Source organism: Mycolicibacter sp. MU0102 (assembly GCF_963378105.1).
Taxonomy (GTDB): domain Bacteria; phylum Actinomycetota; class Actinomycetes; order Mycobacteriales; family Mycobacteriaceae; genus Mycobacterium; species Mycobacterium holstebronense.
In genome coordinates, this window is record NZ_OY726398.1 from 1,256,433 (window position 1) to 1,371,775 (window position 115,343).

A 115,343-nucleotide genomic window follows, 5' to 3' on the forward strand; every position below is an offset into this window, starting at 1 on the left:
CGGTGCACGTCTACGCCGACGAGCGTTACGAGCAGATTCTCGACCTCATCGACACCGGATCGCGTTACGCGCTGACCGGGGCGGTCATCGCCCAGGACCGGTATGCGGTGCGTACCGCGCTGCAGCGGCTGCGGTTCGCCGCCGGGAACTTCTACGTCAACGACAAACCGACCGGTGCGGTGGTGGGGCAGCAGCCGTTTGGCGGGTCGCGCAACTCGGGCACTAACGATAAAGCGGGCTCGCCGCTGAACCTGCTGCGCTGGACGTCGGCGCGAACGATCAAGGAGACCTTCCTTCCGGCCACCGAGCACCGCTACCCGCACATGGCGGCGCCGTGAGCCTGATACCCTGGGGGGTATGAGTCACTACCAGGAAGTCCTCAACGAGCTGAACCCGCAGCACCGCGACCTTCGCCAGCAGATTCCCGGCGTCTACCAAGCGTTCGGCGAAATGAGCAAGGCCACGTTCGAATCCGGCGCGTTGGAGCGCAAGGTCAAAGAGTTGATGGCCATGGCCATGGGGGTGGTGCAGGGCTGCGACGGGTGTATCGCCTCACACGCACGGGCGGCGGCACGCGCCGGGGCGACCAAGCAGGAGGCCGCCGAGGCCATCGGCGTCAGCATCCTCATGCACGGCGGGCCGGCCACCATTTACGGCGCCCGTGCGTACACGGCGTTCTGCGAATTCGCCGACGACACGGATTAACGATTCCGTGTCGAGCCGGCCGGCTTAGCTGCGGATCACCCTGGCGATGCACATTTCCGGTTCGACGAACGGTTCCAACTCCGCGCTGCCGCCGGGAGCGTTCTCGGCGTTGAGCAGCCCACGCAGCAGGCCCCGGTGCATGGCGCAGCTGACCTCGGGGTGTGCTCGTGCCAAGTCGCGGACCGGGCACGCGTGCAGCAGGATCATGCGTCGGCTGCCGCCGTTGCCGTCTTCGGTCGGCGCGGTGAGTTCCGCGCCGAAACCCATCCGCGCGAAGATCCCCGCGATCCGGTCGGCGCACTCGTCGATGCCGGCGTCGGGGGTCGATCCGTTCGGCGAGACGGGCCCCTCGGCGGCGGTGTCGTCGGAGGCCAAGATCCGGTCGGCCCAGCGTTGGCCCGCCCGTTCGGCACGCTCCTGGCGCTCCGCGGCGGTCTCGCCGAGTTCCATTGCCAATATCTCGGCCAGGCTGCGGTAATCCAGCCGGTCACGCACCGCCACGTAGCCGGTGCGGGGTCGCCCGACGCCGTCACGTTTGATCCGGGTCCGGGCGACTGCGCCGTCCTCACACAACGCATCGAGGTGGAAACGCACCGTGGTGACGTGCAGGTTCATCCGCTCGGCGAGCTCGGCGGCGTCGACCGCACCACTGGCAGCGCCCACCAGCCGCAGCACCCGGTCCCGTTGCTGGTTGCGTGGCAGCCGCTGACTGCGAGCGGTGCTCTGGCGCTGGGCGGACTGGTCGTGCATGGGAGTACCTCTCCTTGAGGAGTTGCCCACAAATTTAAGGGAACTGATTCGTTGATACCACTTGTGGCGGTCGGCCGCCGCTCGGTCGGTCGGCTGGGTCAGCGACCCGGACCGGGTAACGTCCCCCAGATGCTGCTGACCTCGCTGGCTGCCGACGGCGCGAACGCCTCGGACATCGCCGATGCGGTGCGTATCGACAACACCTTACTGAGCCGTGCCGAGCTGAGTGCCGCTTCCGCGGCAGTGCTCGAAGACGTTGCCGGGGCGCCGACGGTCGCGGTGTTGGCCACCCCGACGGCGCAGACCGTGCTGGCGGTCACCGGCTGTCTGCTCGCCGGGGTGCCGGTGGTACCGGTGCCCGCCGACGTCGGCGTCGCCGAACGCCAGCACATCCTGCGTGACTCGGGAGCCCAGGCCTGGCTGGGGGAGCGGCCCGACGACCTCGCCGGCCTGCCGCACTTCCCGGCGCGCGCCGGATCGTCGAGCCTCGCTGGACCGCCGGGTCCATGCGACGAAGACGACACCGCGTTGATCATCTACACCTCCGGCACCACCGGCCCGCCCAAAGGCGTACAGCTGAGCCGGCGGGCGCTGGCCGCGGACCTCGACGCCCTGGCCCAGGCCTGGCAGTGGAGCCCCGATGACGTGCTGGTGCACGGCCTGCCGATGTACCACGTGCATGGCTTGGTCTTGGGTCTGTTGGGTTCGTTGCGGGTGGGCAACCGCTTCATACACACCGGGAAGCCGACGCCGGAGGCATACGCGGCCGCACGCGGCACGCTGTATTTCGGGGTGCCCACCGTGTGGTCGCGGGTGGTGGCCGACGCGAGTGCTGCCGCAGCGCTGCGGCCCGCACGGCTGCTGGTCTCGGGCAGCGCGGCGCTGCCTGTCCCGGTGTTCGACGCCCTCGTCGCCCAGACCGGTCATGCCCCCATCGAGAGGTACGGCAGCACCGAATCGCTGATCACGGTGAGCACGCGGGTCGACGGCGAGCGGCGCCCGGGATGGGTGGGCCTGCCGTTGCACGGGGTGCAGACCAAGCTCGTCGCTGACGACGGCGGCCCGGTGCCGCACGACGGCGCGACGATCGGCCGGCTCGCGGTGCGGGGGCCGACGCTGTTCAACGGTTATCTCAACCGGCCCGACGCCACCGCCGAGGCGTTCGACGCCGATGGGTGGTACCGCACCGGGGATGTGGCGGTGATCGACGGCGACGGCATGCATCGGATCGTCGGCCGCGAATCGGTCGATCTGATCAAGACCGGCGGCTTCCGGGTTGGGGCCGGTGAGATCGAGACGGCGTTGCTGGGCCATCCCGCGGTTTCTGAAGTGGCCGTCGTCGGATTGCCGGACGAAGACCTGGGGCAGCGAATCGTCGCCTTCGTCGTCGCCGCGGCGGACGGCGCTGCGCAGCCCAGCGAATTGATCGACTATGTCGGTCAACAGCTTTCGGTGCACAAGCGGCCTCGCGAGGTACGGATCGTGGATGCCTTGCCGCGCAACGCGATGGGAAAGGTGCTCAAGAAAGCGCTGCTGACGTAGGCTCCGCTTGCGCGAATCGAAACCAGAAGGGTGGTCCCGTGAAGCCTAGGAACCGATTCAGTCTCGCCGCTGTCACCGTTCTCGCCTGCGCGACGGTCTTACTCGGCGGATGCTCGGCGGTGGACAAGGTCATCAACAAAGGTGGCGACACCACCTGCGGAGAGTTCAACGGCCACACCGACGAGAAGCAGCGGTCCGAAATCTCCAAGATGCTCAAGGACAGAAAGGGCGGCGAACCCTCGAACCTGGAGCTGTCGGGAACGCAGGTGGCGGTCAGCGCTTACTGCAAGACGATCGGGAAAGACAGCGACAAGATCAGCAGGGCGATGCTGTAACGCTCATCTCATTCGCGGCTGCGGTCACCGCAGGGTCCGGCCGGTTCCCAGCTTCGCATCGCGCACTGGACGCCGTCGTCATCGAGTGCGGCCACCGGCAACGGCGCTTGGTCACTGCGACAGCGCATCCCGTCGACAAAGATGGCCACAAAACGGCGCCACAGGTCAGCGTTGACATGGCCGGCGAACTCGCTCACTGTGCCGGCCAGAAGACCGAAGATCGGCATGTCGGTATCGGACAGTTCGGGGCGCAGGCGACCGTCGCTGCGCGCTCGCTCCACGAGCCTCTTCTGGACGGGTATGAGCCGCTCCTGCGCCGCCGTCACGCGATCGCCGCCGTAGGACTTGCTGAAGGCGATCTCCCGCAATCCTCGGTCGGTCGCGGTGATCTCACACAGCTGCTCGACGTACCACACGAACCCCTGCCAGGGATCTGGTTGTTGCAGAGCTGATTCCGCCAGATCCGCCAGCTGGTTCAGACCGTCTACGAAGATCGCCTCGAGCAGCTCCTCCTTGCTGGCGAACCTTCGGTAGACGGTGCCTACTCCCACACCCGCATGGTGGGCGACGTCGTTGAGATTGGGCTCCAGGCCCTTGCTGGCAAACAGGTCGCGGGCCGCCTCCAGGATGCGCTTCCTGTTGCGCTCGGCGTCCTTGCGCAACGGGCGGTCCGTCGTCTCACTCACGTTCACCTGCCAAGTGTAATGGGCGCAACATCAAACCGGATTGACTTAATCCGCTTACATAGTTAGCTTAGCTACCTGGAGCGGAGACGGCGACCGGCCTGGTCAACGTCGGGGAAGGCGGACGATGAAAAGGCTGATCAGCCGGGTTTGGCTGCCCGCTTTGATCGTGGCGGCAGTCGCGGCAGGAGCCGTCACCGTCGCACAGCTGCGGACCGTGTTCGGTGCGCATCCGGTCGTGGTGACCGACTTGTCCTCCGACAACGCCGAGGACTTCAACCCGAAGTTCGTGAAGTACGAGATCTTCGGTTCGGGCACCACCGCCGTCATCAACTACATGGACCTCGAGGGCAAGCCGCAGCGCGTCACCGATGTGGCGCTGCCGTGGACCCTGACCCTGCAGACCACCTTGCCCTCGGTGATGCCCAACATCCTGGCCCAGGGCGACGGCGACAGCATCAGCTGCCGGGTGACCGTCGACGACGAGGTCAAACAGGAAAGGACGGCTACCGGAGTGAATGCCGAGACCTTCTGCTTTGTGAAGGCCGCGTGAGCGCGCCGACGGCCGGAGCGCCGACCGAACCCATTCCGGCAGCGCGTCACGCCGCGCGCCCGGGGTTACCCCGATTCATCCGCAAGTTCGCGGTGCCGATCATCCTGGCCTGGATCGCGTTCGTTGCCGTGCTGAACATCGTCGTGCCGCAGCTTGAGGAAGTCGGCAAGATGCGTGCGGTGTCGATGAGCCCCAACGACGCACCGTCGATGATCGCCACCAAGCGCGTCGGAAAGGTGTTCCAGGAGTACGACACTTCCAGCTCGGTGATGATCGTGCTCGAAGGCGACGAGCCGCTGGGCGCGCAAGCACACGAGTTCTATGACCAGATGGTGCGCGATCTGCGCGCCGACACCACCCACGTGCAGCACGTTCAAGACTTCTGGGGCGACACACTGACTGCCAAGGGCGCCCAGAGCGCCGACGGCAAGGCCGCCTACGTTCAGGTCTACATCGCCGGTGACCAGGGCGAGACGCTGGCCAACGAGTCGGTGGACGCGGTGCGCCACATCGCCTCCGAAGGGCCCGCCCCCGCCGGAGTGAAGGCCTATGTGACGGGCCCCGCGGCAACAAGTTCCGACCAGAACCACGTCGGCGACAAGAGCATGGAAACCATCGAGATGCTCACCTTCGCCGTCATCACGGTGATGTTGCTGGGCGTGTACCGATCCATCATCACCACACTGATCGTGCTGCTCATGGTCGTCTTCGAGCTGTCGGCCGCCCGGGGGCTGGTGGCATTCCTGGGCTTCCACAACCTGTTCGGCCTGACGACCTTCGCCACCAACATGCTGGTGACGTTGGCCATCGCCGCCTCCACCGATTACGCGATCTTCCTGATCGGTCGATATCAGGAGGCGCGCAAAGCCGGCGAGGACCGAGAAACCGCTTACTACAGCATGTTCCACGGAACCGCGCACGTGGTGTTGGCCTCCGGGCTGACCATTGCCGGGGCCACGTTCTGTCTGCACTTCACGCGGCTGCCGTACTTCCAGACGATGGGATTCCCGCTGTCGATCGGCATGGTGATCGTGGTCGCTGCGGCCTTGACCCTGGGGCCCGCAGTCATCTCGGTGTGCAGCCGCTTCGGCAAGATTCTCGAGCCCAAGCGCGTCACCCGCTCGACCGGGTGGCACCGGGTCGGTACCACAACTGTCCGCTGGCCCGGGGCGGTCCTGGTGGCCGCCGTCGCGGCGGCGCTGGTCGGTCTTCTCGCGCTGCCCGGGTATCACACGAGCTACAACGATCGCATCTACCTGCCCGATGACGTCGCGGCGAACGTGGGCTACTCAGCGGCGTTCCGGCACTTCTCCCAGGCGAAGATGAACCCGGATCTGATGATGATCGAAGCCGATCGGGATCTGCGTAACCCCGCGGACTTCTTGGTGATCGACAAGATCGCCAAGGCCCTCAAGAACGTGCACGGCATCGCCCAGGTGCAGACCATCACCCGTCCCGACGGGGATCCGATCAAACATTCCACGATCCCGTACACCGTCGGCCAGAGCGGCACGGCCCAGCTGATGAACAACGACTACATGCAGACCAACCTGGATAACCTGCTCAAGCAGGCCGACGATCTGCAGGCCAGCATCGACTCGATGACCGAGATGATGAGCATCCAGCAGGATCTGGCCGAAGTGTCGCAGCGGATGGCCGACAAGATGTCCAACACGGCGGTCGACATCGGCGAAATGCGCAACCACATGGCCGATTTCGACGATTTCTTCCGGGTGTTCCGCAACTACTTCTACTGGGAACCGCACTGCTTCGACATCCCGATTTGCTGGTCGTTGCGGTCGATCTTCGATGCACTCGATGGTGTGGACACCATGTCCGCCGACTTCGACGAGATCGTGCCCGACATGCAACGCATGGCCGAGCTGATGCCGCGGATGGTCGCGGTGATGCCGGCGCAGATCCAGTCCATGAAGAATCAGAAGCAGACGTTGCTCAACCAGTACCAGGTGCAGAAGGCCCAGCAGGACCAGAACATGGCGATGCAGGAGAACTCCACCGCGATGGGCGAGGCGTTCGACACCGCCAAGAACGACGATTCGTTCTACCTCCCGCCGGAGGCCTTCGACACCGCCGACTTCAAGCGCGGCATCAAGCTGTTCATGTCGCCGGACGGACATGCGGTGCGGTTCACCATTATTCACCAGGGTGATCCGTTGACGCCGGAGGGAATATCGCGCATCGAATCGCTCAAGGTCGCGGCGGCCGATGCGATCAAGGGGACGCCGTTCGAGGGATCCTCGATCTACCTCGGCGGCAGCGCGGCGATGTTCTACGACATGCAGCAGGGCGCCAACTACGACTTGCTGATCGTTGCGACAGCCGCACTGATCCTGATCTTCATCATCATGATGGTGCTGACCCGCGCCGTGGTCGCCGCGACGGTGATCGTCGGCACGGTGGTGCTCAGTCTCGGTTCGGCGTTCGGTCTGTCAGTGGTGCTGTGGCAACACATCGTCGGCATCCCGTTGCACTGGATGGTGTTGCCGATGTCGGTCATCGTGCTGCTTGCCGTCGGCGCGGATTACAACCTGCTGCTGGTCTCGCGCATCAAGGAGGAGATCCACGCGGGCCTGCACACCGGGCTGATTCGCGCCATGGTCGGCACCGGTGCCGTGGTCACGGCGGCGGGTCTGGTGTTCGCCTTCACCATGGCCTCGATGGCGGTCAGCGCCTTGATCGTGATCGGCCAGGTCGGCACGACCATCGGGCTGGGCCTGCTCTTCGACACCTTGATCGTGCGGTCGCTGATGACACCGTCGGTCGCCACCCTGCTCGGGCGCTGGTTCTGGTGGCCGCAGGTCGTGCGTCCCCGGCCGGTTCCGCAGCCCTGGCCGCAACCGATTCAGCGCGACCCGCAGGAGGCGCTGGTTTAGTTGGCGTGCAGGTCTTCGTTGAGGGCGATGCCCTGGCCGTCCCGGGCCACCACCTCGACCGCGCCGGTCTGCGAGTTGCGGCGGAACAGCAAGTTGTTGCCGCCGGCCAGATCGCGGGCCTTGGCCGTGCTGCCGTCGGGCAGGGTGACCTTGGTGCCGGCGGTGACATACAGTCCGGCCTCGACCACGCAGTCGTCGCCCAGCGGGATGCCCAGCCCGGCGTTCGCACCCAGCAGGCAGCGCTTGCCGATCGAAATCACCTGGGTCCCACCGCCGGACAGCGTGCCCATGATCGAAGCGCCGCCGCCGACATCGGAGCCGTCACCGACCACCACGCCCGCCGAGATGCGGCCCTCGACCATGGAGGCGCCCAGCGTGCCGGCGTTGAAGTTGACGAATCCTTCGTGCATCACCGTGGTCCCAGACGCCAGGTGCGCACCGAGGCGCACCCGGTCGGCGTCGGCGATGCGCACGCCGGACGGCAGTACGTAGTCGACCATGCGGGGGAACTTGTCCACCCCATAGACCGTCACCGGGCCGCGGCGGCGCAACCGGGCGCGAGTCGACTCGAAGCCCTCGACGGCACAGGGCCCGTAGTTGGTCCAGACCACGTTGGTCAGCACTCCGAACAGTCCGCCGGCGTTGAGCCCGTGCGGCGCCACCAGTCGGTGCGACAGCAGGTGCAGGCGCAGGTAGGCGTCGTAGGCGTCGACGGCGGTGTCGTCGAGCGACCCGATAACGGTGCGCACCGCAACCGTCTCGGTGCCGCGGTCCTCGTCGGCGCCGAGCAACCCGGCCAGCTCGGCGGGCACTTCGTCCGCGCCAAGGCGGGTGGTCCCGGGCTGGCCCGAGCCGCCCAACTCCGGTGCGGGAAACCAGGTGTCGAGCACAGATCCGTCCGCGGCCAGCGTCGCTACCCCGACGCCCGAAGCTCCAGTCACGCTGGTCAGGCTACTCGGACCGCTAAACTGAGTCCGTGCTGGACCTGCACTCCGACCCGATTGCCCTGACCGCGGCGCTGGTGGACATCCCCAGCGAGTCGCGGCACGAAGCGCTGATCGCCGACCAGGTCGAAGCCGCGCTGCGGGCGCAGGCGCCCGGCTTCGAGATCATTCGCGACGGTGACGCGGTGCTGGCCCGCACCCACCTGGGGCGCCCGAATCGGGTGCTGCTGGCCGGGCATCTGGACACCGTGCCGGCGGCCGGCAATCTGCCCAGCCGGCGCACCACCACCGCCGACGAGGGTGACGTGCTGCATGGTTGCGGCACCGTCGACATGAAATCCGGCGTCGCCGTCTTTCTGCACCTGGCCGCCACCCTCACCGAGCCCGTGCACGATCTGACCTGCGTGTTCTACGACTGCGAGGAGATCGAGGCAGCCGCCAACGGGCTGGGCCGCATCGAACGCAACCTGCCGGACTGGCTGGCGGCTGACCTCGCCATCCTCGGCGAGCCCACCGGCGGCTACATCGAGGCCGGCTGCCAGGGCACACTGCGGGTCGTCGTCACCGCGGCCGGCACCCGGGCGCATTCGGCGCGGTCCTGGCTGGGCGACAACGCCATCCACAACCTGGGGGCAGTGCTGAATCGGCTGTCCGCTTACCAGCCGCGCAGTATCGACATCGATGGCTGCGTCTACCGCGAGGGCCTGTCGGCGGTGCGCATCGACGGCGGGGTGGCCGGCAACGTCATCCCCGATGCCGCGAGCGTGACCGTGAACTTCCGCTTCGCCCCGGACCGCACGCCCCATGAGGCGCTGATCCACGTGCAGGAGGTTTTCGACGGCCTGCACGTCAAGATCGAGCAGACCGACGTGGCCGCCGGCGCCCTGCCGGGGCTCACCGCACCAGCCGCCGCCGCGCTGGTGGCCGCCGCTGACGGACAGGTTCGGGCCAAGTACGGCTGGACCGACGTGTCCCGGTTCGCCGCTCGCGGCATCCCCGCGGTCAACTACGGCCCCGGTGATCCCAACCTTGCCCACACCGTCGACGAGCGGGTGCCGGTTCAGCAGATCAGCGCCGTGGCCGAGCTGCTGCGCGGTTTCCTCAGCCCCTAAGCCGCGCCAGCGCGGTCCGGCCGAACGCGCAGTCGACCTCGTCGCACAGCCGGCTCAGCGAGTCGACGGCCCGGGCATCCCCGAGCTGGGCGGCGGTGTCCCAGGCCTGCAACGCCACCGCCGACTGCCCGGTGCGCTCGGCCATCCGGGCGGCTTCGCGGGCCGCGGCGATCGCCCCATGCTGATCGCGCATACCGGCCCGTTGCCAAGCTCGCGCCACCCCCAGCTCCGGAGCGAACAGCGCCGACTTGGTGCCGTGCCGGGATTCGGCCCGGCTCAACGCCTTTGCCGCGCCGGCGATGTCGGCCTGGCGGGCCAACGCAGTGGCCAGCAGCGTCAGCGACAGCGGCCCCCACGAGTAGCCGGTGCGTTCCAGCGTGGCCGCGGCCGGTGCCAACATTTTGGTCGCGGCGTCGTACTCTTCGGCCGCGATCAGCACCTGCGCCACCAGCACCTCGCCGATCGCCCGGCCAGGCTGGGACAGCTCGGCGAAATCGGTGAACTGCCAGGCGAGCTCGCGCGCCTGCGCGAGTCGATCGGCCATCAACAGTGCGGTGATCTCGGCGAGCCCGACGGTGAATCGCAGCACCCCGGGATGTTCGGCGTCCAGCGCACGGCGCGCTAAGGGGCCGACGTCGTCGAACCGGCCGGATCGCGCCGCGCACAGGGCTGCGGCGCTGCCCGCCCAGGCCACCGCCATGTCGTCGGCGGCCGGGTCGGCAAGGACCTCGGTGGCGGCCTGCACGGCGCGGCCGATATTGCCGGCATTCATCGCGAAGGTGGCGCCGAGCGCATCCAGAGTGATGCGCGGGGCCGCACCGGTCACCCGGCCACGCGTGGCCGCCAGGAAGGCGGTGGCGCGTTCGGGCTCGCCCAGCATGAAGAACTGATTGGCGGCCCGCGGCAGCGCCCAGGCCATCAACTCCGGCTCGCTGAGACCGGCCGGGTCGACGGCCGCCAGTACCCCGTCGGCGTCTCGCCCGCGGCCCTGCCAGCCCAGCGCGTGCGCCAAGGCCAGTCGGGCCGCCAGTGCGTCCGACCGATCCAGGGCGTGACGGGCCAGCCGCTCACCCAGTTGTAGGTCGCCCAGCCGCAACGCCTGCTGGGCGGCGTCCACCACCTCGGCGACGGGCTGGGGCGCGGCGCTGTCGGCGGCCAGCGCCGCCAGCCGCAGCTGCTCGCCGACGTGTGCGCAGGGCCGGGCTGCCAGCGCGCCCACCACTTCGGTACGCCGGGCACGCGCCTCGTCGACTCCTAAAGCCCCGCGGGCCCGCTCGGCGAACAGCGGGTGCGCGGTGTAGACCACCGGGTCCGGTTCGCGGCCGCCGCGAGCGCGGGTCTCCACCGCGCCCAGCTCCTCGGCCCGGCGGACCGCGTCGGCGCTGGTGAGGCTGATCAGATCGACCAGCGCCAGTGGCTCGAAGACGGCCAGGTAGTCCAGCACCGTACGGGCGTCGGTCGGCAACCCCGCCACGAAGGCGTCCACGTCGCGACCGGCCTCACGCACCGCGCCCACCTCGTCTAAGGCGGTGACGTCGATGCGAGTCAGCAGATCGTCGCCCCACAGCGCGGTGATCGGCGGCGGAGGCGCAGGGGCACAGTCCGCACGCCCGGTGACGATCACCCGGGCCGTCCCGGCCAGCGCCACCTGGTAGACCAGCGTCGCCGACAAGATGTCGAGCAGATGGGCGTCGTCGACCACCAGCAGCAGCTCGCCCCCCGCCTCGACCAACGACGCGCGCGCCGCCCGCAGCAGTGCGGCAGGCTTGCCGATGTCGTCCACCGCAACCAGATGGCTGAAGGCGCCGAACGGCACGTTGCGCTCGGCGGGGGTGCCGATCACCCAGCACACCCGGGTCCCGGGATGGCGGTCGGCGTAATCCTCGGCCGCTAACCGAGCCAGGGTGGACTTGCCGCACCCGTCGGGACCGAGTACCACCGCGCCGGCCCGGGCCCCGCCGGGATCGAGTGCTGCGGTGAGCTGATGCAACGCCGCCGAATGCTCGGGGACGTTCCACCGGATCGGCATCGCCGAGAGTTTACGGTCTGAGCCAACGGCCCGATAGCCTTTCGGTGTGCGGTCGAGCGAATGGGCGGTCTGTGTCTACTGCGCGTCGGGCCCCAGCGATCCGGCCCTGCTGGCGCTGGCCGCCAAGGTCGGTGCGGCAATCGCCGAGCGGGGTTGGACGTTGGTGTGGGGAGGCGGCAACGTCTCGGCGATGGGCGCGCTCGCCGTGGCCGCCCGCGAGCGCGGCGGACATACCGTCGGCGTGATCCCCAAGGCGCTGCTGCACCGCGAGGTGGCCGATGTCGACGCCGACGAGCTGATCGTCACCGACACCATGCGCGAGCGGAAACAGGTCATGGATGACCGCGCCGACGCTTTCCTGACCCTGCCCGGCGGTATCGGCACGCTGGAAGAGCTGTTCGAGACGTGGACTGGCGGGTATCTGGGCATGCACGACAAAGAGGTGGTGCTACTGGATCCTGATGGCCATTACGAGGGGCTGTGGACATGGCTGTCGGGACTGATCGACACCGGTTTTGTATCCCGGCGTGCGATGGATCGTCTGCTGGTGTTCGGCGAGATGGAGGCGGCGCTGGACGCCTGTTCACCCGGTACCGCCGGTACCGGTTAAGCTCTCGATTTTCGGCGAAATGAGGCGATAACGTGTCCGACCACGACTCCGGCACCGTCACCCAGGTGGGACTGGTCGACATCCTGTCCCGTACCCCCCGTCTGTTGGCCGACGGACCGACCATCCTGCGCGGGCTGTGGACCGGGCTGCGAGCCCGCCCTACCTCCAAGGCCTCGATCGGCAAGGTCTTCCAGGACCGCGCGGCTCAAGTCGGTGATCGGGTCTTCATCCGGTTCGGCGAGCAGCAACTGACCTACCGCGAAGCCAACGAGACCGTCAACCGCTACGCCGCCGTACTGGCCGCGCGCGGCGTCGGCCACGGCGATGTCGTCGGGATCATGCTGCGCAACTCCCCGGACGCGGTGTTGATGATGCTGGCCGTCGCCAAATGTGGCGGGGTGGCCGGCATGCTCAACTACCACCAGCGCGGTGACGTGCTGGCCCACAGCCTGGGCGTCCTGGGCGCCACGCTGCTGGTTGTGGAGTCCGACCTGGTCGATCCGGTCAAAGAATGCGGCTGCACCGACGTGCCGGTGACCATCGAGGAGTTCCGGCGGCTGGCCGCCACGGCACCGGACGGCAATCCGGCCTCCGTCAACGCGGTACTGGCCAAGGACACCGCGTTCTACATCTTCACCTCCGGTACCACCGGCTACCCCAAGGCCAGCGTGATGACGCACTATCGGTGGTTGCGTGCGCTGGCGACGTTCGGGGGCGTTGGGCTGCGGCTGCGCGGCAGTGACACGCTGTACTGCTGCCTGCCGCTGTACCACAACAACGCGCTGACGGTCGCGGTGTCGTCGGTGCTCAACGCCGGTGCCACGCTGGCGCTGGGCCGCTCGTTCTCGGCCTCGCGGTTCTGGGACGAGGTGATCGCCGCGGACGCAACGGCGTTCGTCTACATCGGCGAGCTCTGCCGGTATCTGCTCAACCAGCCCGCCAAGCCCACCGATCGTGCGCACAAGGTGCGGGTGATCGCCGGCAACGGCCTGCGGCCCGAGATCTGGGACGAGTTCACCCACCGGTTCGGGATCAAGCGGGTCTGCGAGTTCTACGCCGCCAGCGAGAGCAACAGCGCCTTCCTCAACGTGTTCAACGTGCCGCGCAGCACCGGCGTCTATCCGCTGCCGCTGGCCTACGTGCAGTACGACCCCGACACCGGCCTGCCGCTGCGCGGCGCGGACGGCTGGGTGCAACGGGTGCCTGCCGGCCAGCCCGGGCTGCTGCTGAGCCCGGTGAACCGGTTCTCGCCGTTCGACGGCTACACCGACCCGGAGGCCAACGAGAAGAAGCTGGTGCGCAACGCCTTCCGCGACGGCGACTGCTGGTTCAACACCGGTGACCTGATGCGCCCACAGGGCATGGGGCACGCCGCGTTCGTCGACCGGCTCGGCGACACCTTTCGATGGAAGGGCGAGAACGTCGCCACCACGCAGGTCGAGGCTGCGCTGGGCATCGACGATGCGATCGAGGAGTGCGCCGTCTACGGCGTCGAGGTGCCCGGAACCGGTGGCCGTGCCGGGATGGCCGCGGTCAAACTGCGCGACGGCGCGACCCTGGACGGGCGGGGGCTGGCCACTGTGGTCTTTGACCAGCTGCCCTCCTATGCGGTGCCGCTGTTCGTGCGGGTGGTGCCGTCGATGGCCCACACCACCACATTCAAGAGTCGCAAGGTGGAGCTGCGCGAGGAGGGCTACGGCGGCGGTGGGGCGGTCATCGAGGACCCGCTGTACGTGCTGGCCGGCCGCGGCGAAGGCTACGTGCCCTTCTATGCCGACTACCCCGGCGAAGTAGCCGCCGGTAAACGTCCGCAGGGCTGACGTCGCGTGCGGCGGCCTAGCCGCCCGCGCTACGACCTTGCGCCGGCATCCGTTTCGTCCAGGCTGGCCCGTTCGACGCTGAGTAGGCTCGCGGTCTCATGGGCTTCTCGGTAGGCCCTGGCGCCGCCGTTGCACCCGAACAGTCGTTTGCTCCAGAGCAGCCAGACCACCGCGGCGACATTGATCGACAGCGCGACGACGCGAAGAACCGTGATCTTCTCTGACAACTCGTAGATCTCCAGAGGAAGAAAGACGCTGGTCGCGACGACCGCGAAGTATTCGCCCCACCGTTGCATCAGCCACAGCCCGACCGCTTCGACAAGCTCGATCGCCGCATAGGCCGCCAGTGCCGCGGCGATCCACAGCAGCGTCGACGACGACAAGGCGAACGCCTGGGCGATGTGCCGAATCAGCTTCGAGTTGTCCGGATCCCAACCGATCTGATCTGCCAGTGGTTGCAGCAACGGCAAGTCTCGTTCGAAGGCGTCCTGCAGGCGTTCGCGTGATCCGCTGACCTTGAACACTCCAGCCGCTACCAACATAAAAATCAGGCAGCGAACCGCGCGCTCTACCGCAAGTGCTCGCATCAAGATCCGGTCGCGCAGCATCGGACCCCGGGGAATCTCCGGCGCTGTGTCGGCTGGGCCGCTGCCGCGGGGAACCCCCACCACGAATGTTTCGCAGCGCAAACACCGCCATGCCTCGCCCACGGGCGTATCGGCCCGCAGTCGCCGCCGAAGTTCCGGCTCGTCGGGGGCGAACGTCGCGTGCCCTCGCAGTCCGCACGCGCAGAGCGCAAAATCCACCATGTGAGCACGGTAGTGTCCTGCGGCCCGTAGGCCACCAGGCACCATGGAGCAGTGCAGTCCCACTTCTGCGGTCGTCCGGTGGCGGCTGACCGAGCGCTGATCATGGCGATCGTCAACCGCACCCCCGACTCGTTCTACGACGCGGGCGCCACGTTCACCGACGAGGCGGCCAAGTCCGCCGTGCACCGCGCCGTGGCCGACGGCGCCGATGTCATCGACGTCGGCGGGGTCAAGGCCGGGCCGGGGGAGACCGTCGACGCCGACACCGAGACCGCCCGGGTGGTGCCGTTCATCGAATGGCTGCGCAGCGCCTACCCCGACCAGCTGATCAGTGTGGACACCTGGCGTGCAGAGGTGGCCAAACGCGCCTGCGCGGCCGGTGCCGACCTGATCAACGACACCTGGGCCGGGATCGACCCGGACCTGCCGGCGGTGGCCGCCGAGTTCGGGGCAGGGCTGGTCTGCTCGCACACCGGAGGCGCGAAACCGCGCACCCGCCCCTTCCGGGTGAGCTACGGCACCAGCGTCGACGGGGTGGTGAAAGCGGTGATCAGCGAGGTCACCGCGGCCGCGGAACGGGCGGTGGCGGCCGGGGTGGCCCGGGATCGGGTGCTGATCGATCCCACCCATGATTTCGGCAAGAACACCTTCCACGGGCTAGCGTTGTTGCGACATACGGAGGATTTGGTCGGTACCGGATGGCCGGTGCTGATGGCGCTCTCCAACAAAGACTTCATCGGGGAGACTCTTGGAGTGGGTCTCACCGAACGACTGGACGGAACATTGGCGGCTACCGCGTTGGCGGCGGCCGCCGGAGCCCGGATGTTTCGGGTTCACGAGGTCGGGCCGACCCGGCGCGTACTGGAGATGGTGGCATCGATCCAGGGCGTTCGGGCCCCGACCCGCACAGTAAGGGGACTCGCATGACCGACCTGGTCTCGGCGCCGGGCGACACTCGGCTATCCGGGCGCACCTGGACTCGGCCGCATTGGACGGTGGCCGAGCTGCTGGCGGCCAAGGCCAAGACCGGTCGCAGCGTCTCGGTGGTGCTGCCCGCGTTGAACGAGCAGGCGACCATCGAATCGGTCATCGACAGCATCACACCGCTGGTCGACAACCTGGTCGACGAACTGATCGTGCTGGACTCCGGCTCCACCGACGACACCGAGATCCGGTCGATCGCGGCCGGCGCGCGCGTCGTCAGCCGCGAACAGGCCGTCCCGGAGGTCGCACCGCAGCCCGGTAAGGGCGAAGCGCTGTGGCGGTCGCTGGCGGCCACCAGCGGCGACATCGTGGTGTTCGTGGATTCTGACCTGATCGACCCCGACCCGATGTTCGTGCCCAACCTGGTCGGGCCCCTGCTCACCGGGGACGGCGTTCACCTCGTCAAAGGGTTCTATCGGCGGCCGCTGAAGGTCAACGGCACCGAGGAACCCACCGGTGGTGGCCGGGTCACCGAGCTGGTGGCCCGACCGCTGTTGACCGCGCTGCGCCCCGACCTGGGTGCGGTGATCCAGCCGTTGGGCGGTGAGTATGCGGGCAGTCGTGAACTGTTGGCGTCGGTTCCGTTCGCGCCCGGCTACGGCGTGGAGATCGGGCTGTTGATCGACACCTACGACCGGTTGGGGCTGGAGGCGATCGCCCAGGTCAACTTGGGCGTGCGGGCGCACCGCAATCGCCCGTTGGCCGAGTTGGCCGTGATGAGCCGCCAAGTCGTCGCCACGTTGCTGTCGCGCTGCGGCGTCCCGGATTCCGGGGTGGGCCTGACCCAGTTCGTCGCCGACGGCCCGGACGGAATGGATTATCTGCCGCGCACCACGCCGTTGTCGCTGGTCGACCGGCCACCGATGAACACCCTGCGCCAGCGCTGATCCGCTCGGCACCGCCCCTCATGTCGGTGCAATGAGGCACTATCGATGCCGTGACACTGGTCTTGCTGTATCTCGTTGTGCTCGTGCTCACCGCGTTGCTGCTGTTCGGGGTGGCCAGCACGCTGTTCGGTCGGGGTGAGCAGCTGCCGCCGCTGCCGCGGGCGACGACGGCGACCATGCTGCCGGCCTCCGGGGTCACCGGTGCCGATGTCGAGGCGGTCAAGTTCTCCCAGGTGCTGCGCGGCTACAACACCGGTGAGGTCGACTGGGTGCTGGAGCGCCTCGGTGCCGAGCTCGACCAGCTTCGCGGCGAGCTCGCCGCGGCGCAGGCGGCCGCCGAGACGGCGGCGGAGTCGCGTTGAGCGGCGTTCTGGACGACGGCCAGATCCGGTGCGGCTGGGTCGACGGCGCCTCGGTGCTGTACCGCGACTACCACGACCAGGAGTGGGGACGCCCACTGCGGGACTCGGCCGCACTGTTCGAGCGGGTCAGTCTGGAAGCGTTCCAGAGCGGACTGTCGTGGCTGGTGATTCTGCGTAAGCGGGACAACTTCCGGCGGGCGTTCGCCGATTTCGATGTGGAGACCGTCGCGCGTTTCACCGACGCCGATGTGGCCCGGCTGATGGACGACGCGGGCATCGTGCGCAACCGGGCCAAGATCGAGGCGACGATCAGCAATGCCCGGGCGACCATCGACCTGGGCGCGACCGATTTGGCGGACCTGTTGTGGTCATTCGCCCCGCCGCCGCGTCCGCGCCCGGCGGATCTGTCGGCAATTCCGGCCGTCACGCCGGAATCGACGGCGATGGCGCGCGAATTGAAGCGTCGCGGGTTCCGATTCGTGGGGCCCACTACCGCGTATGCGTTGATGCAGGCCACGGGCATGGTCGACGACCACGTCCGGGCATGTTGGGTGCCACCGGTAACCGCCTAGATCCTTTAAAATGCACTACGGAATCGGGTCTTGTGCACGCGCCGTCTCCGATAGGGGAGAATGGCAGAGTGAATTTGCAGTTCGAAGCCGGACGCTGCGACTGCCGTGCACACCCGGCGCAGATCATGGGCACGGCTTGCGGGCTGGTACCTGGAGGGAGCACTCGATGGCGGCGATGAAGCCCCGGACCGGCGACGGTCCGTTGGAAGCGACCAAAGAGGGGCGAGGCATCGTAATGCGAGTACCGCTTGAGGGCGGTGGACGACTGGTCGTCGAGTTGACTCCCGATGAGGCCGCGGCGCTCGGCGACGAACTCAAAGCCGTCACCGGCGGCTAGGGGCTAGCGGCCCGCCTGCCGGTAGACCGCCAAGGTCTGCTCGGCCACCCGCGCCCAGGAGAACACCTCCTCGCAGCGACGCCTGCCGGCGTCGCCGTAGCGTTGCGCACGGGTCGGGTCGGTGATCAACGCGTTGACGGCGTCGGCGAGGTCGGCGTGATAGCCGTCCGGGTCGGCGTCGTCGTAGTGGACCAGGGTGCCGGTCTCGCCGTCGGTGACCACCTCAGGGATGCCGCCGACGTCGGAGGCGACCACCGCGGTGCCGCAGGCCATCGCCTCCAGATTGACGATACCCAACGGCTCGTAGACCGAGGGGCATACAAAAACCGTTGCTGCCGAGAGTAATTCGCGGATCTGCCGGGCGGGCAGGGTCTCGTGTATCCAGAACACCCCGCTGCGGGTGGCGGCCAGATCGGCCACGGCGGCGCTGACTTCGTCGGCGATCTCCGGTGTGTCCGGGGCGCCGGCGCACAACACCAATTGCGCGTCCGGGTGGAACCGGTGGGCGGCGGCCACCAGATGCGCCACCCCTTTCTGGCGGGTGATCCGCCCGACGAACGCCACCATCGGCCGGTCGGGGTCGACACCGAGTTCGGCTGGCATCGAATCGGCACCGGTGGGCTGTGGACGCCAGACGTCGGTGTCGATGCCGCTGTAGATCACGTGCACGCGGTCCGGGCGCAGGTCCGGGTAGACCCGCAGCAGATCCTCACGCATGGCCGAGCTGACCGCGATGACCGCGTCGGCGGCGATCGTCGCCTCCTTCTCGGCCCATGACGAGACCCGGTAGCCGCCGCCCAGCTGCTCGGCCTTCCAGGGGCGTAGCGGCTCCAGCGAATGCGCGGTCAGCACATGCGGGATGTCGTAGAGCAGCGCCGCCAGCCGGCCGGCCAGCGCGGTGTACCAGGTGTGGGAGTGGGCGACATCGGCCGTGCTGACGGCGTCGACCATCGTCAGGTCGGCCGACAGTGTCCCCAGCGCCGGATTGGCGTCGCGCAGCGCCGGATCGGGCTGATGCGCGTGCGCGCCCGGCCGGGGCGCCCCCATGCAGTGCACGTCGACGTGGCACAGCCGTCGCAGCGCCTCCACCAGGTTGGTGACGTGGACGCCCGCGCCGCCATAGATCTCCGGAGGGTATTCCCGAGTCAGCATCGCCACCCGCATAACCGGCACGGTAGCGGTCGCCGATTATCGGCCGTGCAGCGGATCGATCGGTGATTTTTTTGTAAAGAACGTTCGCCAATCGTGCGGTCAACCTGGCAGGGCTTCGAAGGGGCCGATAGGTTTGTGGCCATGAGGGAAGCGCCGCATGTGCTGGGCATCGTCCTGGCCGGTGGGGAGGGCAAGCGGCTGCACCCGCTGACCGCGGACCGCGCCAAACCGGCGGTCCCCTTCGGGGGTGCCTACCGGTTGATCGACTTCGTGCTGTCGAATCTGGTCAATGCGCGCTACCTGCGGATATGTGTTCTGACGCAGTACAAGTCGCATTCACTGGACCGGCACATCTCCCAGAATTGGCGGTTGAGCGGCTTGGCGGGGGAGTACATCACCCCGGTGCCAGCCCAGCAGCGCCTCGGCCCGCGCTGGTACACCGGGTCCGCCGACGCCATCTACCAGTCGCTGAACCTGATCTTCGACGAGGACCCGGACTACATCGTGGTCTTCGGGGCCGACCACGTGTATCGGATGGACCCCGAGCAGATGGTCCGCTTCCACATCGCCAGCGGGGCCGGGGCGACGGTCGCCGGGGTGCGGGTGCCGCGCGCGGAGGCGTCCTCGTTCGGTTGCATCGACGCCGACGAGTCCGGCCGGATCCGCGGCTTCCTGGAGAAGCCGGCGAACCCGCCTGGCACACCCGACGATCCGGCCAGCACGTATGTGTCGATGGGCAACTACGTCTTCACCACCAAGGTGCTGATCGATGCGATCCGCGCCGACGCCGACGATGACCACTCCGACCACGACATGGGCGGCGACATCATGCCGCGCCTGGTGGCCGACGGCATGGCCGCGGTCTACGACTTCTCCGACAACGAGGTGCCCGGGGCCACCGAGCGCGACCGCGGCTACTGGCGTGACGTCGGAACCTTGGACGCGTTCTACGACGCGCATATGGACTTGGTCTCAGCGCACCCGGTGTTCAACCTGTACAACAACCGCTGGCCGATTCACGGCGCGACCGAGAATCTGGCGCCGGCGAAGTTCGTCAACGGGGGCTCGGCGCAGGAATCGGTGGTGGGCGCCGGCAGCGTCATCTCAGCGGGCTCGGTGCGCAACTCGGTGCTGTCGTCGAATGTGGTGATCGACGACGGCGCGATCGTGGAGGACAGCGTGATCATGCCCGGGGCTCGGGTGGGGCGCGGCGCGGTGGTGCGGCACGCGATCCTGGACAAGAACGTCGTGGTCGGCCCCGGCGAGATGATCGGTGTCGACCTGGAGAAGGACCGGGAACGGTTCTCCATCAGCGCCGGCGGTGTGGTGGCCGTCGGAAAGGGCGTTTGGATCTAGCTAGCGGCGATCGCAAGCCCGGCGGAGCCGGGCGCTGCGGGTCGCCGCCATCGGGCCGGGCTAGAACGGTTCTTCGGCGCCGCCGGGGTTGCAGCCGTTGGCGAGCAGGTTCAGCGAGCTCACGTCCGGACGCCACGGCTCCAAATTCCAACTGGTTTTGCCGGGTTGGATGAACTCCGCGAACTGCCAGTGGCACAGGAACTGTGCGCGCATGCCGGCGTTGTTGGCCTCCGGGTTGCGCTTGACGACCTCCGCCCAGGCCTGCTCGCCCTGGCGCAGCGTGCCGGGTTCACCGGCCTCGGTTCGGCCGGTCTCGGTCGGATAGACACGCAGGCTGGTTCCGCCGTCGTAGGTCACCCACTGGGTGTTCGCGACGTACGGCGCCGCGCTGATTCCCGCGGCCCCTAGGAAGCCGCCGGACCCGCCCAGGCCACCCGCGCCGCCTTCACCGCCGAGGCCGCCGTCACCGCCGCGGCCGAACAACAGGCCACCCGCGCCGCCATCGCCGCCGGCGCCGCCGTTCTCGGCCTCGTCGCCCTCACCGCCGACGCCACCGTCGCCGCCACGGCCCAGCCACCAGGCCCCGGCGCCGCCGACTCCGCCATCGCCGCCGACGTCGCCCTCAACACCGCTGCCCCCGGCGCCGCCGGTGCCACCGGTGCCCAGCAGCATGCCGATTCCCACGCCACCGGTGCCACCCTCGGCGCCCGCGCCGCCGGCACCGCCCGCACCTCCCAGACCCATGAACCAGCCGCCGGCCCCGCCGTCGCCGCCGGCGGCACCGGCACCGCCCAGCCCGCCTGCGCCACCGTTGCCGAAGAATCCCGCGTCGCCGCCGGCACCGCCGATGCCGTCGATACCCACGAGGCCGGCGCCGCCGTCGCCGAACAGGAATCCGCCATCACCGGCGTCGCCGAACCAGCCCCACTGACCGAACAGGCTGGTGTTGACGCCGTCGAACCCGTCGATGCCGTCGCCGATCAGATCGCGACCGAACAGCGTGGCAAACGGTGCGTTGATCAGGCCGAGGCTGAGCTCGCCGAATGGGCTGGAAATCCACTGCTGCAAACCGGCGTGCAGGGGTGCGTAGATGTATTGGTTCACCAACTCGGCGGTGTCGAGTGACTGGTTCGGGCCCGGCAAGGCCAGTAACGCGTCGATGACGTCGGAGAACAGCTTGTTGGTGGCCGGATCGAGGTTGTCGGTGAAGGACTGGACCAGCGCCATCAGGCTGCCGAGGTCGAGTCCGCCTGCGGCACTGCCCGCGACCTCCACCGGCGCTGCGGCGTCGAGCAGCCAATCCCAGTCCGCCTGCGCGGGGGCGGCGGCCAGCATCGGGGTGAGGCCGACGACCAGGGCACCTGCTGCCGCAGCGGCCGTCCGGGCGGGGCAGAGAACACGACCACCGTTGCCGCCTCGCACGCGTGAGCGCATCGCCACCGACCTCCCTGAGTCCCGCTAACAGCTAGAGCTCAGGGAACTATAAGTCAATTGTGTGCCCCGCGGTATCTGAGCGAGCCGGGAGTCGCAACTACCAGAGGTAGGGCAGCAAACGATAGCGGACCTGGTGGGTGTATTCGCGGTATCCGCTGAGCTCCCGGGCCAGCAACTGCTCCTCGTCGAGGATTCGCACCAGCAGGATGGGCACGCTGATCACCGTGCCGGCCAGTCCCCAGTACGAGCCGAGCGCCAGCGCGAGACCCGCCATGGTGACCAGCAGGGAGAAGTACATCGGGTGCCGGACCAGGCCGTACATGCCGGTCGAAATCACCGGCTGGTTGTCCTCGATGGTGATGTTGGCCGCGGCGTAGCCGTTCTGTACGACGGCCAGGATCCCGAGACACAGTCCGATGACCACCACGACCTGGCCCAGCACCGACACCGCCGTGGGCACCGCGGACCAACCGAAGCGGTGATCCAGTGCGCTGACCAGGAAGACCGAACCGAATACTGTGATCAGGGCGGTGCTGGCCAGCTTCTGCGCGGGCCGGGTTTCGGCCTTCGGTCCGCCCCGCAGCCGCCGCCGCAGCACCTCCGGGTTGGTCAGGCCCCAGTAGATGCAGCACGCGGTGCTGATGACGGCGTAGACCGCCAGGAACACCCAGGCCTGCCAGTAGTGGAAGGTGCCGGCCGGCCAGAACAACAGCAGGCCGTAGACGACCGCCGCGATCAGCCCGTAGCCCACGCCTTGACCGATTGCCTTGACGTTCACGCGCGTCTCCTTCGGCGTCTCACCACACATACGGCAGCAGCCGATAGCGCACCCGCTCGGTGTACTCGCGATATCCGGGCAGCGCGTGAATCAGCAACTGCTCCTCGTCCAAGATCCGCAGCACCAGCACGATCAGGCCGGGCACCAGAAACAGCAGTCCCCAATAGGAGCCCAGCGCGAGCGGGACGCCGATCATCAATGCGACGTTTCCCGTGTACATCGGGTGGCGCACCAGCCCGTAGAGGCCGGTCGAGACCAGCGTCTGGTCGGCCTCGACCGTGACATTGGCGGCCGCATAACCGTTCTGGATCACCACCACCATGGCGAGCACCAGCCCGACCGCCACCAGGGCATCGCCTAGCAGGCAGACCGCCGTCGGGACCGTCGACCAACCGAGGCGGTGATCGATCACGCTGACGACGAACATGGCCGGAAAGCAGATGAAGATGACGGCGATGACGATCCGCTGCAGGGGTCGTGTCTCGGCCGTCGGTCCGAAGCGCATCCGGCGCTCGAGTGCGGCCGGATTGGTGCGCATCAGGTAGACGCTGGGAATCCAGGTGGACGCGGCGAACACCGCGAGGAACACCCAGGCCTGCCAGTAGTGCAGTGTTCCGGCAGGCACGAACAGCAGCAGTCCGAAGGCGATCAGGCCCAACGTTGCGGAAAACAAACCCTTGCCAATTGTTTTCACGTCATCCTCCTCACGTCGTGAGATCTCTGCGTCGGAAAGCCTGCAAGCCCAGGCCGATCAGTGCGGCGTCGATGGTCAACAGCACGATCAGCGGCACGACGTGGAACGTGCCGTCCGCGACCACCGGAATGTGGGCGAACGGTTCGAGGTCGAGCACCCACTGCGGCAGGCCGGAGATGGAGCCGAGCAGATACAGCGCGACGAACCCGGTCAGCACCGCCCACGCGGCGGGCGCGATTCTCGGGACGAGCCCGAACAAGGCGACCGCCACGGCCGCGGGCAACCAGACCGCCGGCAGTTGCACTGCGGCGCTGCCCACCACCGCGGGCAGTTGCCCGCCGATGTCGCCGGCGGATGCTCCGTAGACGATTCCGGCTACCAGTCCGGCGGCCAGCATCGCGAACGTCGAGCCGGCCAGTGCTGCCACCAGATGGCTGGCCAGCCAACGGTTTCGCGACAGCGCTCCGGCCAGCAGCGTCTCGGCGCGCGTCGCGGTCTCCTCCTGGTGCAGCCGGAGTACGAGCGACACCGCGAAAGCGGCCGCGACCATGCCCAGCATGCTGAACGCCACCGCGACGAATGCGTGCTCCAGCGCGGCGGTCCCGCCGAGCCGGATGACGATGTCGCGGGCGCGGTCGCTGCCCACCTCGTCGCCGATACCGTGCACCACGCTGCCGACCAGCAGGCCGTAGAGCACCAGGCCCGTCGTCCACAGCAGCAGCGCCCCGCGGTCGAGCCGCCACGCCAGGCCGAACGCACCGCCCAGTGTCGGCGCCGCCCGGCGCGGACCCGGGCGATCGGCCAGCAGCCCGGCGCCGACATCACGACGGGCCGCGAGTTGGTAGGCCAGCCAGATGAGCGCGGCGGTCGTCGCCAGGTGCAGCAGCAGCACCCACCAGCGGTCACCGGCGTACGGCCGAACCTGCAGGGACCAGCCCAGCGGCGACAGCCACGACAGCCCACCCGATCCCGCATCACCCACGGCGCGCAACGTGAAGGCGCCGGCCAGCACGCCGAATGCGGCGCCGCGGGCGAAGCGGGCGCTGGGCGAGAGCTGGGCGGCGACCGCGGCCACGGCGGTGAACACCAGCCCGGAGCAGGCCAGTGCCGCCCCGAACGCGCACGATCCGGCTGCCGGCACCTCGGTCGTCAGTAGTCCCGCCGCCCCGATCACACCGGTGGCCACCGACGCGCCGGACGCCAACAGCAGTGCGCCGGTCAGCCCGGCGTAGCGGCCTACCGCGGTCGAGTCGATCAACTCGGTGCGGCCGGTCTCCTCGTCGGCGCGGGTGTGCCGGATGACGGTCAGGATCACCGCTACCGCGATGAGCAGGTGGAAAATCCCGGCCTTCCAGATGCCCACCGCGCCGAGGGAGTCGTTGTAGACCTGGCCGTACATCGCGCGTTGTGCCGGGCTGGCCATGATGGTGGCCGCTAGGCCGGCGCGGTCGGCGGCAGTGGGATAGATCGCCTCGATGCTCGCGATGTAGACGCTGGCCAGCGGCAGCGACAACAGCAGCACCCACAGCGGCAGCACGATGCGATCGCGGCGCAGGCACAGCCGCAACAGTCCCAGCGTGCCAACAAGATTCGAGCCGACCCGGCGGTGTTGCGGGGACGCGGGCTGCGCGACGGCGGTGCTCGCGGTGGTCATGCCCGGACCGTGTCGTAGTGACGCAGGAACAACTCTTCGAGCGTGGGCGGCTGGCTGGTGAGGCTGCGCACGCCGGCAGCGCCGAGCACCGCGATGAGCTCTGCGAGGCTGGAGCTGTCGACGTGGGCGTGCAGTACGGTGCCGGTGTAGCGCACGTCCGCGACGCCAGGGATACGGGTCAGATCACCGGGGTTGCGCATGAGATCGGCCTGAATCGACGTGCGGCGTAGGTGCCGCAGGGATTCCAGTGCGCCGCTTTCGACCACGCGCCCGGCTCGGATGATCGTCACCCGCTGGCACAGCTTCTCGGTCTCGGCCAGGATGTGGCTGGAGAGCAGAACGGTGGCGCCGCGCCGGCTCGCCTCGGCGACGCACTGCTGGAAGACGTTCTCCATCAAGGGATCCAGTCCGCTGCTTGGCTCGTCGAGCACGAGCAGTCGGGCGTGCGAGGAGAAGGCGGAGATCAGGGAGACCTTCTGGCGGTTGCCCTTGGAATAGGTGCGGGCCTTCTTGCTGGGGTCCAGGTCGAAGCGTTCGATCAACTCGTCGCGGCGGCGCTCGTCGATACCGCCGCGCATTCGCGCCAACAGATCGATGATCTCGCCGCCGGTCAACGACGGCCACAGGGTGACATCGCCGGGCACATAGGCGATCTCGCGGTGTAGCTCGACCGCGTCGGTCCAGGGGTCGCCACCGAGTATTCGCACGGTCCCGCTGTCGGCCTTCACCAGGCCCAGCAGGACGCGGATCGTGGTGGATTTGCCGGCGCCGTTGGGGCCGAGGAAGCCGTGCACCTCACCGCCGTAGACGGTCAGATCCAGTCCGTCGAGCGCCTTGACCTGGCCAAAGCTCTTCTCCAGGCCCCGGATTTCGATTGCCGGCCAATGGTTGTCAGGTCGCATCGGTTCCCCCTTGTTCGGTCGCCAGGAAGGCGTCGTACATGGTGCGGTCGGTCATCAGGCCCTCGGTGTACAGCTCGAGTGCGGGTAGGACCATGTCGCGGGCGTAGTCACGCAACACAGCGCGCAGATCGGTTGGGTTCTCGTGCATCTGCAGATACAGCAGGAATCCGCCGCCGTTGTTGATGGCCAGGAAGCGCGCCCGGGCTTTCGGGTCGCGGCTGGGTTTGAGCGTGCCGGCGCGTACGCCCTCATCGAGATAGCCCTCGGCGTTGTCGATCATCCTGCGCCACAACGTGTCTGCCAGATCGCCGCCGGCCTGCATACTGCGGACAAGGTAGGCCATCATCGACGCATAGGACTCGATCTCGGCCATCGCGGCGAACCAGGTTCCCGGGTCGGCCGAGCGCATCGCCTCGGATTTGCCGCTGCGGATCTCTTCGGCGACGAACTCGTCGCAGGCCCTGCGCAGCCCTTCCTTGGAGCCGAAGTGGTGGATGACCAGAGCGGCACTGACTCCGGCGGCCTCGGCGATCGCCCGGATGCTCACGCTGAAACCGTGCCGCCCGAACTGGTCGATGGCCGCATCGCGGATTTTCGCCGTAGCCGTCAGGTCCGCTGAACGCATGTTCAGTACACTAAACACGCGTTCAGTCGGATGTCAAGACCTCTAGGCCCGCACGTTCGCGGGGAACTACTCGCCGGGGGAACTAGTCGCGGACGGCGGCCAGCAGGCCGTCACCCAGCGGAATCAGCGCCGGGGTCAGCCGCTCGTCCACGGCGATCAGTCGGGCGGCTTCGCGCACCGCGAGCACCTCGGCGTCGTTGGCCGTCGGATCTCCAGCCCGGCCGCCCAAGGCGGCCCGGTGCACCACGACCACGCCGCCGGGCCGCAGCAGCCGCACGGCCTCCAGCACGTATTCGGGCTGGTCGATCGGGTCGGCGTCGACGAACACCAGGTCATAGGACTCGTCGGCCAGTCGGGTCAGCACCTCTTGGGCGCGGCCGCTGATGAAGCGGGTCCGGCCCGGACCGATACCGGCATCACCGAACGCCTGCTTGGCGGTGCGCTGATGTTCGGGCTCGATGTCGATCGTGGTCAGCACCCCGTCTTCGCCCATACCGGACAGCAGCCAGAGTCCGCTGACGCCGGCCCCGGTGCCCACCTCGACCACCGCCTTACCGCCGCTGAGCTTGGTCAACAGGCTCAGTAGCGCCCCGACCGCGGCGCTGATCGACCCGACGCCGATCTCACCGGCCCGGTCGCGGGCGGCCGCCAACACCGCGTCCTCGGTCATGGAGTCCTCGGCGTGCGCCAAAAGTGCGTCGGCTCGACTGCGCGGCTCCCCGGGAGTGTCGTCGGTGCTGGCCATGTCCGCAGCGTAGGACAAAGCCGTTTGGGCCCGCGCACCGGCGCGCCCGCCCGACACGCCCGGGCCGGGGGCCGTGTCCGAACTGTTACCTGGACGTATAACCGCAGTGCTCGACGTATTCGAACACAGGTTCACAGTCGGCGTTCAGTGACAGCACAGAGCTGACATACAGCGATAGGCAACGGTATCGGCATGGAACGAGGTATGAACCGGCCTCGAGACGCTCGGAATACGAGGGGCCCGTTGCGCGTTGAGCGCGATAGTGCGCTGCCGTCGCCTGACGGCGGCCCTGAGCTGGAGGACGCAGCCATAACAGCCATGACCACTTTGCTGCCCCCGGTCGCCATGTCGCACCCGACCACCCACTCGGAGCGTTACTCCGACACCGACTGGGTCGAGTCGACCGAGGAGCCGCAGGGCACTGCGGTGTTCGATGCCACCGGAGATGTGGCAGCGATGCCGTCTTGGGACGAATTGGTGCGCCAGCACGCCGACCGGGTCTACCGGCTGGCTTACCGGCTTTCCGGAAACCAGCAGGACGCAGAGGATCTCACCCAGGAGACCTTCATCCGGGTGTTCCGGTCGGTGCACAATTACCAGCCCGGAACCTTCGAGGGTTGGTTGCACCGCATCACCACGAACCTTTTCCTGGACATGGTGCGCAGGCGGGGCCGGGTCCGCATGGAGGCGCTGCCGGAGGATTACGACCGGGTGCCCGCCGACGAGCCGGACCCCGAGCAGATCTACCACGACGCGCGGCTGGATCCCGACCTGCAGGCGGCGTTGGACTCGCTGGCGCCGGAGTTCCGGGCCGCGGTCGTGCTGTGCGACATCGAGGGTCTGTCCTACGAAGAGGTCGGCGCCACCCTTGGCGTGAAGCTGGGCACCGTGCGCAGCCGCATCCACCGGGGCCGGCAGGCCCTGCGGGACTATCTGGCCGCCCGAAGCGCCCAGCGTGACGGTTCCGCCTTCGGCGGTGTCGCGGCCGGCTGAGCCTCGGCCGACGGTTCAGCGAGGCTCGACGCAGGAGAGGCGAAGCTGGGACCGGCGCGTCAACGCGGCCTCGGGTTCCGCGTCTGTGCGCGGTATCGCGCTACATTCTTATTGGGCCTTTATTCGGCTCGATCGAGTGCTGATGTGGGTATGCGATGGGAGAGGAGTCCGGTGTGACGGACCGCGGAGGTGTCTTCCGTCGCGCGTTCTCCTGGCTGCCCGCTCAGTTCGCCTCGCAAAGTGACGCGCCGGTCGGTGCCCCGCGGCAGTTCGGATCCACCGAACACCTCTGCAGCGAGGCGATCACCGCCTACGTCGACGGCGAGCTGCGAATGAACGCTCACCTGCGTGCGGCCCACCACCTGTCGCTGTGTCCCGATTGCGCGGCCGAGGTGGAATACCAGGGCCGGGCACGCTCGGCCCTGCGCGATTCGCATCCGATCCGGATTCCCTCCGCGCTGCTCGGACTGCTGGCCCAGATCCCCGATTCCCCGGCCGATTGTGCGCCTGACGAGCCCACCAGGCCGATGCCTGCCCGGTTCGACGACGGCAAACCTCAAGAACGCCGCAAACGTCGGTAAGGTGGATCTCCAGCGGCGTCAGCGCCCGGTGATGCTGTGCTCGCGGAGCCTGGAAGCGCCCCAGGGCTGGACCCGGAAGAGGAATAGGTGAGCTCCAACAACGAGAACGCCGGCGGTAACCGCTTGGCTCCGCGACCCGTTTACCGGCCCCCTGTGGACACTGCGTCCAAAAAGGCTTTCGGCCGGCCCGACGGAGTGCCTGGTTCTTTCACTCCGGCCGACGTACGGCCCAAGAAGTACCGCGAGCAGGGCGAGTTCACGCCACGTGACCTGCCGCCGGACCCAGTGCTCAAGGAGGCCTTCAGCCGGCCCTACGGCACCGGTCCCTCGTTGCAGCGCCATCCCGCCGACGCCGGTGCGCTGGGACGCAATGGCAAACCGGAAGGCTTGGAAGACACCGGTGACCCGTGGCGTGACCCCGCCGCCGGTGCCGCGCTGGGCGCGCCAGCCGTGGTCCCGCCCGCACCGCGGGCAGCCGGCGAGTCCGGTGGCCGGCTCGGCGTGCGCGACGTGCTGTTCGGCGACCGCATCTCCTACCGTGCGCTGGCCACGTTGGCCGCGATCGCGCTGGCGATCGGCATGGTCGGCGGCTGGGTCGGACGTACCACCGCACAGGTCGTCGAGGCTTTCACGACCTCGAAGGTGACGCTGTCGACCAAGGGCAACGCCGAGGAGCCGGCCGGGCGGTTCGCCAAGGTCGCCGAGGCCATCGCCAACTCGGTGGTGACCATCGAGTCCGTCAGCGACGACCAGGGCATGCAGGGCTCGGGCGTTGTCATCGACGGCAAGGGCTACATCGTCACCAACAACCACGTCATCTCCGAAGCCGCCAACAACCCCAGCAAGTTCAAGACGACGGTGGTGTTCAACGACGGCAAAGAGGTGCTGGCCAACCTGGTCGGCCGCGACCCGAAGACCGACCTGGCCGTGCTCAAGGTCGACAACGTCGACAATTTGTCGGTGGCCCGTCTCGGGGACTCCGACAAGATCCGGGTCGGTGACGAGGTGATCGCGGCGGGCGCTCCGCTGGGTCTGCGCAGCACGGTGACCCACGGCATCATCAGCGCCGTGCACCGGCCGGTGCCGCTGTCCGGTGACGACTCGGACACCGACACCGTCATCGACGCGGTGCAGACCGACGCCTCGATCAACCACGGCAACTCCGGCGGTGCGCTGATCGACATGGATGCCCAACTGGTCGGGATCAACACCGCCGGAAAGTCGTTGTCCGACAGCGCCAGCGGCTTGGGATTCGCGATCCCGGTCAATGAGATGAAGACCGTGGCCGACGCGCTGATCAAGGACGGCAAGATCGTGCACCCCACGCTGGGCGTGAGCGCTCGCTCGGTCAGCAACGCCATCGCGTCCGGCGCGCAGATCGCCAACGTCAAGGTGGGCAGCCCCGCTGAGAAGGGCGGCATGCTGGAGAACGACGTGGTGGTCAAGATCGGTGACCGCTCCGTGGCCGACGCCAACGAATTCGTCGTGGCAGTCCGCAATCTGACCATCGGCAAGGAAGCCCCCGTCGAGGTGGTCCGGGACGGGCGTCATGTGACGCTGACGGTGACCCCCACCCCCGACGGTTAGAAGTCCGCCGAGATGTTCGCCAATGTCGGCTGGGGCGAGATGCTGGTCCTGGTGGTGCTCGGGTTGGTGATCCTGGGCCCGGAGCGGTTGCCGGGAGCGATCCGGTGGACCGCTGATGCACTGCGCAAGGCCCGGGACTACGTCACCAATGCCACCGACCAGCTACGCGACGAGATCGGTCCGGAGTTCGATGACTTGCGGGCGCCGCTGAGTGAATTGCAGAAGTTGCGTGGCATGACCCCGCGCGCCGCGCTGACCCGGCATTTGCTCGACGGCGACGATTCACTGTTCACCGCGGTCGGCTCGCTGGCCGCACAGCCTCGTCCGATGTCGCCGATACCGGCCGTGGTGCACGAGCCGGGTGGACCGGCTCCCTTCGACACCGACGCCACCTAGATCCGGAGATCGGGCGTCGCCGTGGGCCCAGCGGCTCAGCGCTGAGAGCCGCCGGTGTCCAGACCCAGCGACATCCCGACCAGTCCGCGCCGGCGGGTGGCCAGCTGATCGGCGATCTTGCGCAGCTCCTTGCCCGCCGCCGAGTCCGGCGAAAGCACCACCGGAGATCCGGAGTCGCCGCCGGTCACCATTTCGCTGTCGATCGGCACCTGGCCGAGCAGCGGCACATCCCGGCCCATCGCCCGGGTCAGCCGCTCGGCCACCCGCTCGCCGCCGCCCTCACCGAACAGGTGCATGGTGGACCCGTCGGGCATGGCCAGTCCGGCCATGTTCTCCACCACTCCGACAACCTGCTGGCGGGTCTGCAGGGCGATCGCCCCGGCCCGCTCGGCTACCTCAGCGGCGGCCTGCTGCGGCGTGGTCACCACCAGGATCTCGGCCGACGGCACCAGCTGGGCCACCGAGATCGCGATGTCGCCGGTGCCCGGGGGCAGATCCAGCAACAGCACGTCCAGGTCGCCCCAGTAGACGTCGGCGAGGAACTGCTGCAACGCCCGGTGCAGCATCGGGCCCCGCCACACCACCGGCGTATTGCCCTGGGTGAACATCGCAATCGAGATGACCTTCACGCCGTATCCGATCGGCGGCATGATCATCGAGTCGACCTGGGTGGGCAGGGCGGTGACGCCCATCATCCGCGGCACCGAGTGGCCGTAGATGTCGGCGTCGAGTACCCCGACGGACATGCCGCGTTCGGCCAGCGCGACCGCGAGGTTGACCGTCACACTCGATTTGCCGACCCCGCCCTTTCCGGAGGCGATCGCGTACACCTTGGTCAGCGAGCCCGGCTGGGCGAACGGGATGACCGGTTCCTTGGCGTCGCCGCGCAGCTGTTTGCGCAGCTCGGCGCGCTGCTCGTCGCTGAAGACATCGAGGCTGACCTTGACCGGTCCGGTGCCGGGCACGTCGTTGATCGCCGTGGTCACGTTGTTGGTGATCTCGGCTTTCATCGGACAGCCGGCAATCGTCAGGTAGATCGTGACGTGGACGCTGTGGTCGTCCGCGATCTCGATGCTTTTGACCATGCCCAGATCGGTGATCGGACGCCGGATGTCGGGGTCCAGCACGGTGCCCAACGCTGCATAGATGGCGTCGTGCAGGGCTGCAGTGTCATCGTGATTCTCGGACATCGCAACCGAGTCTAGGGCAGTGCGGCAGGGCCTTTGCCTGTGAGATACGTCAGGCCGGCGGGACGGCCTGCGGCCCATCCTGCGGTGCACCGGCCGGCGCCGGGGGCGGCGGGGCGCCCGGTACGTCCGGCGGGGCCGGAGCGACCGCGTAGGCCGGCATAGGCGCGGGCGCGACCTGCGGAGCCTCCGGAGGGCCGAAGGGAGCCGGCGGGACGCCGTTGGGCGGTGCGGGCGGGCCTGCCACGGCTTGCGGCTCCAGACAGATCATCCGGCAGGCCGCCGAGGGACGCGGCAGCTGTTGTTGTTGCTGTTGCTCGGGCGAGGTCATCCACGGTGGCAGCCACGGCAGGTTTGCCAGCTGGGTCTCCAAGCTCGGCTGACCCAGGTCGATCAGGGACGATTCGGCCGGGTGATCGAGCCGCGACATCCCGTGCAGGCTGAGTGATTCCGGCCCTAGCCCTTCCGGGTGTTCCAGGTGCTCCAGATGCAGGTCCGCGATCGGCGGTGCCGGGCCCACGATCGGCGGCAGGTCGACGGGAGCCACGCCGGTGGCATAGGCCGCAGCCCAACCCATCACGTTCTCCGCGTAGGCCATCGAGTTGTTGTAGCGCAGGATCGCGGTCAGAACCTGCGACTGTTCGCGCAGGTTCATCCCACCGCTGCACAGGTACCGCGCTGCCGCCAGCGTCGCGTCGTAGACGTTCTGCGGGTCCGCGCGACCGTCGCCGTCGCCGTCGGCGGCATACCGCGACCAGGTCCCGGGCAGGAATTGCATGGGGCCCAGTGCGCGGGCGTAGACCACCCGGCCTGGGGCGCTGCTGGCCACGATGACTTCGTTTCCGGGCAGGGTGCCGTCCAGCGCCGGCCCGTAGATCGGCTGCAGCACGTTGCCGCGCGCGTCGGTGGCCCCGCCGTTGGCGTGCCCGGACTCGATACGCCCGATCCCGGCCAGCAGGTTCCAGCTGATCCCACATTCGGGGTCGGCGACCGCCATCTGCCGCTCGGCGTTTTGGTAGGCCGCCAGCGCCGTCTTGGGGATCCCCAAGGTGCCCGGTGCATAGACGACGGCGGCCGGTGGTGCCGCCGGGGCACCCGCGGCCACGTGCAGATTCGGCTGCGAGCGGGGTACCGCGACGACGGAAGGGCCCGAGGAGCGGCCGGACGTGTGCACCGAAGCCGCCAGCGGGGTGATCGCAGCGTTGCGCAGCGGCAGAGAGGTCGACGGTGAGCGGGGCGTGGCGCCCACGGCGCCGGCGAAGACCAGCGGGGTGATGAACGCCAGGCCGAAGGCAGGTCGCAGGGCCGAACGGGCCGCCCGCCGCACCCTGGCAGCGCGGGACCCGCGCTCCGGTGCGCCGCCCCCTGTTGGCACTCGACCGCCCCTTGTCCGTCTCGGAAAGCCTCGGAAAGCCTGGTGAAACCGCTCGGGCTTCGTGAACTAGGTCACCATACCCAACACATGTCCTGCTGATGACCGTTATCTGGTCTGCGTCGCCTGTCAGGACGGCCGCTGTGGGGACTCCGAGGCAGTGGAGTCGGGCTCGGGCCGCAGGGACTCCAGCAGTTCCCGCACCCGCTCGAGTTCATGGTGCAGGTAGTCGCGAGTGGCGACTTCGCCGACCGCCAGCCGCAGCGACGCCAGTTCCCGGGCCAGGTACTCGGTGTCGGCTTTGGTCTGCGCGGCACGGCGGCGGTCCTCGTCCAAGCTGACCCGGTCACGGTTCTCCTGCCGGTTCTGGGCCAGCAGGATCAGCGGGGCGGCGTAGGCGGCCTGGGTGGAAAAGGCCAGGTTGAGCAGGATGAACGGGTAGGGGTCCCACTTCAGGCTGACCGCGTAGACGTTCAGCAGGATCCAGCCCACCACCAGCACGGTTTGAATGGCCAGGTAGCGCCCGGTGCCGAAGAACCGCGCCACCGATTCGGTGAACCGGCCCAGTGCGTCGGGATCCATGTTCAGGCTGGGCAGCCGTGAGGTGCGGGGCGTGGAGAGCCGCTGTGATGTCGAGCGGTCGGTCACGACGGCCTCCCGGCGAGTTTCGGCCCCAGGTCCGGCTCGGGGGTTTCGCGCCAATCATCGGGCAGCAGGTGGTCCAGCACGTCGTCGACCGTCACCGCCCCCAGCAGGTGATTCTGCTCGTCGAGCACCGGCCCGCAGACCAGGTTGTAGGCGGCGAAGTAGCGGGTCAGCTCCGCCAACGACACCTCCGGGTTCAACGCCGGCAGGTCGGAGTCGACGAACCCGCCGATGAGTTCGGCCGGTGGCACCCGCAGTAGCCGCTGCAGCGCGACGCAGCCCAGGTAGCGGCCGGTCGGGGTGGCGGTGGGGGCGCGGGTCACGAAAACCAGCGACGACAGCGCCGGGGTCAGGTCAGGGTCGCGCACCCGGGCCAGTGCCTCGGCGACCGAGGTGTCCGCGGTCAGTACCACCGGGTTGGTGGTCATCAACCCGCCGGCGGTGTCGGGGGAGTGCTCCAGCAGTCGGCGCACCGGATCGGAGTCGTCGGGGTCCATCCGCGCCAGCAGGGCTTCGGCTTCGGTCGGGTTCATCACGCCCAGCAAGTCGGCGGCGTCGTCGGGGTCCATCTCCTCGAGCACGTCGGCGGCCCGATCGGCGCCCAGCTGGCCCAGCACGACGGCCTGACGTTCCTCGGGCAGCTCCTGCAGGATGTCGGCCAGCCGCGCGTTGTCCAGCGCGTTGATCACCTCGTAGCGGCGTTTGGGCGGCAGCTCGCGGATGGCATCGGCGACCTCGATCGGTCGCCAGCCCTCGAATTGCTGCAGCAGTTGCGCCACGCCCTGCCCGGGCATCGCCAGCGCCGACGGGGTCAGGCCCTGCACGTTGTGCCAGTCCACGATGTGCACGGCGGCGCGCCGGCCCAATCGTCGGGAGTGCCGCACCGCGATCCGGGTCACCAGCCAATCGCGCGTACGGCTCTGTTCGATGGCCAAGTCGGTGATCGCCACATCGACGCCGGCCAGCTCGGGCAGCTCCGGGTCGGTGACCCGGACCTTGGTGTCCAGGACCTGACCGAGCACCAGTGCCTCACCGGGCCGCTGATTGAACTTGCGTAGGGAGACCGTTCCGGTGTTGAGGGTGACGGCGTTGGGCTCGATCGATGCGACCCGCAGAATTGGCACGAAGATGCGTCTGCGGGTGGGCAGTTCGACCACGAGTCCCAGGACACGCGGCTGCTGACGCACGATGCTGAGACTGACGACCACATCGCGGACCCGACCGACGGATTCGCCGAACGGGCCTAGCACCAGCATCCTCGCAAGTCGCGCTGCGTAAACCCTGTTGCTCGACGCCATGGTTGAAAGGGTAGGAGTATTTAGGTGACCAACGTGTATCGCCCCCGCCGTACTTGCCTGTCGGTACCTGGCAGCAGCCAGAAGATGATCGACAAGGCCAAGGGCCTGTCCGCAGACGAGGTCTTTCTCGATTTGGAAGACGCTGTCGCTCCAGCGGCAAAAGAGCAGGCCCGGACCCTGGTGGCCCAGGCGCTGACCGCGCGCGACTGGACGGCGCCGCTGCTCGGGGTGCGGGTCAACGACTGGACCACGCCGTGGACCCACGCCGACCTGATCGAGGTGGTCTCGGCGGTCGGTGCCGCCGGTACCCGACTCGATGTGATTGTGCTGCCGAAGGTGTCGGACGCCTCGCATGTGCAGGCACTGGATCTGCTGCTCACCCAGCTGGAGACCATCCACGGGCTGCCGGTAGGGCAGATCGGTATCGACGCCCAGATCGAGGACGCCCGCGGCTTGATGAACATCAACGCCATCGCCGCAGCGCCCCGGGTGCAGGCACTGGTGCTGGGACCGGCCGATCTGATGGCCAGCCTCAACACCCGCACCTTGGAGGTCGGCGAGCAGCCCGAGGGCTATACCGAGGGCGACGCCTACCACCACGTGTTGATGACGATCCTGGTGGCGGCGCGCGCCCACGGGGTCGCTGCGGTCGACGGGCCATACCTGAAAGTGCGTGACGTTGAGGCGTTCCGGCGCGTGGCGGGCCGCTCGGCTGCGCTCGGTTATGACGGCAAATGGGTGTTGCACCCCGACCAGATCGCGGCGGGCAACGAGATCTTCAGCCCGCGTCAATCCGAGTACGACCACGCCGAGCTGATCCTGGAGGCCTACGCGTGGCACACCTCGCACGCCGGGGGAGCCCGCGGTGCGGTGATGCTCGGTGACGAGATGCTCGACGAGGCCAGTCGCAAGATGGCTTTGGTGGTGGCGGGCAAGGGCCGTGCGGCCGGAATGCGCCGGGAGGCACCGCCGTTCACGCCGCCGACTTCGGCCTAGGCCGAGCGCCAGACACTGTGCTGGCCGCGAGTCGGAATCTGACGACGCGACACGCCCATGTTGCGTCGTCACATTCCGACTGGGCGCCGATTTTTCTAGTTTAGGGCGATCATCGCGAGAATGAGCGAGAGCGTCACGGCGACACCGCCTATCGCGGTTCCGGCCACTGCCATGCCGTGGCCGGCCTCGCCGGTCGACTTGATCTGGCTCAATGCCACGCCGCCGAGGATGACACCGGCGACCCCCAGCGGCCAGAACACCAGGCCGAGCAGCGAGACCACCAGGGAACTGACCGCCAAGACGTTGGTCTTCTGCGCCTGACCCGGATTGAAATAGCCGCCCGGATACGGCGTGCCGTAGCCCGGCGCCGGGTAACCGGGGGGATTGCCGTAGCCGGCGGGCGGGTATCCGGGCGGGCCGCCCAGTCCCGGGTACTCGCCCGGGGCGGGAGGGGTGGGCGGCAGATAACCGCCGGGCGGCAGATAGTTGCCGGGCGGAGGGGGCGGCGGGTAACCGCCCGCGCCCGGGTGCGGCGGGGAAATCCCGGCGGGGGGTAGCCGGGTGCCGGCGGGTAGCCCTCGAAGCTCGGCGGGTAAGGCCAGCCGCCCTGGTCGGGCGCGGGCGCACCCGGGTCCGCCCAGGGCTGGTCGGCATTGCCTCGTGGATTCTCGCCAGAATCCCCGCCGTGAGCTGTCATGCTGTTCAACCTAGCCGATGCGCCGCGACCGGCCTGTCGTCCGACAGCCGCTTCCCGGAGCGAGGAGAGAGAAATCCCATGACCAGCCCGTTCCAGCCCGGACAGACTCCCGATCCACTCGGCGCTGCAGGTGCGCCGGGGCGCCGTGATGTGGGCCGGCTGCCGACCCCGCCGAAAGGCTGGCCGATCGGTTCCTACCCCACCTACGCCGAGGCGCAGCGCGCGGTGGACTACCTATCGGACCAGCAGTTCCCGGTGCACCAGGTGACGATCGTCGGCGTCGACCTGATGCAGGTCGAGCGGGTCACCGGCCGGCTCACCTGGCCCAAGGTGCTGGGCGGTGGCGTGCTGACCGGAGCCTGGCTGGGCCTGTTCATCGGCCTGGTGCTGGGCATCTTCAGCGACAACCCGACACAGGCACTGGTGACCGGCCTGATCGCCGGGGTGTTCTTCGGTCTGATCACCTCATCGGTCCCTTACGCGATGGCCCGCGGTACAAGGGATTTCAGTTCAACCATGCAATTGGTCGCGGGCCGCTACGACGTGTTGTGCGACCCGCAGAGCGCCGAGCAGGGCCGGGATCTGTTGGCGAAGCTGACGCTCTGACTCTGCGTTGTTGCGTAGCGCGGTCAGGCGGCCTTACCGTCGTGGCACGAAACGGCAACGGGAGGCGGGTGGCGTGGCGAGTCGGCGCGGTCGCGTACGGCGGCTGGGCGCGGCTGCGCTGACCGCACTGACCGTTGTGTCGGCGGGATCGGCCTGCGGTTCGTCCGGGCCGTCGGCCGGTGTCCCGGTGATCAGCGTCTATACCCCGGCCAACGACACGGCGACGTTCCGGGTGATCGCGGCGCGCTGCACCCAAGCGGCCGGTGGCCGGTACCGGGTACAGCAGTTCAGCCTGCCGCGCGCCGCGGACGACCAGCGCCTGCAACTGGCCCGTCGACTGACCGGCAACGACCGCACCTTGGACGTGATGGGCCTGGATGTGGTGTGGACCGCCGAGTTCGCCGAGGCCGGCTGGGCGTTGCCGCTGTCTGAGGATCCGGCCGGCAAGGCCGAGGCCGACGCCGCAGACGACACGCTGCCGGGCCCGCTCGCGACTGGCCGCTGGCGTGACCGGCTCTATGCCGCACCGCTCGTCACCAACACCCAATTGCTTTGGTACCGAACGGATCTGATGACGTCCGCGCCGTCCACCTGGGACCAGATGATCGCCGAGGCGGCCCGTTTGCACGGTGCGGGCCAGCCCAGCTGGATCGCGGTGCAGGCCAAGCAATACGAGGGTTTGGTGGTCTGGTTCAACACACTGCTGGAAAGCGCTGGGGGAAGGGTCCTCGGCGATGACGGCAAGACGGTCACCCTCACCGACACCGCTGAGCGCCGGGCCGCGACCGTGGCCGCGCTGCGGGTCATGAAGGCGGTGGCGACCGCTCCGGGGGCCGACCCGTCGATCACCCAGACCGACGAGGGCACCGCCCGGCTGGCATTCGAGCAGGGCAAGGCGGCGCTGGAGGTCAACTGGCCCTTCGTGCTGCCGTCCATGCTGGAGAACGCCGTCAAGGGCGGGGTGGGGTTCCTTCCGCTGCAAGGGCGTTCGGATCTGGCCGGCAGTATCGACGGCATCGGCGCCTTTGCGCCCAGCGATGAGCAGTACCGCATCGCCTACGAGGCCAGTCGTGATGTGCTCGGGTATGCGCCGTATCCGGCGGTGTTGCCGGGGCATCCGGCCAAGGTGACTCTCGGTGGATTGAACCTGGCGGTGGCCAAGACCACCCGGCATCGCGGCGAAGCGTTCGAAGCGGTGCGTTGTCTGCGAAACGCGGCGAACCAGAAGTATCTCGCGATCGAGGGTGGGCTGCCCGCGGTGCGCGCCTCGGTATACGCCGACCCGCAGTTCCAGGAGAAATACCCGCAGCACAACGTGATCCGTCAGCAGCTCACCGATGCTGCGGTGCGGCCGGTGACACCGGTGTATCAGGCGGTGTCGACCCGGATATCGGCCACGCTGGCGCCGATCAGCGCCATCGACCCGGAGCGCACCGCCGATGAGCTCACCGTGCAGGTGCAAAAGGCCATCGACGGCAAGGGACTGATCCCGTGACGCGCGCCGGCTCCCGCGCCGATGACGTCCGTTCACAGCGCCGGCTCGCGGTGGCGCTCGTCGCGCCGGCGGTGATCCTGATGCTGGCCGTGACGGCTTATCCGATCGGTTATGCGATCTGGCTGAGCCTGCTGCGCTACAACCTGGCCACCCCGGAGGACACCGCGTTCGTCGGGCTGGCCAACTATCAGACCACCCTGACCGACTCCTATTGGTGGACCGCGTTCGCGGTGACGCTGGGCATCACCGTAGTCTCGGTGGTCTTCGAATTCGTCTTCGGCCTGGCGCTGGCTCTGGTGATGCACCGCAGCCTGTTCGCCAAGGGCATGGTGCGCACGGCGGTGCTGGTGCCCTACGGCATCGTCACTGTTGCGGCCGCCTACAGCTGGTATTACGCCTGGACGCCCGGGACCGGCTACCTGGCCAATCTGTTGCCGACCGGCAGTGCGCCGCTGACCCACCAATTGCCGTCGCTGGGGATCGTGGTGCTGGCCGAGGTGTGGAAGACCACGCCCTTCATGGCGCTGCTGTTGCTGGCGGGGCTGGCACTGGTGCCCGACGAACTGCTCAAGGCCGCCCAGATGGACGGTGCCGGCGCCTGGCGGCGCCTGGTCACCATCATTCTGCCGATGATGAAACCGGCGATACTGGTGGCGTTGCTGTTCCGCACGCTCGACGCATTTCGGATCTTCGACAACATCTACGTGCTCACCAACGGCTCCAACAGCACCGGCTCGGTATCGATCCTGGGCTACGACAACCTGTTCAAGGGATTCAACGTGGGCTTGGGGTCGGCGATCTCGGTGTTGATCTTCATCTGCGTGGCGCTGATCGCGTGGGTGTTCGTCAAGGTGTTCGGTGCCGCGGCACCAGGATCGAGCCAGAAATGACCGAGCTTCGCCGCCGCACCGCGTGGCTGATCATCGACTTGGCCGTGGTGCTCTACGCGCTGGTCCCGGTGTTGTGGATCTTCTCGTTGTCGCTCAAGCCCACATCAACGGTCAAGGACGGCAAGTTGATTCCGTCCACCGTGACCTTGGACAACTACCGCGGCATCTTCGCCGGTGACGTCTTCGGCTCGGCACTGATCAACTCGGTGGGCATCGGTCTGATCACCACGGTGATCGCGGTGGTGATCGGTGCGATGGCCGCCTATGCGGTGGCGCGCCTGGAGTTCGGAGGCAAGCGGCTGTTGGTGGGGGCGGCCCTGTTGATCGCGATGTTCCCCCAGATATCTCTGGTGACACCGATTTTCAACATCGAGCGGGCCACCGGGCTGTTTGACACCTGGTTGGGGCTGATCATTCCCTACATCACCTTCGCGCTGCCGCTGGCGATCTACACCCTCTCGGCGTTCTTCTCCGAGATCCCGTGGGACCTGGAGAAGGCCGCCAAAATGGACGGCGCCACCCCCGGTCAGGCATTCCGTAAGGTGATTGCGCCGCTGGCGGCACCGGGCATCGTCACCGCCGCGATTCTGGTGTTCATCTTCGCCTGGAACGACCTGCTGTTGGCGTTGTCGCTGACGGCGACCAAGGCCTCGGTCACCGCTCCGGTGGCGATCGCCAACTTCACCGGTAGTTCGCAATTCGAGGAGCCGACCGGCTCGATCGCGGCGGGCGCAATGGTGATCACCGTGCCGATCATCGTCTTTGTTCTAATCTTCCAACGACGGATCGTGGCGGGACTGACCTCCGGCGCGGTGAAGGGATAGGCCGATGGCAGAGATCGAACTCCTCCACATCTCCAAGAGCTACCCCGATGGCGCCGTGGCGGTGAAAGATCTGTCGCTGAGCATCGCCGACGGCGAGTTCATCATTCTGGTGGGGCCCTCGGGCTGCGGAAAGTCCACCACGCTGAACATGATCGCCGGCCTGGAGGAGATCTCGTCGGGGGAGTTGCGCATCGGGGGCCAGCGCGTCAACGAGCGCGCCCCCAAAGACCGCGACATCGCGATGGTGTTCCAGTCCTACGCGCTCTACCCCCACATGACGGTGCGGCAGAACATCGCGTTCCCGCTGACCCTGGCCAAGATAAAGAAGCCGCAGATCGCCGAGAAGGTGGCGGAGGTCGCCAAGATCCTGGATCTGACTGAGCTGCTGGATCGCAAGCCCTCGCAGCTCTCCGGAGGCCAACGGCAACGGGTCGCGATGGGGCGGGCGATCGTGCGGCACCCCAAGGCATTTCTGATGGACGAGCCGCTGTCGAACCTGGACGCCAAGCTGCGTGTGCAGATGCGCAGCGAGATCGCCCGGCTGCAGCGCCGGCTGGGCACCACCACCGTCTACGTCACGCACGACCAGACCGAGGCGATGACGCTCGGGGACCGGGTGGTGGTGATGCACGGTGGGATCGCCCAGCAGATCGGCACACCCGACGAGCTCTACGAGCGTCCCGCCAACCTGTTCGTCGCCGGATTCGTCGGGTCTCCGGCGATGAACTTCTTCCCGGGCACGCTGACCGCGACCGGCGCACGCCTGCCCATCGGTGAGGTACCGCTCGACGCGGCGACTCGCGAATCGATCGGCAAGCATCCCGCGGCGGCCGGCGGTGAGGTGGTCATCGGGGTACGCCCCGAGCATTTGGGCGACGCCGCGCTGCTCGATGACGCACAGCGTGGTCGCGCGGTGAAGTTCGCGGCCCGCGTCGATCTCGTCGAATCGCTGGGCGCCGACAAGTACCTATATTTCACCCCGAACGAATCGGGCGACGCGCCAGCCGAAAACGATCTGGTGGCCAGGGTTCCCGCTGCGTCCAAGGCGGCCGGCGGGCAGCCGATCGAGCTCGCTCTGGACACCGACAAGGTGGTCGTGTTCGACGCCAAGACCGGGGTGAACCTCAGCGTCGCACCGGCTGGGCGGTGACCCGCCGGTGAGTGAGGATCTGGACCGGGTGCGCGAGCATGTCCGACGGCACTTTGCGGGCGTTGCCGCCGAGCCCGACACGGCGCGGGTGACGTTTCTGGGAGTCGAGCCCATCGAGGTGTTGCGGTTCGGACCCGGACCCGACCGGATGGTGCATTACGTCTCGGCCGGTTGCTCGCGCCACCCCATGGGGGACCCCGGTCAGCTCCTCGCCGATCCGGTACACGGTCCCCGGGCCGAAATCGTTGTGAGCCTGCGTTCCTCGGGTTCTGACACCGGGCTGGCCCGCAGCCTTGCCGCGGTGGCGGCCGCGCCGGTGGTCGAAGGGGTGGTGCTGGCGCCCGATGCGCTGATCGACCTCGGGGGTCCGCTGTGGACCGGACCGTCGGGTCCGGTGCCGTTCACCGCGGTATTGCTGGGAGACAGCGACATCGCCGAGTTGACGCTGGCCGCGCCGCGGGAGCCGGTGCGGTTCTTGTCGGCCACCCCGATCACCGCGACCGAGGCAGCGTGGGTGCGGCTCAAGGGCGCCGAGGCGATGCGCGAGGCCTGGCGCGCCGACGGTGTAGACGTCTTCGACCCGGACCGTCCCGCGTCCCAGCCTCAGTAACCGGGGCGCTCAGAGCCAGCCGTTGCGGCGGAACGCGCGGTAGAGCACTGCGGAGATCACACACATACCCGCCACCACCATCGGGTAGCCGAAAGCCCAGTGCAGCACCGGCATGCGGTCGAAGTTCATGCCGTAGATGCCGGCGATCATGGTCGGGACGGCGATGATGCCGGCCCACGCCGACATCTTGCGCATGTCGGTGTTCTGCTGCATGCCCACCCGCGCCAGCGCGGCCTGCACCAGCGAGCTCAGCAGCTCGTCGTAGCCGGCGATCTGCTCGGCGGCGCGGGTCTGATGATCGGCGACGTCGCGCAGATAGCGCCGGACCTCTTTGGAGATCAGATCCCGATAGTCGGTCTGCATCCGGTCGAACGGCACCGACAGTGGCGCGACCGCGCGCCGCAGCTCGACGACCTCGCGCTTGATCTGATAAATCGGCTCGACGTCGGTTCGGGTGCCGGGCGCGAACGCCGTCTCCTCGATAACGTCGATGTCGCTTTCCATGAGGTTGGTCACCTCCACGTAGCGGTCCACCACGTAGTCGGCGATGGCATGCATCACGGCAAACGGGCCCAGCCGCATCTGCTCGGGATCGGTGTCCATCCTCTTGCGGACATCGGCCAAGCCGCTGTGCTCGCCGTGCCGGACGGTGACCACGAAGTTCTTGCCGACGAAGATCATGATCTCGCCCGTTTCGACGATCTCGCGCGGCAGCACCGCCGATTCGTGCGGCACGTAGTTGACCGTCTTGAGCGCTAGGAACAACGTGTCGTCGTAGCGCTCCAGCTTGGGCCGTTGATGCGCCTGAACAGCGTCTTCGACGGACAGCGGGTGTAGTTGGAAGGTGGTGGCCACGCCCTGCATCTGGGCCTCGCCCGGCTCATGCAGGCCCACCCAGACGAATGCTTCTTGGCCACCGGCCTCGATCTCGCGCACCTTGGCCCGCGCGCCGGCGGGGGTGAATTCGCCGGGAATCCGCTCGCCTTCTGCATAGACACCGCAGTCGACCAGCACTCGGGGTGTCGGGTCTTGCAACGCCGTCATGGCCGCTCTCCCTCCGGCGCAGGTGCCGGTCAAATGCTACGCGTCTGGCGTCAACGTGCACGGTGAGCGCGATGGCGGGCGGGAGGTCCCGAACTTTCGGCGACGACGCCGGTGCGCTAGTTTCGACCCGGACCAAAGCCAGACCAGCCGAACTCGTTCGAGGAGCACTTGACGTGAGCAAAACCCCACTCAAGGTGGCCGTCACCGGCGCCGCCGGCCAGATCGGCTACAGCCTGTTGTTCCGCCTGGCCAGCGGCTCGTTGCTGGGCCCCGACCAGCCGATCGAACTGCGCCTGCTGGAGATCGAGCCTGCCCTCAAGGCGCTCGAGGGTGTTGTCATGGAGCTCGACGACTGTGCCTTCCCGCTGCTGTCGGGTGTGCAGATCGGCTCGGACGCGAACAAGATCTTTGACGGCGTCAACCTGGCGCTGCTGGTCGGCGCCCGCCCGCGTGGGCCGGGCATGGAGCGCAGTGACCTGCTCGAGGCCAACGGTGCGATCTTCACCGCGCAGGGCAAGGCCCTCAACGCGGTCGCGGCCTCCGACATCCGGGTGGGTGTGACCGGCAACCCGGCCAACACCAACGCGCTGATCGCGATGACCAACGCCCCCGACATCCCCAACGAGCGCTTCTCCGCGCTGACCCGCCTGGACCACAACCGGGCCATCTCGCAGCTGGCCGCCAAGACCGGCGCCAAGGTCACCGACATCAAGAAGATGACCATCTGGGGCAACCACTCCGCGAGCCAGTACCCGGACCTGTTCCACGCCGAGGTCGGCGGGCGTAACGCCGCCGAGGTCGTGAACGACCAGGCCTGGATCGAGAACGACTTCATCCCCACCGTCGCCAAGCGTGGCGCGGCGATCATCGACGCTCGTGGCGCCTCGTCGGCGGCCTCCGCCGCGTCGGCCACCGTCGACGCGGCGCGGAGCTGGCTGCTCGGCACTCCCGACAATGACTGGGTCTCGATGGCCGTGGTCTCCGACGGCTCCTACGGTGTGCCGGAGGGCCTGATCTCGTCGTTCCCGGTCACCACCAAGAACGGTGACTGGAGCATTGTGCAGGGCCTGGAGATCGACGCCTTCTCCCGCAGCCGGATCGATGCCTCGACCGCCGAGCTGGCCGAGGAGCGCGAGGCTGTCACCGGACTGGGCCTGATCTAAGGCCTCGGGCCCGGCGGGTCGACCTCCTGCGCCAGCTGTACGCGGGAGGTCGGCCCCAGCTTGGTGTGGACGTGGGTCGGATGCGTCTGCACGGTGCGCGGTGAAGCGACGAGCCGAGCGGCAATGTCCCGTGTTTGCTTCGTCGTGGTCCCGCTCAGCCCGCTCGGGTTCGTCTCGAGCAAACGCAAGGCGCCCACGCGGTATTCGGTCCCATGGTCCGGTACCAGCCTGTCGCTGCGGAGACGCCGTCATCGGCCCCTTGCTGTGCCGCAGGAAGATCGCCGAGCACTAGCGCAGTTTCGGCTCGGCGCCAAGCGGAATGTGGCGGCAACCTGGCTGTAGACGCCGACGTGATGCCGGCAAATCATCAGCGAAAGCGCGTAGCTGCGCACGCGGGATGCCTTGGCTGCCCCCAGCCGATCGAATGAATGTAAAACCAGCGCAGTACCCTGGCCTATCGATGCCCGAGAATCTTGCGAACATGGCCAACAGCACGCCGATCGTCATCGGAGACGAAGAGATCTTCGAAGCCCACACGGGCGGGAAGATCTCAGTCGACCTCAAAACCCCGCTGGACACCCAGCGCGCGTTGTCGATCGCCTACACCCCGGGAGTGGCGCAGGTCAGTCGCGCCATCGCCGCGGACCACACGCTGGCGGCCCGCTACACCTGGGCGCACCGGCTGGTGGCCGTGGTCAGCGACGGTACGTCGGTGCTCGGGCTGGGTGACCTCGGCCCGACGGCGTCCCTGCCGGTGATGGAGGGCAAGGCCGCGCTGTTCAAGACGTTCGCCGGCCTGGACTCCATTCCGATCGTGCTGGACACCAAGGACCCGGACGAGATCGTCGAGACGCTGGTGCGGCTGCGCCCGTCGTTCGGGGCGGTCAATCTAGAGGACATCTCCGCCCCGCGATGCTTCGAGATTGAGCGGCGCGTGATCGAGGCGCTGGACTGCCCGGTGATGCACGATGACCAGCACGGCACCGCGATCGTGGCCTTGGCGGCCCTGCTGGGTGCGGCCAAGGTGCTCGACCGCGACATCGCGTCGCTGCGGGTGGTGGTTTCCGGTGCCGGCGCTGCGGGTGTGGCCTGCGCGAACATCCTGCTCTCGAGGGGCATCTCGGAGATGATCGTGCTGGATTCGCAGGGCGTGCTGCATCCAGAGCGCTCCGGCATGAACGACGTCAAGCTGGAGCTGGCGCAGCGGACCAATCCTCGTGGCCTTACCGGCGGTCTGGCCGAGGCTCTGGCCGGCGCCGATGTCTTCCTGGGCGCGTCCGGAGGCGTGGTGCCCGAGGAGCTGATCGCGTCGATGGCGCCGGGTGGCGTGGTGTTCGCACTGTCGAACCCCGACCCTGAGATCCACCCCGACCTGGCAGCCAAGTACGCGGCGGTGGTGGCGACCGGCCGCAGCGATTTCCCCAACCAGATCAACAACGTGCTGGCCTTCCCGGGCGTGTTCCGTGGTGCGCTGGACGCCGGTGCGCGCCGGATCACCGAGGCGATGAAGTTGGCTGCGGCAGAGGCGATTTTCTCCGTCGTCGCCGACGAGCTGGCGCCAGACCGTATTGTGCCCAGCCCGCTGGACCCGCGGGTCGAGCCGGCCGTTGCGGCCGCTGTTGCGGCGGCGGCCGCCGACTCCGCGTCGTAGAGCGCACGGTGCCCAGGCCGCTAGGACATCACCTGCGCCGCCTGGCGTTCGGATGTGCGGCTGCGCTGATCGCCGGTTGTAGTGCCCACCCGGGGCCGCCGCTGACTGTGGGAATGTCGTCGGATCCGCAGTCGCAGGTCCTGGGCCATCTGTATGCGAGCGCGCTGCGCGGTACCGGTGCCGCGGTGCGGCTTGAGGTCGTCGCCGATCCGGTAGCCGGGTTGGATGCGGGGGAGTTGACCGTCGTCCCCGGTTTCACCGGCCGCTTCTTGGCGACGTTCGCGCGCGATTCCGCAGCCCGCTCCGATCGGGGCGTCTACTGGGCGCTGGCCGGCGCGCTGCCGGAGGGTCTCGCGGTCGGTGACTACGCCATGACCGCCGAGGACAAGCCCACATTGGCCGTGACGAAGGCGACCGCGACCGCGTGGGGCGGCACCGACCTGCCCGCGCTCGTCAAACATTGCACCGGCTTGACGGTCGGCGCTGTCGCGGGAGCGCTGGCGCCGACTGTGGTGGGCCGTTGCCGGCTGCCGAAGTTACGCGAATTCCCTGATGACGCGGCGCTGTTCGCTGCGCTGAAGGCCCGCCAGATCACCGCGGCGTGGTCCAGTACTGCCGACCCTGACGTACCGCAAGGGACCGTGCTGCTCACCGATGCGCGCCCCGCACTGGTGCGCGCCGAGAATGTGGTGCCGCTGTATCGCCGAAATGAGTTGACCGAGGCCCAACTGTTGGCGGTCAATCAGGTGGCCGGCGTGCTCGACACCGATGCACTGATCGACATGCGCCGACAGGTGGGCGACGGCGCCGACCCACAGGTTGTCGTGGACGCTTTCTTGGACGAGCACCCGCTGGGGCGCTAGGGGCAGGACCCCCTAGCTGGGCCGGAATTTGGGCATGGCGAACGAGAACAGGCGTTGGTATCGCGAGCCCAGGATGCGCACGAGCAGGTCCAAAACCCGCGCGTCGTTTCCGATGAGCACGCGGGCCCGGTTTTTGCTGACGCCGTTGAGGATCACTCGGGCCGCCTCTTCGGCAGTGGTAGAGGCCAGCCGCCGGTCGAAGAACTCGGCCATGCTCGCGGCGTCCAGCCCTTCGGCGACGGTGGCGTTGCGGGCAATAGCGGTCTTGATGCCGCCCGGGTGCACCGTGGTGACCTTGACCGGGTGCTTGGCGATGGCCATCTCCTGGTTCAACGCCTCGGTGAAGCCGCGGACCGCGAACTTCGCCGCGTTGTAGGCGGCCTGGCCGGGTACGGACAGCAGTCCGAACAAACTGGAGATGTTGATGACGTGGCCGTCGCCGGATTCGATCAGGTGCGGCAAGAAGGCCTTGGTGCCGTTGACCACACCCCAGAAGTCGACGTCCATCACCCGTTCGATGTCCTTGAACGAGCTGATCTCGACGTCGCCGCTGAACGCGATGCCGGCGTTGTTGTAGATCTGGTTGACCTTGCCGAAGTGCTCTTTGACCTCTTCGGCGTAGGCGAGGAACGCTTCGCGCTCGGTGACGTCGAGGCGGTCGGCCTTGACCCGCACCCCCAGCTCGGTCAGACGCCGCTCGGTCTGGGCGAGCCCCTCGGTGTCGACGTCACTGATCGCCAGCTGCGCTCCGGAGCGGGCCAGCTCGATGGCCAGCGCTTGACCGATGCCTGAGCCGGCACCGGTGACGACGGCGACTTTCCCGGCGAATCCCTGCATGTGCTCTCCCCAACGGTTGGTGGAACACCGAGCTTATCCGGTACCGGCGGTACCGGATTCAGCGCCCCGGCGAGTGTGCGGTTTGGTAGGTATCACCGCCGTGTGGGTTACCAAAACGCACACTCGGCGCGCCGGCTTCGTGCCTCAGCCGAACGCCGAGTCGCTGCCTATGTCTCCCCGGCGTTCGGCTTCGTGCCTCAGCCGAACGCCGAGTCGATGATCTCCTGCTGCTCGACCGCGTGCACCTTCGACGAACCCGATGACGGCGCCGACATCGCCCGCCGCGAGATCCGCTTGACCCCGGTCAGCTTCTCCGGCAACAGCTCCGGCAGTTCCAGACCGAACCGCGGCCACGCGCCCTGGTTGGCCGGCTCCTCCTGCACCCAGAAGAACTCCCTTGCATTCGGGTAGCGGTCCAGGGTTGCGGCGAGGCGGCGCTTGGGCAGCGGGGCCAGCTGTTCGATCCGCACGATCGCGATGTCGTCGCGGCCGTCCTTGGTCTTCCGCGCGGCCAGTTCGTAGTAGATCTTGCCGCTGGTCAGCAGCACCCGGGTGACCTTGCTGCGGTCGCCCACGCCGTCCTCGTAGGTGGGTTCTTCGAGCACCGAGCGGAACTTGACGTCGGTGAAGTCCTTGACGTCGCTGATCGCGGCCTTGTTGCGCAGCATCGACTTCGGCGTGAACACGATCAGCGGCCGCTGGATCCCGTCGAGGGCATGCCTACGCAGCAGGTGGAAGTAGTTCGACGGGGTCGACGGCATCGCGATCGTCATCGAGCCCTCCGCCCACAGCTGCAGGAAGCGCTCGATACGCCCGGAGGTGTGGTCCGGGCCCTGGCCCTCATGGCCGTGCGGCAGCAGCAGCACCACGTTGGACAGCTGGCCCCACTTGGCCTCACCGGAGCTGATGAACTCGTCGATGATCGACTGGGCGCCGTTGACGAAGTCGCCGAACTGCGCCTCCCACAACACCAGGGCGTCGGGGTTGCCGACGGTGTAGCCGTACTCGAAACCGACGGCGGCGTATTCGGACAGCGGTGAGTCGTAGACCAGGAACTTGCCGCCGCTGGGGGTTCCGTCGGCGTTGGTGGCCAGCAGCTGCAACGGGCTGAACTCCGCGCCGTTGGCCTGGTCGATGATGATCGAGTGGCGCTGCGAGAAGGTGCCTCGGCGGGTGTCCTGTCCGGACAGCCGGATCAGCTTGCCTTCGGCGACCAGCGAGCCCAATGCCAGCAGTTCGGCGAACGCCCAGTCGACCTTGCCCTCGTACGCCATCTCCCGGCGCCGCTCCAGCACCGGCAGCACCCGCGGATGCACGGTGAAGCCCTCAGGGATCGCCATGAACGCGTCGCCGATGCGGGCCAGCATTGCCTTGTCGACGGCGGTGTTCAGGCCGCGCGGCACCTGCTGCTCGGACTCGACCGACTCACTGGGCAGCGCGGCATGCTTCTCTAGTTCGCGGATCTCGTTGAACACCCGCTCCAGCTGGCCGTGGTAGTCGCGCAGTGCGTCCTCGGCCTCTTTCATCGAGATGTCGCCGCGGCCGATCAGGTCCTCGGTGTAGCTCTTGCGGACGCTGTTCTTGGTGCCGATCACGTCGTACATGTACGGGTTGGTCATCGACGGGTCGTCGCCCTCGTTGTGCCCGCGGCGGCGGTAGCACAGCATGTCGATGATGACGTCCTTCTGGAACTTCTGCCGGAAGTCCACCGCCAGTCGGGCCACCCAGTCGCACGCTTCCGGGTCGTCGCCGTTGACGTGGAAGATCGGTGCGCCGATCATCTTGGCCACGTCGGTGCAGTACTCGCTGGAACGCGAGTAGTCCGGCGCTGTGGTGAAACCGATCTGGTTGTTGACCACGATGTGGATGGTGCCGCCGACCCGGTAGCCGGGCAGCAGCGCCATGTTCAGCGTTTCGGCGACCACGCCCTGGCCGGCGAAGGCGGCGTCGCCGTGCAGCATCATCGGCACCACCGAGAATGGCGGGTCTTCGTCGGTGCCCAGCGCGCCCCGGCCCAGCAGGTCCTGGCGGGACCGGACCAGTCCCTCCAACACCGGGTCGACGGCCTCCAGGTGTGACGGGTTGGCGGTCAGTGACACCTGAATGTCGTTGTCGCCGAACATCTGCAGGTACACGCCGGTGGCGCCCAGGTGGTACTTGACGTCGCCGGATCCGTGCGCCTCAGCAGGGTTGAGGTTGCCCTCGAACTCGGTGAAGATCTGCGAGTAGGGCTTGCCCACGATGTTGGCCAACACGTTGAGCCGGCCGCGGTGCGGCATTCCGATGACAACCTCGTCGAGGCCATGCTCGGCGCACTGGTCGATGGCCGCGTCCATCATCGGGATGACGGTCTCGGCGCCCTCCAGGGAGAACCGCTTCTGGCCGACGTACTTGGTCTGCAGGAAGCTTTCGAACGCCTCGGCGGCATTGAGCTTGCTCAGAATGTACTTCTGCTGCGCCACAGTGGGTTTGACGTGCTTGACCTCGATGCGCTCCTGCAGCCACTGCTGCTGCTCGGGCTCGAGGATGTGGGTGTACTCCACGCCGACGTGGCGGCAGTAGGCGTCGCGCAGCACCGACAGGATCTCGCGCAGCTTGCGGATGTCGCCGCCGGGCAGGCCCTCGACCTTGAATTCCCGGTCCAGGTCCCACAGCGTCAGGCCGTGGCTCTGCACATCGAGGTCGGGGTGGCTGCGGAAGCGGGTGTTGTCCAGGCGCAGCGGGTCGATGTCGGCCATCAGGTGCCCGCGGTTGCGGTACGCCGCGATCAGCTCGACGACGCGGGCGTTCTTGTCGACGATCGAGTCCGAGTTGTCGGTGCGCCACCGAATCGGCTCGTAGGGGATGGACAGTTCGAAGAAGATCTCGTCCCAGAACGCGTCCGAGAGCAGCATCTCGTGCACGGTGCGCAGGAAGTCGCCCGATTCCGCGCCCTGGATGATGCGGTGGTCATAGGTCGAGGTCAGGGTGATGACCTTGCCCACTCCGAGTTCGGCGATGCGGGCCTCGCTGGCGCCCTGGAATTCGGCGGGGTACTCCATCGCGCCGACGCCGATGATCGCGCCCTGGCCGGCCATCAGTCGCGGCACCGAGTGCACCGTGCCGATGGTGCCGGGGTTGGTCAGCGAGATCGTCACCCCGGCGAAGTCCTCGGCGGTGAGCTTGCCGTCGCGGGCCCGACGCACGATGTCTTCGTAGGCGTCGACGAACTGCGCGAAGCGCAGCGATTCCGAGCCCTTGATGGCAGCCACCACCAGGGAGCGCTTGCCGCCGGCGCCCTGCAGGTCGATGGCTAGCCCCAAGTTGGTGTGGGCCGGTGTGACGGCGTTCGGCTTGCCGTCGACCTCGGCGAAGTGCCGGTTCATGTTGGGGAACTGCTTGACCGCCTGCACGATCGCGTAACCCAGCAGGTGGGTGAAGGAGATCTTGCCGCCGCGGGTGCGCTTGAGCTGGTTGTTGATGACCACGCGGTTGTCGATCATCAGCTTGGCCGGCACGGCGCGCACGCTGGTGGCCGTCGGCACCTCCAGGGAGGTGGACATGTTTTTGACCACGGCCGCGGCGGCCCCACGCAACACCTGCAGCTCATCGTCGGCGAGCGGCGCGGGTGCTTGCGAGGCGGCGGGCTTGGCGGCCGGGGCCGGCTTAGCGGCGGCCGGGGCCGGCTTGGCGGCGGGAGCCGGGGCAGCAGCGGCCGGTGCCGCCGGGGCGGGTGCTGCGGGCGCCGGGGGAGCCGGTTGCGCGGCGGGGGCGGGGCGGGTCACCGCCGGCGCGGCCGCACCGTCACCGCGTTGCGCGTCGGGGGAGTAGTCGGCCAGGAACTCGTGCCAGCTCGGATCCACCGAGGAGGGATCCTCGCGGAATTTGCGGTACATCTCCTCGACTAGCCACTCGTTCTGACCGAAGGGTGAACTGATACCGCTCACGACAGCTTCTCGCCTCGATTCCTGGTCGTTCGGCGTGGCACTTGCGCCCGCGCCCGCCTGCCTTACAAAGGCTAGCCCCTCGGAGATATTCCGCCAGGCTCGCGGCCGATTGTCCGCCGGCACCGATCCCGCCGACAGCTATGCGGAGTGGGCATCACCGTCGTGCAGGGCCGGCACCAGGTGCAAATTCACCGGCCAGCGGCGGGCAGGTGGGCCGAACGCCTTGCGGGCATTGCCGATGATCTTCTTGCCCATCAGCCGGTTCCCGATCGCGCCGATCACCGCTCCCAGACCCACCGGCAACAGCTTGCCGAACGCCAGCGCCCCGCGTCGCAGGGTGAAGCGCTTGACGAAGTACCGCAGCAACCGCGAGTTCAACTCCTTGACCGCCGGAAGCGGCAGCGCGGCGACACCCGCGGAACCTTCGGCGAGCCACGCGCCGCTGGTGCGGCCCGGGCCGAGCAGGTCGGCGAGCGCGCCCTTGCCCTGATCGCCCACCAACACCGCCAGCACCAGCGCGCGGCGCCGATCCCGGTTGTCCACCGGAATGCCGTGTACCTCCGCGACGGACAACACGAAGAACGCGGTGGCCTCCAGAAAGACCGCGGTCTCCCCGGCTACCGCCGACAGTGCCATCAAGGTGCCGATCGCCGGCACCGCCGCAGTGGCGCCCACCGCAGCGCCGCTGGCCGTCGCAGCCGCCAGGAAACGCTTCTCCAGCTTTGCTATCACCTGGGCCGGGTCGGCATCGGGATCAGTTCGTCGTAGGCGTTCCACATAGGCCCGTACCGCCGGTCCCTGCACCCGCTCGCTGCGCTCGATGACCCGCGCGAGCACCCGGGCCGGCATGGTGGGCTTCTCTTCGTCGAAGGTCGGCGCCGGGGCCTGCGCCGGCCGTCGCCGTCGAAAGATGCCCATGGCTGCCTCCCGTTTGGACTCGGTGGTGTTCAGGCTAACGCGCTGCTTGTTGTTTACCCGTTTCAACGGATGCCGGCGTCGCCCCGTAGCGAACAGCACCACGGCGATCCGAGTTGTTCCCGGCATCATCTGTCCGTAGCGTCGCAGTGAGGTGGGTTAATGCCCCGAACAGCACAGCGCAGCGACGGGAGGGCGGCGCTTGAGCAGCACATATGACGACCCGGAACGCGCGGATATCGCGCGTTCCGGTGCGGCGCGCTCGGCTGATCCGGTCAACCCGTGGAACGCCCTGTGGGCGATGATGCTCGGCTTCTTCGTGATCCTGGTGGATTCCACGATCGTGGCCGTCGCCAATCCGAGCATCATGTCGGCGCTCGACATCGGCTACGACACGGTGATCTGGGTTACCAGTGCCTACCTGCTGGGCTACGCGGTACCGCTGCTGGTCGCTGGTCGTCTCGGAGACCAGTTCGGGCCCAAGAACCTGTACCTGATCGGGCTGGCGGTGTTCACCGCGGCGTCGCTGTGGTGCGGTCTGGCCGGGGGCATCGAGATGCTGATCGCCGCCCGAGCAGTCCAAGGCGTCGGCGCCGCTCTGTTGACCCCGCAAACCCTGTCGGTGATCACCCGCACGTTCCCTCCGCATCGGCGCGGCGCGGCCATGAGCGTGTGGGGCGCGACCGCCGGGGTTGCCACGTTGATCGGGCCGCTGGCCGGCGGCGTGCTGGTCGACCGGCTGGGCTGGGAGTGGATCTTCTTCGTCAACGTCCCCATCGGGGCCATCGGACTGGTCCTGGCCATCGTGCTGGTCCCCGACCTGCCGGTGCACCGCCACCGCTTCGACATCCTCGGCGTGGCGCTGTCGGGGGTCGGAATGTTCCTGCTGGTCTTCGCCCTGCAGGAAGGTGAGTCGCAGGGGTGGGCGCCGTGGATCTGGGCGCAGATCTTCGGCGGTATCTGCTGCATGGCGGTTTTCGTCTACTGGCAGGCCGTCACCGACGGCGAGCCGTTGGTCCCGCTGCACATCTTCCGCGACCTCGACTTCGGGCTGGCCAACGTCGGTGTGGCCGTCATCGGCTTCGCGGTCACCGGGATGGTGCTGCCGGTGATGTTCTACGCGCAGGCGGTGTGCCAGATGTCACCCACCCGTTCCGCGCTGCTGACCGCCCCGATGGCGATCGCCAGCGGAGTGCTGGCACCGATTGTGGGAAAGATCGTCGACCGCGCTCATCCCCGGGCGGTGGTCGGATTCGGCTTCTCGGTACTGGCGATCGGGCTCACCTGGCTGTCCATCGAGATGACACCGGTGACCCCCATCTGGCGGCTGGTGCTGCCGTTTGCGGTCATCGGGGTCGGCATGGCGTTCATCTGGTCGCCGCTGGCGGCCACCGCCACCCGCAACCTTCCGCCGCACCTGGCCGGTGCCGGGTCCGGGGTCTACAACGCGACGCGCCAGGTCGGGGCGGTGTTGGGCAGCGCGGGTATGGCCGCTTTCATGACGTCGAGGATCGCCGCCGACCTGCCGCCGATGCCGGGTGGTCCGCAACACGAGCATGTTTCTGCGGTCCTGCAACTGCCCGAGTTCCTGCACGAGCCGTTCGCGGCGGCGATGTCGGAGGCGACGCTGTTGCCCGCATTTGTGGCGCTGTTCGGTGTGGTGGCCGCGCTGTTCATGGTCGGCTATGTCATCGACCCGGACCGCCGGAGGACCAGCCGGAGCGACCGCGGCGCCGATGCCGACGATTTCGGTGACTTCGACGACTTCGATCAATTCGACGACCTCGATGAGGACCCCGGTAACGCCAGAGCCCCTGAACGCGTCAGCGTGTCCCGACGCTTCCACGCCCTGCAGGCCGAACCTGAGGCCGACGAGCGCACTGACCCGATCCCGGTTGTCGCGCCGAGGGCTCCTCAGGCCCGACGTGTGCAGGACCCTGCCACCGAACCGCTGACTGTCGAGATTCCGCCGGTGTCGGCGGTGATTGCGGAGCCCGAGCCGGTAGCACTGCACCACAACGGTTTTGACGTCGATGCGGAACACCGCCTGCGTCCGCTCACCAACGGGGCTGCGGTGCCCGACGTGCTGGCCAAATTCGGGATCACCGGCAACAGTCCGACCCGCCGAAATCGGCACTATCGCGAGGACCCTGACGACACCGATGCCTTCGGGCGGCACTCGCAGCGCGACAGTTGGTTCTAAAGGCGTGACCGGTTACCGGGTGGTGTTGCCGACGATGTCCACCCCATTGCCGTTCCAGTGGAATTTCACGATCCCGGCCAACCCCGGTATGCCGCTGGCGTTTCGCAGCGCCACCGTGTCGCCGGTGGACTGCGCCACGTCGATTCCGCTGAACCCATAGGTGTCCGGCACCGCTTGGGGAAGGAATTCGCCGCGGTGAAACAGCACCGCACGCGTACTGGGGTGTTCGGCGTTGGTGTTGGCCTTGACGATCACCGCCGAGATGTCTGCACAGGCGTTGTAGTTGCCGGCCAGCGGCTCCGGGCTCCACGGCTGCTTACTGCGCGGATCGTGAGGCAGCTCGGAGACGGCCTTGGCGATCGCCGGCGCGGCCAGGTTGATTGCGCACGGGTCGGCGGGGGCGGGGCTGTTCGACGTGGCAGGCCCGGTGGTGGCGGGCGGCGCCTCCGGCGGTGCGGCGGCCGGGCTGGTGTTCTCCGGGGTCTTGGCGACGGTGGAGTCGCCCGAACCGCAACCGGCCAGCAGAGCTGCGGCCAGTGCGGCGATCAGTACTGAGGATTTGACGGCACTCGGCACATCGGGCACCGTACCGCGCCCGGCGGCCGGCCCGGGGAGGCGCGGCCGAGCACCGATGTCGGTCGCCCGCCGCCGGGCGAGCAACAGTGGCAGTGGGCGGGCCGCTTTGCCCGTAGACTGCTAAGCGCTATGACCTCGCCTGATACCCCCGCTGAGCCGTTCCCGGACACCACTGGGTCCCTGTCGGACCCACCCACCCCAACTTTCGCCGACCTGCAGATCCACCCCTCGGTGCTGAAGGCCGTCGCCGAGGTGGGCTACGAGACGCCCTCGGCGATTCAGGCCGCCACCATTCCAGCCCTGCTGGAGGGTTCCGACGTGGTCGGGCTGGCCCAGACCGGGACCGGCAAGACCGCGGCGTTCGCGATTCCGATCCTGTCGCGCATCGACACCACCAGCAAAGCGACCCAGGCGCTGGTGCTCGCGCCCACCCGCGAGTTGGCGCTGCAGGTCGCCGAGGCATTCGGCCGCTACGGTGCGCATCTGCCCCGGATCAACGTGCTGCCGATCTACGGCGGCGCGTCCTACACCGTGCAGCTGTCCGGTCTGAAGCGTGGCGCGCAGGTCGTGGTCGGCACTCCGGGCCGGGTCATCGATCACCTGGAACGCGGCAGCCTGGACTTGTCGCACCTGGATTACCTGGTGCTCGACGAGGCCGACGAGATGCTGCAGATGGGATTCGCCGAGGATGTCGAGCGCATCCTGGCCGACACCCCCGAGTACAAGCAGGTGGCCCTGTTCTCGGCGACCATGCCCTCGGCGATTCGCCGCATCACCAGCCGCTACCTGCACGACCCGGTCGAAGTCACCGTCAAGGCGAAAACCACCACGGCGGAGAACATCACCCAGCGCTACATCGAGGTCGCCGGGCCACGCAAGATGGACGCCCTGACCCGGGTGCTCGAAGTCGAACCCTTCGAAGCGATGATCGTCTTCGTCCGCACCAAGCAGGCCACCGAAGAGGTCGCCGAAAAGCTGCGCGCCCGAGGGTTTTCCGCCGCGGCGATCAACGGTGACATCGCGCAGGCGCAGCGGGAACGGACCATCACCGCACTGAAGAACGGCAACATCGACATCCTGGTCGCCACCGATGTCGCCGCCCGCGGACTGGACGTGGAACGGATCTCCCACGTCGTCAACTACGACATTCCCAACGACCCCGAGGCCTATGTGCACCGGATCGGGCGCACCGGCCGAGCCGGGCGCTCGGGAACCGCGCTGCTGTTCGTCAACCCGCGGGAACGCCACCTGCTCCGGTTGATCGAGAAGGTGACTCGGCAGAAACTGGTCGAGGCTGAGCTGCCCAGCGTCGAGGACGTCAATGCTCAGCGGGTCGCCAAGTTCGCCGACGCGATCACCAACCACCTCAGTGCGTCGGGCATTGAGTTGTTCCGCCGCCTGGTCGAGGACTACAGCCGCGAGCACAACGTGCCGATGGCCGACATTGCCGCCGCGCTTGCGCTGCAGTCTCGCGACGGCGAGGCGTTCCTGATGGTGGAACCGCCGCCGGACAAACGACGTGACCGCGCCAAGCCGGATCGTGACGGCGGCCGCGACGACCGCAGAGGCGACCGCAAGGGCCCGCCGAAGGACGGCTTCGCTACCTACCGGATTGCGGTCGGCAAGCGGCACAAGGTCAACCCCGGGGCGATCGTAGGGGCGCTGGCCAACGAAGGTGGCTTGCACCGCAGCGATTTCGGCAACATCAGCATCAAGGTGGACCACTCACTGGTAGAGCTGCCGGCCAAACTCGCCGGCAAGACCCTCAAGGCGTTGGAACAGACCCGAATTCAGGGCCAGCTGATCAATCTGCGCCGTGAACGGCCGTCCGGCAAACCCGATCGTCGCGGCGAAGGTGGGTTCCGGAAACGGACCGAATGACCTTGCCGCGCGACGAGGTCGCCCAGGGCGGGCTCGAGCAGGTCGCCGGAGTGGATCGGGTCGCGTCGCTGACCGGTGTGCGTGCGGTCGCCGCGATCCTGGTGGTCGGAACCCATGCGGCCTACACCACCGGCAAGTACACCCACGGCTACGCGGGGTTGCTGGGCTCCCGGATGGAGATCGGGGTGCCGATCTTCTTCGTGCTCTCCGGTTTTCTGCTGTTTCAGCCGTGGGTGCGGGCTACCGCATTAGGACGGCCGGACCCGTCGGTGCGCCGTTACGCCTGGCACCGGGTGCGACGCATCATGCCCGCCTATGTCGTCACGGTGCTGCTGGCCTATGTGATCTACCACTACCGCACCGCCGGCCCGAACCCCGGCCACAACTGGATCGGGTTGCTGCGAAATCTGACGCTGACCCAGATCTACACCGACAACTACATGTTCGGCTATCTGCACCAGGGACTCACCCAGATGTGGAGCCTCGCAGTCGAAGTCGCCTTCTATGTGGTGCTTCCCCTGCTGGCCTATGCGACATTGGTCTGGCTGTGCCGCCGGCAGTGGCGGCCGGGTCTGCTGCTGGCCGGGTTGGTTGCGGCTGCGGCGATCACGCCGGCCTGGTTGACGCTCGTACACACGACCGACTTCCTGCCCGACGGCGCCCGACTGTGGCTTCCGGGTTATCTGGCCTGGTTCATCGCCGGGATGATGCTCACGGTGCTGCAGGCGATGGGCGTGCGCTGCTACGGCTTCGTGGCAATTCCGTTGGCGCTCATCTGCTATCTGATCGCTTCGACACCGATCGCCGGGGAGCCCACCACTTCGCCGGCGAAACTGTCCGAGGCGCTGGTCAAGGCCGGGTTCTACGCCGTGATCGCCGCGCTGATGGTGGCGCCGCTGGCGTTGGGCAATCGCGGTTGGTACGCGCGGCTACTGGCGAGCCGGCCGATGGTGTGGCTGGGGGAGATCTCCTACGAGATCTTCCTGGTTCACCTAGTGCTGATGGAGGTGGTGATGGTGGAGGTGCTGCACACCCCGGTCTACACCGGCTCGATGCTGGCGCTGTTCGTGGTCACCATGCTGGTCACCGTGCCGGTGTCCTGGCTGCTGCACCGGCTCACCCGGGTGCGGAGTTAAGTCGCCCCGGCGAGACCACTACCGGCACCACGAACTGCGTCAGCATTTCCCGCTCGTCGTCGGCGTCGCGCCCCGGGAAGCTCAGCATCGACGTCACCACCCGCACCACCCATCGGGCGCGTTGCTGAATCGCGTCGTTGTCATCGGTGTCCAATGCGGACAAAAACGACGCGACCATCACGGTGATGACATCGGACTGCGCGGCCATCGCGGCACCGATCGGTGGTCCGGTCTCGGCGAACCATGACACCAGCGCCGGATTGCCGCGCACCAGTGCCAGCGATTCGGTGATCCCGGCGACCAGCCGATCCGCCGGATCGTCGATGCCGGCCAGCCGTCGGGTCAGCTCGAGATAAAGCGCATTGGCCCACCGGTGCACGTAGGCGGTGTGCAGTGCGTCGCGGCTCTCGAAGTAGCGATACAGCGTGGCACGCGAGCAGCCTGCGGCGCGGGCAATCTCAGTCATGCCCACCGAACCCGGGTCCTGCTGCGCGAACAGCTTCTCGGCCGCATCGAGAATCTTCTCGGCGGCCAGCTCACCGCGCTGATCGGACAGCCAGGCCCGCCCGGCCATCATGATCCGACGGTGAAGGGCACCGACAGCGGGCGTCGCACGTAACTGCCGCCGGCCCAGACGATCCCGGATTCGTCGATCGTGTAGTTCGGGCAGCGGGCCAGCAGCTCTTCCAGCGCCACGCGGGCCTGCATCTTCGCCGCCTGGTTGCCGATGCAGTGGTGGGCGCCGTAGCTGAAGGCGAGGATCTGGTGCGGCTTGCGTTGCACGTTGAGCTCGGCAGCGTCCGGCCCGAACTGGCGTTCGTCGCGGTTGCCCGAGCCGTAGAGCAGCAGCACTTTGCGGTCCGCCGGAATTGTGGTGTCGCCGATGGTGACATCGCGGGTGGTGGTGCGGGCCAGGCCCTGCACGGGGGAGGTCAGCCGCAGCAACTCCTCGACGGCGTCGCGGATCAGTTCGGGCTTGTCCACCAGCAGCTGGCGCTGATCGGGGTTTCGCTGCAGCAGTTGCACCGAGCCGCCGAGCATTCCGGTCGTCGTGTCGTTGCCGCCGGTCACCATGGTGAAGGTGAACGCCAGCACCGACAGCAGCCCCTTGATGTCACCGTCGGCGCCCACTCCGGCTGCCACCAGATGCGAGACCGTGTCGTCCTGCGGGTCGGTGCGGCGGCGTTCGATGAGCCCGCTGAAGTAGGCCATCATTTCGCCGATCGCGTCACCGGCCGAGGCGACGCCGTCTTCGCTGACGGTGGCCGCGACGACCGCCTCGGTCCAGCGGTCGAACTGGCTGCGGTCTTCCTCGGGTACACCCAGGTAGTGCGCGACCACCATCGAGGGCAGAGGCTTGAACAGCTCGGCGACGATATCCCCCTTGCCGCCGTTGGCCTGCAGCCGCTCGAGGCGCTCGATGACGAATTCGCGCACCTTGGGCTCGAGCAACTCCACCTGCCGCGGCATGAAGCCACGGGCCACCAGCTTGCGAAACTCGGTGTGTACCGGCGGATCCTGCATCACCATCGGCGGGTTGTCGGCCAAGCCGATCATCTCCAGCTCGCCGTAGTTGACGGTCAGGCCTTGCGCCGAGGAGAAGGTCTCGTGGTCGGCGGCGGCCGCCCAGATGTCGGCGTGCCGGGACAGCACGTAGTAGTCCTGGTTGGGCGCGTTCTCCGGGATCACGTGGTGGACCGGGTCGTGGTCGCGCAGCGCGGCGTACATCGGCCAGGGGTTGGGCCAGGTGTCGGCGTTGCAGAGTTCAAACTTCGGATGAGACATCGTGGTCGTCATGTCTCATTGATACGACATTGCAGTCATTGCGTCAATAGTCGCGCGCTAGTTGAGGATCGCTCGGGCTCAGGTGAGGCGGAACACTTTCAGTTGGACGTGGTCGGGGTGGCGCTCGCCGGTAGCGACGAAAATGCTGCGGTCCAGCCATGCCCAGGTGCTGCTGGTGGCGTGCACCTGCGGTGTGCACCGAAAGTACAGTCGCCTCGGGTCGACCGGCTGCCCTTCGGCGACGGCCGTCATGTCGCTCGACAGGCCGCTACGGACACCGCGATTGGTGACATAGATGCGATCGCCATCGTCGAGTTGGACGGCGTAATTGGCTTCGAGCAGAACAAGGTCTGGAGCCTGTGCGACTTGGAAATCGGCCCCGCCGGGGAGGATGTTGCCCGAAATGCGTGGTCCGCGGACCGTACCTCCGGTGATCGGGACGATTCTGCGGTGGCCTTCCAGGGTGGTGCCGATCTCGAGATGGGTGCCTACTTGCACCGAGAAGGTGGCGAAGAATTCCAGGCCGGGCGGTGTCACCGACGTGCCTGGCCGGCGATTGGTTCACCCCGGGCGGTCGCGCGGATGACATCGGAGCAGCGCTGCGGCTCGTCGATCATGGGTACATGGCCGACGCCCTTGAGTTCCAGGTAGTGGGCGCCGGGTAACCGGGTTCGCGCGATGAGACCGTTGATCGAGGGCGGGAAGATCCGGTCTTGACCCGACCAGGCCAACGTGATCGGGCACGGTAGGGGATCGAGCGGGGCGATGGACTCACTGGTCATCAGGAGTGTTTCGGCTGCGGTGCATTCGATGAGATCCGCCACGATGCCGAGCGCCGATTCAGTCGCGAGTCGTTCGGCATGTTCTGCTGCGTCGCGCAGGATCAACCGTCTGAGGATGGGCGATCTCATCGCCAGCCTTGCCGGCGTCCCATAGCGCTTGGCGCGAGTGCGTGCGCGCCGGATGGTACGTGTGGCCCGGTTGTAGTCGGGCTCGCCGGGTGTCCAGAAGCCGGCCGGCGAGAGAGCGCACACACTGAGTGCGCGGCCGCGGCGGGCCAATTCGATAGCGATGAAGCCGCCCATCGAATTGCCGGCGACGTGGACAGTATTCAAGTCGCATGCATCGAGCAGGCGTTCTGCGTCATCGACAAGGTGGCTAATCGTGGTGTTTCGATGGGCTGGTGGGCCGCCCCGATGTCCAGCTGCCGTCGGGATGATGAGATCAAATTCGTCGGCCAGAAGTGGCGCAACGGTCTCCCAGATTCGTGCCGAATTTGTCACCCCATGCAGAAGCAGCAGGGGGCTACGTCGGCTGGCCGATGCGTCTTCGCTGCGAGCTTGGGCCGTGTTGGCGCCCATTAATTGCGTTTCTCGAGGAATGTCGCGGGCAGCTTCGATGGTGCGACTGAAATAATAGTGTCGTCGTTCTCGCCGATGTATTCGTACAGTTGTATCTCGGCGAACTCGGGCACCACATAGATGGGATATGTGGGCCCTTGGTCGCGGTATTGCTGCATCCGGTCCAGATGTTCGTTCTGGTACAGCACCGTCTTGGCGCCGTCCTGGCGGATCCATTCGGGGAAGAAAATGGTTCCGTGCAGTCGCCGGTCTGTCGGCATCACGTTGACCACCACGCAGGTGCCGGTGGGCTCGGTCCACGAAAGCTTGTACACCTGCGGGGCGATCTCGACGAGGTCGACGTGCTGGTCGCGGACCCATCGCCCGCCGACGTGGCCGGTGTGGATGCGATAGTCGATCGTCGTCGAGTTCTTGACATACATCTCGTAGATCCAGCCGTTGGCGTAGGTGTAGAGGAAGCGGTGTCCTGGTAGACCTTTGCCAGGATCGCCGAGGTTTCGGTGGGTGGCAGCGGGCGTGTTCACGAGAAGAGTTTAACAAGAACAGTGTTTGATAGGAACGTATATGTCGGAACGAATCGAACAGGTCGCCGCCGACCTGGCCCGCGAGATCGGGCCGTTGCGCCGTGCCATGTCGCGGGCAACGCGTGGCGCCGAGGGATTGCCGGACTTGCCCGAGAATCAGATCGAGGTCTTGCGTACGGCGGCGGGCGCACCGGGGATCACCACCAGCGCCGTGGCGAACCTCTTGCAACTTGCCCGTCCGACCATCAGCAACCTGCTCAACTCAATGCGCCGTGACGATCTGGTCGAGCTGCGGCGTCGGACCGATGATGCGCGAATCGCAGAGGTTCATCTCACCGAGCGTGCTCGCCAACTGCTAGCCAGGTACGACAACGCAGCGTCAGCGTTGATGAACACGGCCCTTCGCGAGCTGGACGCAACCCAGCAACAAGCCATCGCTGCCGCTATGCCGGCGTTGGTCAGGCTGCGCGAGATTCTGGGCGAGGGATGATCGCGGCTGGGCGCGCAGAGACTTGGCGCCCTAAATCCCCGAACCCGGGTTGAGGATGTTCAGCGGATCGAGCGCGGCTTTGACCCGCTGGTTCAGTGCCATCACGTCGGGGCCCAGCTGCTCGGCCAGCCACGGCCGCTTCAACCGCCCCACGCCGTGCTCGCCGGTGATGGTGCCGCCCAGCGCCAGGGCCAGATCCATGATCTCGCCGTAGGCGAGCTCGGCGCGCCGCACGTGGTCGGGGTCATTCGGGTCGTGCACGATCAGCGGGTGCGTATTGCCATCGCCGGCGTGCGCGATCACCGAGATCAGCAGTTGGCGCTCGGCGGCGATGTTCTCGATACCGGTGATCAGCTCCGCCAGCCGCGGCACCGGCACCCCGACGTCTTCGAGCAACAGCGGGCCCTTCGCCTCGACCGCCGGGATGCAGAATCGCCGGGCCGCGACAAAGCCTTCGGCCTCGACCGGGTCGTCGGTGGAGAACACCTCCTTGGCGTGGTGCTCGGTGAACACCCGGGCCATCAGCTCGACATCCTCGGCGCCCGCGTGCCCGCGCTCGTCGGAGGCCGCCACCAGCATGGCCGCGGCCTCGCGGTCCAGACCCATGCGCAGTTGGTCCTCGACGGCGTTGATCGCCGCTGCGTCCATGAACTCCAGCATCGACGGGCGCAGCCGCCCGGACACATCGAGCACCGCCTCGGCCGCGGCGGTCACCGAGTCGAAAGTGGCCACCACCACAGCCGATTTCGGCTGAGCCGGCAAAAGTCGCAGGGTCACCTCGGTGACCACCCCGAGGGTGCCCTCGCTGCCGACGAACAACTTGGTCAGCGAGAGCCCGGCGACGTCCTTGAGTCGTGGCCCACCCAGGCGCACCGCGGTGCCGTCGGCCAGCACCACCTGCAGGCCCAGCACATAGTCGGTGGTCACGCCGTACTTGACACAGCACAGGCCGCCGGCGTTGGTGGCGATGTTGCCGCCGATGCTGCAGATCTCGAACGACGACGGGTCCGGCGGGTACCACAGTCCGTAGGCGGCGACGGCCTTCTTCACCTCGGCGTTGAACAGGCCGGGCTGGCACACCGCGGTGCGGGTGACGGGGTCGACGGTGATGTCGCGCATCTTCTCGGTGCACAACACGAGGCCGCCGTCGATCGCGGTGGCGCCGCCCGACAGGCCGGTGCCTGCGCCGCGAGTCACCACCGGCACCTGATGGGCGCTGGCCCATCGCATGACCGTCTGCACTTCTTCGGTGCGCAGCGGACGCACCACCGCCAAGGGCTGGCCCGCCATCGGGTCCAGCGCGTTGTCCTGCCGGTAGCCCGCAGTGATCGTCGGATCGGTGACCACCATGCCCTCGGGGAGATCGGCGATCAGCTGGGTCAATGCGTCGGCGTTCACGCAGGTCATCCTATGAGGTGAAGCGAATCAACGGTTGACCGTATTTCCCGAACGCTGTTAGTTTTTATCCGTGTTGAGCCGAGGGAATGCGGTCGGATGGTCAAGTCGCGCGGCGGCAGCGGCGGTCGCCTTGACGTTGAGCGCGATGGTCGGCGCCGCGCATGCCTCCGCCGACATCGACGACGTGATCAGCAGTCTGGCCGATACCGCATCAGTTCCGTTGTATGTCGAAGGCGACGGGTTCGGCCAGCCGGTGGTGGATGTTTCCATCGGCGGTGGAGAGAGCATTGCGGTAGCGCTCGACACCGGCTCACGGGGCTTGGTGGTCCCGATCTGGGACCTGCCATGGCAGGACGTCCTGAATGAGTTGGAGCACTTCAGTTTCGACGACATCACCTTTGGTGCGTTTCCCGCCGGCTTCACCCTCGGTCTGAATATCCCCACCTCGATCGACTTCGGGGGCGGCGTCATCGCCGAGCACACCGTCGTCAATGGGCTGCTGCTGAGCTTTCCGTTCTCCGCCATCAATGCGCAGGCGCTGGCTGGTGCGCCGGTCGAGGGCATTCTCGGGATCGGGCCCAATGCCGGTGGCAGTCACCTGGTGACCGCGGACCTGCCTGGTGAGCTCGGCACGGGAGTGCTGATCGATGAGCCCGGCGGGCGCCTGGTCTTCGGCGCACAACCCGGCACCGTTGACGGGTTGAGCCCGATCACCACCTTCGCGGGTGCGCCGTTCCCGGGCAGTCCGTACAACCTCGACCCGATCCAGATCCAGATCGGCAACGGTCCCTTGCAGAGTGTCGGAGGGGTGTTCGACAGCGGCGGCAAGGGCGGCTGGATTCCCTCGGATGTGTGGTCCCCTCCGGAGAACTGGCCCATCCCTGACGTCGGCAAGTTCGCGAGTCTGCTGGATTACGGACCGCTGTGGGGCGGGGTACCGATCTCGGTCTACGCACCCGATGGCCAGCTGCTCTACTCCTACGTCACAACGGATTCGGGTGCCATGGAGATCATGCCGAACTGGCTGATGAAGATGCTGGTGAACATCGAGGGTGTGGTGAACACCGGCAACGCCGCGTTCGCGCACAACCCCGTCTACATCTCCAATGCCGACGGCGGGGCTATGACCTTCTACGGGAACGCTTCTGGAGTCAACACCGTAGAGCTGTGATCTAAGCGCGGGTTCCGGCGACGACGTGCCCGTTGTGCAGCACCCACAATCGCGGGGGATGAGCGGCGACGGCCTCGGGCAGTCCGGCTGCGTCCACCACGACCAGGTCGGCACGGCACCCCGGAACCAGGCCGTAGTCGTCGATCCCGAGCACGGTCGCTGCGGAGTCGGTGATCAGGGATGCGGTGTAACCGAGCTCGTCGTCGGTCATCAGGCCACCCTCCAATCCGATGATGGTGGCGCGCTCCAGCATGTCGCCGGTGCCGTAGGGCCACCAGGCGTCGCGGATGTTGTCCGAGCCGGCGAACACCCGCACGCCATGGTCGCGCAACCGCAGCACCGGCGGCATGGTGCCAGCCGGACCGTTGGTCAGGATGGCGACGCCGGCCGCGGCCAGTGCCGTTGCGGTGCGGTCGACTTCGTCGCCGTCGACCTGACCGAGCGCGTAGGCGTGGCTGACCGTGACCTTGCCGCCGAGCCCGAGTACGCGGGTGCGTTCAGCGATCGCGCGCAGCTGCCCGGTTCCGAGTGTCCCCGGATCGTGCAGGTGGATGTCGACGCCGGCGCCGTGCCGGTCGGCCAGACCGAAGACGACGTCCAGCTGGCCATCGACATCGCCGTCGAAGCCGGCCGGGTCCAGCCCGCCGATCACCTCAGCGCCCTCGGCCAGTGCGGCGTCGAGCAGCTCGGCCACCCCCGGTGCGGTGACCACGCCGCTCTGCGGAAAGGCGACCAGTTGGATCGAGATTCGATCACGCAGGGCCGCACGGACTTCCAACAGGGCGTGTAGTCCCGTCAGCCCTGCCTCGAGATCGATGTCGACATGGGAGCGGACGTGGCCGGTGCCGAGGGAGACCATACGGTTGGCCAACGCCGTCGCCCGCTCGGTGACCGGCACCCCGATCCGGGAACGCAGCGCTTTCTCGTTCGCGATCCGCTCGCGCAGTGATCCGGCGACCCGGTGCGGCTGCCAGGGCGCGCCCAGGAACGTCTTGTCGAGGTGGCAGTGGCCGTCGACGAATGCGGGCAACACCAGCGCACCGCCGAAGTCGAGGGCATTCTCGCTCGGCGCGGGGGACTCGCTCTGGTGCGGATCGATCGCGGCGATCCGCCCGCCGCGCAGCGTGATGTCGATCCGGCGGCCGTCGGGCAGCAATGCATCGACCAGCCGGTCCGGGCCAGATCGGTATGCGGCAGTCATGCGGTCCACCTTGCCTGACCACGAGCGATAGGGTCCAAGACGTAATTCCCATGACTTCGATTGGCAACACCTATAGTCAGTCGATGGAGCTGCGTCACATCCGGTACCTGCTGGCGGTGGCCGAGCACGGGAATTTCACCCGCGCAGCCGAGGCGCTGCACATCTCCCAGCCGACGCTGTCGCAGCAGATCAAGCAGCTCGAGCGCGCATTGTCAGTGGAGCTGCTGGATCGGTCGGGCCGCACGGTACGGCTGACCGATGCCGGCGAGGCGTATGCGGAGCACGCACGGCTGGCGCTGCGGGATCTCGATGCCGGTGAACGCGCGGTCCACGATGTGCAGGACCTGTCGCGCGGGCATCTGCGGGTGGCGATGATGCCGACGTTCACCGCCTACCTGATCGGTCCGCTGGTGCACCGATTCCACAGTGCGCATCCCGGCATCACGCTCTCGATACGGGAGGACACTCAGGACCGCATCGAGGCCGACCTGCTCGCCGACCGGCTGGACCTCGGGATCGCCTTCGCGGGTCCACATGCAGCCGGCATCGATCACACCGCGCTGTTCACCGAGACGCTGACTCTGGTGGTCGGCTCGGGCCACTCCCTTGCGAAGCGGGCGACGCCACTGCCAGTTGCCCGGCTGGCCCGCGAGCCGCTTTGCCTGCTCGGCACCGACTTCGCCACCCGGCTACAGATCGACGCCTACTTCACCGACCGGGGCGTCGCGCCCCGGATCACAGTCGAAGCCAATTCGATCAGCGCGCTGCTGGCATCGGTGCGCGGCGGCACCCTGACCACCGTGCTGCCCGATGCGATTACCCGTGAGCATCGCGATGTGCACGCGGTGCCGCTCGTCCCGCCGCTACCGACCCGAGCCGTGGTGGCGCTCGTGCGCGCCACGGCCTACCACTCGGCAGCCGCGCAGGCGTTCACCCGGATGCTGGAGGAAATCGCGCACGAAATCGATTGATGACACCTATCGCGCTGATCGAATACAAGTATTGGACGCTATGGCGCTGGCTGAGGCAGCCTGAAGGTGTTATGGATTTCGCGCAACACACCATTGAGCTTGCCCGCCGCAACGTCGAGGAAGGCGGGCGTCCGTTCGCCACGGTGATCGTCAAGGACGGTGCGATTCTGGCCGAAAGCCCGAACCGGGTCGCCCAGACCAACGACCCCACCGCGCACGCGGAGATTCTCGCTATTAGGCAGGCGTGCACGGCGCTGGGTACCGAGCACCTGACCGGCGCCACCATCTACATCCTGGCCTCGCCGTGCCCGATGTGTCTGGGTGCGTTGTACTACTGCTCGCCGGACGAGGTCGTCTTCTTGACCACCCGGGATGCCTACGAGCCGTACTACGTCGACGACCGAAAGTACTTCGAGCTCAACACCTTCTACGACGAGTTCGCCAAGCCCTGGGATCGGCGACGGTTGCCCATGCGCCACGACCCGCGCGACGAGGCGGTCGACGTCTACCGGTTGTGGCAGCAGCGCAACGGGCGGACGCCGTCGCGTGCCGGATTGGTCAACGCTCGAAACTAACCCCGTAAAATAGTTGTGATAACAACCATAATAGGCGGACGGATGTAGGTATGACTGCCGCCGCAGCTAAGCCCAATCTGGCCAAAATACCTACGCTCGCTGCCACAGTGATTTCAGATGCCGACACCTGGAGCCCGTGCCATCTCCGGTCGTACTAGTTATTAGATCAACCAAAGAGGACGGGTTGTAATGACGGACGAGAACAGATGGCTGAGCGACGCCGAGCAACGCATGTGGCGCGCGTATCTGGACAGCACTCGACTGTTGTTGCGGGAGCTCGAAGTTCAGCTGGTCTCCGACGGCGGGATCACCTTTGCCGATTTCGAAGTACTGGTGCTGTTGTCGGAAGCGGAGCATCGCCGGTTGCGGATGGGTGAGCTGACCGAGGCGGCGGTGGCGACCCGTGGCGGGACCGCCGGTGCGGTGAGCCGATTGGCCAGGGCGGGCTGGCTGCGCCGCATCGGATGCAAGGAGGACAAGCGCGGCTGGTTTGCCGAGCTGACCGAATCCGGGCAGGCGAAGTTGGAGTCGGTTTCGGCTGGGCACGTTGACGCGTTGCGGCGTAACCTTTTCGACCTGCTCAGTCCGCGTGATGTGGATCTGTTCGCGCACGTCTACACGCAGATCCGTGCCAACTTGGTGGACGGCCCCGATCCACGTTCCTGCTGAGTCGACGCCGCAGGTCCGCACTATGCCGGACTGGGCATCGGATTCCAGAGCGTGCACAGTAGACCAATGCTCAACCATCCCCGCACCGGTCAGCCGTTCGAGTCCCCGGTGCCACCCGGGGCCGGCTGGCCCGGCGACCCGGCAACGCCGGAGACGCCGCGGGCCGCCGATGCCGCGCACGTGGTGCAACTGGCCGACCAAGTCGAGTCGATCGACGAACTCGACGCGCTGATCAGCGTCTGCCGGGCCTGCCCGCGGTTGGTGACCTGGCGTGAACAGGTGGCACTCACCAAGCGGAAGTCCTTCGCCGACCAGCCCTATTGGGGGCGGCCGGTGCCCGGCTGGGGCTCCCCGAAACCCAAGATCGTGATCGTCGGATTGGCCCCGGCCGCCAATGGCGCCAACCGCACCGGACGGATGTTCACCGGCGACCGGTCTGGCGACCAGCTGTATGCCGCGCTGTACCGGGCCGGCCTGGTCAACCAGCCCACCAGCGTCGATGCCGCGGATGGGTTGCACGCCAACGATATCCGGATCATCGCCCCGGTGCGCTGCGCCCCACCGGACAACGCGCCGACGACCCTCGAGCGCAACACCTGCGCGCCGTGGATCGACGCCGAATGGCAGCTGATCGCGCCACACGTGCGGGTGATGATCGCGCTCGGCGGCTTCGCCTGGCAGATCGCACTGCGGATTGCCGCGGACCTCGTGCCGAAACCCAAGCCGAAGTTCGGCCACGGCGCGCTCGCCCAACTCGGCCCGGCGTTGCGGCTGCTGGGCTGCTATCACCCCAGTCAGCAGAACATGTTCACCGGTCGGCTGACGCCGGCCATGCTGGACGACATCTTTGCGCAGGCCTCGGGGCTGGCGGGACTATCCGGCTGAGTTCCGGTGTTGAGTAGCAGCGTGCGTCTTTCCGTTCTTGATCTCGTCCCGGTCCGTACCGACCAGTCCACCGCCGACGCGTTGGCTGCGACGGTGCGGCTGGCCCAGACCGCTGACCGCCTCGGATTCACCCGATACTGGGTGGCCGAGCACCACAACATGCCCTCCGTAGGTGCCACCAGCCCGCCGGTACTTCTCGCCTACCTCGCCGCGCAGACGTCGCGGGTGCGGCTCGGCTCGGGCGGGGTGATGCTGCCCAACCACGCCCCGCTGGCCGTCGCCGAACAGTTCGCGCTGTTGGAAGCCGCCGCACCCGGCCGCATCGACTTGGGCATCGGACGGGCGCCCGGATCCGACCCGGTCACCTCCGTCATGCTGCGCTCCGGCCGCGGCGACGAAGACATCGCGAACTTCCCCGACTATCTCGATCACGTGCGGGCGATGATGAGCAGCCGCGGAGTGCAGGTCCAGCTGCGTGACGGCGACTACCTGCTCAAGGCCACCCCGGCCGCCGCCGGCGAGCCGCGGCTGTGGCTGCTGGGGTCGAGCATGTACTCGGCGCGGCTGGCCGCGGCCAAGGGGCTGCCCTACGTGTTCGCCCACCACTTCTCCGGCCAGGGCACCGAGGAGGCGCTGGCCTACTACCGGGAGAACTTCACGCCGAGCGAAGTGTGCGCGGCGCCGACGACGTTTCTGACCGTCAACGCATCGGTTGCCGAAACCCGCGACGAGGCAACGGCGTTGATGCTGCCCAACCTGCAGATGATGGCCCGATTGCGAACCGGGCGACCGCTGGGCGCGGTTGATCTGGTCGAGGACGCGCAGGCGGCAGCGGTCTCCGACTCCGAACAACGCATCATCGACAGCGGGCTGCGACGCGCGGTCGTCGGCACACCGGCCGAGGCGGCCGAGCAGCTCGCAGCGCTGGCGGAGCACTTCGCCGTCGACGAGGTGATGATCAACCCGGTCGCCTCGGCGCACCGCGGCACCGACCCGGCCACCGCGCCCGGCCGGGAACGCACCTGCGAGCTGCTGGCCAAAGAGCTGTTGTAAGGCCTCAGCGGCGATCGCGAGGGCGGCGGAGCCGGGCGAAGCGGGTCGCCGCCATGAACCTAGCGGCTGATGATGGTCGCCCCGAAACCGCTGGGCCGGTAGTCGATGTAGACCGGGTTGACCGAGAACGGGTAGTAGCCGCTGTTGGCCGCCCCGCCCGACGTCACATACGGACCGTTGTTCGTGGTGGTGTAGGAGTACAGCAGGGTGCTGCCGTCGGCGTTGTACACCGAGATCAGCGTCCCGGCCGGCACCTGCGAACCGACACCGAGCTGCGGGAACAGCGACTGCGGGATGCTGCCGTACATGCCGCCGGAGTCGATCGAGGTCGTGACGGCCACCGGGGGAGCGCCGTTGATGGAGATCATCGTGTCCACGTAGGGCGATCCGGAGACGGAGGTCTCGGGGTCGAGCGGGTTCGGTCCGAAAATCACTTGGCCGGTCTGTTCGTCGATGAGCACGCCCTGGTTGAGCGCACCGGGCAGCGCCGAGATGATCGTCGACGTCCCGGCGTAGCCGTTGTTGGGTCCGATACCCAACACCCCGACGATGCCGTACTGGTTGAAGTACTGCGTCATCAGTGCGTTCGACCCGGCGGTGACCACGTTGACGCCGGTTGGGTCGGTGACGATGTCCCCTGAGCAGGCAAGCTTGTCGCAGAATCCCACGGTGGTGCTGTAGGTCTGGTAGCCGTAGCTGCTGTTGCCCAGGCCGGCGTAGCTGGCATTGCCGGAGAGCAGCACGTTGCCGAGGCTGCCGGGGTTGCCGACGGCACTGTTCAGAATCGTCAGGCCCGTTGAACCGGTGTCGATCTGGACCGGGACCGGCGGGCCACCGTTGATCGAGATGTAGACGATCGGGCTGATGCCGCCGCTTTGCAGGTACAGCGGAATGGTGACGTTGACCGGCCCCTCGGGGCCGCCGGTCTCGCCGGCGTGCCCGGTGCCGGAACCGGCCCCGCCCGCGCCCCCGGCGCCGTTGGCGCCGTTGCTGCCGACGGCGCCGCCACGACCACCGTCGCCGCCGTCGCCGCCGCTGCCGCCGTTGGCTCCGAGCCCGCCGGTGGCCACCGCACCCGCAGCCCCGCCGTCGCCGCCGTCACCGGCCGCCCCGCCGTGCACGTTCGTCCCGGTCAGGGTGGCGTCGCCGCCGTCACCGCCATTGCCGCCATGGCCGCCCGCTCCGGCGTTCCCGCCGTTGCCCGCGTGGGCGCCCAAACCTCCGGCGCCGCCCGCTCCGGCGTTACCGCCGGCGCCGCCGTTTCCGCCGTCACCGCCGCTGGAGCCCTGCGCGTAGTAGGTGCCGGTGGCGCTTCCCCCGTTGGCGCCGGCGCCGCCGACGCCGCCGTTTCCGCCGGTGCCGCCGTTGAACCCGGTGTCGCCCTTGCCGCCGGAACCGCCGGAGCCAGCGGCCCCGCCGTTTCCGCCGTCGCCGCCGATTCCGACCGGAGCCTTGTTGATTCCCGGTTGGGCGTTGAACCCGGAGCCAGGTGCCCCGCCGCCACCGGCCGCCCCGCCGTTACCGCCATTGCCGCCGGTGCCGCCGGCACTGTTGTCACCGGCCCCGCCGGTGCCACCGCCACCACCGGTACCGCCACCGCCGCCTGCACCGCCGTTGCCGTTGGTGCCGAAGGTGCCGTGCTCATGCAGCGCGACGCTGCCGGTGTAGGCCGAGCCGGCCGCACCACCGGTACCGCCGGCGCCGCCGTTGCCGCCGTTGAAGCCGGTGCCGCCGCCGAGCGCACCGGTGACGCCGAACCCGCCGTTTCCGCCGATACCGCCGGCCCCGCCGTCGCCGCCGCTGCCGTAGGGCACGCTGTTGGCGATGTCCAGCGTGGCGATGCCGTTGCCGCCGCCGTTGCCACCGGCTCCACCCGCGCCGCCGGCGCCACCGTTGCCGCTACCGGGCCCCTGTGCGTAGGCGCTGCTGCCGCCGGCCCCGCCGACTCCGCCCTTGCCGCCGTCGCCGCCGCTGCCGGGCAGGGTGGCGCTGGGGGGCAGCTGGCTCTGGTCCACGCCGCGGCCGCCGTCTCCGGCCTTGCCGCCGGCGCCGCCGTTGCCGCCGTTGCCGTCGCCGAGCGAGTTTCCGCCGGCCCCACCCTTGCCGCCGTTACCGCCGTCTCCGGCGTTGCCGTTGTTAACGACCGGGTTGCCGTTGGCGCCGTTCGCGCCGTTGCCGCCGGCGCCGCCGTTCCCGCCGTTGCCGTGCGCGCTGCCGGTTCCGCCGGCGCCGCCGTTGCCGCCGTTGGCGCCCGGCGTGACGGCGTTGAAGCCGTTGCCGCCGTTGCCGCCGTTCCCGGTGTGGGGAGTCGTGGAGTTGCCGCCGGCCATCCCGCCGGTGCCGTTAGTGCCGCCTGTGCCGCTGGTGCCGCCGCTGCCGCCGTAGCCGCCCAGGCCGGCGTTGCCGCCGCGACCGCCATCCGGATGGGCCGCATTGCCGTTGCCGCCGTTGCCGCCGTTGCCGGCCTCACCACTGGTCCCGCCGTTGCCGCCGTTTCCGGCCGCACCCTGAAGTCCCGCGTCGCCGTGTGCGGCGGTGCCGCCCGCACCGCCGTTACCGCCGGTGCCGCCTTTGCCGCCGTCGCCGGCGTTACCGCCGTTGCTGCCGGCGCCGCCGGCAACGCTGCTGTTGGCGCCGTCGGATCCGGTGCCGCCGGTCCCGCCGATGCCGCCGGTGCCGCCGGCACCGCCGTTTCCGGCGTCGCCACCGAGGGTGCCGCCCGCACCGCCTACGCCGCCGTTACCGCCGGTGCCGCCGGTGCCGCCGATCCCGCCGGCGACACCATTCCCGGACCCATTGCTGCCATTGGCACCGAGCCCGCCCGCGCCGCCGGCGCCGCCGTGACCGCCGTCGCCGTACACGCCGCCGTTGCCGCCGTTACCTCCGGTGCCGCCGGTACCGGCAGCTCCGGTGGTGGCGGCAAAGCCCGCCCCGCCGTCGCCGCCGTTGCCCCCGCTGCGCCCGGCCACTCCGACCGCGCCGGCAGCACCTTGGGAACCGGTGCCTGCCAGGCCGCCGGCCCCGGCCAGGCCGCCGGCCCCGCCACTTCCTGCTGCCCCGGCATTGCCGCCGTTGCCGCCCGTGCCGCCGTTCAGGTGGGCGGCCGTGCCCGCCGCTCCGGTTCCGCCGGTACCACCCACGCCGGCCGCGCCGCCTTGACCACCGGCGCCGCCATCGCCGTTTTCTCCAGCAATGCCGCGACCTGATGCACCGCCGGCCCCGCCGTTGCCGCCCTGGCCGCCGCTCCCGCCGTATCCGCCGTCGCTGCCATTGCCTCCGGTGCCGCCGTTGATGGCGAAATCTCCGGTGTGGCCGTCGGTACCGGCCCCGCCGTTGCCGCCTGACCCGCCGGCCCCACCGTTGCCTCCCCGGCCGCCGTCTCCGAACTGTGTCGACAGACTCGTCCCGCCTGCGCCTCCGCCGCCTCCCGTGCCACCGGTTGCACCCAGGGCACCAGTCGCACCGACAAATCCCGCTCCGCCGACGCCCCCGGCGCCGCCGTTGCCGAACAGCCAGGCGACGGCGTCGCCTCCGGCACCGCCAACACCCGCGGCTTCGCCGCCGATACCGATTCCGCCGGCGCCGCCGGCGCCGCCGTTGCCCATGAACGAACCGCCGTCACCGCCGGTGCCGCCGGCAGCACCGGCGCCACCGTCTCCGCCGGCCCCGCCGTCGCCGAACATGCCGGCTGAACCGCCATTGCCGCCGGCCACCCCGGCCTCGCTCTGGTCGAAGCCGTTTCCGCCGTCGCCGAACCACAGGCCGCCGGCGCCGCCGTTGGGGTCTTCTGCGGTGCCGTCAGCACCGTTGCCGATCAGGATCTGGCCGGCGGCGGTGTTGATCCAGCCGTTGACCATCGTCCCGAAGTCACTGTTGATCCAGTTGTCGATGGACGTGTGGAACGGGTCGTAGAAGAGCTGGTCAAACCATGCCGCGGAATCCAACGGCGTAGTCTCTGCGGCCACCCCGGCGACCGGCGTGAACATGTCGATCAGCCAGTCGAAGTCCATTCCGTCGGCGTGTGCCGCCGGCGTCGCGGGCGTCAGCCCGACGGCGAGGAAAGTGCCGACCGCCGCTCCGGCTCCCGCCAGGCGCCGGCGTGCTGACTTCGACTTACCCGGCCGACCCTGACGACTCATCGCCCCAAAGTACTAGCTGAGTGATACCTGAGCAAAGGAGAACAGCGAACCACTCTCAGAAAGAGCGCTCGTTAAGTGGAGGGCACCGGAGTGAGCCTGACTACGGGAATCGGCCGGGAGGTGCGGTGCTGGTAGCCGTCGTAGCGATTGGCATTGTTGGCGTTGACGATTCGCCACAGCCGGGTGTAGTCGGGGTCGTCGGGCAGCACCGGCTGGGCGGTGGCCCGCAGACGCTTGGGACCGATGTTGATTTCCACATCCGGATTGGCTTTGAGGTTGTGGTACCAGCCCGGGGAGCGGGGCGCGCCGCCCATAGACGCGACGATCAGGTACGTGTCACCGTCGCGTGCGTAAGTCAGCGTCGAGGTGCGTGCCTGGCCTGTCTTGGCGCCCACGGTGTGCAGCAACAGGTTGGGCGGCAGACCCGGCACCTTGTGGCCGATCCGGCCGTCGGTCCATTGGTAGATCAGGTTGTGCAGGGTAAGCACTCGAACGCCCACCCGTTCAATCCAAGGGAGATGATCCATCGCTTCAGTCTGACTGCGCGGTGCCGCTGCTGGCCAGTGCGGTTCGCAGAAGCTTCCCGGTGGCCTCGCGGTCCGGGTCCCGCCGCACCAGCAGACCCTTGGCGAAGGACAGCCGGTCGCCGTCACGGCGCGGGACCACGTGCAGGTGGATGTGGAACACGCTCTGAAAGGCTGCCCGGCCGTCGTTGATCACCAGGTTGTTGCCGTCGGCGTGCAGACCGGAGGCGCGTGCGGCATGGGCGATCCGCTGCCCGACCGTCAGCATGCCGGCCAGCGTGGCCGCCGGGGTGTCGGTCAGGTCCACGAAGTGCTGTTTGGGGATCACCAGGGTGTGACCGCGGGTGAACGGCCGGATGTCGAGAAACGCCAGGTACTCGTCGTCTTCGAAAACCCGTACCGCCGGCGCGTCACCGGCGACGACGGCGCAGAACACACAGGACATGTCCGCCACGTTAGCGATCAACGCGATCGTAAGCGCGGCGGAGCCGGGCGCCGCGGGTCGCCTTAGCGATCAAGTCAGCGCGCCGGCCATCGCCTCGATCGCCCGGTCCAAGATGGCCCGGGTGGTCGCGAAGTTCAGCCGCGCGAAGCCCCGCCCGCCGCCGAACGGGATGCCCGGACTCAGCGCCACCCGCGCGTCGGCCAGCAGGATCTCGGCCGGTTCGGCGGGCAGCCCCAGCGCCCGGAAATCGAGCCAAGCCAAGTACGTGGCCTCGGGATGGCTGATTCGCAGGCCCGGCAGCGCTGCGGGCAGAACTCGGCTGAGGTGGTCTCGGTTGGCCCGCAGGTAGGTCAGCAGGGCGTCCAGCCACGGCCCGCCGCTGGTGTAGGCGGCCAGGTTGGCGCTGATTCCGACGGTGGCGGCGCCCATGGTGTGCAGCATGTTGATCCGGTCCCAGGCGACAGCGTCGCGCGGATTGGTCAGGATCACCTGGGCGCACATCAGCCCGGGCAGGTTCCAGCCTTTGGAGGCCGACATCAGCGTGATGACGGTGTCGGCGGCGGCGGGCGACACCGAGGCGGCCGCGACGTGGGGCCGGTCGTAGACCAGCGGGGCGTGGATCTCGTCGGCGATCACCCGGGCGCCGTGGCGCGCGGCGATGTCCACGATCGCACTGAGTTCTTCGGCGGTGAAGGCGGTGCCCAGCGGGTTGTTCGGGTTGCACAAGATCAGCGATCCGGCGCCGGCGGCGAACGCGGCGTCGAGGGCATCCAGGTCCATCAGGTAGCGACCCGAATCCTGCTGTGTCATCGGGATTTCGATACGTTGACGGCCGGTCACAGTCAGCAGGTCGAAGAACGGCATGTAGGCCGGCACCGGCAGCACCACCGGACTCTCCGGGCGGGTGAGGAACTCGATCACCACCTCCATGCCTTTGAGGACGTCGGGCACCACCCGCACCCATTCGGGCTGGATCGGCCAGCCGTAGCGGCGTTCGCACCACTGGGTGAGCGCCACCGGCAACGCATCGGAGCCCAGCGCCGGATAACCGAACTCCTCGTTGGCGACGCAGGCGCGCACCCCGTCGAGCACCGCGGGTGCGGTGGGGAAGTCCATCTCGGCGATCCACAGCGCCAGCACGTCGGGGGCGAAGTGATTCCACTTGATGGTGTTGCGGGCACGGAGTTGTTCGGGGGTCAGCGCATCAAAGACTTCAGCCACCCCGTCAGTCTGCCGCGAGATACGTTTGCGGTGTGGGGGACCCTGAGATCGAGGACTTGCTGGCCGGGCTGGAGGGTACTGCGCGTGCCGAGCGTGCCGAGCTGATCGAATGGCTGCTGGGACAGGGCATCACCGCCCAGGAGATCGCCGGGAACGTCTCGCCGATGCTGCTGGCGTCGCGACGGCTGGTCGGCGATGACGGCACCTACGTCTCGGCTCGCGAGATCAGTGAATCCACCGGGGTGGACCTCGAACAGTTGCAGCGTCTGCAGCGCGCGGTCGGGCTGCCCTGGATGGACGATCCGGATGCGCCGGCGCAGATGCGCGCCGACGCCAGCATCGCCATGCACGCGCGTCGCTTCATCGACGCCGGCATCGATGCCGAGCAGGCTCTGCAGACCGCCCGGCTGCTGGCCGATGGGCTGGCGCACACCGCAGACTTCATGCGCTTCACGGTGTTGTCCGCGATCGGCGAGCCGGGCGTCACCGAGCTGCAGATCGCCCAGCGGTCACGGGATCTGGTGGCCGGGCTGGCGCCGATGTTGGGCCCGTTCGTCCAGGACATGCTGATGATGCAGCTGCGTCATCAGCTCGATATCGACGCCGTCACCGCCAGCGAGCGCATGGCCGGCGCACCGCTGCCGGGAGCGCGCCAGATCACCGTCGCGTTCGCCGACCTGGTCGGCTTCACCCGGCTCGGGGAGATGGTGCCGCCCGAGGAGCTGGTTCAGCTCGCCGAGCGCCTGACCGTGCTGGGGCGCGAGATCGCCGTTCCGCCGGTGCGTTTCATCAAGACCATCGGCGACGCGGTGATGTTTGTCTGCCCGGAGCCGGCGCCACTGGTCGACGCGGTGCTGCGGCTGGTCGAGGCGGTCCAGGCCGACGACACCTTGCCTCGGCTTCGTGCCGGCATCGCTTCCGGGGAGGCGGTGAGCCGGGTCGGGGACTGGTTCGGCAGCCCGGTGAACACTGCGAGCCGGATAACCGGGGTCGCCCGACCGGGCACGGTGCTGGTCGCTGAGCCGGTGCAGGCGGCGTTAACCGAATCGTCGGCCTTCCAATGGTCGTTTGCCGGGGGACGTCACCTCAAGGGCATCAAGAGCGAGGTCAATCTGTTCCGCGTCCGCCACCGCTCCGACGACTGACGCGGGGTCCAACGCCGACCGACCGGTGACTAACGGCCCCTGTTGCACCTGGGAACCGGCTGGGAGCCTGAAGGTGACAGACCCGTTGGAGGTGGCTGATGCTGGACACGAGCGTCGATTACGAGGTTCTCACCGAAGCGGTGCGGCTGGCCTGCCGGGCGCCGTCGCTGCACAACAGCCAGCCATGGCGGTGGGTGGCCGACGGAGGCCGGCTGGACCTGTATCTGGATCCGACTCGCGCCGTGCACGGCGACCAGTCGGCGCGGGAAGCGTTGATCAGTTGCGGCGCCGTGCTGGATCACCTGCGCGTCGCAATGGCTGCGGCCGGCTGGACCGCGGAGATCGAGCGGTTCCCGGATGCCGCGCAGCCGGAGCACCTGGCCTCGATCGGATTCACGGCCGCAGACCGGGTCACCGATCTGGACCACTATCGTGCCGGTGCGATCCTGACGCGCCACACCGATCGGCTGCCGTTCATGGCGCCGAGCAACTGGGACCCCTTCGAGACGGTGCTGTATGACACGGTGACCGGCCCGGTGCGGCTGAGCGTGCTGGCCGACGAGCTGCGTTCCAAGCTTGCCGAGGCCTCCCAGCTCACCGAAGCGCTGCGTTTGTACGACTCGTCGTATCACGCTGAACTTGGTTGGTGGACAGCGCCGTTCGAGGTCTCAGACGGGATTCCGGAGAGTGCATTGGTCTCGGCCGCCGAAAGCGATCGGGTGGACATCGGGCGAACCTTCCCGGTCACCCACAACCGGGAGCGACGCATCGAGGTCGGCGACGATCATTCGAAGATCGTGCTGTTGTCGACCGCCAGCGACGAGCCGGGCGATGCCCTGGCCTGCGGCGAGGCGCTCTCGACGGTGCTGCTGGAATGCACGATGGCGGGCTTGGCGACCTGTCCGGTAACGCATCTGACCGAGGTGCCCGCAGGCCGGGCGCTGCTCGCCGGACTGGTCGGCGGCGATGGCCTGCCTCAGGTGCTGGTGCGCGTCGGTGGTGCTCCGGCACTGGAAAAGCCCCCGGTGCCGACACCGCGGCGGCCGCTCGCCGATGTGCTGCACCTGAAGCTCTAATTGGCGACCCCCGGGGGGCTTGGCGGCGCCCGGGGGATAGGAAAGTTGCCCGGCTTTGAGCGACTCACGCGGGTGCGTAATACGCGCCGCAACGCGTTGAGACTTATCGCTCAAAGCCGGGCAACTATTCATATGGTTCCGGTTTGCACCGCCACCGGAAAATTAGGGCAGGCCCGGACTGACATTGGGAGCGTCTACACTTCCAGCGCGGCTGGCTTTCACCCTCTTGTCCAGCTCTTCGGATTACGGTCATGTCCGAGCCTGCTTCGCAGTCGAATCTACGCTTGCGGCCACCCGTCGGCAATGGGGATTACGCCGGATTCTCCCTCCGGATTGTCACTGCATTCACATGTGTCACAGCAGTTTTGGCGGTGGATGAGTTCCGAGACCTGTCGGGGGTCGGAGTTACCATTAGCACATGCGTTCGAATGGCCGCGAAGAGGTTGCCGAAGTCTTCGACGCTCTGTCAGCTGACCTGGATCGGGCGCTGAATTTAGACTTCGATGCGCTGACCCCGCGGGAATGCCTGACCCTGTTGGGGCGCTGCGAACGGCTGCGGCGGCGGCTTCCGGCGGTGGAACATCCGATGGTCAATCGGCTCGCCGCCACTGACCCCGCCGAGATCGGCGGTAAACCCCGCTGGGTGCTCGCCGACGAACTGCACATCCCCCGGGGAGAGGCTGGGCGCCGCATTACCGAAGCCGCCGAGCTCGGTGCCCGTCGCACCCTGACCGGTGAACCGTTGGAGCCGGCGCTGCCCGCGGTGGCCGCCGGCCAACGCGCCGGGAGCATCGGCCCCGCCCACATCGCGGTGATCCGCTCGTTCTTCACGTACCTGCCCGGCCACATTGACCCCGGAACTCTGGCCCAGGCCGAACAGCACCTCACCGAATTGGGCGCCGGATGTCGTCCCGATGAACTCGCCAAACTTGCCCAACGCTTGGCCGATCACCTGCATCCCGACGGCAACTACTCCGACGACGATCGCGCCAAACGACGCGGGATCGTGCTCGGACCCCAAGACCGCGACGGCATGACCCCCATCAAGGGCTACCTGGACCCGCAGGCCCGCGCCACCTGGGATGCGGTGCTGGCCCGTTGGGCGGCCCCCGGAATGTGCAACCCCAACGACCCCATTCCCTGCACCGGGGGCTCCCCTTCTCAAACCGCGATCGACGCCGACACCCGCAGTGCCTCCCAACGCAACCACGACGCACTCACCGCGATGGGCCGGGCCCTGCTCGCCTCCGGAGAATTAGGCCAGCACAACGGATTACCGGCCACCATCATCGTCTCCACCACCCTGGCCGACCTGGAAGCCAGCACCGGAAAAGCCCACACCGGCGGCGGTAGCTGGCTCCCCATGCGCGACGTGATCGCTATGGCGTCGCATGCGCACCACTACCTGCGGATCTACCAGGGTGCCAAAGAACTTGCCCTGTTCCATACCAAGAGGTTGGCCTCACCTGCGCAGCGCATCGTGCTCTACGCCAAAGAACGCGGCTGCAGCCACCCCAACTGCCCGGTGTCCGGCTACCTGTGCGAAGTGCATCACGACGACGACTACGCCAAAACAGGTCGTACGGACATCACCGACCTCACCTTGCGCTGCGGCCCCCACCACCAACTCATCACCACCGGCGGCTGGAAAACCCGTAAGCGCCGCGACGGCACCACCCAAACCCTGCCCCCGCCCCACCTAGACCACGGCCAACCCCGAACCAACCACTACCACCATCCCGAGAGGCTGCTGCGGGAAAGTGAAGACGACGACGCGCCGTAGCCTGGTCAGCTGCCCTCGGCCATCGCCCAGTAGGCCCCGCGGCGGGCCAGCAGCTCGGCGTGGGTGCCCTGCTCGACGATCTGGCCGGCCTGCATCACCAGGATCAGGTCCGCGTCGCGGATCGTCGAAAGCCGGTGGGCGATAATGAAACTGGTGCGTCCCCGGCGCAGCTCTCGCATCGCTCGCTGGATCAGCAGTTCGGTGCGGGTGTCCACCGAACTGGTGGCCTCGTCGAGGATGAGCAGTTGCGGCTGGGCCAGGAATGCCCGGGCGATGGTGATCAGCTGCTTCTCGCCGGCGCTGATGGCCCCGCCGTCGTCGTTGACCCGGGTGCCGTAGCCGTCCGGCAAGGTCCGCACGAAAGGGTCGACATGCGCGGCGCGGGCCGCCTGGATGATTTCGTCCTCGGTGGCGCCGGGCCGGCCGTAGCCGATGTTCTCGGCGATCGTTCCGGTGAACAGCCAGGTGTCCTGCAGCACCATGCCGATCGAGGAACGTAGTGCGCAGCGGTCCACGTCCGTGATGTCCACGCCGTCGATCAGGATCTGTCCACGGTCCACGTCGTAGAACCGCATCAACAGGTTGACCAGGGTGGTCTTGCCGGCCCCGGTCGGGCCGACGATCGCCACCACGGCGCCCGCTGCCACGCTCAGCGACAGGTCCTCGATCACCGGCACGCCGGGCCGGTAGCCGAAGCTGACGTCGCGGAACTCCACCCGGCCGCGCGGTGCCGCGCCGCGCGGTTCGGAGTCGGGGCGCCACAGCGGCGTCGACGGGGCCGGGGGCTCTTCGGCCTCGTCGAGGAAGGCAAACACCCGCTCGGCGCTAGCGGCACCGGACTGCAGGGCATTGAACATCGAGGCCAGGTTGCCCAGCGGTTGGTTGAACTGGCGGACATAGGCGATAAATGCCTGGATGCTGCCCAGGGTGATCTGTCCGGTGGCTACCTGGATTCCGCCGATGACCGCGACCGCGACGTAGCCGAGGTTGGCGATCAGTCCGGTCGCCGGTGCGATCAGCCCGGAGAAGAATTGGGCGCCGAACCCGGCCCGGTACAACTCGTCGTTGCAGTCGTCGAACCGTCGCTGTGCCCAGTCGCGGTGGCCGAAGGTCCGCACCAGGGTGAAGCCGCTGTAGGTCTCCTCCAGATGGGCATTGAGCTGCCCGGTGGCTGCCCACTGAGCGGCGAACAGCCGTTGTGAGCGCCGGGTGATTGACCGTACCGCCAGCAATGTCAGCGGGACTCCGGCCACGGTGATCAGGGCCAGCAGCGGCGAGATGGACAGCATCATGGCCAGTACCACCAGCACGGTCAGTACCGAGGAGAACAGTTGACTGACCGTCATCGACACCGATGTCGCGGTGTTGTCGACGTCATTGGTGACTCGGCTCAAGAGTTCCCCGCGCCGTTGCGTGTCGAAGTAGCGCAAGGGAAGCCGGTGCAGCTTGTCCTCGACGTCGCGGCGCAGCGCCCGCATGGTGCGCTGCAGTATCACGTTGAGCAATCGTGCCTGCGTCCAGACCATCAGCGCCGCAACCAGATACAGAGCCATCGCCAGCATCAGAGTGCGTGCCACCGCGGCGAAGTCGATACCGACGCCCGGAATGACATCCATTCGCGACAGCATCTCGGCGTAGGTGCCCCGGCCGGCGGCGTTGGCTTCCTCGATCGCCTGCTGCTTGGTGATTCCCGTCGGCAGGCCGCGGCCGATGATGCCGTTGAACACCAGATCGGTGGCATGACCGAGGATTCGCGGTCCGGCCACACCGAGCGCGATACCGCCCAGCGACAGGCTGATGACTGCCGCGACCAATCGGCGCTGCGGGCCCATCCGGCGCGCCAGGCGTAGCGCGGTCGGCCAGAAGTTCGCGGCCCGTACCGTCGGAGTCGCCACGGGTGCGGTCACTGGCCACCGACCCCGGCAGCCACCGACTGGGATTCGGCGAACTCGGCGTAGGTGGGGCAGTCGGCCAGCAGCTCGCGGTGGGTTCCGGTGCCGACCACCCGGCCGTCGTCGAGGACGATCACCTGATCGGCCTGGGTGACGGTCGAGATCCGCTGCGCCACGATGATCACCGTCGCGTCGACGGCCACCTCGCGCAGGGCTGCGCGCACCTGGGCGTCGGTGCGGGTGTCCAGGGCCGAGAACGCGTCGTCGAACAGGTAGATCGAGGGTCGCCGGATCACCGCCCGGGCGATCGCGAGCCGTTGACGCTGCCCGCCGGATAGGTTGATCCCGCCCTGGGCCACCGGCATCGCCAGGCCGTCAGCGTGGGCCGCCACGAAGTCGTCGGCGGCGGCCACCCGCAGTGCCGCCCACATCTGCTCGTCGCTGACGGTTGCCCCCGCCGGGGCGCCGTAGCGCAGGTTGTCGGCGACGGTGCCGGAGAACAGGTAACCGCGCTGGGGTACCAGCCCGATGCCCGACCACAGCGCCTCGGGGTCGCGGTCGCGCACGTCCACGCCGTCGATGAGCACCGCGCCATCGGTCACGTCGCGCAACCGGCAGATCAGCGACACCAGGGTGGACTTGCCCGATCCGGTGGAGCCGACTACGGCGGTGGTGGTGCCGGGCAGCGCGGTCAAAGACACGTCGGAAAGCACCGATCGGTCGGCGCCGGGGTAGCTGAAGCCGACACCGTGCAGCCGGATCTCCCCGCTGCGCGAGGACGGTGACACCGGCTGGGTCGGGGGGCTTATGGTCGGCTCGGTGGACAGCACCGCGGTGATCCGTTCGGCGCAGACCGCGGCGCGCGGCACGATCGCCAGCACCATGGTGGCCATCAGCACGGCCATCAGGATCTGCATGAAGTAGGAGAGGAAGGCGATCAGCGACCCGACCTGCATCTGTCCGGCATCGATGCGCAACGCGCCGAACCAGATCAGCGCGACGCTGGAGGCGTTGATGATCAGCGTGGTGGTCGGCAGCATCAGCACCTGCAGGTTCCCGACCGTCAGCGAGGCGTCCGACAGCGCCGTGTTGGCCTGGGCGAACCGGTCTCGCTCGACAGGCTCGCGGGCGAAGGCGCGGATCACCCGGATGCCGGTGAGCTGGTCGCGCAGTACTCGGTTGATGTTGTCGATCAGCATCTGCATGCGCCGAAACAGCGGCAGCATCCGCGACACGATCAGGTAGTTGGCCAGCGCCAATACCGGCACGCTGACGGCCAGCAGCCAGGCCAGTCCCGCGTCTTGGTGCACCGCCATCAGTACCCCGCCGATGCTCATGATCGGCGCGGTGACCAGCGTGCTGGCGCCCAGCTGCACGATGAGCTGGATCTGGCGGACGTCGTTGGTGGTGCGGGTCAACAGGGTTGGCGCCCCGAACCGAGTGGTTTCGCGTTCGGAGAACCGGATCACCTGAGCGAACACCGCCCGGCGCAGATCCCGTCCGAAGCCTGTCCCGGTGCGAGCGCCGAAGTAGACAGCGGCGATGGCGCACAGCATCTGCAGGCCGGTGACGCCGAGCATCACCGCGCCCAGCCGGACGATGATCGCGGTGTCCCCGCGGACCACGCCGTCGTCGATGATCGTGGCGTTGACGGTCGGCAGGTACAGCGAAGCCAGCGTGCTGATCAGTTGCAGGCCCATCACCGCCGCGACCGGCCAGCGGTAGGGCCTGAGGTAGCAGCGCAGCAGCGCCAGAAGCATGGGGCTACTGTCGCATACCCGTGCGATCGCGGCGTTGCTGTGGCGATACGCGGCGACACAAACCGACTGGTCACCGCTGTGTCGTGGTTGACGGGCGGCGGTGCCGCTACAGTGCATCGTGTGCGGCTCAAACTGACGGTCCCGGCCCTGGCGGCCGCTGCTCTGATTCCGATGGTCGGCGGATGTTCTGACTCCGACTCGCCAGAGGCTCAGGGTGGCAGCCAGTCTGCGTCGCCGACGGCCGAGCAGAGCAATCACGGACCGTCATTCCCGCAGTGCGGTGGCATCAGTGACGAGACGATCGCCAACCTGACCAGGGTGGCGGGGGTGGTGGGCACCGCACAGAACTCGGTGGGCTGCCAGTGGCTGCTGCGCGGCGGGATCATGGGCCCGCACTTTTCCTTCTCCTGGTATCGCGGGAGCCCCATCGGTCGCGAGCGTAAGACCGAGGAGGTCTCGCGGACTTCGGTGGAAGACATCAACATCGACGGCCACAGCGGTTTCATCGCGATCGGCACCGCCCCGACGATGGGCGACAACCTGTGCGAGGTCGGCATTCAATTCAAAGATGACTTCATCGAGTGGTCGGTGAGCTTCGCTCAGAAGCCGTTCCCGGATCCGTGCGACGTCGCCAAAGAGCTGACTCGCCAGTCGATTGCGAACTCGAAGTGAGCCGCCGGGTTCTGGCCGGTGCGGTCGCGGTGTTGGCAGTGTTGACCAGCTTGACGGGTTGCTCCCGTGAGGTGGGCGGCACCGCCGTCAAGGCCGGCGCGGGCGACACCAAGCGCAACAACAACTCCGAGCGGCAGTACCCGAACCTGCTCAAGGAGTGCGAGGTGCTGACCACCGACATCTTGGCTAAGACGGTGGGAGCGGACCCGCTCGACATCCAGAGCACCTTCGTCGGCGCCATTTGCCGCTGGCAGGCGGCCAACCCGGCCGGGCTGATCGACATCACCCGGTTCTGGTTCGAGCAGGGCAGCCTGGACAACGAACGCAAGGTCGCCGAGTTCCTGAAATACCAGATCGAGCCCAAGACCATCGTGGGCGTGCCCTCGATCGTGATGCGTCCGGCCGACCCCAACGGCTCCTGCGGGGTCGCCAGCGACGCCGCCGGTGTGGTCGGCTGGTGGGTCAACCCGCAGGCACCCGGGATCGACGCGTGCGAGCAGGCGCTCAAATTGATGGAACTGACGCTCGCCACGAACTCCTGACGCTGCCTGTCGCTTCGGCGATTCTGGTGGTTTCGTCTTGAATCAAGTGGTTTAAAGTCACCGTTTTCTCTTGCGGGCCAGGGTATCTCGCTGAACTGCTGGTTCTAGTCCGTCGGCGCGTTGCTGGACGTTCTTGGTCTCCGAACGTATTCACACGACTAGCTGTGTATGGCGCATTTTCGGCCGGGACGAACTCCGTGTTTCTTATTGTCGCGCCGTCCAACCGGTTAGTTTCCGGTCGAACGAAACTGAGTAGTTTCCGTTTGAACGAATTAGTTCGTCGTGACGGTTTTCTAAGGAGGCTCGGAATATCTAGTTGACCTGGGCTGTTGTGCGGGTCTGGTCTTTGCCGAACGCCATTCTCGCCGGGACGAATCCGTGGCCAGATGCTTGAACTGACACGTGTTCTCCGTTTCTGCGGCGCATCCTTCGATAACATCGCGCGCCGTGGACGAGATGCATGAACTCCAGGCGATAGCCTGGCTCCCTGGGCTCGATGGAATCGAGCAGAACTGCTGGCAACAGTTTCTGGCCTGCTCGCTGAGTGTCGTTGACGCAGTGAATGTTTGCCTCAAGGCCGCACATGATCTCTCGATACGTGACGTCCTGCTTTTGGAGCTGTTGAGCAGGCCCAGGCGACGGGAACACCGGCTGTGTGTGCTGGCGGAGACGCTTGGTGTGACGCAGGGGCAGTTGTCCACCCAGATCCGCCGGTTGGAAGGCCACGGCTGGATCACCCGCAGCCCCAGCCCAGGGGACCCGCGCGGCATTCTGCCCCGGATAACCAGTGCGGGGCACACACGCCTGCACGCCGTGATGGAGACCTACGCGCAGGGCATTCGCGTGCACTACCTCAACCAGCTCAAGCACGAGCAAATGGTCAATCTAGTCGACAGCTGTCGGCGGATCAACGACTCGCTCAGCACGAATGGGCGCCGCAAGGGGCTGAAAGCCGCTCGCTGAGGCGGGGAGGGGCGCCGTGGGCGTCCCGCCGCGGACGGGGACGGCTATTGCGCCGCATGCCCTCCACCGGCCAACTCACGTAGCTCCGCTACCGCTTCATCCGCCGTCGGCGCGCTCTCGGGATCGATCAGTGACTGAATCATCATGCCCAGCACCACTGCCAGAGCGACCGAGCCGCCCATCTCGGCCCGCGCGCGTTGTTGGCCTTCGGCGAGACGTGCACGCAGTTCGTCGTTGCGTTGGGCTTGCACGATCGCTTCCAGATGCGATGTCCACAGTGCCTTGTCGGTGGTAAAGGACTCCAGCACCGCCTGCCATCGCTCCACTGCCGTGGCGTGCTGCCCGTCGGGGGACATGCGGGCGTCGAGCTCGTCGAGCTCTTCGAAGAGGGCCTGCACCAGAAGTCGCTCGCGGCTGCCGAAGTGGTAGCCGATGGCGGCATGGCTGACACCGGCCGCCGCGGCGATGTCGCGCACCGTCGTATTGGCCCAGCCCCGTTCGACGAGGCAGCGCTTGGCGCCCTCCAGCAGATCCTCACGGTTGCCCATGAAGGCAGGTTAGCCAGGTGAGAACCGTTGCACAAATGGATTGACCATATGGATTGACCATTTGGTCAAATCGGAGGTACGGTACTGAAACCAACGGAGCCCGCAGTGGGTTCCGCCAGATCAGGAGGTACCGGTAATGGCGCACGAAGTTGTCGAGCGGGTCGAGCAGATCGCCGCCCAGCTGGCCGGTACCGCCGACGACAGCGAACGGCTCGGCAAGCTCTCCGAGCAGTCAGTGGCGCTGATTCGCCAGGCCGGCGTGATGCGGATGCTGCAGCCGACCGACTTCGGCGGCTACGCGGCCCACCCGCGCGACTTCGCCGAGGCTGTCATGGCGGTGGCCAAGCACTGCGGCTCCACCGGCTGGGTGTGCGGCGTCGGGGGAGTGCACCCCTGGGAGATGGCGCTGATGGACCGCCGGCTGCAAGCCGAGATCTGGGCCGAGGACCCCGACACCTGGATCGCGTCCCCCTATGCCGCACAAGGTGTTGCGACCCCGGTCGAGGGCGGTTATCGGTTGAGTGGGCGGTGGAACTTCTCCTCGGGCACCGATCACTGCAGCTGGATCTTCCTGGGCGCGCGCGTCGGTGGAGGCGAGGGTGGGCCGCCGAAAGTGCTGCACGTCGTTTTGCCGCGCGGCGACTACACCATCGTCGAGGACTCCTGGGACGTCATCGGCCTGTCGGGCACCGGCAGCAAGGACATCATTGTCGAGGGCGCCTTCATCCCGGACTACCGCACCATCGACTTCGACCATGTCGCCTCCGGTGCCAGCGCCGCCGAGGCGGCCGGGCGCACCGAGACGGTCTACAAACTGCCTTTCTGGACGATGTTCCCGCTGGGGATCACCGCCGCGCTCATCGGGATCACCGAGGGCGCGCTGGCAGCGCATCTGGACTATCAGCGCGACCGGGTGGCCGCCACCGGCACCAAAATCAAAGACGACCCGTATGTGCTCTACGCGATCTCGGAGGCCGCCGCGGAGATCGCCGCCTCCCGTGTACAGCTTCTGGACGGCATCAGCAGAATGTACGACCTCGCCGACGCCGGTAAGGAGATCAGCTTTGAAGATCGCTCACTGGTGCGGCGCAACCAGATTCGCTGCGCCTGGCGGGCCGTTGCCGCCGCCGATGCGATCTTCGCCCGCTCCGGGGGCAACGCCGCACGCCGGAACAATCCGCTGCAACGGTTCTGGCGCGACGCCCACGTCGGGCTGGGGCACGCCATCCAGACCCCGGGCACTATCTATCACTCCAGCGCGCTGACGGTCATGGGCGTGGAACCGTCGCCGGCATTGCGGGCGATGATCTGAGCCTGCGACGACCCGATACTACGGTTACTACGCATAGCGAACATTACGTTGTAAGCGTAGTATCGGATCGAGGTTGGACCCGTCGACGTGAAGACCGCAGCGGCGGATGTTCCAGGCGCCGAGCAAGTGGAGGAGGCGGCGGTGGAGCCTATTTCCGGCACGGCCGACACCGGCGGCGGTGGGCTGCAAGGACACACTCGCCGAGAGTGGCGGATCGTGTTCGGCCCGCTGTCAAAGCGGGCGACGGGACCCGACGCCGAAACCGCTGAGGCCAAGATCTCTGAGGGAGGCGGCGAAGCCGTGTTGCGGCTCGAACTGCCGCCCGGGATCGATGCGCCGGAGGACGTGGCCGTCGAGCTCGAGGACGGCACCTTGGTGGTTCGGCTTGGGGGTCTGGCCGTCGAGCAGCCCGCTTCGGTGCGCGAAGTAGCCGAGGAATCCGCTGTGGTGGACGTGGAACAGGCGGCGCCGGTGCCGGTCGAACTCCTTACGCAGCTGGCCGCCGCCGTCGAGGCGCAGCGCGGCATCCTCCGCGAAATCGGGGCAGCGGCAGGGCTTTCGCAACGCGAGCGCGTGACGCTACCGACGGCCACCGGAACGCTGGAGTACACGCTGCCGTTCGAGCCGGAGGAGACCTACAGTCCGGGGGCGGTGAGCGCCATTTTGTCGCCAAGCGGCAAGTCGCATCGGTCGATCGCGCAGGACCGACGCCGCGCCCACGAACTGCTGGGCGTCAAGATCGGCAATCAATATCGATATCCCAAGTTCCAGATTGACCAGACGCGTCAGCAGATTCGCCCCATCGTCGCCTATGCGAACCGGCAGCTGGAATGCGACGAAGACCCGTGGGGAACGCTGGACTGGTGGTACAGCCCAGATCAGGGCCTTGATGATCGGCGTCCGATCGACATGGTCGAAAGCGGTGAACTGACTGAGGATCTGGTGGACCTCGCGATCCAACTCGGTCAACAGGGCATGGATTGAGCGATGCCGACCAATCGGTACAACGGACGCCCCGCTGACGTCGAGACCGTCCCCAAAGGCGCCGAGCTGTACCGGATCATGGCGGCCGATGCGTCATATGCGGCGAACTCGTTCAACATGAGCCCACGGCCGTTGGCCCATCCCAAGCAAGGCCGTTTCGAGCCTGCCGACCCCAGGCTCGGCGGATACATCTACGTCGCCGACACACTGGCCGGCGCGGTCGCCGAGGGTGTCTTGCGCAACCAGACGATCTCCAAAGAGGGTGTGGTGCGACGACCCTGGCTGGTCAACAAGAAGCTCGTCCGATTGCGTCTTGGCGGCGATGTCACGGTGGCATCGGTGTACGGCTCGGCTGCGACCAAACTCAACCTGGACACCGCGTTGCTGTGCGGCGGTGTCAGCCAGTATTCGCAGACCCGCGAGACCGGCACGAAGATCCTGCTCAAGACGAAGCCCGCGTTCGGCATGCGGTACCGCTGTCGCAACCATGACAACTTGACGTCGCTGATGCTCATCACACGAAAAGAGCCCGCGCCGTCGCTGACCCTCATCGACGAGGTGAACATCTTCTTCGATAAGCGGGGCAGAGATTTGATCCTTGATGTACTTCTCGCGGAGTTCCAGCTGCAGTACACGGGGTTGCTGCCCACCTGACTGTGGCGGAGGGACCCGCCGGGCTGCTTCGTTGCGATCCCAGCTAACTTCCAGCACCGCGAAGCGGGCGCGCGTCGGCGTGAAAGCTTCGCTGGGAGTTGCCGCTTGGCCGACGTGGGCCTCCAAACAGACCGCGAGTTTGCTTTCTCAGCAGCTACTTGGATCGTATGACGTTCCAGTAGATAGGCCCAGCTAGATGGGCATGCGTCCGGCGGGTGCAATAGGCGATAGCGCGGTGATTAGCCCCCGACGACCAGGGGAAATGGTTACCGGCGGGTAGCTTTGCTGGGTCGAAAATTGGCGCTAATTATTAGCCGCACAGGATTCTAATGGGGATCTAGCAGGGATTATATGTCCTAGATGTGATTGTCATCACTCTGATTTAGAGGCCAAAATCAGGAAATCGTTATTTTTCTCTGGACATCGCAAGTTAATGCGGAGTATTTTCGCCTTGTTCATGTCGGCAGTTGCCGGGCAGGGCGACCGTCGGGATGTGTCGGGCTTACGCAACACGCGGAGCACAACATAAGGAGACGGTCGTGCAGCAAACTCTTCGTCCCTACGTTACCGCCGGCATCGCGATGGTCGGGAGCGGCTTGATCGCGGTCACGCCGGTGGCCACCCCGGCGGCAGAACTCTCGGTCGTCCGGGATGTGGCGCTGATCGCCGACGGCGGCATCGTCGGCGGCCTGCTCGGGACGTGGCAGGACGTGTGGAACGAAACCTCGGACAACGTGTCCCGGCTTATGCAGAACTACTACCTGGCCCCGAACGTCAGCTTCCAGCAGTTCCTGGCCAACCAGGGCGACTTCTGGCAGCAGGTGTTCGACGACCCCACGAAGCTCAACAGTGTCATGGCGCAGATGCAGGACAACCTGGAGAAGGTGCTGACCGGCTACTCGCTGGGGGGTGCGTCCGACGAAACCATCGCGACCGTGCATAACCACATGCTCAGCGCGGGCGATGGTGCCAGCGACTTCCTCGGCCACATCGGGCTGGTCTCGCTGCTGCCGCAGTTCCTGCCGGCCGGTATCGACCCCGCGATGGTGACACCGATCGTCAACTTCCTGTCGTCACCGCTGAGCGGGATGCTGATGGGCATGATCGGCCCGGGCATCAGCCCGTGGGTGGCGCTGATCAACAGCATCGAAGCGAACGACAGTTTCACCGACACCCTGGCCAACATGTCCGGAGCGTTCCTCAACGGCGCGACATTGAACCTGGATTCATTGCTGCCACTGATCAACCACGCCGGATTCTTCCCGCCGGGGCTGAGCATGGAACACCTCGACATCGCGTTCGGCGGGTTGCTCACCCCGGGCACGGTGGCCGTCGGCCCCTATGAGGTGCTGGGCACCGGCGGGCAGGTCGTCGATTCGGTTCCCGCAGTGGGTGGCTCGATCTTCAACAGCATCGGCCTCGACCTGGGCGGCGTGCCCCTGCTCGGCAGTCTGAGCATCAACAGTCAGGCGATCGGGCCGATCGGGGCCTGGCTGGCCTGGGACCAGACCGTCGGTGCGCTGCTTGGCTCCGGCTGGGACGGCAAGGGGCCTGTCGTGGTCACTCCACCCGGAGCCGGGATCGACCTACCCAACGTTCCGGACGTCCCGGCCCCCGACATCAGCGACGTCGATCCTGGGGCGAGCCTGTCCACCGACTGGCTGGGCGACTTCTTCGGCCTCTTCAGCTGATTCGACTCCGTGACTCGACCCCAGATCCCAATTACTCGATAGCACTGCTTTCACATAGGAGAGGTGTTCGCACATGACTCAGCACAGCAGCAGCCGAAGTGGCCATCGCGGTAAGCGGGTGATCGGTGCCGGCAGCGCGGTGGGCGCGTTCCTGGCATTCGGGATGGCGCCGATGGTGAGTGCGCCGGCTGCCCAGGCCGATGACTTCGGGCTGGACAATCTGTTCGACCTGTTCTTTGACCCGTCGCCTGAGGCTGGCGGTTCGGATTGGTGGGCCAACGGACTGGACTGGCTCACCGGCTCCGAGGGTGTGTCGGCGTCGCTGGACCCCGGTGCTGCGGCCGGTGGGGCCTTCGACATGGCCAGCATCCTCGACCAGTGGTTCTACACCCCGCTGCACACCGGCCTGGAACTGTGGATCAACAGTGACTTCGGCTCGACGGTCAACGGCTGGATCAACGAACTGGCCGGGGTCTACCTGATCGGCGACGGCGCGGCCGGCACCGCGGAGAACCCCGATGGTGGTGCGGGTGGCCTGTGGTTCGGTGACGGTGGTGCCGGCTGGGACAGCGACACGGCAGGAGTCGGCGGCGGCAACGGCGGGAATGCCATCGGATGGATCGGCAACGGCGGCGCCGGCGGCGACGGGTTCGGCACTGCGGACGGTGGCGACGGTGGAGCCGGCGGCATCTTCATGGGCAACGGCGGCGCGGGTGGCGCCGGTGGCGAGGGTATCGGCGCCACGTCTTTTGGCACGGGTAGTGCGGGCGGCAATGGTGGTGACGGCGGCTTCTCGGCGGCCTGGTTCTTCGGTAACGGTGGCGTCGGCGGGGCCGGCGGCAACGGGGTTGACGGCGCTAACGGATCCTGGAGCGCGGCAACCAGTCCCGGTGCAGGCCAAGGCGGCGGCAGCGCCGGCTGGGGCGGTGCCGGCGGGCGCAGCGGCTACATGTTCGGCAGCGGCGGCGACGGTGGCCGCGGCGGAACCGCGGGCAATGGCGGTGACGGCGCTGCGGGCACGACTGAGAACCTCAACGGCGGCAACGGCGGCAACGGCGGCTACGCCGGTACCGGCGGCCTCGGCGGCGAGGCCGGGGCACGGGCGTCAGCCGGCGTCTACGGCTCTGCGTTCTACGGACACGCCGGCAACGCGGGCGCGTCCAGCATCTCCGGGAACGGCGGCGACGGCGGCGACGGCTACAAGGACGGCACCGGCACCTATCTCGGCGACGGCGGCAGGGGCGGTTCGGGCGGAGATGGGGCACCGTCGTCTGGTGGCAACCCGCGCCTGGGCGTGGACGGTGGTTCGGGCGGCGACGGCGGTAACGGCGGCGTCGGAATCAACGGCGGTGCCGGCGGTGACGGTGGCCGGGGCGGCGGCATCAGCAGCGACGCGGTCGCCAACGCCGGCAACGGCGGCAACGGCGGTGCTGGCGGTAACGGCGCAGCCGGCAATGGCGGCAACGGTGGGGCCGGCGGGGCCGGCGGCACGTCGACCGGTGCCGGCGCCAGCGGCAACGGCGGCAGCGGCGGCAATGGCGGGAACGGCACCGCCGACCAATCTCTCAAGACCACGGGCGGGACCGGCGGTGCCGGCGGCGGAAGCAACTTCGGTGGCGTCAGCGGCAACGGCGGCAACGGTGGATCGGGTTCGTACGCCGGCGGCAACGGTGGGGCCGGCGGCTCGTCGGTCGGCGCGGGTAACGGCGGTAACGGTGGCGCCGGCGGCAACGCCAGCGGCTGGAAGGACACCGCGGGTGAGCAGTTCACGGCAGGCACCGTCTTCGGCAAGGGCGGCAACGGCGGTGCCGGTGGCAGTGGCGGCAGCACCGGCGGCTATGGCCGAAGCGGTGGACTCGGCGGCGACGGCGGTGCCGGCGGTAATGGACCCACCACGGGCGGGATGATCGGCCAGGGCGGTAACGGCGGTGACGGCGGCACCGGCGGCAGCGGCGCCACAGGCCTCAACGGCAGCCTCGGCGGCGACGGCGGCGCCGGCGGCAATGGCAGCGCGATCGGCGGTAACGGCGGCAACGGCGGTGGGGGCGGCGGCGCCTTAACCGGTTTGGGGGCCAACGTCACCGGGACTGGCGGCAACGGTGGCAACGGCGGGGCCGGTGGCACCAGCGGCGGCGTGGCAATGCCCACCAACACGTCCGGCCTGACGAGCCACGCCGGCAACGGCGGCAATGGCGGTTCCGGAGGTATGAGCCAGTTCAATGCGGCCGGTAACGCCGGCAACGGCGGTGCCGGCGGCAACGCGTCCGGCAACGTCGATGCGGGCAACGGCGGCAACGGCGGTACCGGCGGCATGAGCGGCACCGGGGCCATCGGCAGCAGCTTCCCGAGCGAGGCCGGCGGCAACGGCGCGACCGGTTACGTCGGCGGCAACGGTGGTGACGGTGGTGCCGGCGGTACGGCGGCGGCCGGGCACGGTGGTGCCGGCGGTAGCGGCGGTGTCGGAGGTACGGGTGGCACCGGCGGGGCCGGCGGGAACGGCCGAGTCGATGCCAGCGGCAACGGCCTCGACGGCGGCAACGGTGGCAAGGGTGGCACTGGTGGCGTCGGCGGCAAGGGCGGCGTCGGTGGCGACAGCGCCACTGGCACCGACGGGACCGGCGGCAACGGGGGCACCGGTGGGGCCGGCGGGACCGGCGGCAACGCCGGCAACGCCGGTGTTCCCACCGGTAGCGGCACAGCTGGTCAGCCCGGCGACCCCGGGACTGGCGGAACAGGGGGAGCCGGCGGCGGTGCGGGGAGCCCGGGCGGCACGCCAGGTGGCACCGGAGCTACCGGCGCCGACGGTCAGCCGGGCATTTGAACCGAGGGGTCAGTCGCGGTCGTCGAGTCCATCACGGACTCGGCGACCGCGGTCGGTCATGCGGCGCAAGGCAATACGACCTGCCCCGTGGTCACGGCGTGTTCCACAGCTTGTCGGCCTTTGGTGGTTATGGTCAGCAGCACTCTCGTGGTTGCCAAATAACTCTTCCACGAGTTGTATTCGTCAGCATCGAGTTCGCAGTCACCGCATCGGAACTGGCTCATCGCTCGGTCGCCAGCAGGCGATGTTAGACCGACATCGGTTTCCAATCAGCCGATTTCGAGAATCGACGGCCTACCGCGGCACGCAGAAGTCCACCAGCGCGGCCGATCCAAGCTGTACATCCGCCCAGCCGCAGGGGACATGGAGGACGGCGATTCCCGACGTCGGGTACTTCTCCGAGATCTGTTGAGCTATGGCTGCATCGGTGCCGTGGCCGGCCAGCCCCAGTGCGACGCTCGACATCGCCGGCTCGTGGCCTATCACCAGCAGCGTGTCGACGTCGGCGGCCACGGTGTTGATCGTGTCGATCACGTTTCCGGGCATCGCGTCGTAGAGGTCGTCGACGTAGCGCACCGGCGCGGTGAGCGCGGTTTGCGCGTAGGTCTGCCGGGTGCGGGTGGCGGTCGAGCACAGCACCGCATCGATGGCCGGCGCGTGGGCGCGCAGCCAGTCCCCGGCCAGCCCCGCCTCCCGGATTCCGCGCGGCGCCAACGGACGCTCGTGGTCGGCCGCCCCGGGCGGATAGTCCGACTTGGCGTGCCGCAGCAGAATCAGGGTGCGATAGGTGCTCACCCGCTCCAGAGTAGGGGCGTCCGACATCGTCCGCGCTATCCGATTCGGAACCGTCTCCTCGTGCTTCCAACGGTGCTGAAGTGTCGAATGTGACGCACGAGAACGACTCGCGGTTCGGGCTTGGGGACCTGCCGATCGAGGTCCGCGGGCTTGTCGGTGACCGGCCATACACTCGCGATGCCCGGCCGCCGGCCCGGCGGAAAGGGACAGGACCGACATGCGATTCGTGCACACCGCCGATTGGCAGCTCGGCATGACCCGGCACTTCCTGGCCGGCGATGCCCAGCCGCGTTACTCGGCGGCCCGACGCGACGCGGTGGCCGGGCTGGGGGCACTGGCGACGGAGGCGGGCGCGGAGTTCGTGGTCGTCGCCGGGGATGTGTTCGAAGACAACCAGCTCGCCCCCGAGGTCATCAGTCAGTCCCTGGAGGCCATGCGCACCATCGGGATCCCGGTCTACCTGCTCCCCGGAAACCACGATCCGCTCGACGCGGCGTCGGTGTACACCAGCGCGTTGTTCACCGCCGAGTGCCCCGACAATGTGGTCGTGCTCGACACCGCCGGTGTGCACCAGGTGCGCCCCGGCCTGGAGATCGTTGCTGCGCCGTGGCGCTCCAAGCGTCCCACCACCGACCTGACGGCCGCCGCACTCGACGGGCTGCCGGCCGACGGCACCATCCGGGTCCTGGTTGCCCACGGCGGCGTCGACGTACTCGACCCCGACCCCGGCAACCCGGCGCTGATTCGGCTGGCCGGCCTGCAGGACGCCCTGTGCCGCGGCGCGATCCACTACGTCGCCCTGGGAGACAAGCACTCTCGCACCAAGGTCGGGGGCACGGGCCGCATCTGGTATTCCGGTTCGCCGGAAGTCACCAACTTCGACGATATCGAGTCCGATCCCGGCCACGTGCTGGTGGTCGACATCGACGAGGCCGACGGTGCCGTGAGGGTGGACTCCCGCCACATCGGCCGATGGCGTTTCCTGACCCTGCACCGCCAGCTCGATACCGGCCGCGACGTCACCGATCTGGACATCAACCTCGACCAGCTGCCGGATAAGGAACGCACGGTGGTGCAGCTGGCCCTGACGGGGTCGCTCAGCGTCACCGACCGGGCCGCCCTCGACGTCTGCCTGGACCGGTATTCGAGGCTATTCGCATGGGTGGGCACCTGGAAGCGTCATACCCACCTGGTGGTGGTCCCCGCCGACGGTGAATTCTCCGACCTTGGAATCGGCGGTTTCGCCGCCGACGCGGTCGAGGAGTTGGTCGCCGCCGCGCGCGGTGGCGACACCGGTGCCGCCGATGACGCCCACGCCGCGTTGGCGCTGCTGCTGCGCCTGGTCGATCGGGGAGTGGCATGAGACTGCACCGGCTGGTTCTGACCAACTACCGCGGTGTGGCGCACCGAGAGATCGACTTTCCCGACCACGGCGTGGTGGTGGTGTCCGGCGCCAACGAGATCGGCAAGTCCTCTATGATCGAGGCGCTGGACCTATTGCTGGAGTCCAAGGACCGCTCCGCCAAGAAGGACGTCAAACAGGTCAAGCCCACCTACGCTGACGTCGGCGCTGAGGTCACCGCGGAAATCAGCACCGGCCCTTACCGTTTCGTTTATCACAAGCGCTTCCACAAGGCGCCCCGGACGCAACTGACGATCCTGGAGCCCCGCCGCGAGCAGCTCACCGGCGATGAGGCACACGACCGGGTCCGCGCCATGCTGGAGCAGACCATGGACACCGGCCTCTGGCAGGCCCAGCGGGTGCTGCAGGCATCGTCGACGGCGGCGGTCGACTTGTCCGGCTGCGATGCGCTCTCGCGGGCGTTGGACGTCGCCGCCGGCGACACCGCAACCCTCAGCGGAACCGAGCCCGTTCTCATCGAGCGAATCGATGCCGAGTACGCGCGCTACTTCACCGGGACGGGGCGTCCCACCGGCGAGTGGTCCAGCGCCATTGCCGCGCTCGCCGACGCCGACGCCGAGGTAACGCGGTGCGCCGAGCTGCTCGCCGAAGTCGACGATCGAGTGCACCGGCACGCCGAGCTGTCCGAACAGTTGGCAGGGTTGACCGACGAGCAGGCCGCCGCGGACGCCCGGCACAGCGCGGCGCAGGCCGCCGGCGCCGCGATCGCCGAGTTACGTGGCCAGCTTCGCGATGCACAGTTGGTGGCCACCGCGGCCAAAGCCACCGGTGCCGCGACCGATAGCGCCCACGCCGAGCGGCACCGCCAGCGCGGCGAACTCGAATCCCGGGCGGCCGTGATCAGCCTGCTGGACACCGAGATCGACGCCGCGGCCCAGGTGCAGGGCGCCGTCGACACCGAAGCCACCGCGGCCGACGTCGCCGCGGCCGCCGCCGCACAAGCCGTGGTCGCCGCCACCGAGCGCGCCGCATCGGCCCGCCGCGTGGTCGATCAACTCGCCGCACGCGACGAGGCAGACCGGCTCGCTGACCGGCTCGCCCGGCTTGACGCCACCGAAGGCCAGCTCGCCGAGGTGACGGCCGAGCTGACGCAGATCGTCGTGACCGAGCCGATCCTGCGCCGTATCGAAGAAGCGTCGGCGGCCTGCGACCGGAGCGAGGCGTCGCTGGCCGCGATCTCGGCGACACTGGAACTCACCGCGGTCGCCGACATCGATCTGGTGATCGCCGGCGAACCCGCGGCACTGCCTGGCGGCCAGAGCTGGTCGGCCACCGTCGCCGACGGCCTCGAGGTCGACGTGCCCGGCCTGCTGCGAGTGCTTGTGCGCCCGGGCGACAGCGCACGCGAGGCCAGCGTCAAACATGTTGCGGCGCAGGCCGAACTCGCCGCTGCCCTCGCGGCGGCCGGCGTGCCTGATCTGACGCAGGCGCGCCACGCCGACCAGCGGCGCCGGGAACTGCAGGGCAGTCGCGACCAGTTGGCCGCCGCGCTGGCAGCGTTACGCGGTGACGAGGAGATCGAGGCGCTGCGGGCGCGGCTGACGCGCCTGCGTGGCGAGCATGGCGAGATCCCCGCCGGGATCACACCGGAGCAGGCCCGTGCCGATCGTGACCAGGCTGAGGCACTGCGGGCACAGGCCGCCACCGACGGCGAAGCCCTGCGCCGTGCAGCTGCGGAGACTGCCGCCCGTCGCACCGAAGCTGCCACGCGGCTGACGTTGCTGCGCGAGAAGGTTGCGGCGCAGCGCGGTGAGTTGGAGGCGGTCAGCCAGCGTCTCGCCGCACAGCGGACGACGGTCAGCGACGACGAGCTGGCGGCCGCCGCCGAGTCCAACTCGCAGGCATTGCGCACCGCCGAGCAGCGGGTGGCCCAGCTGACCGAACAGCTGGGCGCTGCCGCCCCCGAGGCGATCGACGCGGAGCTCGCCGCAGCGCAGGCTGCGGCGCAGGACTTGCGGGCCCGGCACGCCGAGACCTCGCGCGCGCTGCATGAGGTAGAGGTGGAGCTCGCCGTGTTCGGCACCCAGGGGCGGCGGGGTCAGCTCGACGCGGCACAGATCGCGCGGGAACACGCTGCGGCCGAACACGGTCGGATCGGACGCCGGGCACGCGCGGCGGCGTTGCTGCGGTCGACGATGACCCGCCATCGCGACGACACCCGCCGGCGCTACGTCGAGCCGTTCCGTGCCGAGATCCAGCGGCTGGGCGCTCACGTGTTCGGCGCCGACTTCGAAGTGGACGTCGACACCGACCTGAAGATCTGCGCCCGCACACTCGGTGGTCGCACCGTGCCCTACGAGTCGCTGTCGGGTGGCGCCAAGGAACAGCTGGGCATCCTGACCCGGCTGGCGGGGGCGGCGCTGGTGGCTAAGGAGGACAGTGTTCCGGTGGTGATCGACGACGCGCTCGGCTTCACCGACCCGGACCGGCTGGCGAAGATGGGCTCGGTGTTCGACGCGGTCGGCTCGCAAGGCCAAGTGATCGTGTTGACCTGCGACCCGGATCGCTATCGCAGCGTCATCGATGCCCACCGCATCGACCTGACCGCCTGATCCCCTGAGCTAACGGGCTCCGAACCAGGCGGTCAGAGCGTCGCCCAATCCGGCGGCTGACCCGTCACCGACCCACGCGACGTGACCATCCGGACGGATCAGCACCGCAGCGGGTGCGGGCACGGCGCCCAGAACCGGGAGCTCCCACGGGCCGTCGTAGTCGGCGTCGAGCGCCTGAACCCGGTCAGCCCACGGGGTGATGTCGAAATCCCAAGGGACGCCGAAGTTCAGCAGAGCGCCGCGGCCTTCGTGCAGCAGTGTGAAGACTGCCACGGTGCCGGCCGGTGTCGCCACCTCCAGATCAGGCATCCGTCGACCCACGAGCGGATGACCGTCGCCGAGATCGTAGTGAATATCCAAGCCGCACATCATCGCCGCGATCCGCCGACGCGGCTCGTCGAGGCTCAGCAGTTCGGCCATGGTGTCGCGCAAGGCGTCCACCCGCGGGCCGGGCTCTAGCAGCGTGCTCTGGGCCATGGTGTTGTGCAGCACCCGGGCACCGACCGGATGACGCTCGGCGTGGTAGCTGTCCAGCAAGCCCTCGGGGGAGGTCCCGGCGATCACCTGAGCCAGCTTCCAACCGAGGTTCACCGCATCTTGCACGCCGGTGTTGAGGCCCTGCCCGCCCGCCGGGGAATGCACATGTGCGGCATCGCCGGCCAGTAACACCCGCCGGTCCCGATAGCGTTCGGCCTGCCGAGTCACATCGGTGAACCGGCGAACCCAGCGGACATTGTGCAACCCGTAATCGGTGCCGCGCCGCGAAATCAGGGCCCGGCTGACATCATCGGGCGTCGGCTCCTCGCTGGACTCCAGCTCCGGCGCGGTGACCATCACCCGCACCGGCCCGTCAGTCTCGAGCCGGAAGAACGAGTGGATGCCGACCTCGTCACGGTGCAGCCCCCAGGGCGGCTCGTCGGCCAGATCGCCCTCGGTGATCAGGCAGATCGCCGTCGGGTCCCAACCGGGAAACGCGATTCCGGCCATCTTGCGGATCTGGCTGCGCCCGCCATCGCACCCGACCAGATACGAGGCGCGCAGCGTTGTGCCGTCGGAGAGTTCGACGTCGACGCCGGAGTCGTCCTGGGCGAAGCCGATCACGTCGAGGCCGTGGTAGATCTGCACGCCCAGCTCGTTGACCCAGTCGGCGAGGGTGCGCTCGACGCGATACTGCGGCAGCCCGACGGTGTAGTTGTGCCGAGTCGGCAAATCGCTGATGTCCAACATGATCCACGCGAAGTGACAGATCTGGCCGATGCGCCCCTGCGCCAGGAACCGGTCGACGATTCCGCGCTGGTCGAGGATCTCGATGGTGCGCGGGGTGATACCGCCCGCCCGCGACCCGCTCAGGTCATGGCCGTCGCGTCGCTCGACGATCACGACGTCGACCCCGGCCAAGGCCAGCTCGCCGGCCAGCATCAACCCGGTCGGGCCGGCTCCGACGATCACCACCTGATGTTCGGTCATCAGTCCTTCAGGAATCCGATCACGGTGTAGTCCAGATCCGCCAGGCCCGGCGCACCGAAGTTGGCCAATGAACTGCGCACCGCCACATTGCCGGTGGTCTGAATCAGCGGCAGGCTGAATCCCTCGGCCCACAGCAGGGCATCGACCTCATTGGCCCGGGCGCGAGCCACCACCGGATCGAGCGCTTCGAGCGTCTCCTCGATCTTGGCGTCGATAGCCGGGCTGCCGATCTTGCCGAAGTTGGCCTCCCCGTAGGACGCGGAGATCTGGTTGAGCCCGGCCAGCGGGAATGCGTCACCGACCCAACTGAATTGGGCGATGTCGAAGTCACCGACGTTGACGTAGTCGGTGAAGAAGCCGCCGCCGGCCTTGGCGTCGAGCTGGAGCTTGACCCCGATCTGGGCCAGGTTGTGCTGGGCCACTTGGGCGAACTGCCGCGTGCTCGACGCGTCGTAGAACAGGTGGCGGATCACCAGGGGGCGACCGTTCTTCTCCCGGAACTTGCCGTGCAGCGTCCAGCCGAGCTCATCGAGTTCGCGTGCGGCGCGCTCGGGGTCGTAGGCCACCACCGCGCTGTTGTCCTGGTAGCCCTCCTGGCCGGCGACGTAGATGTGGTTGTTCAGCGGCACCGGGTCGGCGGTCAGGCCGCGCTGGGTGACCTTGGCGATGGTGGACCGGTCAATACCGCGCATGACCGCCAGCCGCAGCGCCTTGTCGGACAAGATGGCGCCCGGTGCCCCGTTGAAGGTGAAGTGGTTCCAGGCCGGCGTCGGCGCCCGCCGGATCGCGATGCCGTCGGTGCGCCGTGCGATCGTCAACTGATCCAAGGTGGCTACCCCGGTGGCGTCGATGGTGTGGTTCTGCAGCGCCGGCATCCGGGCGGCCTCGTCGAGCACCAGGTAGGTGATGGTGTCCAGCTTGGGTCGGGCTCCCCACCAGGCGGGGTTGCGGGTCAAGGTGATTCGCTGGCTGGTGCGATCCAGTGTCGACAGCACGAACGGCCCGGCCGAGGGGCCCGGCTTGCTCAGCTGAGCCTTGTTGAAGGTCGTCGGGTCGCCGGTCATGCTGGCCGGCAACAGCATCGAGTTGCCGGCGAACATGCCCCGCCACTCCGCGTAGGGCTTGGCGAAGCGCATCACGGCTTGCCGGTCGTCGACGCCGCGGGTCACCGAGGCGACGCGCTCGGCGCCGTTGGTGGTCGCGATCGCGTACCCGCTGTCGGCGCCGCTGGTGGCATGGATCTGGCTGGCGATGTCTTTCCAGGTGAGCGGTGTCCCGTCGCTCCACACCGCTTTCGGGTTGATGGTGTAGGTGACCACCTGGGGGTTGGTGCCGGTCAGCTCCACACTGGTGAAGTAGTCGGTGTCCACCGTCGCCGAGCCGTCCGGTCCGATGGTGAACGCCCGCGGCATGGTGGCCTTGAGCATGGCGGCGTTCTCGGCCAGGTTGCCGTCGATGTGCAGGGGGTTGAAGTTCGGCGGGAACTGCGTCATCGACAGCCGGAGGTTGCCGCCGTCGCGCAGGTTCGCGGGGTCCTGCGGGTTGATGTCGCTGGCAGTGCCGACCGCGGCGGTGCCCTCTGGCGCGGTGATATCGACTGCCGCGCACCCGCTCAGCGCCAAGCCGGCAGCTAACACGCCTGCCACCACCCCGTTGACTCTGCGTCCAGGGCGGCCTCTTCTCGCACAACGTCGCCGTGAGCGCAGAGTCAACGTCATAGTCATAAGTGTGGCACCGCGGCCAGCAGCCGCCGGGTGTAGTCGTGTTGCGGATTGCCGAAGACTTGATCGGCCTCGCCCTGTTCAACGATCGCCCCGGCGAACATCACCGCGACCCGGTGCGCCAGGTGTTTGACCACCGAAAGGTCATGCGACACAAACAGGTACGACAGTCCGAGCTGCTGCTGCAGATCCAGCAGCAGGTTGATGATGCCGGCCTGAATCGACACATCGAGAGCGGACACCGGCTCATCGAGCGCGAGGATCTTCGGCTGCAACGCCAGCGCCCGGGCGATGCCGATTCGCTGCTTCTGCCCGCCGGAGAACTCCGAGGGGTAGCGCAGCGCGTCGCCGCGGCGCAGCCCCACCAGCTCCAGCAGTTCGGCGACCCGGGCATGGATAGCGGCCTTGTCGGAGCCGTTGGCGCGCAGGGGCTCTGCCAGCAGTTCGAACACCGGCAGTCGCGGATCCAGGGAAGCGACCGGGTCCTGGAACACCACTTGCAGGTCACGGCGCAGGGCGCGACGACCGTCACGCTTCAACGTCGCGACGTCGGTGCCGAGCACTTCGATCGACCCGGACTGCGGCGCGGTCAGCTCCAGGATCTGGTGCAAGGTGGTGGATTTGCCCGAGCCGGATTCGCCGACGATGCCCAGCGTGCGGCCCTGCTGCAACTCGAAGCTCACGCCGTCGACGGCGCGCACTTCACCGGCGCGCCGGCGCAGCACGCCCTTGGTCAGCGGATAGGTCTTGATCAGGTCGCGGACCCGCAGCACGGTGGGGGACTCGGCCGCGACCGCGGCCGCCACTTGGGTGCGCACGCCGTAGATATCGGCGGCGCTGCGCCCGATCACCTGGTCGGTGTGAATGCATGCCGCCGAATGGTTCTCCCCGACGCTCAGCAGAGCCGGCTCCGCCGCCAGGCAGTCGTCGGCGGCCAGCGGGCAGCGCGGCGCGAAGGGACACCCCGCATCGATACCGGCTGTCAATGATGGTGGTGCGCCCGGGATTGGTACCAGCCGAGTGCCCTGCGGGGCGTCCAGGCGGGGCACCGAACCCAACAGTCCCACTGTGTAGGGCATCCGGCGGTCGGAGTACAAGACCTGCACCGGTGCGGCCTCGACCACCCGGCCGGCGTACATCACCAGGGCCCGGTCGGCGAATTCGGCGACCACCCCCAGGTCGTGGGTGATGATCAGCACCCCGGCACCGGTCACGTCACGCGCGGTCTTGAGCACCTCGAGGATCTGGGCCTGCACGGTGACGTCGAGCGCGGTGGTCGGCTCGTCGCAGATGAGCAGGTCCGGATCGCAGGCGATCGCAATGGCAATCACCACCCGCTGCCGCTCCCCGCCGGAGAGCTCGTGCGGGAACGCCCGGGCCCGTTGTTCGGGCCGGTTGATCCCGACCAGCTCCAGCAGCTCGACTGCCCGTCGACGCGCCGCGGCGCGGCCCACCCGGGGCTGGTGCACCTCGATGGCCTCGGCGATCTGATCGCCCACGGTGTACACCGGTGTCAGCGCCGACATCGGGTCCTGGAACACCATCCCGATCGAGGCGCCGCGAAATTTCGACATGGCGGTGTCGCCCAGCCCGATCAGCTGCGTGCCCTGCAGCCGCACCGACCCGGACACCTGCGCATGCTCGGGCAGCAGACCCATGACGGCCATCGCCGCCGCGGATTTGCCTGATCCCGATTCGCCGACCATCGCCACCACTTCGCCGGCGTCGACGTGGTAGCTGACCCCGCGCACCGCACGGACCGCGTCGGGGCCGGCCCCGAATGTCACGGCCAGGTCGGAGACTTCCAGCAGGGTGCTCATCGGCGGCCCCGCAGCGTCGCGGCGTCGGGGTCCAGGGCGTCACGCAGGCCGTCCCCGGCGAGGTTGGCGCAGACCAGGATCGTGATCAAGACCCCGGCCGGAAACAGGAAGACCCACGGGAAGGTGATGGCCGAGGCGGTGCCGTCGGCGATCAGGGTGCCCAGCGAGACGTCGGGCGGTTGGATGCCGAAACCCAGGTAGCTCAAACCGGTTTCGGCCAGGATCGCCACCGCGACATTGAGTGCGGTATCGATGATCAAGATGGATGCCACGTTGGGCACCACATGGTCGATGATGATGCGTCGGCTGGAGACGCCCATATACCGTGCCGCCCGGATGAATTCACGCTCCCGCAGGCTCATAGTCAGCCCGCGCACCATCCGGGCGCTGATCATCCAGCTGAAGCCGGCCAGCAACAGCACCAGCAGCGCGATGTTGCCGCTGTTCTTGGTGCGCGGGGTGATGATCGCGATCAGGATGAAGGCCGGCACCACCAGCAGCAGGTCGACCAGCCACATCAGCACCCGGTCGCGCCAGCCGCCGAAATAGCCCGAGATCGCTCCGACGGTCGCGGCGATCACCGTGGAGATCAGCGCCACGCACACCCCGATCAGCATCGATTTCTGCATGCCGCGCAGGATCTGTGCCAGCAGATCTTGGCCCAATGCGTTGGTGCCCAACCAGTGTCGAGCACCCGGCGGAACCAGCAGCGCGTCGTAATCGAGGTCGGTGTAGGAGTAGGGCAGCAGGCCCGGCAGGGTGTAGCAGCCGACGAACATCACCGCCAGCAGTGCCAGTGCGCCGACGGCGCTGCGGCTGCGCAGGAATCGGCGTAGCACCAGGGTGCGCCGCGAGGCGAACTCGATCTCGGTACTCATGACACCCGCACCCGCGGGTCGAGCATCGCGTAGATGACGTCGGAGAGCAGCCCGGCCAGCAGCACCACCGCACCGGAGAACACCGTGATGGCCGCGACGATATTGGTGTCCTGGGTCGCCACGCCCTGCACCACCCATTCGCCCATGCCGTGCCAGCCGAAGATCTTCTCGACGAACACCGCGCCGGTGACCAGGCCGGCCACCCCGTAGGCGAACAGCGTCGCCATGGGGATCAGCGCGGTGCGCAGCCCGTGTTTGAACAGCGCGCGTCGGCGCGTCAGCCCTTTGGCCCGTGCGGTGCGGATGAAGTCCTGGCCGAGTACGTCGAGCATCGCGTTGCGCTGGTAGCGGCTGAAGCTGGCGGCCGCGCCCAGCGCCAGGGTCAGCGACGGCAGCACCAGGTGCTGCAGCCGATCGGCCAGCCCGGGCCAGAATCCGGTGACCAGCCCGGGGGAGGTCTCGCCGGTGTAGTCGAAGAGTTGGGCGCCCAGCGCCCAGTTCACCCGTAGTGCGCTGAGGATCACCAGGTTGGCCAGCACGAAGGTCGGCACCGAGAGCACCAGCAGCGCGGCCATCGTGATGACCCGGTCAGACAGTCGGTACTGGCGCACCGCCCCCCAGGCGCCGGCCACCACGCCGATTGCGGTGCCGGCCAGTGAACCGACGATCAGCAGGCGCAGGCTGACCCCGACGCGCCGGCCCAGTTCGCCGGAGACCGGCTGGCCGGTGACCGTGACGCCGAAGTCGCCGCGCACCGCGTGCGAGGCCCAGTGCGCGTAACGCAGTGGAATGGGCTTGTCCAGGCCCAGCTCGGCGGCCTTGGCGTCGATCACGGCCTGCGGCGGACGCGGATTGCGCTGCATGAGGCTGTCCAGCGGCGCGAAGGCCAACGAGGTCAGGCAGAACGTCAGAAACGAGGCGAGGCCCAGCAACACCAGGTAGTTCAGCGCCCGGCCGGCCAGAAACCGCGTCATGGCCAAAAGGGTAGAGGTCGGCGCCGGGGAAGGCGCTGCCGGCAGATCATTATCGAGTGATTTTTACCCGTGAAATCCGCCGGCTCGTTCACTAGGCTCCGCTGCACCGCGACAGAGGAGAAGACCTGTGACCGTCACCGATGACTACCTGGCCAACAACGCCGAATACGCGAAGACCTTCACCGGTCCGCTGCCCATGCCGCCGAGCAAGCACGTCGCGGTCCTTGCCTGCATGGATGCCCGCCTGGATGTCTACCGAGTGCTGGGACTCAACGAGGGCGAGGCACACACCATCCGCAACGCCGGGGGCGTGGTCTCCGACGACGCGATCCGCTCCCTGGCGATCAGTCAACGGCTGTTGGGCACCCGGGAGATCATCCTGATCCATCACACCGACTGCGGGATGCTCACCTTCACCGACGACGACTTCAAGCGCTCCATCCTGGAAGAGACCGGCATCCGCCCCACGTGGTCGGCCGAGGCGTTCCCGGACCCGGTCGAGGACGTCCGCCAATCGCTGCGGCGGATCAAGGCCAGCCCGTTCATCACGGCGACCACGTCCCTGCGCGGGTTCGTCTTCGACGTCGCCACCGGCAAGCTCGACGAGGTCACGCTGTAGGTAGCCCCCGCCGCGCAGCGGGGCGCACAGATCACATTGACAGCAACACAGTGCGACTGGTTGCATTGCCAGCCATAACCAACAAATATGGTAAGTCTCACCAAGATTATCGGGTATCCCTGGCAAGGAAGTCATGACCAGTAACGTCACTGCGCCCCCCGAGGCCTCTACGGCCGGGCACTATCAGCTCACGCATCTGCGCACCCTGGAGGCCGAGGCCATCCACATCATCCGGGAGGTGGCGGCGGAGTTCGAGCGTCCGGTGCTGCTGTTCTCGGGCGGCAAGGACTCCATCGTCATGCTGCATCTGGCCGTCAAGGCGTTCGCGCCGGGCCGGCTGCCGTTCCCGGTGATGCATGTCGACACCGGCCACAACTTCGACGAGGTCATCGCCGCCCGCGACGAGCTGGTCGCCCAGACCGGGGTCCGGCTGGTGGTCGCCTCAGTGCAAGACGACATCGACGCTGGACGGGTGGTCGACGACGGGCCGTCGCGCAACCCGCTGCAGACCGTCACGTTGCTGCGGGCGATCCGCGAGAACAAGTTCGACGCCGCGTTCGGCGGTGCCCGCCGCGACGAGGAGAAGGCTCGCGCCAAGGAGCGGGTGTTCAGCTTCCGTGACGAGTTCGGCCAGTGGGACCCCAAGGCCCAACGGCCCGAGCTGTGGAACCTCTACAACGGGCGGCATCGGGCCGGCGAACACATCCGGGCGTTCCCGCTGTCGAACTGGACCGAGTTCGACATCTGGTCCTACGTCGGCGCGGAGGAAATCGCGCTGCCGTCAATCTATTTCGCGCACCAGCGCAAGGTGTTCCGGCGTGACGGCATGCTGCTGGCCGACCATGAGTTCCTGCGCCCCGTCGACGGGGAAGAGGTGTTCGAGACTTCGGTCCGGTTCCGCACCGTCGGCGACGTCACCTGCACAGGCTGCGTGGAATCCACGGCGGCCACCGTCGACGAGGTGATCGACGAGACCGCAGTGTCCCGGCTGACTGAGCGCGGGGCGACTCGCGCCGACGACCGGATCTCCGAAGCAGGCATGGAAGACCGCAAGAGGCAGGGGTATTTCTGATGGGTGCGGCAACCACGCTGCTTCGTATCGCCACGGCCGGATCGGTCGACGACGGCAAGTCCACGCTGATCGGACGGCTGCTGTTCGATTCCAAGGCCGTCATGGAGGACCAGCTGGCCTCGGTCGAGCGCACCTCCCGGGAGCGCGGTCACGACTACACCGACCTGGCCCTGGTGACCGACGGTCTGCGCGCCGAGCGCGAGCAGGGCATCACGATCGATGTCGCTTACCGCTACTTCGCAACGCCCAAGCGGAAATTCATCATCGCCGACACCCCGGGGCACATCCAGTACACCCGCAACATGGTGACCGGAGCCTCGACCGCCCAGCTGGCGATCGTGCTGGTCGACGCGCGGCACGGGCTGCAGGAGCAGTCCCGCCGGCACACCTTCCTGGCGTCGCTGCTGGGGATCCGTCACATTGTGTTGGCGGTCAACAAGATGGATCTGATCGACTGGGACGCCGAGAAGTTCGAAGCGATCCGCGACGACTTCCACTCGTTCGCCACCCGCCTGGACGTGCACGACGTGACGACCATCCCGATCTCGGCGCTGCTCGGCGACAACGTGGTGACCAAGTCCGACAAGACGCCCTTCTACGACGGTCCGGCGCTGCTGTCGCATCTGGAAGAGGTCTACATCGCCGGTGACCGCAACCTGGTCGACGTGCGGTTCCCGGTGCAGTACGTGATCCGCCCGCAGACCCACGAGCACGCCGATCACCGTAGCTACGCCGGCACGGTGGCCAGTGGTGTGCTGCGTCCCGGCGACGACGTCGTGGTGCTGCCCTCGGGCAAGCCGAGCCGGATCGCCGCGATCGAGGGTCCCAACGGCACAGTGGCCGAAGCGTTTCCGCCGATGGCGGTCTCGGTGAGCCTCACCGACGACATCGACATCTCCCGCGGCGACATGATCGCCCGCACCAACAACCAGCCGCGCGTGGTCCAGGACTTCGACGCCACCGTGTGTTGGATGGCCGACGGTGCGACGCTGCAGCCGGGCAACGACTACATCATCAAGCACACCACCCGGACCACCCGGGTGAAGGTGATGGCGCTGGACTACCGCCTCGACGTCAATACCTTGCACCGCGACAAAGAGGCGAACACGTTGAAGCTCAACGAGCTCGGCCGCGTCTCGCTGCGCTCGCAGGTGCCGCTGATGCTCGACGAGTTCACCCGCAACGACGCCACCGGCTCGTTCATCCTGATCGACCAGGCGACCAACGGGACCGTGGCCGCCGGCATGGTGCTGCGCGACGTCTCGCCGCGCGTGTCGAGCCCCAACACGGTGCGGCACGAGTCGCTGGTCACCGCGACCGACCGGTTGTCCAAGGGCCGCACCGTGTGGCTGACCGGCCTGTCCGGCGCGGGCAAGTCGTCGGTGGCGATGCGTGTCGAACAGCTGTTGCTCGAAAGGGGAACGCCGGCTTACGTTCTCGACGGCGACAACCTGCGGCACGGCCTCAATGCCGACCTGGGCTTCTCGATGGCCGACCGTGCCGAGAATCTGCGGCGGCTGGCGCACGTGGCCACCCTGCTGGCCGACTCCGGCCAGATCGTGTTGGTGCCGGCGATCAGCCCGCTGATCGAGCATCGCCAGCTGGCCCGCCAGGTGCACACCGACGCCGGGTTCGACTTCGTCGAGGTGTTCTGCGACACCTCGTTGGAGGAGTGCGAGCAGCGTGACCCCAAGGGGCTCTACGCGAAGGCGCGCGCGGGACTGATCACGCACTTCACCGGTATCGACAGCCCGTATCAGCGGCCGCGGAACCCCGACGTGCGGCTGAGCTCGCAGAACAGCGTCGACGAGCAGGCCCGCCAGGTCATCGCGGCGATCGACGACCGCAAGTGAACGATCACCAGCTGGCCGCGCACCTGGCCGCCGAGGCGGGCCGGCTGCTGCTGCGCGTCCGCGAGGAACTGGCCGACGCGACAGAGGCGGAACGGAAGGCGGCCGGCGACCAGCGTTCGCACGACTTCCTGATGGCCGCACTGGCCAGTGAGCGGCCCGACGACGCGGTGCTGTCCGAGGAGGGCGCCGACAACCCGGTCCGCCTGGCCGCCGAGCGGGTGTGGATCGTCGACCCGCTGGACGGCACCCGGGAGTTCAGCGAACTCGGCCGCGACGACTGGGCCGTGCACGTGGCGCTGTGGCAAGCCGGCGAGTTGTCCGCCGGGGCGGTGGCGCTGCCCGCGCGGGACAGCACGCTGGCCACCCCGGTGGTTCCCGCACCGCCCGCATATCAGGGGGCGCCCCGTATCGCGGTGTCACGCAGCCGTCCGCCCGCGATCGCCGAAGCGGTTCGCGAGCGACTGGACGGCGTGCTGGTGCCGATGGGCTCGGCCGGAGTGAAGGTGGCCTCCGTCGTGGCGGGCACCACCGATGTCTACGTGCACGCCGGCGGGCAGTACGAGTGGGACTCGGCGGCCCCGGTGGCGGTGGCCCGGGCCGCAGGCCTGCACACCTCGCGCATCGACGGTTCACCGCTGGTCTACAACCGGGCCGACCCATTGCTGCCCGACCTGGTGGTGTGCCGCCCCGAATACACGCAAGAGGTGCTCGCAGCGATCAGCTGACCCGCCAGATGGAAGAATGCTCGCAATGCGCATGTCGGCCAAGGCGGAGTACGCGGTGCGAGCGATGGTCCAACTGGCCACCGCCGAGCCCGGCGCCTTGGTCAAGACCGACGAAATAGCGGCCGCGCAGGGCATTCCGGCGCAGTTCCTCGTCGACATCCTGTCCGATCTGCGCACCGACCGGCTGGTGCGCAGCCAGCGCGGCCGCGACGGCGGCTACGAGCTGGCCAGGGCGGCCACCGCGATCAGCGTCGCCGACGTGTTGCGTTGCATCGACGGCCCGCTGGCCAGTGTGCGGGACATCGGCATGGGCGATCTGCCCTACGCCGGCCCGACGGCCGCGTTGACCGACGTGTGGCGGGCATTGCGGGCCAGCATGCGCTCGGTGCTCGAGCAGACCAGCCTGGCCGACGTGGCGTCGGGCGATCTGCCGGCGCACGTCGCCGAACTGGCCACCGACTACCGCACCCAGGAACGCCAGCGCGGCCACACGCCGGGCTAGCCGCCGGGCTAACCGCCGGGTTGATTCGGCGGTCCAGCTGCGGCTCTCCTCCGTCGAGCCTTGCTAACCGCCGGTCCCGTACGACCGGGTGAGAATCTCCATGTGGTGCCCGGCCGGGTCGGGGAAGTACACGCCGCGCCCGCCGTCACGGTGATTGACCTCGCCGGGGTGGTCACCGCTGGGATCTGCCCAATGCGCCAGCCCGCGCTCGGAGATCTTGGCGTAGATCGCGTCGAAGTCGGATTCGGAGACTAAGAACGCGTAGTGCTGTGGCCGGATCTCCTCGCCGGCCGGCACGTCGGCGTAATCGAGGCTGGCCTGGTGATCGAGTGCGACGACTTGGAAGCGGCCGAACGGCTGCGGTGCGGGCAGGCCGAACAGCTCGGCCAGAAAAGCTGCCGACTCCTGTTTGTCGTGCGCGGCCACGATCGTGTGGTTGAACGAGATACCCATTCCTCAAGTGTCGGCCGCGCACGCCGCCCGTGCCACAATCGCGGTCATGCAGGTGGGAATGACCATGCCCGTGATGGAACCGGACCTCGATGCAACGCTGCTGCGAGACTGGGCGCGCACCATCGACGACGGGCCGTTCTCGTCGCTGGCCTGGGGTGAGCGAATCGCGTTCACCAACCCCGACAGCCTGACCCTGCTGGGTGCGCTGTCGGCGTGGACCGAGCGGGTGCGCCTGGTGACCACGGTGATCGTCCCGCAACTGCACGACCCGGTCATGCTGGCCAAGGCGCTGGCCACCGCGGACCTGCTCAGCCAGGGCCGGCTCACCGTCGGGCTTGGCGTGGGCGGCCGCGAGGAGGACTACCGGGCCGTCGGTGCTGAACCGGCGACGCAGACCATGGCCGAGATGGCCGCAGCCGTGGCGATCATGCGGCGCGTCTGGGCGGGGGAGAAGCTCACCGAGTCGGTGCTGCCGGTCGGCCCGGCACCGACGCAGCCCGGCGGGCCGCCGCTGGTGGTCGGTACAACCGGGCCGAAGACCCTGCGCAGCGCGGCTTCCTGGGCCGAAGGCCTGGCCGGCATCACCTTGGATCTCGACGTCGCCAAACAGAACGAACTGTTTGACGTCGCGCGCGACGCCTGGCGGCAGGCGGGTCGCGCCAAGCCGTATCTGGCGACGTCGTTCTGGTTCGCCCTCGGGGATCGGGAGGAAGCCCGCGATCAGGTGCGCCGGCACCTGCTGCGCTATATGAACTGGATTCCCGCGGAGTATGTCGAGGCGATGGCCCCGACCACCGGCTGGGCCGGCAGCGAGGACGAGTTGGCCGAGGTTCTGCGCCGGTTTGCGGCGGTGGGCACCGACGAGGTCCATCTGATCCCGACCAGCTCTGACCTGGGTCAACTGCGCTGCGTAGCCGATGTGGTCGCCGAGGTCAGCCGGGCCGGCTGAGCGGGCAATCCGCTGATTGCGACACCGTCACGGAAGCGTCTCTATCCTCCTCCGGCAGCCACAGAGGTCCCAGAAATCACTATCGTCACAGTGGTGCGAGGCCCGGGAGCGGGTCCTGGGAAAGGTGTGACATGTCGGCGACACGTCGAATCGTCTCGGCGGCAATGGTGCCGGTCGTCGTCTTGGGGATGGTCGCCGCCACCGAGTTCGCGCCGGCGAACGCGCTCACCTGCAACGCTCCCGAAGCCAACATCGACCCGCCGCCGGGCTCACCGACCACCGGAGCCGGTCAGCTCCCCACCGGGCGGCGGCCCCGCGGCACCAACGACTCTGCGCCGCTGCCCAAACTGGGCCCGCTGATTGCCGCGCTGATCAATCCCAACGGCACGATCCGCCAGCAGGCCGGCGTGGTACCCCCGCAGCCGAATCCCGGTGGTCAAGCCGTGCCGAACGTCGCCCAACCGGTGCAGCCCGCCCAGCCCGTACCGGCCGCAGATCCGGGACTGTCGACCGCCGACGCCGCCGGCGCCATCGCCGGATCCCAGACGTCGCTGGTGGAGTGGGTGACCGGGCCCAACGGCCCCAACCAAACCCTGCAGCGCTTCGGCATCTCCGGCACCGACCTCGGCATCCCCTGGGACAACGGTGATCCCGCCAACCGTCAGGTCCTCTACGCGTTCGGCGACACCTTCGGCTACTGCCGCATCCAGGGCAAGCAGTGGCGACAGAATGTGCTGTTCCGCAGCAATGACAACAACCTGGCCGACGGGATCACGGTGGGCCCCGGCGCGGTGGGCAACAAGTACTCGGGTTCGCCACTGCGCCAAGCGAACTTCTCCAAGCAGATCCTGCCCGCTGTGCAACTGGCTCCGCACCAGGAGGGCATGATCCCCACCGCCGCCATCGGGATCGCAGGCAACCAGTACATGAACTTCATGTCCATCAAGCAGTGGGGCCGTGACGGCGAGTGGTCCACGAACTACTCGGCGATCGCGGTCTCCAACGACAACGGCGAAACGTGGGGCGTCTATCCGGGCACGGTGCGCTCGACGTCGCCGGAGAACGTCCCGCGGGCGCAGTTCGTCCCCGGCAACGAGAAATTCCAAATGGGCGCGTACCTGCGCGGCAACGACGGCTACCTGTACTCCTACGGAACCCCTTCGGGCCGTGGCGGTTCGGCGTACCTGTCGCGGGTGCCCGAGCGTGCTATCCCCGACCTCACCAAGTACCAGTACTGGAATGGCGACAGTGGATCCTGGGTGCCGAGCAACCCGGCTGCGGCCACGCCGGTGATCCCCGGCCCGGTGGGCGAGATGTCGGTGCAGTACAACACCTACCTGCGCCAATACCTGGCGTTGTACGGCAACGGCGGCAACGACGTCGTGGCCCGTACCGCGCCCACCCCGCAAGGCCCGTGGAGCGCCGAGCAGACGCTGATCCCCACCGGCCAGATTCCCGGCGGCATCTACGCGCCGTATGTGCACCCGTGGTCGACGGGCAAGGACGTGTACTTCACGCTGTCGCTGTGGAACGCCTACGACGTGATGCTGATGCACACGGTGCTGGGCTGAGCCTGCCGTCAGGCGTCGAGCACCGCGCGCAACGCCGCACCCACCTCGGTGATCACCCCTGGGGTGTTGTTGGGGATGTTCATGGTCACCCCGCCCACGCCGGCATCGAGCACCTTGGTCTTGATCTGCTCGGCGATCGATTCGGGGCTGCCGATGGCGACCCGCTGAGCCCGCTCGGCGGGAATCTGATCGAGGGAGACGCTCGGATCGACCACTGCCGTGAGCAGCATGGTGGTCTCCAGAGTGGCCGGGTCGCGGCCGACCTCCTCGCAGCTGCGCCGGATCGCGTCCACCTTCTGAGGCAGCTCGTCGAAACCGGTGATGAGGTTGAGGTGATCGAAGTGACGTGCCGCCAGCGGGATCGTCTTCTTCTCGCCGCTGCCGCCGATCAGCAGCGGAATGTGGTCGCGGAAGCGGGGTTCGGCCATCGCCTCGCGGGTGCGATACCACTTGCCCTCGAATGTGGGCCGCTCACCCTTGATCATCGGCAGGATGATCTGTAGCGCCTCGTCGAGCCGGTTGAACCGGTCGGTGAAGGTGCCGAACTCGAAACCCAGTTGGTCGTGTTCGAGCTCGTACCAGCCGGTGCCAATACCCAGGATTGCGCGTCCGGCGCTGACCACATCCAGCGTGGTGATGATCTTGGCCAGCAGGGCCGGGTTGCGGTAGGTGTTGCCGGTGACCAGCGTGCCCAGCTGCACCCGTTCGGTCGCGGTGGCCAGCGCGCCCAGGGCGGTGTAGGCCTCGAGCATCGGCTGATCGGGGGAGCCCAACATGGGCAGTTGGTAGAAGTGGTCCATCACGAAGACCGCGTCGAACCCGGCGGCCTCAGCCTCGCGGGCTTGGGCGATGACGGTGGGGAACAGCTCCGAAACGTCGGTGCCGTAGGAGAAGTCGGGGATCTGGAAGCCAAGGCGAATCGTC

At 67.9% G+C, this 115,343-nt stretch carries 103 protein-coding genes and 2 pseudogenes (2 of these 105 cut by a window edge); 59 read left to right on the top strand and 46 right to left on the bottom strand.

The window, feature by feature from the left end; translation table 11 throughout:
• Both pruA and RCP37_RS05955 read left to right on the top strand, forming a co-directional pair.
• Positions 1-338 carry the end of an L-glutamate gamma-semialdehyde dehydrogenase gene (gene pruA / locus RCP37_RS05950; RefSeq protein ID WP_308486029.1) on the top strand. Its footprint begins 1,294 nt before the window's first position, so only the last 338 of its 1,632 coding nucleotides appear in the window; its start codon lies beyond the left edge, outside the window; it ends in the stop codon at positions 336-338.
• Between the two features lie 19 nt (positions 339-357).
• Positions 358-705 (top strand): carboxymuconolactone decarboxylase family protein, encoded by a 348-nt coding sequence (locus tag RCP37_RS05955; RefSeq protein WP_046284222.1) that lies wholly within the window; start codon positions 358-360, stop codon positions 703-705.
• Positions 706-729: 24 nt separating this feature from the next.
• On the opposite strand, the gene RCP37_RS05960 is transcribed toward RCP37_RS05955, so the two are convergent.
• On the bottom strand, positions 730-1,455 hold the full coding sequence (locus tag RCP37_RS05960; protein ID WP_308486030.1) for a helix-turn-helix transcriptional regulator: 726 nt from the start codon (positions 1,453-1,455) through the stop codon (positions 730-732).
• A gap of 129 nt (positions 1,456-1,584) precedes the next feature.
• Between RCP37_RS05960 and RCP37_RS05965 the strand changes: the two genes are divergently transcribed.
• Both RCP37_RS05965 and RCP37_RS05970 read left to right on the top strand, forming a co-directional pair.
• Positions 1,585-2,997, top strand: coding sequence for an acyl-CoA synthetase (locus RCP37_RS05965; protein ID WP_308486031.1), 1,413 nt, complete (start codon positions 1,585-1,587; stop codon positions 2,995-2,997).
• Between the two features lie 38 nt (positions 2,998-3,035).
• Complete coding sequence (locus RCP37_RS05970; RefSeq protein WP_308486032.1) at positions 3,036-3,332, top strand: hypothetical protein; 297 nt, start codon at positions 3,036-3,038, stop codon at positions 3,330-3,332.
• A gap of 8 nt (positions 3,333-3,340) precedes the next feature.
• Here the strand turns inward: RCP37_RS05970 and RCP37_RS05975 are convergent, their stop codons facing one another.
• Positions 3,341-4,018, bottom strand: a complete 678-nt coding sequence (locus RCP37_RS05975) for a TetR/AcrR family transcriptional regulator (protein ID WP_308486957.1) — start codon at positions 4,016-4,018, stop codon at positions 3,341-3,343.
• Between the two features lie 124 nt (positions 4,019-4,142).
• Between RCP37_RS05975 and RCP37_RS05980 the strand changes: the two genes are divergently transcribed.
• Together RCP37_RS05980 and RCP37_RS05985 are read left to right on the top strand one after the other, a co-directional pair.
• Entirely contained in the window at positions 4,143-4,568 is a 426-nt protein-coding gene (locus tag RCP37_RS05980; RefSeq protein WP_308486033.1) for an MmpS family transport accessory protein, read from the top strand.
• The gene (locus tag RCP37_RS05985) at positions 4,565-7,462 is read left to right on the top strand and encodes an MMPL/RND family transporter (RefSeq protein WP_308486034.1); all 2,898 of its coding nucleotides are present in this window, start codon (positions 4,565-4,567) and stop codon (positions 7,460-7,462) included. The genes RCP37_RS05980 and RCP37_RS05985 overlap by 4 nt, the downstream gene beginning before the upstream one ends.
• Here RCP37_RS05985 and dapD read toward each other — a convergent pair.
• The gene (dapD, locus tag RCP37_RS05990; protein WP_308486958.1) at positions 7,459-8,412 is read right to left on the bottom strand and encodes a 2,3,4,5-tetrahydropyridine-2,6-dicarboxylate N-succinyltransferase; all 954 of its coding nucleotides are present in this window, start codon (positions 8,410-8,412) and stop codon (positions 7,459-7,461) included. The genes RCP37_RS05985 and dapD overlap by 4 nt on opposite strands.
• A 26-nt stretch (positions 8,413-8,438) precedes the next feature.
• On the opposite strand from dapD, the gene dapE reads away from it, so the two are divergent.
• Positions 8,439-9,518, top strand: a complete 1,080-nt coding sequence (gene dapE / locus RCP37_RS05995) for a succinyl-diaminopimelate desuccinylase (RefSeq protein WP_308486035.1) — start codon at positions 8,439-8,441, stop codon at positions 9,516-9,518.
• Here dapE and RCP37_RS06000 read toward each other — a convergent pair.
• Positions 9,508-11,547, bottom strand: a complete 2,040-nt coding sequence (locus RCP37_RS06000) for an AAA family ATPase (RefSeq protein ID WP_308486036.1) — start codon at positions 11,545-11,547, stop codon at positions 9,508-9,510. The two genes, dapE and RCP37_RS06000, sit on opposite strands and share 11 nt — an antisense overlap.
• A 46-nt stretch (positions 11,548-11,593) precedes the next feature.
• On the opposite strand from RCP37_RS06000, the gene RCP37_RS06005 reads away from it, so the two are divergent.
• Together RCP37_RS06005 and fadD6 are read left to right on the top strand one after the other, a co-directional pair.
• Positions 11,594-12,157, top strand: a complete 564-nt coding sequence (locus RCP37_RS06005; RefSeq protein WP_308486037.1) for a cytokinin riboside 5'-monophosphate phosphoribohydrolase — start codon at positions 11,594-11,596, stop codon at positions 12,155-12,157.
• Positions 12,158-12,189: 32 nt separating this feature from the next.
• Positions 12,190-13,977 carry a long-chain-acyl-CoA synthetase FadD6 gene (gene fadD6 / locus RCP37_RS06010; RefSeq protein WP_308486038.1) on the top strand — a complete coding sequence of 596 codons (1,788 nt, stop codon included), beginning with the start codon at positions 12,190-12,192 and terminating at the stop codon, positions 13,975-13,977.
• Positions 13,978-14,006: 29 nt separating this feature from the next.
• On the opposite strand, the gene RCP37_RS06015 is transcribed toward fadD6, so the two are convergent.
• A complete protein-coding gene (locus tag RCP37_RS06015) occupies positions 14,007-14,786 on the bottom strand; it encodes a DUF2127 domain-containing protein (protein ID WP_308486959.1) in 780 nt (259 codons plus the stop codon).
• A gap of 17 nt (positions 14,787-14,803) precedes the next feature.
• Here RCP37_RS06015 and folP point away from each other — a divergent pair.
• The 5 genes and pseudogenes from folP to RCP37_RS06040 all read left to right on the top strand — a co-directional run bounded on the left by folP (position 14,804) and on the right by RCP37_RS06040 (position 17,928).
• Positions 14,804-15,713, top strand: a pseudogene (gene folP, locus RCP37_RS06020) (dihydropteroate synthase).
• A complete protein-coding gene (locus RCP37_RS06025; protein ID WP_308486039.1) occupies positions 15,710-16,657 on the top strand; it encodes a glucosyl-3-phosphoglycerate synthase in 948 nt (315 codons plus the stop codon). The pseudogene folP and the gene RCP37_RS06025 overlap by 4 nt, the downstream one beginning before the upstream one ends.
• A 50-nt stretch (positions 16,658-16,707) precedes the next feature.
• Positions 16,708-17,019: a DivIVA domain-containing protein gene (locus RCP37_RS06030; protein WP_308486040.1), complete on the top strand. Its 312-nt coding sequence runs from the start codon at positions 16,708-16,710 to the stop codon at positions 17,017-17,019.
• The gene (locus tag RCP37_RS06035; RefSeq protein ID WP_308486041.1) at positions 17,016-17,591 is read left to right on the top strand and encodes a DNA-3-methyladenine glycosylase I; all 576 of its coding nucleotides are present in this window, start codon (positions 17,016-17,018) and stop codon (positions 17,589-17,591) included. The genes RCP37_RS06030 and RCP37_RS06035 overlap by 4 nt, the downstream gene beginning before the upstream one ends.
• Before the next feature lie 166 nt (positions 17,592-17,757).
• A complete protein-coding gene (locus tag RCP37_RS06040; RefSeq protein ID WP_308486042.1) occupies positions 17,758-17,928 on the top strand; it encodes a DUF3117 domain-containing protein in 171 nt (56 codons plus the stop codon).
• Positions 17,929-17,931: 3 nt separating this feature from the next.
• Here the strand turns inward: RCP37_RS06040 and glgA are convergent, their stop codons facing one another.
• A complete protein-coding gene (gene glgA / locus RCP37_RS06045) occupies positions 17,932-19,092 on the bottom strand; it encodes a glycogen synthase (protein ID WP_308486043.1) in 1,161 nt (386 codons plus the stop codon).
• A gap of 129 nt (positions 19,093-19,221) precedes the next feature.
• Between glgA and glgC the strand changes: the two genes are divergently transcribed.
• The gene (gene glgC, locus RCP37_RS06050; protein ID WP_308486044.1) at positions 19,222-20,436 is read left to right on the top strand and encodes a glucose-1-phosphate adenylyltransferase; all 1,215 of its coding nucleotides are present in this window, start codon (positions 19,222-19,224) and stop codon (positions 20,434-20,436) included.
• A 60-nt stretch (positions 20,437-20,496) separates the two neighbouring features.
• Here glgC and RCP37_RS06055 read toward each other — a convergent pair whose 3' ends face one another.
• The 7 genes from RCP37_RS06055 to RCP37_RS06085 form a co-directional block, all read right to left on the bottom strand.
• Positions 20,497-21,870 carry a DUF2599 domain-containing protein gene (locus RCP37_RS06055; protein ID WP_308486045.1) on the bottom strand — a complete coding sequence of 458 codons (1,374 nt, stop codon included), beginning with the start codon at positions 21,868-21,870 and terminating at the stop codon, positions 20,497-20,499.
• Positions 21,871-21,967: 97 nt separating this feature from the next.
• Positions 21,968-22,648, bottom strand: coding sequence for a methyltransferase family protein (locus RCP37_RS06060; protein ID WP_308486046.1), 681 nt, complete (start codon positions 22,646-22,648; stop codon positions 21,968-21,970).
• A gap of 19 nt (positions 22,649-22,667) precedes the next feature.
• The gene (locus RCP37_RS06065; protein ID WP_308486047.1) at positions 22,668-23,342 is read right to left on the bottom strand and encodes a methyltransferase family protein; all 675 of its coding nucleotides are present in this window, start codon (positions 23,340-23,342) and stop codon (positions 22,668-22,670) included.
• Between the two features lie 10 nt (positions 23,343-23,352).
• Entirely contained in the window at positions 23,353-24,996 is a 1,644-nt protein-coding gene (locus RCP37_RS06070) for an ABC transporter permease (protein WP_308486048.1), read from the bottom strand.
• Positions 24,993-25,898 carry an ABC transporter ATP-binding protein gene (locus RCP37_RS06075; RefSeq protein ID WP_308486049.1) on the bottom strand — a complete coding sequence of 302 codons (906 nt, stop codon included), beginning with the start codon at positions 25,896-25,898 and terminating at the stop codon, positions 24,993-24,995. Before RCP37_RS06075 ends, RCP37_RS06070 begins: the two co-directional genes overlap by 4 nt.
• Complete coding sequence (locus tag RCP37_RS06080) at positions 25,888-26,523, bottom strand: TetR/AcrR family transcriptional regulator (RefSeq protein ID WP_308486050.1); 636 nt, start codon at positions 26,521-26,523, stop codon at positions 25,888-25,890. The genes RCP37_RS06075 and RCP37_RS06080 overlap by 11 nt, the downstream gene beginning before the upstream one ends.
• A gap of 82 nt (positions 26,524-26,605) precedes the next feature.
• A complete protein-coding gene (locus RCP37_RS06085) occupies positions 26,606-27,268 on the bottom strand; it encodes an O-methyltransferase (RefSeq protein WP_308486051.1) in 663 nt (220 codons plus the stop codon).
• A gap of 192 nt (positions 27,269-27,460) precedes the next feature.
• Between RCP37_RS06085 and sigE the strand changes: the two genes are divergently transcribed.
• The 4 genes from sigE to tatB all read left to right on the top strand — a co-directional run bounded on the left by sigE (position 27,461) and on the right by tatB (position 30,825).
• On the top strand, positions 27,461-28,261 hold the full coding sequence (gene sigE, locus RCP37_RS06090) for an RNA polymerase sigma factor SigE (protein ID WP_373693111.1): 801 nt from the start codon (positions 27,461-27,463) through the stop codon (positions 28,259-28,261).
• Positions 28,262-28,434: 173 nt separating this feature from the next.
• Positions 28,435-28,842 carry an anti-sigma E factor RseA gene (gene rseA / locus RCP37_RS06095; RefSeq protein WP_373693112.1) on the top strand — a complete coding sequence of 136 codons (408 nt, stop codon included), beginning with the start codon at positions 28,435-28,437 and terminating at the stop codon, positions 28,840-28,842.
• Positions 28,843-28,929: 87 nt separating this feature from the next.
• Positions 28,930-30,429, top strand: coding sequence for a serine protease HtrA (gene htrA, locus RCP37_RS06100; protein WP_308486054.1), 1,500 nt, complete (start codon positions 28,930-28,932; stop codon positions 30,427-30,429).
• A 12-nt stretch (positions 30,430-30,441) separates the two neighbouring features.
• Positions 30,442-30,825 carry a Sec-independent protein translocase protein TatB gene (tatB, locus tag RCP37_RS06105; protein WP_308486055.1) on the top strand — a complete coding sequence of 128 codons (384 nt, stop codon included), beginning with the start codon at positions 30,442-30,444 and terminating at the stop codon, positions 30,823-30,825.
• A 35-nt stretch (positions 30,826-30,860) separates the two neighbouring features.
• On the opposite strand, the gene RCP37_RS06110 is transcribed toward tatB, so the two are convergent.
• The 4 genes from RCP37_RS06110 to RCP37_RS06125 form a co-directional block, all read right to left on the bottom strand.
• Positions 30,861-32,015 carry an Mrp/NBP35 family ATP-binding protein gene (locus RCP37_RS06110; RefSeq protein ID WP_308486056.1) on the bottom strand — a complete coding sequence of 385 codons (1,155 nt, stop codon included), beginning with the start codon at positions 32,013-32,015 and terminating at the stop codon, positions 30,861-30,863.
• A 49-nt stretch (positions 32,016-32,064) separates the two neighbouring features.
• Positions 32,065-33,387 carry a lytic transglycosylase domain-containing protein gene (locus RCP37_RS06115; RefSeq protein ID WP_373693113.1) on the bottom strand — a complete coding sequence of 441 codons (1,323 nt, stop codon included), beginning with the start codon at positions 33,385-33,387 and terminating at the stop codon, positions 32,065-32,067.
• Positions 33,388-33,513: 126 nt separating this feature from the next.
• Complete coding sequence (locus RCP37_RS06120; RefSeq protein ID WP_308486057.1) at positions 33,514-34,032, bottom strand: DUF1003 domain-containing protein; 519 nt, start codon at positions 34,030-34,032, stop codon at positions 33,514-33,516.
• Entirely contained in the window at positions 34,029-35,327 is a 1,299-nt protein-coding gene (locus RCP37_RS06125) for a magnesium transporter MgtE N-terminal domain-containing protein (protein ID WP_308486058.1), read from the bottom strand. The genes RCP37_RS06120 and RCP37_RS06125 overlap by 4 nt, the downstream gene beginning before the upstream one ends.
• A gap of 24 nt (positions 35,328-35,351) precedes the next feature.
• On the opposite strand from RCP37_RS06125, the gene RCP37_RS06130 reads away from it, so the two are divergent.
• Positions 35,352-36,323 carry an HpcH/HpaI aldolase/citrate lyase family protein gene (locus RCP37_RS06130; protein ID WP_308486059.1) on the top strand — a complete coding sequence of 324 codons (972 nt, stop codon included), beginning with the start codon at positions 35,352-35,354 and terminating at the stop codon, positions 36,321-36,323.
• Positions 36,324-36,418: 95 nt separating this feature from the next.
• Here RCP37_RS06130 and RCP37_RS06135 read toward each other — a convergent pair whose 3' ends face one another.
• Positions 36,419-36,622: a DUF4190 domain-containing protein gene (locus tag RCP37_RS06135; protein WP_308486060.1), complete on the bottom strand. Its 204-nt coding sequence runs from the start codon at positions 36,620-36,622 to the stop codon at positions 36,419-36,421.
• Positions 36,623-37,098: 476 nt separating this feature from the next.
• Between RCP37_RS06135 and RCP37_RS06140 the strand changes: the two genes are divergently transcribed.
• From RCP37_RS06140 to RCP37_RS06165, 6 genes are all read left to right on the top strand, one after another.
• Positions 37,099-37,626 (top strand): YflT domain-containing protein, encoded by a 528-nt coding sequence (locus RCP37_RS06140; RefSeq protein ID WP_046284653.1) that lies wholly within the window; start codon positions 37,099-37,101, stop codon positions 37,624-37,626.
• A gap of 73 nt (positions 37,627-37,699) precedes the next feature.
• Positions 37,700-39,121: an ABC transporter substrate-binding protein gene (locus RCP37_RS06145; RefSeq protein WP_308486061.1), complete on the top strand. Its 1,422-nt coding sequence runs from the start codon at positions 37,700-37,702 to the stop codon at positions 39,119-39,121.
• Complete coding sequence (locus RCP37_RS06150) at positions 39,118-40,011, top strand: carbohydrate ABC transporter permease (protein WP_308486062.1); 894 nt, start codon at positions 39,118-39,120, stop codon at positions 40,009-40,011. The genes RCP37_RS06145 and RCP37_RS06150 overlap by 4 nt, the downstream gene beginning before the upstream one ends.
• The gene (locus RCP37_RS06155; RefSeq protein WP_308486063.1) at positions 40,008-40,835 is read left to right on the top strand and encodes a carbohydrate ABC transporter permease; all 828 of its coding nucleotides are present in this window, start codon (positions 40,008-40,010) and stop codon (positions 40,833-40,835) included. Before RCP37_RS06150 ends, RCP37_RS06155 begins: the two co-directional genes overlap by 4 nt.
• A 4-nt stretch (positions 40,836-40,839) precedes the next feature.
• Complete coding sequence (locus RCP37_RS06160; RefSeq protein WP_308486064.1) at positions 40,840-41,985, top strand: ABC transporter ATP-binding protein; 1,146 nt, start codon at positions 40,840-40,842, stop codon at positions 41,983-41,985.
• A 7-nt stretch (positions 41,986-41,992) separates the two neighbouring features.
• Positions 41,993-42,595: a suppressor of fused domain protein gene (locus tag RCP37_RS06165; RefSeq protein ID WP_308486065.1), complete on the top strand. Its 603-nt coding sequence runs from the start codon at positions 41,993-41,995 to the stop codon at positions 42,593-42,595.
• Between the two features lie 9 nt (positions 42,596-42,604).
• On the opposite strand, the gene corA is transcribed toward RCP37_RS06165, so the two are convergent.
• Entirely contained in the window at positions 42,605-43,639 is a 1,035-nt protein-coding gene (corA, locus tag RCP37_RS06170; RefSeq protein ID WP_373693114.1) for a magnesium/cobalt transporter CorA, read from the bottom strand.
• Between the two features lie 173 nt (positions 43,640-43,812).
• Here corA and RCP37_RS06175 point away from each other — a divergent pair, with 173 nt between their 5' ends.
• The gene (locus tag RCP37_RS06175; protein ID WP_308486066.1) at positions 43,813-44,802 is read left to right on the top strand and encodes a malate dehydrogenase; all 990 of its coding nucleotides are present in this window, start codon (positions 43,813-43,815) and stop codon (positions 44,800-44,802) included.
• Here the strand turns inward: RCP37_RS06175 and RCP37_RS22175 are convergent.
• Positions 44,799-44,936 (bottom strand): annotated as a pseudogene (locus tag RCP37_RS22175) (LuxR C-terminal-related transcriptional regulator); the annotation flags it as partial. The gene RCP37_RS06175 and the pseudogene RCP37_RS22175 overlap by 4 nt on opposite strands.
• Positions 44,937-45,262: 326 nt before the next feature.
• Here RCP37_RS22175 and RCP37_RS06180 point away from each other — a divergent pair.
• Positions 45,263-46,453 carry an NAD(P)-dependent malic enzyme gene (locus tag RCP37_RS06180; protein WP_308486067.1) on the top strand — a complete coding sequence of 397 codons (1,191 nt, stop codon included), beginning with the start codon at positions 45,263-45,265 and terminating at the stop codon, positions 46,451-46,453.
• Positions 46,454-46,461: 8 nt separating this feature from the next.
• Complete coding sequence (locus RCP37_RS06185) at positions 46,462-47,316, top strand: glycine betaine ABC transporter substrate-binding protein (protein ID WP_373693115.1); 855 nt, start codon at positions 46,462-46,464, stop codon at positions 47,314-47,316.
• A gap of 12 nt (positions 47,317-47,328) precedes the next feature.
• On the opposite strand, the gene RCP37_RS06190 is transcribed toward RCP37_RS06185, so the two are convergent.
• From RCP37_RS06190 to RCP37_RS06200, 3 genes are all read right to left on the bottom strand, one after another.
• Positions 47,329-48,153, bottom strand: a complete 825-nt coding sequence (locus tag RCP37_RS06190) for an SDR family NAD(P)-dependent oxidoreductase (protein WP_308486068.1) — start codon at positions 48,151-48,153, stop codon at positions 47,329-47,331.
• 197 nt (positions 48,154-48,350) lie between these two features.
• A complete protein-coding gene (locus tag RCP37_RS06195; RefSeq protein WP_308486069.1) occupies positions 48,351-52,079 on the bottom strand; it encodes a multifunctional oxoglutarate decarboxylase/oxoglutarate dehydrogenase thiamine pyrophosphate-binding subunit/dihydrolipoyllysine-residue succinyltransferase subunit in 3,729 nt (1,242 codons plus the stop codon).
• Between the two features lie 138 nt (positions 52,080-52,217).
• The gene (locus RCP37_RS06200) at positions 52,218-52,997 is read right to left on the bottom strand and encodes a hypothetical protein (RefSeq protein ID WP_308486070.1); all 780 of its coding nucleotides are present in this window, start codon (positions 52,995-52,997) and stop codon (positions 52,218-52,220) included.
• A 298-nt stretch (positions 52,998-53,295) separates the two neighbouring features.
• Here RCP37_RS06200 and RCP37_RS06205 point away from each other — a divergent pair, with 298 nt between their 5' ends.
• Positions 53,296-55,197, top strand: a complete 1,902-nt coding sequence (locus tag RCP37_RS06205) for an MFS transporter (protein ID WP_308486963.1) — start codon at positions 53,296-53,298, stop codon at positions 55,195-55,197.
• A gap of 12 nt (positions 55,198-55,209) precedes the next feature.
• Here the strand turns inward: RCP37_RS06205 and RCP37_RS06210 are convergent, their stop codons facing one another.
• Positions 55,210-55,782, bottom strand: coding sequence for an LppP/LprE family lipoprotein (locus RCP37_RS06210; RefSeq protein WP_308486964.1), 573 nt, complete (start codon positions 55,780-55,782; stop codon positions 55,210-55,212).
• Positions 55,783-55,902: 120 nt separating this feature from the next.
• Here RCP37_RS06210 and RCP37_RS06215 point away from each other — a divergent pair, with 120 nt between their 5' ends.
• Both RCP37_RS06215 and RCP37_RS06220 read left to right on the top strand, forming a co-directional pair.
• On the top strand, positions 55,903-57,654 hold the full coding sequence (locus tag RCP37_RS06215) for a DEAD/DEAH box helicase (protein WP_308486071.1): 1,752 nt from the start codon (positions 55,903-55,905) through the stop codon (positions 57,652-57,654).
• Complete coding sequence (locus tag RCP37_RS06220; RefSeq protein WP_308486072.1) at positions 57,651-58,790, top strand: acyltransferase family protein; 1,140 nt, start codon at positions 57,651-57,653, stop codon at positions 58,788-58,790. Before RCP37_RS06215 ends, RCP37_RS06220 begins: the two co-directional genes overlap by 4 nt.
• Here RCP37_RS06220 and RCP37_RS06225 read toward each other — a convergent pair.
• The 5 genes from RCP37_RS06225 to RCP37_RS06245 all read right to left on the bottom strand — a co-directional run bounded on the left by RCP37_RS06225 (position 58,771) and on the right by RCP37_RS06245 (position 62,460).
• A complete protein-coding gene (locus tag RCP37_RS06225) occupies positions 58,771-59,364 on the bottom strand; it encodes a TetR/AcrR family transcriptional regulator (protein WP_308486965.1) in 594 nt (197 codons plus the stop codon). The two genes, RCP37_RS06220 and RCP37_RS06225, sit on opposite strands and share 20 nt — an antisense overlap.
• Entirely contained in the window at positions 59,364-60,587 is a 1,224-nt protein-coding gene (locus RCP37_RS06230; RefSeq protein WP_308486073.1) for a cytochrome P450, read from the bottom strand. The genes RCP37_RS06225 and RCP37_RS06230 overlap by 1 nt, the downstream gene beginning before the upstream one ends.
• Before the next feature lie 66 nt (positions 60,588-60,653).
• Positions 60,654-61,112 carry a DUF3237 domain-containing protein gene (locus RCP37_RS06235; RefSeq protein WP_308486074.1) on the bottom strand — a complete coding sequence of 153 codons (459 nt, stop codon included), beginning with the start codon at positions 61,110-61,112 and terminating at the stop codon, positions 60,654-60,656.
• The gene (locus tag RCP37_RS06240; RefSeq protein WP_308486075.1) at positions 61,109-61,936 is read right to left on the bottom strand and encodes an alpha/beta fold hydrolase; all 828 of its coding nucleotides are present in this window, start codon (positions 61,934-61,936) and stop codon (positions 61,109-61,111) included. Before RCP37_RS06240 ends, RCP37_RS06235 begins: the two co-directional genes overlap by 4 nt.
• Complete coding sequence (locus RCP37_RS06245; protein ID WP_308486076.1) at positions 61,936-62,460, bottom strand: phenolic acid decarboxylase; 525 nt, start codon at positions 62,458-62,460, stop codon at positions 61,936-61,938. The genes RCP37_RS06240 and RCP37_RS06245 overlap by 1 nt, the downstream gene beginning before the upstream one ends.
• Positions 62,461-62,500: 40 nt before the next feature.
• Here RCP37_RS06245 and RCP37_RS06250 point away from each other — a divergent pair, with 40 nt between their 5' ends.
• Positions 62,501-62,950 carry a MarR family winged helix-turn-helix transcriptional regulator gene (locus RCP37_RS06250; protein WP_308486077.1) on the top strand — a complete coding sequence of 150 codons (450 nt, stop codon included), beginning with the start codon at positions 62,501-62,503 and terminating at the stop codon, positions 62,948-62,950.
• Positions 62,951-62,980: 30 nt separating this feature from the next.
• On the opposite strand, the gene RCP37_RS06255 is transcribed toward RCP37_RS06250, so the two are convergent.
• Positions 62,981-64,348, bottom strand: a complete 1,368-nt coding sequence (locus tag RCP37_RS06255) for an FAD-binding oxidoreductase (protein ID WP_308486078.1) — start codon at positions 64,346-64,348, stop codon at positions 62,981-62,983.
• Positions 64,349-64,418: 70 nt separating this feature from the next.
• Between RCP37_RS06255 and RCP37_RS06260 the strand changes: the two genes are divergently transcribed.
• On the top strand, positions 64,419-65,519 hold the full coding sequence (locus tag RCP37_RS06260) for a PecA family PE domain-processing aspartic protease (RefSeq protein ID WP_308486079.1): 1,101 nt from the start codon (positions 64,419-64,421) through the stop codon (positions 65,517-65,519).
• Between the two features lies 1 nt (position 65,520).
• On the opposite strand, the gene RCP37_RS06265 is transcribed toward RCP37_RS06260, so the two are convergent.
• Complete coding sequence (locus tag RCP37_RS06265; protein WP_308486080.1) at positions 65,521-66,720, bottom strand: amidohydrolase family protein; 1,200 nt, start codon at positions 66,718-66,720, stop codon at positions 65,521-65,523.
• Between the two features lie 83 nt (positions 66,721-66,803).
• Between RCP37_RS06265 and cynR the strand changes: the two genes are divergently transcribed.
• The 5 genes from cynR to RCP37_RS06290 all read left to right on the top strand — a co-directional run bounded on the left by cynR (position 66,804) and on the right by RCP37_RS06290 (position 70,873).
• Positions 66,804-67,691, top strand: coding sequence for a transcriptional regulator CynR (gene cynR / locus RCP37_RS06270; RefSeq protein ID WP_308486081.1), 888 nt, complete (start codon positions 66,804-66,806; stop codon positions 67,689-67,691).
• Positions 67,692-67,762: 71 nt separating this feature from the next.
• The gene (locus tag RCP37_RS06275; protein ID WP_308486082.1) at positions 67,763-68,266 is read left to right on the top strand and encodes a nucleoside deaminase; all 504 of its coding nucleotides are present in this window, start codon (positions 67,763-67,765) and stop codon (positions 68,264-68,266) included.
• A gap of 189 nt (positions 68,267-68,455) precedes the next feature.
• The gene (locus tag RCP37_RS06280; RefSeq protein ID WP_308486083.1) at positions 68,456-68,935 is read left to right on the top strand and encodes a MarR family winged helix-turn-helix transcriptional regulator; all 480 of its coding nucleotides are present in this window, start codon (positions 68,456-68,458) and stop codon (positions 68,933-68,935) included.
• 66 nt (positions 68,936-69,001) lie between these two features.
• On the top strand, positions 69,002-69,820 hold the full coding sequence (locus tag RCP37_RS06285) for a uracil-DNA glycosylase (RefSeq protein ID WP_308486084.1): 819 nt from the start codon (positions 69,002-69,004) through the stop codon (positions 69,818-69,820).
• Between the two features lie 21 nt (positions 69,821-69,841).
• Positions 69,842-70,873: an LLM class flavin-dependent oxidoreductase gene (locus RCP37_RS06290; protein ID WP_308486085.1), complete on the top strand. Its 1,032-nt coding sequence runs from the start codon at positions 69,842-69,844 to the stop codon at positions 70,871-70,873.
• Positions 70,874-70,932: 59 nt separating this feature from the next.
• Here the strand turns inward: RCP37_RS06290 and RCP37_RS06295 are convergent, their stop codons facing one another.
• The 4 genes from RCP37_RS06295 to RCP37_RS06310 all read right to left on the bottom strand — a co-directional run bounded on the left by RCP37_RS06295 (position 70,933) and on the right by RCP37_RS06310 (position 77,202).
• A complete protein-coding gene (locus RCP37_RS06295; RefSeq protein WP_308486086.1) occupies positions 70,933-75,012 on the bottom strand; it encodes a PecA family PE domain-processing aspartic protease in 4,080 nt (1,359 codons plus the stop codon).
• 71 nt (positions 75,013-75,083) lie between these two features.
• A complete protein-coding gene (locus RCP37_RS06300) occupies positions 75,084-75,539 on the bottom strand; it encodes a nitroreductase family deazaflavin-dependent oxidoreductase (protein ID WP_308486087.1) in 456 nt (151 codons plus the stop codon).
• Positions 75,540-75,543: 4 nt separating this feature from the next.
• Positions 75,544-75,981 carry an HIT family protein gene (locus RCP37_RS06305; RefSeq protein WP_308486088.1) on the bottom strand — a complete coding sequence of 146 codons (438 nt, stop codon included), beginning with the start codon at positions 75,979-75,981 and terminating at the stop codon, positions 75,544-75,546.
• Between the two features lie 69 nt (positions 75,982-76,050).
• On the bottom strand, positions 76,051-77,202 hold the full coding sequence (locus RCP37_RS06310) for a MalY/PatB family protein (protein WP_308486089.1): 1,152 nt from the start codon (positions 77,200-77,202) through the stop codon (positions 76,051-76,053).
• Between the two features lie 32 nt (positions 77,203-77,234).
• On the opposite strand from RCP37_RS06310, the gene RCP37_RS06315 reads away from it, so the two are divergent.
• The 3 genes from RCP37_RS06315 (at position 77,235) to RCP37_RS06325 (ending at position 81,206) form a co-directional block, all read left to right on the top strand.
• Positions 77,235-78,347, top strand: coding sequence for an adenylate/guanylate cyclase domain-containing protein (locus RCP37_RS06315; protein ID WP_308486090.1), 1,113 nt, complete (start codon positions 77,235-77,237; stop codon positions 78,345-78,347).
• A 98-nt stretch (positions 78,348-78,445) separates the two neighbouring features.
• Positions 78,446-79,423 (top strand): Acg family FMN-binding oxidoreductase, encoded by a 978-nt coding sequence (locus RCP37_RS06320; RefSeq protein ID WP_308486091.1) that lies wholly within the window; start codon positions 78,446-78,448, stop codon positions 79,421-79,423.
• A 418-nt stretch (positions 79,424-79,841) separates the two neighbouring features.
• Positions 79,842-81,206: an HNH endonuclease signature motif containing protein gene (locus RCP37_RS06325; RefSeq protein WP_308486092.1), complete on the top strand. Its 1,365-nt coding sequence runs from the start codon at positions 79,842-79,844 to the stop codon at positions 81,204-81,206.
• A gap of 5 nt (positions 81,207-81,211) precedes the next feature.
• On the opposite strand, the gene RCP37_RS06330 is transcribed toward RCP37_RS06325, so the two are convergent.
• Together RCP37_RS06330 and RCP37_RS06335 are read right to left on the bottom strand one after the other, a co-directional pair.
• A complete protein-coding gene (locus tag RCP37_RS06330) occupies positions 81,212-83,113 on the bottom strand; it encodes an ABC transporter ATP-binding protein (RefSeq protein WP_308486093.1) in 1,902 nt (633 codons plus the stop codon).
• Entirely contained in the window at positions 83,110-84,858 is a 1,749-nt protein-coding gene (locus tag RCP37_RS06335; RefSeq protein WP_308486094.1) for an ABC transporter ATP-binding protein, read from the bottom strand. The genes RCP37_RS06330 and RCP37_RS06335 overlap by 4 nt, the downstream gene beginning before the upstream one ends.
• 171 nt (positions 84,859-85,029) lie before the next feature.
• Between RCP37_RS06335 and RCP37_RS06340 the strand changes: the two genes are divergently transcribed.
• From RCP37_RS06340 to RCP37_RS06350, 3 genes are all read left to right on the top strand, one after another.
• Positions 85,030-85,530, top strand: coding sequence for a DUF3558 domain-containing protein (locus tag RCP37_RS06340; RefSeq protein ID WP_308486966.1), 501 nt, complete (start codon positions 85,030-85,032; stop codon positions 85,528-85,530).
• Positions 85,527-86,072, top strand: a complete 546-nt coding sequence (locus tag RCP37_RS06345) for a DUF3558 domain-containing protein (RefSeq protein ID WP_308486095.1) — start codon at positions 85,527-85,529, stop codon at positions 86,070-86,072. Before RCP37_RS06340 ends, RCP37_RS06345 begins: the two co-directional genes overlap by 4 nt.
• Positions 86,073-86,528: 456 nt before the next feature.
• A complete protein-coding gene (locus RCP37_RS06350) occupies positions 86,529-87,035 on the top strand; it encodes a MarR family winged helix-turn-helix transcriptional regulator (RefSeq protein ID WP_308486967.1) in 507 nt (168 codons plus the stop codon).
• A 44-nt stretch (positions 87,036-87,079) separates the two neighbouring features.
• Here RCP37_RS06350 and RCP37_RS06355 read toward each other — a convergent pair whose 3' ends face one another.
• Positions 87,080-87,583, bottom strand: a complete 504-nt coding sequence (locus RCP37_RS06355) for a TetR family transcriptional regulator (protein WP_308486096.1) — start codon at positions 87,581-87,583, stop codon at positions 87,080-87,082.
• A 136-nt stretch (positions 87,584-87,719) separates the two neighbouring features.
• Here RCP37_RS06355 and RCP37_RS06360 point away from each other — a divergent pair, with 136 nt between their 5' ends.
• The 5 genes from RCP37_RS06360 (at position 87,720) to RCP37_RS06380 (ending at position 95,045) form a co-directional block, all read left to right on the top strand.
• A complete protein-coding gene (locus RCP37_RS06360) occupies positions 87,720-88,895 on the top strand; it encodes an acyl-CoA dehydrogenase family protein (protein ID WP_308486097.1) in 1,176 nt (391 codons plus the stop codon).
• Positions 88,896-88,982: 87 nt separating this feature from the next.
• Entirely contained in the window at positions 88,983-89,879 is an 897-nt protein-coding gene (locus RCP37_RS06365) for an Hsp20/alpha crystallin family protein (RefSeq protein WP_308486098.1), read from the top strand.
• Positions 89,880-89,882: 3 nt separating this feature from the next.
• Positions 89,883-90,533 (top strand): RES family NAD+ phosphorylase, encoded by a 651-nt coding sequence (locus tag RCP37_RS06370; RefSeq protein ID WP_308486099.1) that lies wholly within the window; start codon positions 89,883-89,885, stop codon positions 90,531-90,533.
• 539 nt (positions 90,534-91,072) lie between these two features.
• Positions 91,073-92,224, top strand: a complete 1,152-nt coding sequence (gene gjpA, locus RCP37_RS06375; protein WP_308486100.1) for an outer membrane porin GjpA — start codon at positions 91,073-91,075, stop codon at positions 92,222-92,224.
• A gap of 73 nt (positions 92,225-92,297) precedes the next feature.
• The gene (locus RCP37_RS06380; RefSeq protein ID WP_308486101.1) at positions 92,298-95,045 is read left to right on the top strand and encodes a PGRS repeat-containing protein; all 2,748 of its coding nucleotides are present in this window, start codon (positions 92,298-92,300) and stop codon (positions 95,043-95,045) included.
• Between the two features lie 294 nt (positions 95,046-95,339).
• On the opposite strand, the gene RCP37_RS06385 is transcribed toward RCP37_RS06380, so the two are convergent.
• Positions 95,340-95,840: a SixA phosphatase family protein gene (locus RCP37_RS06385; RefSeq protein WP_308486102.1), complete on the bottom strand. Its 501-nt coding sequence runs from the start codon at positions 95,838-95,840 to the stop codon at positions 95,340-95,342.
• A 217-nt stretch (positions 95,841-96,057) separates the two neighbouring features.
• On the opposite strand from RCP37_RS06385, the gene RCP37_RS06390 reads away from it, so the two are divergent.
• Both RCP37_RS06390 and RCP37_RS06395 read left to right on the top strand, forming a co-directional pair.
• Positions 96,058-97,203 carry a metallophosphoesterase family protein gene (locus RCP37_RS06390; RefSeq protein WP_308486103.1) on the top strand — a complete coding sequence of 382 codons (1,146 nt, stop codon included), beginning with the start codon at positions 96,058-96,060 and terminating at the stop codon, positions 97,201-97,203.
• Positions 97,200-99,815, top strand: coding sequence for an AAA family ATPase (locus RCP37_RS06395; protein ID WP_308486104.1), 2,616 nt, complete (start codon positions 97,200-97,202; stop codon positions 99,813-99,815). The genes RCP37_RS06390 and RCP37_RS06395 overlap by 4 nt, the downstream gene beginning before the upstream one ends.
• A 9-nt stretch (positions 99,816-99,824) precedes the next feature.
• On the opposite strand, the gene RCP37_RS06400 is transcribed toward RCP37_RS06395, so the two are convergent.
• Genes RCP37_RS06400 through RCP37_RS06420 form a run of 5 tightly spaced genes read right to left on the bottom strand, consistent with a single transcriptional unit; the run spans position 99,825 to position 106,675 of the window.
• Entirely contained in the window at positions 99,825-101,282 is a 1,458-nt protein-coding gene (locus RCP37_RS06400) for an FAD-dependent monooxygenase (protein WP_308486105.1), read from the bottom strand.
• A complete protein-coding gene (locus RCP37_RS06405; protein ID WP_308486106.1) occupies positions 101,282-103,000 on the bottom strand; it encodes an oligopeptide ABC transporter substrate-binding protein OppA in 1,719 nt (572 codons plus the stop codon). The genes RCP37_RS06400 and RCP37_RS06405 overlap by 1 nt, the downstream gene beginning before the upstream one ends.
• Positions 103,001-103,002: 2 nt before the next feature.
• Positions 103,003-104,823, bottom strand: a complete 1,821-nt coding sequence (locus RCP37_RS06410; protein ID WP_308486107.1) for an oligopeptide ABC transporter ATP-binding protein OppD — start codon at positions 104,821-104,823, stop codon at positions 103,003-103,005.
• Complete coding sequence (locus tag RCP37_RS06415; protein ID WP_308486108.1) at positions 104,820-105,701, bottom strand: oligopeptide ABC transporter permease OppC; 882 nt, start codon at positions 105,699-105,701, stop codon at positions 104,820-104,822. The genes RCP37_RS06410 and RCP37_RS06415 overlap by 4 nt, the downstream gene beginning before the upstream one ends.
• A complete protein-coding gene (locus RCP37_RS06420) occupies positions 105,698-106,675 on the bottom strand; it encodes an oligopeptide ABC transporter permease OppB (protein ID WP_308486109.1) in 978 nt (325 codons plus the stop codon). Before RCP37_RS06420 ends, RCP37_RS06415 begins: the two co-directional genes overlap by 4 nt.
• Before the next feature lie 127 nt (positions 106,676-106,802).
• On the opposite strand from RCP37_RS06420, the gene RCP37_RS06425 reads away from it, so the two are divergent.
• From RCP37_RS06425 to RCP37_RS06445, 5 genes are all read left to right on the top strand, one after another.
• Entirely contained in the window at positions 106,803-107,294 is a 492-nt protein-coding gene (locus RCP37_RS06425) for a beta-class carbonic anhydrase (protein ID WP_308486110.1), read from the top strand.
• 133 nt (positions 107,295-107,427) lie between these two features.
• Positions 107,428-108,366 carry a sulfate adenylyltransferase subunit CysD gene (gene cysD / locus RCP37_RS06430; RefSeq protein ID WP_308486111.1) on the top strand — a complete coding sequence of 313 codons (939 nt, stop codon included), beginning with the start codon at positions 107,428-107,430 and terminating at the stop codon, positions 108,364-108,366.
• Positions 108,366-110,219 (top strand): sulfate adenylyltransferase subunit CysN, encoded by a 1,854-nt coding sequence (gene cysC, locus RCP37_RS06435; RefSeq protein WP_220696053.1) that lies wholly within the window; start codon positions 108,366-108,368, stop codon positions 110,217-110,219. Before cysD ends, cysC begins: the two co-directional genes overlap by 1 nt.
• Entirely contained in the window at positions 110,216-110,944 is a 729-nt protein-coding gene (locus RCP37_RS06440; RefSeq protein WP_308486112.1) for a 3'(2'),5'-bisphosphate nucleotidase CysQ, read from the top strand. The genes cysC and RCP37_RS06440 overlap by 4 nt, the downstream gene beginning before the upstream one ends.
• A 25-nt stretch (positions 110,945-110,969) precedes the next feature.
• On the top strand, positions 110,970-111,446 hold the full coding sequence (locus RCP37_RS06445) for an Rrf2 family transcriptional regulator (RefSeq protein ID WP_308486968.1): 477 nt from the start codon (positions 110,970-110,972) through the stop codon (positions 111,444-111,446).
• A gap of 63 nt (positions 111,447-111,509) precedes the next feature.
• On the opposite strand, the gene RCP37_RS06450 is transcribed toward RCP37_RS06445, so the two are convergent.
• The gene (locus tag RCP37_RS06450; RefSeq protein ID WP_308486113.1) at positions 111,510-111,899 is read right to left on the bottom strand and encodes a VOC family protein; all 390 of its coding nucleotides are present in this window, start codon (positions 111,897-111,899) and stop codon (positions 111,510-111,512) included.
• 58 nt (positions 111,900-111,957) lie between these two features.
• Here RCP37_RS06450 and RCP37_RS06455 point away from each other — a divergent pair, with 58 nt between their 5' ends.
• Positions 111,958-112,848 carry an LLM class flavin-dependent oxidoreductase gene (locus RCP37_RS06455; protein WP_308486969.1) on the top strand — a complete coding sequence of 297 codons (891 nt, stop codon included), beginning with the start codon at positions 111,958-111,960 and terminating at the stop codon, positions 112,846-112,848.
• Between the two features lie 131 nt (positions 112,849-112,979).
• Positions 112,980-114,419: a glycoside hydrolase family 183 protein gene (locus RCP37_RS06460; protein WP_308486114.1), complete on the top strand. Its 1,440-nt coding sequence runs from the start codon at positions 112,980-112,982 to the stop codon at positions 114,417-114,419.
• A gap of 8 nt (positions 114,420-114,427) precedes the next feature.
• On the opposite strand, the gene RCP37_RS06465 is transcribed toward RCP37_RS06460, so the two are convergent.
• Positions 114,428-115,343, bottom strand: the 3' portion of a protein-coding gene (locus RCP37_RS06465) for an LLM class F420-dependent oxidoreductase (RefSeq protein ID WP_308486115.1). 2 nt of this gene lie beyond the right edge of the window; the window shows 916 of its 918 coding nt (coding positions 3-918); the start codon is cut by the window's right edge — 1 of its three bases falls inside, at position 115,343; it ends in the stop codon at positions 114,428-114,430.

Bases quoted from the DNA above. Each gene is read 5' to 3' on its own strand.
- RCP37_RS05955 (WP_046284222.1), top strand. From the start codon at position 358: ATGAGTCACTACCAGGAAGTCCTCAACGAGCTGAACCCGCAGCACCGC.
- RCP37_RS05960 (WP_308486030.1), bottom strand. From the start codon at position 1,455: ATGCACGACCAGTCCGCCCAGCGCCAGAGCACCGCTCGCAGTCAGCGG.
- RCP37_RS05965 (WP_308486031.1), top strand. From the start codon at position 1,585: ATGCTGCTGACCTCGCTGGCTGCCGACGGCGCGAACGCCTCGGACATC.
- RCP37_RS05980 (WP_308486033.1), top strand. From the start codon at position 4,143: ATGAAAAGGCTGATCAGCCGGGTTTGGCTGCCCGCTTTGATCGTGGCG.
- RCP37_RS06000 (WP_308486036.1), bottom strand. From the start codon at position 11,547: ATGCCGATCCGGTGGAACGTCCCCGAGCATTCGGCGGCGTTGCATCAG.
- RCP37_RS06015 (WP_308486959.1), bottom strand. From the start codon at position 14,786: ATGGTGGATTTTGCGCTCTGCGCGTGCGGACTGCGAGGGCACGCGACG.
- RCP37_RS06025 (WP_308486039.1), top strand. From the start codon at position 15,710: ATGACCGACCTGGTCTCGGCGCCGGGCGACACTCGGCTATCCGGGCGC.
- RCP37_RS06040 (WP_308486042.1), top strand. From the start codon at position 17,758: ATGGCGGCGATGAAGCCCCGGACCGGCGACGGTCCGTTGGAAGCGACC.
- glgA (WP_308486043.1), bottom strand. From the start codon at position 19,092: ATGCGGGTGGCGATGCTGACTCGGGAATACCCTCCGGAGATCTATGGC.
- glgC (WP_308486044.1), top strand. From the start codon at position 19,222: ATGAGGGAAGCGCCGCATGTGCTGGGCATCGTCCTGGCCGGTGGGGAG.
- RCP37_RS06055 (WP_308486045.1), bottom strand. From the start codon at position 21,870: ATGCGCTCACGCGTGCGAGGCGGCAACGGTGGTCGTGTTCTCTGCCCC.
- RCP37_RS06070 (WP_308486048.1), bottom strand. From the start codon at position 24,996: ATGACCACCGCGAGCACCGCCGTCGCGCAGCCCGCGTCCCCGCAACAC.
- RCP37_RS06075 (WP_308486049.1), bottom strand. From the start codon at position 25,898: ATGCGACCTGACAACCATTGGCCGGCAATCGAAATCCGGGGCCTGGAG.
- RCP37_RS06080 (WP_308486050.1), bottom strand. From the start codon at position 26,523: ATGCGTTCAGCGGACCTGACGGCTACGGCGAAAATCCGCGATGCGGCC.
- RCP37_RS06085 (WP_308486051.1), bottom strand. From the start codon at position 27,268: ATGGCCAGCACCGACGACACTCCCGGGGAGCCGCGCAGTCGAGCCGAC.
- sigE (WP_373693111.1), top strand. From the start codon at position 27,461: ATGGAACGAGGTATGAACCGGCCTCGAGACGCTCGGAATACGAGGGGC.
- tatB (WP_308486055.1), top strand. From the start codon at position 30,442: ATGTTCGCCAATGTCGGCTGGGGCGAGATGCTGGTCCTGGTGGTGCTC.
- RCP37_RS06110 (WP_308486056.1), bottom strand. From the start codon at position 32,015: ATGTCCGAGAATCACGATGACACTGCAGCCCTGCACGACGCCATCTAT.
- RCP37_RS06125 (WP_308486058.1), bottom strand. From the start codon at position 35,327: ATGGCGTCGAGCAACAGGGTTTACGCAGCGCGACTTGCGAGGATGCTG.
- RCP37_RS06140 (WP_046284653.1), top strand. From the start codon at position 37,099: ATGACCAGCCCGTTCCAGCCCGGACAGACTCCCGATCCACTCGGCGCT.
- RCP37_RS06155 (WP_308486063.1), top strand. From the start codon at position 40,008: ATGACCGAGCTTCGCCGCCGCACCGCGTGGCTGATCATCGACTTGGCC.
- RCP37_RS06160 (WP_308486064.1), top strand. From the start codon at position 40,840: ATGGCAGAGATCGAACTCCTCCACATCTCCAAGAGCTACCCCGATGGC.
- corA (WP_373693114.1), bottom strand. From the start codon at position 43,639: ATGACGGCGTTGCAAGACCCGACACCCCGAGTGCTGGTCGACTGCGGT.
- RCP37_RS06180 (WP_308486067.1), top strand. From the start codon at position 45,263: ATGCCCGAGAATCTTGCGAACATGGCCAACAGCACGCCGATCGTCATC.
- RCP37_RS06190 (WP_308486068.1), bottom strand. From the start codon at position 48,153: ATGCAGGGATTCGCCGGGAAAGTCGCCGTCGTCACCGGTGCCGGCTCA.
- RCP37_RS06200 (WP_308486070.1), bottom strand. From the start codon at position 52,997: ATGGGCATCTTTCGACGGCGACGGCCGGCGCAGGCCCCGGCGCCGACC.
- RCP37_RS06205 (WP_308486963.1), top strand. From the start codon at position 53,296: ATGATGCTCGGCTTCTTCGTGATCCTGGTGGATTCCACGATCGTGGCC.
- RCP37_RS06215 (WP_308486071.1), top strand. From the start codon at position 55,903: ATGACCTCGCCTGATACCCCCGCTGAGCCGTTCCCGGACACCACTGGG.
- RCP37_RS06220 (WP_308486072.1), top strand. From the start codon at position 57,651: ATGACCTTGCCGCGCGACGAGGTCGCCCAGGGCGGGCTCGAGCAGGTC.
- RCP37_RS06225 (WP_308486965.1), bottom strand. From the start codon at position 59,364: ATGGCCGGGCGGGCCTGGCTGTCCGATCAGCGCGGTGAGCTGGCCGCC.
- RCP37_RS06230 (WP_308486073.1), bottom strand. From the start codon at position 60,587: ATGACGACCACGATGTCTCATCCGAAGTTTGAACTCTGCAACGCCGAC.
- RCP37_RS06240 (WP_308486075.1), bottom strand. From the start codon at position 61,936: ATGGGCGCCAACACGGCCCAAGCTCGCAGCGAAGACGCATCGGCCAGC.
- RCP37_RS06250 (WP_308486077.1), top strand. From the start codon at position 62,501: ATGTCGGAACGAATCGAACAGGTCGCCGCCGACCTGGCCCGCGAGATC.
- RCP37_RS06265 (WP_308486080.1), bottom strand. From the start codon at position 66,720: ATGACTGCCGCATACCGATCTGGCCCGGACCGGCTGGTCGATGCATTG.
- cynR (WP_308486081.1), top strand. From the start codon at position 66,804: ATGGAGCTGCGTCACATCCGGTACCTGCTGGCGGTGGCCGAGCACGGG.
- RCP37_RS06275 (WP_308486082.1), top strand. From the start codon at position 67,763: ATGGATTTCGCGCAACACACCATTGAGCTTGCCCGCCGCAACGTCGAG.
- RCP37_RS06280 (WP_308486083.1), top strand. From the start codon at position 68,456: ATGACGGACGAGAACAGATGGCTGAGCGACGCCGAGCAACGCATGTGG.
- RCP37_RS06285 (WP_308486084.1), top strand. From the start codon at position 69,002: ATGCTCAACCATCCCCGCACCGGTCAGCCGTTCGAGTCCCCGGTGCCA.
- RCP37_RS06295 (WP_308486086.1), bottom strand. From the start codon at position 75,012: ATGAGTCGTCAGGGTCGGCCGGGTAAGTCGAAGTCAGCACGCCGGCGC.
- RCP37_RS06300 (WP_308486087.1), bottom strand. From the start codon at position 75,539: ATGGATCATCTCCCTTGGATTGAACGGGTGGGCGTTCGAGTGCTTACC.
- RCP37_RS06305 (WP_308486088.1), bottom strand. From the start codon at position 75,981: ATGTCCTGTGTGTTCTGCGCCGTCGTCGCCGGTGACGCGCCGGCGGTA.
- RCP37_RS06320 (WP_308486091.1), top strand. From the start codon at position 78,446: ATGCTGGACACGAGCGTCGATTACGAGGTTCTCACCGAAGCGGTGCGG.
- RCP37_RS06325 (WP_308486092.1), top strand. From the start codon at position 79,842: ATGCGTTCGAATGGCCGCGAAGAGGTTGCCGAAGTCTTCGACGCTCTG.
- RCP37_RS06335 (WP_308486094.1), bottom strand. From the start codon at position 84,858: ATGCTTCTGGCGCTGCTGCGCTGCTACCTCAGGCCCTACCGCTGGCCG.
- RCP37_RS06340 (WP_308486966.1), top strand. From the start codon at position 85,030: ATGGTCGGCGGATGTTCTGACTCCGACTCGCCAGAGGCTCAGGGTGGC.
- RCP37_RS06350 (WP_308486967.1), top strand. From the start codon at position 86,529: ATGCATGAACTCCAGGCGATAGCCTGGCTCCCTGGGCTCGATGGAATC.
- RCP37_RS06355 (WP_308486096.1), bottom strand. From the start codon at position 87,583: ATGGGCAACCGTGAGGATCTGCTGGAGGGCGCCAAGCGCTGCCTCGTC.
- RCP37_RS06360 (WP_308486097.1), top strand. From the start codon at position 87,720: ATGGCGCACGAAGTTGTCGAGCGGGTCGAGCAGATCGCCGCCCAGCTG.
- RCP37_RS06370 (WP_308486099.1), top strand. From the start codon at position 89,883: ATGCCGACCAATCGGTACAACGGACGCCCCGCTGACGTCGAGACCGTC.
- RCP37_RS06380 (WP_308486101.1), top strand. From the start codon at position 92,298: ATGACTCAGCACAGCAGCAGCCGAAGTGGCCATCGCGGTAAGCGGGTG.
- RCP37_RS06390 (WP_308486103.1), top strand. From the start codon at position 96,058: ATGCGATTCGTGCACACCGCCGATTGGCAGCTCGGCATGACCCGGCAC.
- RCP37_RS06395 (WP_308486104.1), top strand. From the start codon at position 97,200: ATGAGACTGCACCGGCTGGTTCTGACCAACTACCGCGGTGTGGCGCAC.
- RCP37_RS06400 (WP_308486105.1), bottom strand. From the start codon at position 101,282: ATGACCGAACATCAGGTGGTGATCGTCGGAGCCGGCCCGACCGGGTTG.
- RCP37_RS06405 (WP_308486106.1), bottom strand. From the start codon at position 103,000: ATGACGTTGACTCTGCGCTCACGGCGACGTTGTGCGAGAAGAGGCCGC.
- RCP37_RS06410 (WP_308486107.1), bottom strand. From the start codon at position 104,823: ATGAGCACCCTGCTGGAAGTCTCCGACCTGGCCGTGACATTCGGGGCC.
- RCP37_RS06415 (WP_308486108.1), bottom strand. From the start codon at position 105,701: ATGAGTACCGAGATCGAGTTCGCCTCGCGGCGCACCCTGGTGCTACGC.
- RCP37_RS06420 (WP_308486109.1), bottom strand. From the start codon at position 106,675: ATGACGCGGTTTCTGGCCGGCCGGGCGCTGAACTACCTGGTGTTGCTG.
- cysD (WP_308486111.1), top strand. From the start codon at position 107,428: ATGACCAGTAACGTCACTGCGCCCCCCGAGGCCTCTACGGCCGGGCAC.
- cysC (WP_220696053.1), top strand. From the start codon at position 108,366: ATGGGTGCGGCAACCACGCTGCTTCGTATCGCCACGGCCGGATCGGTC.
- RCP37_RS06445 (WP_308486968.1), top strand. From the start codon at position 110,970: ATGCGCATGTCGGCCAAGGCGGAGTACGCGGTGCGAGCGATGGTCCAA.
- RCP37_RS06450 (WP_308486113.1), bottom strand. From the start codon at position 111,899: ATGGGTATCTCGTTCAACCACACGATCGTGGCCGCGCACGACAAACAG.
- RCP37_RS06455 (WP_308486969.1), top strand. From the start codon at position 111,958: ATGACCATGCCCGTGATGGAACCGGACCTCGATGCAACGCTGCTGCGA.
- RCP37_RS06460 (WP_308486114.1), top strand. From the start codon at position 112,980: ATGTCGGCGACACGTCGAATCGTCTCGGCGGCAATGGTGCCGGTCGTC.